Source organism: Ignavibacteriales bacterium, from assembly GCA_016709765.1.
Taxonomy (GTDB): Bacteria; Bacteroidota; Ignavibacteria; order Ignavibacteriales; family Ignavibacteriaceae; genus IGN3.
In genome coordinates this window covers 57,672-173,014 of record JADJMD010000013.1, presented here as the reverse complement: position 1 = coordinate 173,014, position 115,343 = coordinate 57,672, and the positions used below count along the sequence as shown (strand labels likewise).

The 115,343-nt window shown below is 32.4% G+C and carries 100 protein-coding genes and 1 pseudogene (2 of these 101 cut by a window edge); 67 read left to right on the top strand and 34 right to left on the bottom strand.

The window, feature by feature from the left end; all coding sequences use genetic code 11:
• From IPJ23_10510 to IPJ23_10495, 4 genes are all read left to right on the top strand, one after another.
• Positions 1-527, top strand: the 3' portion of a protein-coding gene (locus IPJ23_10510) for a hypothetical protein (protein MBK7631109.1). The gene continues 232 nt to the left of window position 1, outside the view; only the last 527 of its 759 coding nucleotides appear in the window; the start codon falls outside the window, past its left edge; its stop codon occupies positions 525-527.
• A gap of 41 nt (positions 528-568) precedes the next feature.
• Positions 569-1,240 (top strand): hypothetical protein, encoded by a 672-nt coding sequence (locus IPJ23_10505; protein ID MBK7631108.1) that lies wholly within the window; start codon positions 569-571, stop codon positions 1,238-1,240.
• Between the two features lie 834 nt (positions 1,241-2,074).
• A complete protein-coding gene (locus IPJ23_10500) occupies positions 2,075-4,861 on the top strand; it encodes a discoidin domain-containing protein (GenBank protein MBK7631107.1) in 2,787 nt (928 codons plus the stop codon).
• Positions 4,862-5,599: 738 nt separating this feature from the next.
• Positions 5,600-8,152 carry a discoidin domain-containing protein gene (locus tag IPJ23_10495; protein MBK7631106.1) on the top strand — a complete coding sequence of 851 codons (2,553 nt, stop codon included), beginning with the start codon at positions 5,600-5,602 and terminating at the stop codon, positions 8,150-8,152.
• 88 nt (positions 8,153-8,240) lie between these two features.
• On the opposite strand, the gene IPJ23_10490 is transcribed toward IPJ23_10495, so the two are convergent.
• From IPJ23_10490 to IPJ23_10410, 17 genes are all read right to left on the bottom strand, one after another.
• Complete coding sequence (locus IPJ23_10490) at positions 8,241-9,248, bottom strand: peptidoglycan bridge formation glycyltransferase FemA/FemB family protein (protein MBK7631105.1); 1,008 nt, start codon at positions 9,246-9,248, stop codon at positions 8,241-8,243.
• 60 nt (positions 9,249-9,308) lie between these two features.
• Positions 9,309-10,112: a polysaccharide deacetylase family protein gene (locus IPJ23_10485; GenBank protein MBK7631104.1), complete on the bottom strand. Its 804-nt coding sequence runs from the start codon at positions 10,110-10,112 to the stop codon at positions 9,309-9,311.
• Positions 10,113-10,254: 142 nt separating this feature from the next.
• Positions 10,255-11,430 carry a glycosyltransferase gene (locus tag IPJ23_10480; GenBank protein MBK7631103.1) on the bottom strand — a complete coding sequence of 392 codons (1,176 nt, stop codon included), beginning with the start codon at positions 11,428-11,430 and terminating at the stop codon, positions 10,255-10,257.
• A 183-nt stretch (positions 11,431-11,613) separates the two neighbouring features.
• Entirely contained in the window at positions 11,614-13,071 is a 1,458-nt protein-coding gene (locus tag IPJ23_10475) for an oligosaccharide flippase family protein (protein MBK7631102.1), read from the bottom strand.
• A gap of 527 nt (positions 13,072-13,598) precedes the next feature.
• On the bottom strand, positions 13,599-14,891 hold the full coding sequence (locus IPJ23_10470; GenBank protein ID MBK7631101.1) for an O-antigen ligase family protein: 1,293 nt from the start codon (positions 14,889-14,891) through the stop codon (positions 13,599-13,601).
• Positions 14,892-15,158: 267 nt separating this feature from the next.
• Positions 15,159-16,184, bottom strand: coding sequence for a peptidoglycan bridge formation glycyltransferase FemA/FemB family protein (locus tag IPJ23_10465; protein MBK7631100.1), 1,026 nt, complete (start codon positions 16,182-16,184; stop codon positions 15,159-15,161).
• A gap of 16 nt (positions 16,185-16,200) precedes the next feature.
• The gene (locus IPJ23_10460; GenBank protein ID MBK7631099.1) at positions 16,201-17,067 is read right to left on the bottom strand and encodes a glycosyltransferase family 2 protein; all 867 of its coding nucleotides are present in this window, start codon (positions 17,065-17,067) and stop codon (positions 16,201-16,203) included.
• Between the two features lie 93 nt (positions 17,068-17,160).
• Positions 17,161-19,032 (bottom strand): asparagine synthase (glutamine-hydrolyzing), encoded by a 1,872-nt coding sequence (gene asnB / locus IPJ23_10455; GenBank protein MBK7631098.1) that lies wholly within the window; start codon positions 19,030-19,032, stop codon positions 17,161-17,163.
• Between the two features lie 27 nt (positions 19,033-19,059).
• Entirely contained in the window at positions 19,060-19,974 is a 915-nt protein-coding gene (locus IPJ23_10450) for a glycosyltransferase family 2 protein (protein ID MBK7631097.1), read from the bottom strand.
• Positions 19,975-19,988: 14 nt separating this feature from the next.
• Positions 19,989-22,100, bottom strand: coding sequence for a glycosyltransferase (locus IPJ23_10445; GenBank protein ID MBK7631096.1), 2,112 nt, complete (start codon positions 22,098-22,100; stop codon positions 19,989-19,991).
• A gap of 22 nt (positions 22,101-22,122) precedes the next feature.
• On the bottom strand, positions 22,123-22,542 hold the full coding sequence (locus IPJ23_10440; GenBank protein ID MBK7631095.1) for a VOC family protein: 420 nt from the start codon (positions 22,540-22,542) through the stop codon (positions 22,123-22,125).
• A 92-nt stretch (positions 22,543-22,634) separates the two neighbouring features.
• Complete coding sequence (gene nadE / locus IPJ23_10435) at positions 22,635-23,591, bottom strand: NAD(+) synthase (GenBank protein ID MBK7631094.1); 957 nt, start codon at positions 23,589-23,591, stop codon at positions 22,635-22,637.
• Between the two features lie 375 nt (positions 23,592-23,966).
• Complete coding sequence (gene asnB, locus IPJ23_10430) at positions 23,967-25,949, bottom strand: asparagine synthase (glutamine-hydrolyzing) (GenBank protein MBK7631093.1); 1,983 nt, start codon at positions 25,947-25,949, stop codon at positions 23,967-23,969.
• Positions 25,950-25,951: 2 nt separating this feature from the next.
• Entirely contained in the window at positions 25,952-26,206 is a 255-nt protein-coding gene (locus tag IPJ23_10425; protein MBK7631092.1) for an acyl carrier protein, read from the bottom strand.
• Between the two features lie 53 nt (positions 26,207-26,259).
• Positions 26,260-26,766, bottom strand: coding sequence for an acyltransferase (locus IPJ23_10420; protein ID MBK7631091.1), 507 nt, complete (start codon positions 26,764-26,766; stop codon positions 26,260-26,262).
• Positions 26,767-27,220: 454 nt separating this feature from the next.
• Positions 27,221-29,806 carry a polysaccharide biosynthesis tyrosine autokinase gene (locus tag IPJ23_10415; protein ID MBK7631090.1) on the bottom strand — a complete coding sequence of 862 codons (2,586 nt, stop codon included), beginning with the start codon at positions 29,804-29,806 and terminating at the stop codon, positions 27,221-27,223.
• A gap of 36 nt (positions 29,807-29,842) precedes the next feature.
• On the bottom strand, positions 29,843-30,454 hold the full coding sequence (locus IPJ23_10410; protein MBK7631089.1) for a polysaccharide biosynthesis/export family protein: 612 nt from the start codon (positions 30,452-30,454) through the stop codon (positions 29,843-29,845).
• 817 nt (positions 30,455-31,271) lie between these two features.
• Here IPJ23_10410 and IPJ23_10405 point away from each other — a divergent pair.
• The 6 genes from IPJ23_10405 to IPJ23_10380 all read left to right on the top strand — a co-directional run bounded on the left by IPJ23_10405 (position 31,272) and on the right by IPJ23_10380 (position 37,860).
• Complete coding sequence (locus tag IPJ23_10405) at positions 31,272-32,270, top strand: GDP-mannose 4,6-dehydratase (GenBank protein ID MBK7631088.1); 999 nt, start codon at positions 31,272-31,274, stop codon at positions 32,268-32,270.
• A gap of 3 nt (positions 32,271-32,273) precedes the next feature.
• Positions 32,274-33,209 carry an NAD(P)-dependent oxidoreductase gene (locus IPJ23_10400; protein MBK7631087.1) on the top strand — a complete coding sequence of 312 codons (936 nt, stop codon included), beginning with the start codon at positions 32,274-32,276 and terminating at the stop codon, positions 33,207-33,209.
• Positions 33,210-33,502: 293 nt separating this feature from the next.
• Positions 33,503-34,633, top strand: coding sequence for a DegT/DnrJ/EryC1/StrS family aminotransferase (locus IPJ23_10395; GenBank protein ID MBK7631086.1), 1,131 nt, complete (start codon positions 33,503-33,505; stop codon positions 34,631-34,633).
• A 256-nt stretch (positions 34,634-34,889) separates the two neighbouring features.
• Positions 34,890-36,332 (top strand): sugar transferase, encoded by a 1,443-nt coding sequence (locus tag IPJ23_10390; GenBank protein MBK7631085.1) that lies wholly within the window; start codon positions 34,890-34,892, stop codon positions 36,330-36,332.
• A gap of 18 nt (positions 36,333-36,350) precedes the next feature.
• Entirely contained in the window at positions 36,351-37,364 is a 1,014-nt protein-coding gene (locus IPJ23_10385; GenBank protein ID MBK7631084.1) for a Gfo/Idh/MocA family oxidoreductase, read from the top strand.
• Positions 37,365-37,392: 28 nt separating this feature from the next.
• Positions 37,393-37,860 (top strand): N-acetyltransferase, encoded by a 468-nt coding sequence (locus tag IPJ23_10380; GenBank protein ID MBK7631083.1) that lies wholly within the window; start codon positions 37,393-37,395, stop codon positions 37,858-37,860.
• A 29-nt stretch (positions 37,861-37,889) separates the two neighbouring features.
• Here IPJ23_10380 and IPJ23_10375 read toward each other — a convergent pair whose 3' ends face one another.
• Both IPJ23_10375 and IPJ23_10370 read right to left on the bottom strand, forming a co-directional pair.
• Positions 37,890-38,060 (bottom strand): hypothetical protein, encoded by a 171-nt coding sequence (locus tag IPJ23_10375; GenBank protein MBK7631082.1) that lies wholly within the window; start codon positions 38,058-38,060, stop codon positions 37,890-37,892.
• Between the two features lie 193 nt (positions 38,061-38,253).
• On the bottom strand, positions 38,254-39,699 hold the full coding sequence (locus tag IPJ23_10370; GenBank protein MBK7631081.1) for an OmpA family protein: 1,446 nt from the start codon (positions 39,697-39,699) through the stop codon (positions 38,254-38,256).
• A gap of 419 nt (positions 39,700-40,118) precedes the next feature.
• On the opposite strand from IPJ23_10370, the gene IPJ23_10365 reads away from it, so the two are divergent.
• From IPJ23_10365 to IPJ23_10345, 5 genes and pseudogenes are all read left to right on the top strand, one after another.
• A complete protein-coding gene (locus IPJ23_10365) occupies positions 40,119-41,030 on the top strand; it encodes an ATP-binding cassette domain-containing protein (GenBank protein ID MBK7631080.1) in 912 nt (303 codons plus the stop codon).
• The gene (locus IPJ23_10360; GenBank protein MBK7631079.1) at positions 41,023-42,291 is read left to right on the top strand and encodes an ABC transporter permease; all 1,269 of its coding nucleotides are present in this window, start codon (positions 41,023-41,025) and stop codon (positions 42,289-42,291) included. Before IPJ23_10365 ends, IPJ23_10360 begins: the two co-directional genes overlap by 8 nt.
• Before the next feature lie 171 nt (positions 42,292-42,462).
• Positions 42,463-44,385 carry a TonB-dependent receptor gene (locus tag IPJ23_10355; GenBank protein ID MBK7631078.1) on the top strand — a complete coding sequence of 641 codons (1,923 nt, stop codon included), beginning with the start codon at positions 42,463-42,465 and terminating at the stop codon, positions 44,383-44,385.
• A gap of 2 nt (positions 44,386-44,387) precedes the next feature.
• Positions 44,388-44,918: pseudogene (locus IPJ23_10350) on the top strand (TonB-dependent receptor family protein).
• Between the two features lie 99 nt (positions 44,919-45,017).
• On the top strand, positions 45,018-47,024 hold the full coding sequence (locus IPJ23_10345; GenBank protein MBK7631077.1) for a PKD domain-containing protein: 2,007 nt from the start codon (positions 45,018-45,020) through the stop codon (positions 47,022-47,024).
• 135 nt (positions 47,025-47,159) lie between these two features.
• On the opposite strand, the gene meaB is transcribed toward IPJ23_10345, so the two are convergent.
• Positions 47,160-48,290 carry a methylmalonyl Co-A mutase-associated GTPase MeaB gene (gene meaB, locus IPJ23_10340; protein MBK7631076.1) on the bottom strand — a complete coding sequence of 377 codons (1,131 nt, stop codon included), beginning with the start codon at positions 48,288-48,290 and terminating at the stop codon, positions 47,160-47,162.
• A 260-nt stretch (positions 48,291-48,550) separates the two neighbouring features.
• On the opposite strand from meaB, the gene aqpZ reads away from it, so the two are divergent.
• The 4 genes from aqpZ to IPJ23_10320 all read left to right on the top strand — a co-directional run bounded on the left by aqpZ (position 48,551) and on the right by IPJ23_10320 (position 53,044).
• On the top strand, positions 48,551-49,246 hold the full coding sequence (gene aqpZ / locus IPJ23_10335) for an aquaporin Z (GenBank protein MBK7631075.1): 696 nt from the start codon (positions 48,551-48,553) through the stop codon (positions 49,244-49,246).
• 90 nt (positions 49,247-49,336) lie between these two features.
• Complete coding sequence (locus tag IPJ23_10330; protein MBK7631074.1) at positions 49,337-49,792, top strand: hypothetical protein; 456 nt, start codon at positions 49,337-49,339, stop codon at positions 49,790-49,792.
• A 12-nt stretch (positions 49,793-49,804) separates the two neighbouring features.
• On the top strand, positions 49,805-51,379 hold the full coding sequence (locus IPJ23_10325; GenBank protein MBK7631073.1) for a DUF4301 family protein: 1,575 nt from the start codon (positions 49,805-49,807) through the stop codon (positions 51,377-51,379).
• Positions 51,380-51,715: 336 nt separating this feature from the next.
• Positions 51,716-53,044: a sigma 54-interacting transcriptional regulator gene (locus IPJ23_10320; protein MBK7631072.1), complete on the top strand. Its 1,329-nt coding sequence runs from the start codon at positions 51,716-51,718 to the stop codon at positions 53,042-53,044.
• Between the two features lie 303 nt (positions 53,045-53,347).
• Here IPJ23_10320 and rpiA read toward each other — a convergent pair whose 3' ends face one another.
• Positions 53,348-54,016, bottom strand: coding sequence for a ribose-5-phosphate isomerase RpiA (gene rpiA, locus IPJ23_10315; GenBank protein MBK7631071.1), 669 nt, complete (start codon positions 54,014-54,016; stop codon positions 53,348-53,350).
• A 143-nt stretch (positions 54,017-54,159) separates the two neighbouring features.
• On the opposite strand from rpiA, the gene IPJ23_10310 reads away from it, so the two are divergent.
• Positions 54,160-55,365 carry an aminotransferase class I/II-fold pyridoxal phosphate-dependent enzyme gene (locus tag IPJ23_10310; protein ID MBK7631070.1) on the top strand — a complete coding sequence of 402 codons (1,206 nt, stop codon included), beginning with the start codon at positions 54,160-54,162 and terminating at the stop codon, positions 55,363-55,365.
• A gap of 61 nt (positions 55,366-55,426) precedes the next feature.
• Here the strand turns inward: IPJ23_10310 and IPJ23_10305 are convergent, their stop codons facing one another.
• On the bottom strand, positions 55,427-55,816 hold the full coding sequence (locus IPJ23_10305; protein MBK7631069.1) for a VOC family protein: 390 nt from the start codon (positions 55,814-55,816) through the stop codon (positions 55,427-55,429).
• 13 nt (positions 55,817-55,829) lie between these two features.
• Positions 55,830-56,063 carry a hypothetical protein gene (locus IPJ23_10300; GenBank protein ID MBK7631068.1) on the bottom strand — a complete coding sequence of 78 codons (234 nt, stop codon included), beginning with the start codon at positions 56,061-56,063 and terminating at the stop codon, positions 55,830-55,832.
• 149 nt (positions 56,064-56,212) lie between these two features.
• Between IPJ23_10300 and IPJ23_10295 the strand changes: the two genes are divergently transcribed.
• From IPJ23_10295 to IPJ23_10280, 4 genes are all read left to right on the top strand, one after another.
• Complete coding sequence (locus IPJ23_10295) at positions 56,213-58,660, top strand: AMP-binding protein (protein MBK7631067.1); 2,448 nt, start codon at positions 56,213-56,215, stop codon at positions 58,658-58,660.
• Between the two features lie 30 nt (positions 58,661-58,690).
• On the top strand, positions 58,691-60,271 hold the full coding sequence (locus IPJ23_10290) for a HAMP domain-containing histidine kinase (protein MBK7631066.1): 1,581 nt from the start codon (positions 58,691-58,693) through the stop codon (positions 60,269-60,271).
• Positions 60,264-60,950: a response regulator transcription factor gene (locus tag IPJ23_10285; GenBank protein ID MBK7631065.1), complete on the top strand. Its 687-nt coding sequence runs from the start codon at positions 60,264-60,266 to the stop codon at positions 60,948-60,950. Before IPJ23_10290 ends, IPJ23_10285 begins: the two co-directional genes overlap by 8 nt.
• A gap of 185 nt (positions 60,951-61,135) precedes the next feature.
• A complete protein-coding gene (locus tag IPJ23_10280) occupies positions 61,136-61,579 on the top strand; it encodes a HEAT repeat domain-containing protein (protein ID MBK7631064.1) in 444 nt (147 codons plus the stop codon).
• A gap of 125 nt (positions 61,580-61,704) precedes the next feature.
• Here IPJ23_10280 and IPJ23_10275 read toward each other — a convergent pair whose 3' ends face one another.
• Positions 61,705-62,922: a dipeptidase gene (locus tag IPJ23_10275; protein ID MBK7631063.1), complete on the bottom strand. Its 1,218-nt coding sequence runs from the start codon at positions 62,920-62,922 to the stop codon at positions 61,705-61,707.
• Positions 62,923-63,081: 159 nt separating this feature from the next.
• Here IPJ23_10275 and IPJ23_10270 point away from each other — a divergent pair, with 159 nt between their 5' ends.
• Positions 63,082-64,137, top strand: a complete 1,056-nt coding sequence (locus IPJ23_10270) for a beta galactosidase jelly roll domain-containing protein (GenBank protein MBK7631062.1) — start codon at positions 63,082-63,084, stop codon at positions 64,135-64,137.
• A gap of 5 nt (positions 64,138-64,142) precedes the next feature.
• Here the strand turns inward: IPJ23_10270 and IPJ23_10265 are convergent, their stop codons facing one another.
• The gene (locus IPJ23_10265) at positions 64,143-64,982 is read right to left on the bottom strand and encodes a phosphatase PAP2 family protein (GenBank protein MBK7631061.1); all 840 of its coding nucleotides are present in this window, start codon (positions 64,980-64,982) and stop codon (positions 64,143-64,145) included.
• A 126-nt stretch (positions 64,983-65,108) separates the two neighbouring features.
• On the opposite strand from IPJ23_10265, the gene IPJ23_10260 reads away from it, so the two are divergent.
• The gene (locus tag IPJ23_10260; GenBank protein MBK7631060.1) at positions 65,109-66,794 is read left to right on the top strand and encodes a glucose-6-phosphate isomerase; all 1,686 of its coding nucleotides are present in this window, start codon (positions 65,109-65,111) and stop codon (positions 66,792-66,794) included.
• A gap of 47 nt (positions 66,795-66,841) precedes the next feature.
• Here IPJ23_10260 and IPJ23_10255 read toward each other — a convergent pair whose 3' ends face one another.
• Entirely contained in the window at positions 66,842-67,363 is a 522-nt protein-coding gene (locus tag IPJ23_10255) for a hypothetical protein (protein MBK7631059.1), read from the bottom strand.
• A gap of 143 nt (positions 67,364-67,506) precedes the next feature.
• Between IPJ23_10255 and IPJ23_10250 the strand changes: the two genes are divergently transcribed.
• From IPJ23_10250 to IPJ23_10190, 13 genes are all read left to right on the top strand, one after another.
• Positions 67,507-67,824: a winged helix-turn-helix transcriptional regulator gene (locus IPJ23_10250; protein ID MBK7631058.1), complete on the top strand. Its 318-nt coding sequence runs from the start codon at positions 67,507-67,509 to the stop codon at positions 67,822-67,824.
• Between the two features lie 15 nt (positions 67,825-67,839).
• On the top strand, positions 67,840-68,628 hold the full coding sequence (gene arsM, locus IPJ23_10245) for an arsenite methyltransferase (GenBank protein ID MBK7631057.1): 789 nt from the start codon (positions 67,840-67,842) through the stop codon (positions 68,626-68,628).
• On the top strand, positions 68,625-69,056 hold the full coding sequence (locus tag IPJ23_10240; protein MBK7631056.1) for an arsenate reductase ArsC: 432 nt from the start codon (positions 68,625-68,627) through the stop codon (positions 69,054-69,056). Before arsM ends, IPJ23_10240 begins: the two co-directional genes overlap by 4 nt.
• Positions 69,053-69,298 (top strand): thioredoxin family protein, encoded by a 246-nt coding sequence (locus IPJ23_10235; protein ID MBK7631055.1) that lies wholly within the window; start codon positions 69,053-69,055, stop codon positions 69,296-69,298. Before IPJ23_10240 ends, IPJ23_10235 begins: the two co-directional genes overlap by 4 nt.
• A 3-nt stretch (positions 69,299-69,301) precedes the next feature.
• Entirely contained in the window at positions 69,302-70,345 is a 1,044-nt protein-coding gene (locus tag IPJ23_10230) for a permease (protein ID MBK7631054.1), read from the top strand.
• A 6-nt stretch (positions 70,346-70,351) separates the two neighbouring features.
• On the top strand, positions 70,352-71,434 hold the full coding sequence (gene arsB, locus IPJ23_10225; GenBank protein ID MBK7631053.1) for an ACR3 family arsenite efflux transporter: 1,083 nt from the start codon (positions 70,352-70,354) through the stop codon (positions 71,432-71,434).
• 39 nt (positions 71,435-71,473) lie between these two features.
• Positions 71,474-72,133, top strand: a complete 660-nt coding sequence (locus tag IPJ23_10220; GenBank protein ID MBK7631052.1) for a hypothetical protein — start codon at positions 71,474-71,476, stop codon at positions 72,131-72,133.
• A gap of 3 nt (positions 72,134-72,136) precedes the next feature.
• Complete coding sequence (locus IPJ23_10215) at positions 72,137-72,376, top strand: thioredoxin family protein (protein ID MBK7631051.1); 240 nt, start codon at positions 72,137-72,139, stop codon at positions 72,374-72,376.
• A gap of 1 nt (position 72,377) precedes the next feature.
• The gene (locus IPJ23_10210) at positions 72,378-72,746 is read left to right on the top strand and encodes a thioredoxin family protein (protein MBK7631050.1); all 369 of its coding nucleotides are present in this window, start codon (positions 72,378-72,380) and stop codon (positions 72,744-72,746) included.
• Complete coding sequence (locus IPJ23_10205) at positions 72,743-73,447, top strand: cytochrome C biogenesis protein (protein ID MBK7631049.1); 705 nt, start codon at positions 72,743-72,745, stop codon at positions 73,445-73,447. The genes IPJ23_10210 and IPJ23_10205 overlap by 4 nt, the downstream gene beginning before the upstream one ends.
• Before the next feature lie 149 nt (positions 73,448-73,596).
• Entirely contained in the window at positions 73,597-74,004 is a 408-nt protein-coding gene (locus IPJ23_10200) for a hypothetical protein (GenBank protein ID MBK7631048.1), read from the top strand.
• Positions 74,004-75,659, top strand: a complete 1,656-nt coding sequence (locus IPJ23_10195) for an NAD(P)-dependent oxidoreductase (protein MBK7631047.1) — start codon at positions 74,004-74,006, stop codon at positions 75,657-75,659. The genes IPJ23_10200 and IPJ23_10195 overlap by 1 nt, the downstream gene beginning before the upstream one ends.
• A 212-nt stretch (positions 75,660-75,871) precedes the next feature.
• Entirely contained in the window at positions 75,872-77,482 is a 1,611-nt protein-coding gene (locus tag IPJ23_10190) for a peptide chain release factor 3 (protein MBK7631046.1), read from the top strand.
• A 109-nt stretch (positions 77,483-77,591) separates the two neighbouring features.
• On the opposite strand, the gene IPJ23_10185 is transcribed toward IPJ23_10190, so the two are convergent.
• Together IPJ23_10185 and IPJ23_10180 are read right to left on the bottom strand one after the other, a co-directional pair.
• Entirely contained in the window at positions 77,592-77,897 is a 306-nt protein-coding gene (locus tag IPJ23_10185; protein ID MBK7631045.1) for a hypothetical protein, read from the bottom strand.
• A gap of 59 nt (positions 77,898-77,956) precedes the next feature.
• Complete coding sequence (locus tag IPJ23_10180) at positions 77,957-80,083, bottom strand: cation:proton antiporter (GenBank protein ID MBK7631044.1); 2,127 nt, start codon at positions 80,081-80,083, stop codon at positions 77,957-77,959.
• A 223-nt stretch (positions 80,084-80,306) separates the two neighbouring features.
• Here IPJ23_10180 and eno point away from each other — a divergent pair, with 223 nt between their 5' ends.
• From eno to IPJ23_10145, 7 genes are all read left to right on the top strand, one after another.
• Positions 80,307-81,602 (top strand): phosphopyruvate hydratase, encoded by a 1,296-nt coding sequence (gene eno / locus IPJ23_10175; GenBank protein MBK7631043.1) that lies wholly within the window; start codon positions 80,307-80,309, stop codon positions 81,600-81,602.
• A gap of 81 nt (positions 81,603-81,683) precedes the next feature.
• Complete coding sequence (glnA, locus tag IPJ23_10170) at positions 81,684-83,066, top strand: type I glutamate--ammonia ligase (GenBank protein ID MBK7631042.1); 1,383 nt, start codon at positions 81,684-81,686, stop codon at positions 83,064-83,066.
• A gap of 202 nt (positions 83,067-83,268) precedes the next feature.
• A complete protein-coding gene (locus IPJ23_10165) occupies positions 83,269-83,424 on the top strand; it encodes a hypothetical protein (GenBank protein MBK7631041.1) in 156 nt (51 codons plus the stop codon).
• Positions 83,425-83,556: 132 nt separating this feature from the next.
• Positions 83,557-83,985 carry a hypothetical protein gene (locus IPJ23_10160; protein MBK7631040.1) on the top strand — a complete coding sequence of 143 codons (429 nt, stop codon included), beginning with the start codon at positions 83,557-83,559 and terminating at the stop codon, positions 83,983-83,985.
• Complete coding sequence (locus IPJ23_10155) at positions 83,982-84,452, top strand: DUF4411 family protein (GenBank protein MBK7631039.1); 471 nt, start codon at positions 83,982-83,984, stop codon at positions 84,450-84,452. Before IPJ23_10160 ends, IPJ23_10155 begins: the two co-directional genes overlap by 4 nt.
• Positions 84,453-84,554: 102 nt before the next feature.
• A complete protein-coding gene (locus IPJ23_10150; protein ID MBK7631038.1) occupies positions 84,555-85,439 on the top strand; it encodes a DMT family transporter in 885 nt (294 codons plus the stop codon).
• A 39-nt stretch (positions 85,440-85,478) separates the two neighbouring features.
• A complete protein-coding gene (locus IPJ23_10145; protein ID MBK7631037.1) occupies positions 85,479-85,676 on the top strand; it encodes a hypothetical protein in 198 nt (65 codons plus the stop codon).
• A gap of 90 nt (positions 85,677-85,766) precedes the next feature.
• Here IPJ23_10145 and IPJ23_10140 read toward each other — a convergent pair whose 3' ends face one another.
• From IPJ23_10140 to IPJ23_10125, 4 genes are all read right to left on the bottom strand, one after another.
• Positions 85,767-86,072: a hypothetical protein gene (locus tag IPJ23_10140; GenBank protein ID MBK7631036.1), complete on the bottom strand. Its 306-nt coding sequence runs from the start codon at positions 86,070-86,072 to the stop codon at positions 85,767-85,769.
• Positions 86,073-86,205: 133 nt separating this feature from the next.
• Positions 86,206-87,396: a glycine C-acetyltransferase gene (gene kbl / locus IPJ23_10135; protein ID MBK7631035.1), complete on the bottom strand. Its 1,191-nt coding sequence runs from the start codon at positions 87,394-87,396 to the stop codon at positions 86,206-86,208.
• A gap of 84 nt (positions 87,397-87,480) precedes the next feature.
• A complete protein-coding gene (gene tdh, locus IPJ23_10130) occupies positions 87,481-88,515 on the bottom strand; it encodes an L-threonine 3-dehydrogenase (protein MBK7631034.1) in 1,035 nt (344 codons plus the stop codon).
• A gap of 139 nt (positions 88,516-88,654) precedes the next feature.
• Positions 88,655-89,068, bottom strand: coding sequence for a hypothetical protein (locus tag IPJ23_10125; GenBank protein ID MBK7631033.1), 414 nt, complete (start codon positions 89,066-89,068; stop codon positions 88,655-88,657).
• A 544-nt stretch (positions 89,069-89,612) separates the two neighbouring features.
• Here IPJ23_10125 and IPJ23_10120 point away from each other — a divergent pair.
• The 4 genes from IPJ23_10120 (at position 89,613) to IPJ23_10105 (ending at position 95,028) form a co-directional block, all read left to right on the top strand.
• Positions 89,613-90,776: a GHKL domain-containing protein gene (locus IPJ23_10120; protein ID MBK7631032.1), complete on the top strand. Its 1,164-nt coding sequence runs from the start codon at positions 89,613-89,615 to the stop codon at positions 90,774-90,776.
• An 80-nt stretch (positions 90,777-90,856) separates the two neighbouring features.
• Positions 90,857-91,624, top strand: a complete 768-nt coding sequence (locus tag IPJ23_10115; GenBank protein MBK7631031.1) for a DUF481 domain-containing protein — start codon at positions 90,857-90,859, stop codon at positions 91,622-91,624.
• Positions 91,625-91,711: 87 nt separating this feature from the next.
• Complete coding sequence (gene fumC / locus IPJ23_10110; protein MBK7631030.1) at positions 91,712-93,103, top strand: class II fumarate hydratase; 1,392 nt, start codon at positions 91,712-91,714, stop codon at positions 93,101-93,103.
• Between the two features lie 116 nt (positions 93,104-93,219).
• A complete protein-coding gene (locus IPJ23_10105) occupies positions 93,220-95,028 on the top strand; it encodes a T9SS type A sorting domain-containing protein (GenBank protein ID MBK7631029.1) in 1,809 nt (602 codons plus the stop codon).
• Positions 95,029-95,083: 55 nt separating this feature from the next.
• Here the strand turns inward: IPJ23_10105 and IPJ23_10100 are convergent, their stop codons facing one another.
• Positions 95,084-95,509 (bottom strand): hypothetical protein, encoded by a 426-nt coding sequence (locus IPJ23_10100; GenBank protein ID MBK7631028.1) that lies wholly within the window; start codon positions 95,507-95,509, stop codon positions 95,084-95,086.
• 146 nt (positions 95,510-95,655) lie between these two features.
• Between IPJ23_10100 and IPJ23_10095 the strand changes: the two genes are divergently transcribed.
• Genes IPJ23_10095 through IPJ23_10085 form a run of 3 tightly spaced genes read left to right on the top strand, consistent with a single transcriptional unit; the run spans position 95,656 to position 98,766 of the window.
• The gene (locus tag IPJ23_10095) at positions 95,656-96,375 is read left to right on the top strand and encodes a hypothetical protein (GenBank protein ID MBK7631027.1); all 720 of its coding nucleotides are present in this window, start codon (positions 95,656-95,658) and stop codon (positions 96,373-96,375) included.
• Positions 96,335-96,664, top strand: a complete 330-nt coding sequence (locus IPJ23_10090; protein ID MBK7631026.1) for a hypothetical protein — start codon at positions 96,335-96,337, stop codon at positions 96,662-96,664. The genes IPJ23_10095 and IPJ23_10090 overlap by 41 nt, the downstream gene beginning before the upstream one ends.
• 14 nt (positions 96,665-96,678) lie before the next feature.
• The gene (locus IPJ23_10085) at positions 96,679-98,766 is read left to right on the top strand and encodes a pullulanase (protein ID MBK7631025.1); all 2,088 of its coding nucleotides are present in this window, start codon (positions 96,679-96,681) and stop codon (positions 98,764-98,766) included.
• 43 nt (positions 98,767-98,809) lie between these two features.
• Here the strand turns inward: IPJ23_10085 and IPJ23_10080 are convergent, their stop codons facing one another.
• Positions 98,810-102,175 carry a PAS domain S-box protein gene (locus tag IPJ23_10080; protein MBK7631024.1) on the bottom strand — a complete coding sequence of 1,122 codons (3,366 nt, stop codon included), beginning with the start codon at positions 102,173-102,175 and terminating at the stop codon, positions 98,810-98,812.
• A 339-nt stretch (positions 102,176-102,514) separates the two neighbouring features.
• On the opposite strand from IPJ23_10080, the gene IPJ23_10075 reads away from it, so the two are divergent.
• The 14 genes from IPJ23_10075 to IPJ23_10010 form a co-directional block, all read left to right on the top strand.
• Complete coding sequence (locus IPJ23_10075; protein MBK7631023.1) at positions 102,515-103,285, top strand: ABC transporter permease; 771 nt, start codon at positions 102,515-102,517, stop codon at positions 103,283-103,285.
• A gap of 116 nt (positions 103,286-103,401) precedes the next feature.
• A complete protein-coding gene (locus IPJ23_10070) occupies positions 103,402-104,490 on the top strand; it encodes a branched-chain amino acid aminotransferase (protein MBK7631022.1) in 1,089 nt (362 codons plus the stop codon).
• Complete coding sequence (locus tag IPJ23_10065) at positions 104,490-105,578, top strand: alkaline phosphatase (protein ID MBK7631021.1); 1,089 nt, start codon at positions 104,490-104,492, stop codon at positions 105,576-105,578. The genes IPJ23_10070 and IPJ23_10065 overlap by 1 nt, the downstream gene beginning before the upstream one ends.
• Before the next feature lie 113 nt (positions 105,579-105,691).
• Entirely contained in the window at positions 105,692-106,342 is a 651-nt protein-coding gene (gene lexA / locus IPJ23_10060; protein MBK7631020.1) for a transcriptional repressor LexA, read from the top strand.
• Positions 106,343-106,354: 12 nt separating this feature from the next.
• Entirely contained in the window at positions 106,355-106,603 is a 249-nt protein-coding gene (locus tag IPJ23_10055; protein ID MBK7631019.1) for a hypothetical protein, read from the top strand.
• Between the two features lie 12 nt (positions 106,604-106,615).
• Positions 106,616-107,047: a hypothetical protein gene (locus IPJ23_10050; protein MBK7631018.1), complete on the top strand. Its 432-nt coding sequence runs from the start codon at positions 106,616-106,618 to the stop codon at positions 107,045-107,047.
• A gap of 245 nt (positions 107,048-107,292) precedes the next feature.
• Positions 107,293-108,069 (top strand): isoprenyl transferase, encoded by a 777-nt coding sequence (locus IPJ23_10045; protein ID MBK7631017.1) that lies wholly within the window; start codon positions 107,293-107,295, stop codon positions 108,067-108,069.
• Between the two features lie 19 nt (positions 108,070-108,088).
• Positions 108,089-110,590, top strand: a complete 2,502-nt coding sequence (bamA, locus tag IPJ23_10040) for an outer membrane protein assembly factor BamA (protein MBK7631016.1) — start codon at positions 108,089-108,091, stop codon at positions 110,588-110,590.
• A gap of 46 nt (positions 110,591-110,636) precedes the next feature.
• Positions 110,637-111,149 carry an OmpH family outer membrane protein gene (locus IPJ23_10035; GenBank protein ID MBK7631015.1) on the top strand — a complete coding sequence of 171 codons (513 nt, stop codon included), beginning with the start codon at positions 110,637-110,639 and terminating at the stop codon, positions 111,147-111,149.
• A gap of 102 nt (positions 111,150-111,251) precedes the next feature.
• Positions 111,252-111,764 (top strand): OmpH family outer membrane protein, encoded by a 513-nt coding sequence (locus IPJ23_10030; protein MBK7631014.1) that lies wholly within the window; start codon positions 111,252-111,254, stop codon positions 111,762-111,764.
• Positions 111,765-111,772: 8 nt separating this feature from the next.
• Positions 111,773-112,816, top strand: coding sequence for a UDP-3-O-(3-hydroxymyristoyl)glucosamine N-acyltransferase (gene lpxD, locus IPJ23_10025; protein MBK7631013.1), 1,044 nt, complete (start codon positions 111,773-111,775; stop codon positions 112,814-112,816).
• A 101-nt stretch (positions 112,817-112,917) separates the two neighbouring features.
• Complete coding sequence (locus IPJ23_10020) at positions 112,918-114,333, top strand: bifunctional UDP-3-O-[3-hydroxymyristoyl] N-acetylglucosamine deacetylase/3-hydroxyacyl-ACP dehydratase (protein MBK7631012.1); 1,416 nt, start codon at positions 112,918-112,920, stop codon at positions 114,331-114,333.
• A gap of 2 nt (positions 114,334-114,335) precedes the next feature.
• Positions 114,336-115,112 (top strand): acyl-ACP--UDP-N-acetylglucosamine O-acyltransferase, encoded by a 777-nt coding sequence (gene lpxA, locus IPJ23_10015; GenBank protein ID MBK7631011.1) that lies wholly within the window; start codon positions 114,336-114,338, stop codon positions 115,110-115,112.
• Positions 115,109-115,343, top strand: partial view of a lipoate--protein ligase family protein gene (locus IPJ23_10010; protein ID MBK7631010.1) — the 5' portion only. It continues 530 nt past the right edge of the window; the window shows 235 of its 765 coding nt (coding positions 1-235); its start codon is at positions 115,109-115,111; the stop codon falls past the right edge of the window. Before lpxA ends, IPJ23_10010 begins: the two co-directional genes overlap by 4 nt.

Here is a 115,343-nt window from a genome sequence, read left to right as displayed (position 1 = left end):
CTATCTATTATGAAGAACTATCAGTCGGTGCAAATGGAATAGCTGCCAATCCAATTACAATAATAGCAGGTAAATATTCACCAAGCCCATCGGGACACAGTGGGAGAGTGATTATTGACGGTGGTGGAACAAGAGGACAAGGTATTTATGTGCACGATAGAAAATATGTTACTATTAAAGGGTTTGAGTGTAGGCACGCTATAAAAGGAGTATATGTTGAAGGAGATGTTTGGGTAAGCAATATTATTCTCGATTCATTAAACATATACAATTATAATGACCAGGCAGGAATAATGCTTAATGGAATTCAAAATACATATACTGTTGATAGCGTAACGATAAAGAATTGCAGAATAGTATCCTGGCCAATATATAACGGACAGACTGATGGGATATATATGCAGGGTGCTCAGCATACAGTTATTCACAATAATTACATTCGTATACCTAATCAAGATCCTCTCGCTCACAATGATGTTATTCAGGGTATCATTGTAATGGATTTGTTATTTATAATAATATATTAATTAATGATTCAGTTTATAGTCCAGAAGGTGGCGGTATACCATTGATTCTTGGTTCTGAAGGTACTAATCCGGTTATTATATATAATAACTTTATTTATATGGGGGGAGTTTGGTTGCCAACAGGGAATATGAGTGCTGTACTTTGTACAAGGTGGTATGACAACAACCCAATGCCGCCAACGTGGATAATTAATAATACAATAGTGGCAAATGGTCCGAGATGCAGAGGAATTTGGCAGCAATATACAGCTACATGTATAAATAATATTATAGCAATGTACTGCCCACCTGCCTATAGGGATTTAACATTTATGAGCAATTTTGATGTGTGGGATTTACCTTCAGCTATTATTGTTGATAGTATAAGAAGTAATCTATTCTGGAAAGATGGTTTAGATATAGGTTTTACGGGGCAATACACAGGTAATGGTCTAACAGGTGGTATTTCCGGCTGGTTAGATTGGGTAAGCATTTATGGAGGAACCGGCGTCAATGCAGATCCCAAATTATTAATAAATGTAGGATATGAATCCGACCAAGGTGCTTTGAATGGAGAATTAAGACCTAATTCCCCAGCCATAAATAATGGAGAAGATATTGAGCCTTATCTGGATTATTTTTATAAAACTTGGGGGATTGTTCTTCCGAATGAAGGTATAAATGGTATTTCGAGAGATAAAACTCCCACAATAGGAGCTTATGAATATGAATAAGAAGGTAGGACAGATTTTACTCCGCCTAAAGTACTCGGAGTAAATTGGTTTACCAAGTGAAGTGAAATTTTATCTACTGCAAGATGTTTTAGACCGAACAAATAGTCTTCCATTTTAGAACTGAAACTTAAAGTGCTGATGATAAAAGAATAGCAACTTTTATTTATTTGATACACTCATCAATATGCCAGTGCTTGATGATGGATTTACCAACTTATGCAATGATATGATCATCAGGTGCAGGTAACTCTAAAACAAAATTATCCTAATTCTTTTAATCCCACTAAAACAATTCAATACTATGTCCCGCAACTAAACTGGGTTAGTTTAGCTGTTTATAAACTAAGCGGGCAGTAATTTCAAATTTTTGCCTATGAAGAAAAGTATTTGGCTCATAAAAAATTTATTTTAATGCAAAAAACCTAACCAGCTGATTATATTTTTATAAACACCAGTCGTTGAACTTTGTCGAGAACAGAAAAATGGTGTTGTTAAAAGGATGATAAATATTCTAGTATCAATAAGTTGAATTGAAAGGTTTTAATAACACGTAAATTACGACTAACCTCTGTAAAGTAAAAAGTTGATAGAAAATAGTCATGTAAAAGCAATATTTTTTTTGTCGATTTAGAAACTAAAAAAAATCCCATCCATAGAAAATTTATTCTTGAAATTGAGATAATTTTTATTGTAATAAAATGTTTCATCTAGTAAAAATTACAGAATTCACAATTTTACCGATTGTCTCGTTTTGAATGTATCAAAAAAATAATGATTCATAATGGCACATATGTTGAACCTAAATCTGTAATTAAAAAATGGGAAAGGGTTACGATGAAATTACGAGGATTTTTCAAAAGCTATCAAATAAATAGATTATCATTTGCGGTAGTTTTATTTCTATTATTATCACATCCATTATATGCAACAAATTGGTATGTAAATAAAAATGTAAGCGGTTCCAATAATGGAACAAGCTGGACTAATGCCTGGCAATCATTTTCTGTTATAAATTGGAGTTCCATTCAGCCAGGTGACTATATTTATATATCTGGCGGTACAGATTCTTTAGTATATAATGGACCACTTTCACCTAATTGTAGTGGAAATTCTGTTAATTGGATAACAATTATTGCTGGTAAGTATGCTCCATCGCCTTCCGGACATTCGGGCAGAGTAATAATAGATGGTAATAATCACAACCAATCAGCTATCACTTTTGGCGATGGTTCTGGTTCAAATCCGAGTTATATCACTATCAAAGGTATTGAGACAAGAAATGTGGAATCAGGTGTATATGCTAACTTTGATAATTTCCATAGAGGGATTAAGATTGATTCCTGTATGATATATGGTTTTAACGGGGCTGGGATACAATTTGAAACAGGCGAAGTTGGTTATCAAAATGCGGATAGTGTTTTTATTGAGAATTGCAGAATAGTTTCTCCTGATTATATTGGAGGGGAATCAGATGGAATCCAAATAAAAGGAGCTTCCAGAGTTTTTATTAATAATAACTATATAAGAATACCTAATCAAGACCCTGTTCAACACGTTGATGCAATTCAGGCTTATTTGGGAAATGGATTTGTAATCACTAATAACATTCTTATAAATGATTCGGTTTATAGTCCTGAGGGTGGAGGAATACCAATTATTCTTGGATCAGAAGGCTCTAATCCGGTTATAATATATAATAACTTTTGTTATATGGGTGGTGTTTGGTATTCAGGTGGAAACTGGGCAGGAACACTTATGACACGCTGGTATGATCACAACCCTATGCCCCCAACCTGGATACTCAATAATACAGTTGTTTCGAACGGACCAAGAGTAAGAGGTATCTGGTTAGAATATTCAACTCCAACAACCACAACTGTAATAAATAATATAATAGCACAATACAGCACTACCACAAGCGGGGTACTTGATAATTTCGATAATAGTACCGGTTCAAATCTTCGTGTAGATAGCATAAGAAATAATTTATTCTATCATAGCTGGGAGGGTGACGTAGGGTTTGGAGGTAATGTTACTGGAAATGGAAACACTGGCCAACCAACAGGATGGTCTGACTGGGTAAATAATTATGGAGGAACAGGAGTAAAAGGGAATCCACTGCTTGTAAGCAACATTGGTCACGAACCAGACCAAGGGTTACTTAATGGAGAATTACAATCTGGTTCACCTGCTATAAATCAAGGCGAAGATATTGAGTGGTTGCTAAACCGTCTCAATACAACTTATGTATTAAATGGCAGATTGCAATGGAATGACATAAATGGAAATCCAAGAGATAATACTCCTACTATTGGTGCTTATGAATATGATGCCGGACCAGATTTGACTCCACCCAGAGTAACCGGGGCAACTTTGCCGGACTCTATAACTTTGGTTGTGAATTTCTCAGAATCATTAGACCAAGCAACAGCTGAGAACGAAAACAATTATTCTATAACTAATAACATCAATGTCCTTAGCGCATCAGTATCTGGTTCAAAGGTCACTCTTCAAACGTCTCCCCATTCTCCGGGTTTATATGTAGTTACAGTTGTTAATGTTGAGGATGTTGCCGGCAATTCCGTTGACCCTGTACATAACACTACCCAGTATGAACATATAGTCTTACCACCCGATACGTTAATGAGGTTTCCTATAGTAGATGTAGAGGGAATAATAATAGAGCCTAACCATACACCAGAAAAGACAATTGATGGGCTGGGTGCACTTAGTGGAGATCCAGACTCAAGATGGGCGGCAGAACCGATGCCCGAGGAATTAACATTTGATCTGGGTGCAATTAGGACAGTATGTAAAACCAAACTATCCTTTTATAATTGGAATGCTGGAAGGGTTTATGATTACTCAATATCTATTTCAAGTGATAATAATAACTGGATTACCATCGTATCCCAAGCAACATCCGTCTCCAATGAGGAATGGACTGTTGAGGAATTTTCACCGGTTGATGCAAGATATGTACGAGTTCATTTTATTAATAACAATCAAAGTACCTGGGCAGGGTTATGGGAAGCTGAAATTTGGGGAGTTGGTTCAGTACCGGTCGAGTTGATTTCTTTTAATGCTGAATATTATGATGACAATGTAATCCTTGAGTGGATTACGGCTACTGAAACAAATAACCAAGGTTATGAAATTCAAAGAAAGCAAGAAAACTCAGAATGGGAAAATATTGGTTTTATTGAAGGTCATGGAACAACAACAGAACAAAAAGAATATTCTTACATTGATGATATAAGCTTAGTTCAGTCATCAGCTCTTGTTTATCGATTAAAGCAAATTGATTTTGATGGGAGCTTTGAGTACTCAAAAGTTGTTGAATTAGAGATAACACCAACTAAATACGAATTATCACAGAACTATCCTAATCCATTTAACTTGAGCACAACAATTAAGTTCTCTCTTCCAGAGAAAACACATCTAAAAATTAATGTTTACAACATGCTTGGTGAACATGTCGAAACACTTGTAGAAGGGACTTACGAAGCAGGAAATTATAGAGTTAATTTTGATGCAAGTGATTTATCAAGCGGCGCATACATCTACAGAGTTGAAAGTGATGCATTCGTTCAAGTTAAGAAAATGATTCTCCTTCGATAAACTTTTTATATGCTTCTTTCGGAACTACATCGGAGAAGTATTTTTGAAGTAATCAGAGTTCATTTAATCTAAAGATTAAAACTTCACGAAGAGTTGGGTTTTTTATACAGAAAAACAATAAGGTAAGCGTGATATTATTTTTGTTAATTTAACTTTAAGTATTTCCGATAAAGGAAAGTTTATTTCATAAATTGGAGTAAAGTTGACTATGATAAACCTTATCAATTTAATATTTACATTTTACGGACTTTTTTTTGACCTTTTATTAATGAAAAATTAAGTGTTCCTTTGCATTTGAAAAATACTGTTTTGGGGGAGTAATTAATTTAGAGTGAATATAAATCAAGATTATTTTTTGGCATTAGCACTATCACAAAATCTATATATCCTAATTTTAAATAGTTTTATCTCCATCAACCTTTAATAAGATAACAGCTTAGTATATCAAAAAAACCAAAGGCTAAGATTATTTAGTAATACTAAATCAAACAAATTACTTTTATACTTATAAATGTTTAAGTATTTTAGTTGCTAAAGAACGAAAGATTTTTTCAAATTGCACTAGCTACTCATCTCCCTTTCGTAAAAATAATTTAACCTGTTCAAAAATATTGTGTAAAAATTACAAAATTAACGATTTTACCGACAGTCTCAATTTAAATGTGTCAAAAAAGTAATGGTTCATAACGGCACATATGTTGAAACTGGACCTGTAACTAAAAATAGAAAAGGATTACGATGAAATTACGAGGATTTTTCAAAAGCTATCAAATAAATAGATTATCATTTGCGGTAGTTTTATTTCTATTATTATCACATCCATTATATGCAACAAATTGGTATGTAAATAAAAATGTAAGCGGTTCCAATAATGGAACAAGCTGGACTAATGCCTGGCAATCATTTTCTGTTATAAATTGGAGTTCCATTCAGCCAGGTGACTATATTTATATATCTGGCGGTACAGATTCTTTAGTATATAATGGACCACTTTCACCTAATTGTAGTGGAAATTCTGTTAATTGGATAACAATTATTGCTGGTAAGTATGCTCCATCGCCTTCCGGACATTCGGGCAGAGTAATAATAGATGGTAATAATCACAACCAATCAGCTATCACTTTTGGCGATGGTTCTGGTTCAAATCCGAGTTATATCACTATCAAAGGTATTGAGACAAGAAATGTGGAATCAGGTGTATATGCTAACTTTGATAATTTCCATAGAGGGATTAAGATTGATTCCTGTATGATATATGGTTTTAACGGGGCTGGGATACAATTTGAAACAGGCGAAGTTGGTTATCAAAATGCGGATAGTGTTTTTATTGAGAATTGCAGAATAGTTTCTCCTGATTATATTGGAGGGGAATCAGATGGAATCCAAATAAAAGGAGCTTCCAGAGTTTTTATTAATAATAACTATATAAGAATACCTAATCAAGACCCTGTTCAACACGTTGATGCAATTCAGGCTTATTTGGGAAATGGATTTGTAATCACTAATAACATTCTTATAAATGATTCGGTTTATAGTCCTGAGGGTGGAGGAATACCAATTATTCTTGGATCAGAAGGCTCTAATCCGGTTATAATATATAATAACTTTTGTTATATGGGTGGTGTTTGGTATTCAGGTGGAAACTGGGCAGGAACACTTATGACACGCTGGTATGATCACAACCCTATGCCCCCAACCTGGATACTCAATAATACAGTTGTTTCGAACGGACCAAGAGTAAGAGGTATCTGGTTAGAATATTCAACTCCAACAACCACAACTGTAATAAATAATATAATAGCACAATACAGCACTACCACAAGCGGGGTACTTGATAATTTCGATAATAGTACCGGTTCAAATCTTCGTGTAGATAGCATAAGAAATAATTTATTCTATCATAGCTGGGAGGGTGACGTAGGGTTTGGAGGTAATGTTACTGGAAATGGAAACACTGGCCAACCAACAGGATGGTCTGACTGGGTAAATAATTATGGAGGAACAGGAGTAAAAGGGAATCCACTGCTTGTAAGCAACATTGGTCACGAACCAGACCAAGGGTTACTTAATGGAGAATTACAATCTGGTTCACCTGCTATAAATCAAGGCGAAGATATTGAGTGGTTGCTAAACCGTCTCAATACAACTTATGTATTAAATGGCAGATTGCAATGGAATGACATAAATGGAAATCCAAGAGATAATACTCCTACTATTGGTGCTTATGAATATGATGCCGGACCAGATTTGACTCCACCCAGAGTAACCGGGGCAACTTTGCCGGACTCTATAACTTTGGTTGTGAATTTCTCAGAATCATTAGACCAAGCAACAGCTGAGAACGAAAACAATTATTCTATAACTAATAACATCAATGTCCTTAGCGCATCAGTATCTGGTTCAAAGGTCACTCTTCAAACGTCTCCCCATTCTCCGGGTTTATATGTAGTTACAGTTGTTAATGTTGAGGATGTTGCCGGCAATTCCGTTGACCCTGTACATAACACTACCCAGTATGAACATATAGTCTTACCACCCGATACGTTAATGAGGTTTCCTATAGTAGATGTAGAGGGAATAATAATAGAGCCTAACCATACACCAGAAAAGACAATTGATGGGCTGGGTGCACTTAGTGGAGATCCAGACTCAAGATGGGCGGCAGAACCGATGCCCGAGGAATTAACATTTGATCTGGGTGCAATTAGGACAGTATGTAAAACCAAACTATCCTTTTATAATTGGAATGCTGGAAGGGTTTATGATTACTCAATATCTATTTCAAGTGATAATAATAACTGGATTACCATCGTATCCCAAGCAACATCCGTCTCCAATGAGGAATGGACTGTTGAGGAATTTTCACCGGTTGATGCAAGATATGTACGAGTTCATTTTATTAATAACAATCAAAGTACCTGGGCAGGGTTATGGGAAGCTGAAATTTGGGGAGTTGATGGTCCCACTGTAGTTGATCCATCTAACAATAACTTGCCTAAAGGATTTGCTTTGAAACAAAATTATCCTAACCCATTTAATCCTTCTACAACAATTCACTATTCAATTCCCTCATCTTCATTTGTAACATTAGCTATATATGATGTTTTGGGAAATGAAGTTGCGATACTAGTTAGTGAAGAGAAATCTAAAGGAAGCTATGAAGTTAACTTTTCCACTACAGGTGGATCTTCATTTGGAGGAGAAGTATATAGTCTAACGAGCGGAATATACTTTTACAGATTACAAGCAGGTTCCTTTGTGGATACTAAGAAAATGATTTTGTTGAAATAATATTCTTATGTCAATGCCTACCGGAAGGTAGGCATTTTTTTATATTAGTAGAGAAATGATATAAACAGTAGATCAAAGTGGAACTAATTTATCTTTTAATAAACTCTCCGAAACTAACAATTCGCTTGGATAACCTGTTATTATATGATTCAAAAGTGCCCATACCCAGTACTTCCTGATCAGTAATTCCAGATTTAAAATGATATCCCCCAGGATTCTCATCTTTATTAATTCCGCCAAGGTCATATCTTTGACATCCCTTTTGCTTTAACCATTTTATCATTTCCCACTGCAGTAAATACGAAGCCTTATTCTTCATCCCAATTTCATTTGATGCTCCAAGCAAATAAATACCTGTATTTCCAATGGCGCTACCTACTATACTGGCGACAGGAATTTTATCTTTATATGCGACGAATATTTTCTTCTTGTATTCATCATCCAATGCCTCATTCATTTTTCCCATTTTATAAGGATCCACGTTTTCTTTGAATTTCTTCCGTGCCATCATTTGATTGTAAATTCCAAGAAAAACATTATACTGTTGCTGGCCATTACCTTCGCAGATTTCCAGGTCATTTCTTTCTGACTGATTAAGACAATTCCTCCATTTTTGCTTAAAACTTTTTCTTATTTCATCAAGTTCTTTATCAAGATATAAAACTAATGTCTGGTGTCTTCTAATATTCTCTATACGATTAAATCCAAGATTTTCGATAAAATCGAAATTTGAAACCATATCCGAAAAAATGTATGGTTGTATTCTTAGTACAAGTTGCTGCTTCACTACAAACTCTTCTCTCAAAGCAACAAAAATATCAGCCAATTTTTGGATATTGTTTTCTTGATTTCTCTTCTGCCATACAGGTCCATTTAAAATGTAAGCTATCCCACGGTTTAAGATTGGTATTTTTCTGATGCGTACTTTTACTAAACCAATCAGAGTCTGGTTTGAGTAAATAGCAATGTGTTTTACAATCTTTTCATTTTGAACTAATATGGCAAAATTCCAGGTTTGATATATATTGGCATCATTAAAATCCTGCAATGATGTATGCCAAAATGTTTTGTCGTTAATTTCTTTTAATAAAATCATTGTAAATAAAAAAAGGTTATTCTAGTTTTTATATTAATTAAATTATTTGAACACTATCAACTAACTTGATAGAAATTTCTTTACTTTTGTTTTCAATCTGCTTGCCCTCGGTAACCATGAATAAGCTCCAGAAGCTTTAAGTTTTAATTCAATGAAAAAGTCATCTGGGTCCACTCCTATCCTGCCAAATATTTTACTTTTTGTTGGAACAGAAATCATTTCTGGTTCTGTTGTATAAACAAACCTATAACCACAATCAAAAGCAAGATTTAACAATTGATCATTATAACTGCCATAGGGAAAACTAAACGATACAACTTCCTCTCCCGTGATTTCTTCAAGTAGTGATTTTGATAAATCAAACTCATCTCTTGCAGCCTCTGATGTTACATTTCTTAAATCTGTATGGTGTAAAGTATGAGATCCTATTTCTATACCTTGATCTGATAATTCCTTTATTTCATCAAGGTTTAAGATTCTGTCGTCGTGGTAAATTTCCTGCCTTTTTTGTTCCCACTTTGGGTAACTACCGATCGTAGCCGCAGGAATAAATATAGTTGTTGGGATTTTTCTTTTTATTAATTCGGGTAATGCATTTTTTAAAATGCTAGATAATCCATCATCAAATGTAATCGAAATTAGATTTTTCCTTGAAGTAATAGTATTAAGGGAATTTAAAGAAACTAGGCAATATTTATTCGAAAGATAATTCAGCTGTCGAATAAATTTTTCTTTACTCAACACTGAATGATAATAGATTACAACACACATTTGATTACCCTGAGTCATGCCCAAAAGAATTGCAATTTTCTTGGCAAGAAGATATATAATACTTATAAATATTTTTAGTAATCTTGTGATCATTTTATTCGTACATCTTTTCTTTTTAAATTATTAGTTTTTAGAAAATAATCAAGAAAGTATTGCTTTACATAATATTTCTGGAATGAAATGTAATTTGAAAAACAATAGGAAAAAGTAACAGCAGGATATTAGTAAAATTGTTTCACACATTCTTAATCATTATTTCGTAAATCGGTTTCATTAATGTTGCGCTATTTTCCCACGAATACTTTGTTTCACTAAGATTCCTTGCATATTTCCCCATCTTTTCGAGGTTCTGTTTATCAGAAAAGGCCTGAATAATCTTCTCTGATAAATTTTCCGCACTGTTGGAAGACAATACAAATCCACTTTTTCCTTCTTCAACAGACTCCTTAAAATCTCCAACATCTGATACAATTACCGGTCTTCCAAATGAATAAGCTATGTGAAGAACCCCGCTATGTGAAATTCCTCTATAGGGTAGTACAACTACATCAGATGCAATAAAATATTTCGCAACTTCTGCATCTGGAATATACTTCTCATGAACAACAACTTTAACTTCGTTTGGTAACTTTGATAGTATGTCTTTGCATTTTAATACAATTTGCCTTGTTTCTGCGTCACCAGCCTCTCCAGCAATTATTAACGCTAAATTATTTATTTTTGAGGAGGCTATAGGAATTGATTTCGAAAGAATATCTAATCCTTTATATTCTTTAATTGCGCCAAAAAATAAAATAACATTCTGCACATCCGATAAGCCAAAGAACTCCCTTGCCTCAGATTTAGCTATGATTCGATCAGGAATAAAAGTATCAAAATCACCGTGAGGAACTACCTTAATTTTTTCTTCATTTAGTTTTATTTGCTGAGTCAGGTCTGTTTTATTTGAATTGGAATGTACGAACAAAATATCAGCTTTCTTATAAACTAAAAGACTGAAATAATGATCCAGTTTGCTGTTGTTTAAAGGTGTAACATCGTGTACGGTATGAGCAAGTTTTATCCCCATCAATTTGAGCATCAAAAAATATAAACTTTCCATTCTTAGTCTACGGAAATATTGAAAGTGAATAACATCGTATTTTTCGCGTTGTATCAGCTTATAGATATTCAAGAGATAATTCGAATATTTGAAAATCTTTTTAAATTTGCTTACGCTTTTGGTTCTTGATGGCCCAAGGGGAAGGAGAGGATAATCAATAGTACCATTATGTACATAATCCTCAATTACGATGAGACTTATATCAATGCCGGCTTTTTTCAATGCTTTACAAAGATGAAGAGCGTAATAGTTCCCGTTTTTTTCTACCCAGGAATCTATCATTAATACTTTAATTTTACTCGCACTCATGAAATTCACTCACTTTTAATAAAAAATAAAAAACAGAAAATCAATTTATTAATTGAAATATTTTTTGTCATGTAGATCTTTGACAAATTAATGAAAAATTAATCCATATTAATATAAAATTTTCAATTTAATAAACTGATCACCATTTCTAAAAAGATTATGTGTAATCCATTACGAAATTTTCTAACTGTTATCTTCAGGTTTAAACTTGAACAAATGTTTCGCAATCTGGTTAAATATTTCTTTTACTTCAGGCAATACAAAGTAAATTGCAATAAAATAGACAATCAAAAGAATCATCTTAAATATCAGATTATCAGGAATAAATGGATAATAGAGGAGCAGTGCCGTAATTGTTATCAACGTCGGTTTAATAAAACTAAATAGCTCTATCTGCATATCATACTTAGTTAAATATAAATAATGAAACAGTAGTGAGGCAAGACCGGTCAATAGAATTGAATATACAGCCCCCATAAAACCCCAGAGGGGAACCATCAAGAATGCTCCAATTAAATTAATCGCACCTGCTGCAATATTAACTTTTAAAGTTATAGAAGGTAGCCCCGCTGAAACCAATGAATAGCCCATAATATTTGACATTGCAGTCAAATAGAAAGCAACCATCATAAATGAAAAAGCCAATGAAGAATCTATATACTTATCAGAAAAGAGCAAAAGAATTATCTCTTTATTGAAAAGAAAAGAAACCAATAACAGCATGTTTATTACAATCGAGAAGGTCAAAAGTGATTTGTTGATTAATATAAGTGCAGAATCACGTTCCCCCAAGGATAACAGTCTAGAAAGATTTGGAAAGAATACAATAATAAATGATTGAAATCCTTTTGCGCTTGCTTGAGGAATTTTTCCTGCAACATCGTAATTAGCTATACTAACGGGGCTTAAATATGCGCCAATTATAAAAACATTTACCTGGGTTTGTATAAAATATGATATGCCTGAGAAGTAAAGAGGAATACTGAAATTGAGAATCTTTTTAATATTTTTAAAATTCACATCCCAATGGAAAACTTCTTTATAGGGAATTAGAGCCATCTGTAATAAAACTGTAAAAGTAACAGCTACTATTTCTACTAATAAAACGTTTTTCAGAGTTAAATCATCTAAATAGACAATAACAAGTAAAAGTGCTACCCTTACAATAGAAGTTATAGTTTGTACCGATGCATATTTCTTAAAGAGGTTCATCCCCTGTAATAAATTATAAAACAAGCCTCTAAAGCTTGACAATATAAACAGTATGATAATTACATATAAAAATTCAGTTGCTGTAAAATTGAACAGAGGCATTAAAGAATTGCCAAATAAAACAACCAGAATAACGGCAATAATTATTAATAAAATTCTTATTATAAGTATAGGAATAAATGTTGATCTTCTCTCCAGATCATCGGCACTAGATATAAATTTCACGAGACTTTGCTCAAGTGCTAGTCCGCTGACTGCATCTAGGAAAGTAGAAATCACAATTATCAACACATAAATTCCAAATTCCTCTTTTGTGATATGCCGTGTAATTATGACGATGCTCAGAAACTGGAAAACCATAGCTACTATAGTTCCCATGGAAGCGGCGGCCGAACCTTTAATAAAATCCCTTTTAAAACTTTTATCCATAATGTTAATATTTTTACATGTACAATAATACTTAGTGAAACAGACTATTAATCATACCCCACTAAAACTAATAAATTTTATTCCTGACAAATATTTTCTCCAGAGTGATTGTATCGACATAGTACATAATTGTAAATTTTTATCATCCAGCGGATTCATTATTACCTTAATTGGTTTCTTTTATTAGTTTAACGAGAATTGCAATATCGAGTTGCTAAATTCAACTATATAGTTTTAACAAGTTTACTTAACACCGATTTAGTTTTGCATGTTTTTTTATTTTCATTTAGATGATAAGATCACTGGAACTAGAGAAAAAGAAAATAAAAATAATAGAAGTAAATAATTTTTGTCACAATTCTTACTTGTAAAGGAATAATTCCTTAATCTATACTAAACAACAAATACCAAGCCATTATGTTAAATAGTTTGGAGATGTGCTTACTACTTAATTATTAAATATTATTCTTGCTTTTTTACACAAAATAAAAGTCTTTAAATATTAATTATTAGAATCCTCCATTATTTTAAGAGGAATTATTCTCATTATGATTAACTTGTCCTAAGTTAAAATGAAAAACTGAAAGTGCGACATATGTGGCCATAAAGTAGAAAGTTGTGATTCCCAAACCTACTTTAAATAAAATAGATTCAAAATAATTTAATGTCATTATTGATATAAAAATTAATATGGCTAAATTGCTATTTAACTTGAACATTCTATATATATATGCAATTATTGGAAATAAAAAAAATATAAAACCAACAACACCTAATTGAAGTATGATTTCCAAATAACCGTTATGTGCTGAGTTCACCACAAAGCCTTCAAAATAACTTGCAAAGATCTCTAATCTTGAAGAACCCATTATCCAATAAGTTGCAAAACCGTATCCAAGTAATAATTGTTTTTCTATATCATTCCACACAAAGGCCCAAATATCAACTCTACCAGAGAAAGTTAAATCTTTACCAAAATATCCGGGAATTAATCCAAAAATCTCTGAAGAAAAAATAAGAAATATCCCACTTAAGGTCAGGATAAATAAAAACACAAATCCCAAAATTGATCTACCAATTCCTAAATTTTTAAAAACCGACTCTATCTGAAAAACAATACCCATAAAGACAATAATAACTACTGCAATTAAATTTGTTGAACTATGAGCTTTATAAATTATTAAAACTGAAATTAAAATAAGTATGGAATCATATACCTTTGTTAATCTTGTTTTATCGAAGCTAAAAAAAACAATTGATGATAAAAGACAATAGAGGCTGTTTTGAGCAAGCCAGTTTTTTTGTACTTCCATTCCTCGCCAGGTTCCAAATACCGGATCAATAGCAGCAGGAATAAACCGGCATGCATACAAATTAAAAAATAAATATATTGAAACTACTATCTTAAGCTGCTTTAATAGTACTTTAGCATCAATATTTACCAATGCTTCTACGATAACAAGAAACATAACAAATAATTGAAAAGATCTTTTGAATGATAAAAATTTATAATCGGACCATAAAGCACTTAATAAACATATTAAAACGAATAAACTAAGATATTTTTCAGATCTTATGAGAGAAAATATTTTTTCAAACCTTTTTGATAAGATAACTAATGATGAAAAAAACAGGAATAAATAAACAACCTGATTTTTTATGTTTGTAGTTTCTCCTCCAAAGGTATCAGCATAATTACTAGGGTCAAAAGGAATACTGGTAGTAAAAAATGTAACGTAAATAAGTATAAAAGAATTTATTTTGATCAGTAGATCAATACCATTAATCGGTGCTTGAAGCTTATTTGATAAATATGACATTAAATAACAAAATAAATTGTGAACATTAAAACATTAAACCCACAAAAAGTGTTGAATACGAAATATTAGAATCAATTTAAATTTCTGTTCCTTCAATCTTAAGAAATAATTGTAAATTATCTATTCATATTCCTTTTGAGCTTATAAGAAATAATTTACAAAATAACTTTATCTGATATAGAATTTATGTTTTCCTGGCCAAGGTTATTCATTGAATTGTCAGAAAATATTAAAATTCAAATACAGGTTACTAACCATTAAGTAACTTTATCTAATAAATTTTTTAACTAACTCAAATCTTTTTAATATAGAGTTAAAAAATTTATTTGATCCAAAGTCCATTACATCAAGGAAGTGTACTTCAACGCCACCCATTCCATGCTTAAAATTATAAACATTAGGATTTTTTTCTTTATCTATACCTCCCAAATCAAAGCACTTATATCCATTTTCGTTTAAATAGACCAGCATTTGCCAATGCAACAAATATGAACCGTTGTAATTAGTCCCTGAGTCAGAAGTAGCCGCTAATATTGGGATTCCAGTGGATCCAACAGCTGAGAAAACCAAACAGCTTATTGGAACATCCTTGGAATAACAAATCGTTGAAATCATTTTCAACGACGAGGGCAAGCATACTTGTGTGGTTTTTAATTTATTAACATCTATCCCTTGATCAAATCTTTTTCTTTTAACCATCTCCAAGTAGAGTTTTTCAGCTTCCTGATATAGTGAATCTTCCCTACCACTTAAAAACCTAAGATTTTCATTTTCTGATTTTTTAAGTTTTTTTCTCCAATTTCCACTAAGATTTTTTTTTAATTCTTCTAAAGGCAGACTAGCATCAATATAAAAAGTATTAGATCCTGCATATTTACCTTTGGAAGTAAATCCAAGTTCATTAAATAAATTTTCAAATTCCATGTTCTTTTCTTTTAATAAATTTGGTGAGATTCTTAATACCAATTTTCTCTTTAAAACAAACTCCTCTTTTAAAAGTTTTAAAAATACCGACAGAATTTCGATAGAGTTTACTATATTTTTCCTTTGCCACACAGGTCCACGGTAAATATAAGCTAGACCAAAGTTAAAAAAAGGCAACTTTACAATTCTAACTATAGAAACTCCTAAAATTTTATCCCCCTTTTTCAAAACAACCGTACACATATGCCTTCCCCCTTTAGCGTGCAAATTATATTCATAGGATTGATAAAGGTTTGAATCTTGAAAAAGATGCAAAGTTTCGTTGTAAGCTTCTTTTGAAATACTATTAATTTCTAATTTATAATCCATTCAAAAATGCCGTTACCTAATTATTAATATGAAATAATCTAAAAGACTGTTCTTTCCTGATAAAAATTCTTAGCTCTTTGGGTACATTTTGATTTTCAAATTTAAATCTTGCGATCCAAAATCCAATAAAACGAATAAAGCTTCCAATTAAATAAGGATTCTGAGAAATTCTTTTAACGCACTTAACAAATTGGAACAATGGATGGTAACCAAGATTATATTCTACATAGCCATCTCTCAACCTTGTTTTCAAAAGATTTTTACCAGCAAATCCTGTTGGCTTGTGATGTAATACTAACATATCAGGAAAGCTTTTTGTCTCCCAACCATGCATTCTTGCTGAAAAGCAAGCAGCCGCATCTTCACCACCGTACTTCATGGGTATTAAACCGCCGATTTGATCAAAACATTTTCTCTGGAAAAATTGTGTGGCACCTCTAACGCTAAAAGGACTTTGATGAACGGCGACTTTTTTCCCATTAATTATATCAAAGTAATTTCCGCCGCCAATCCCGAGTTTTGGGTTTTTCTTAAATTCTTCAATTAGTAATAAATAATATTCCTTATCAAACGAAACATCAGCATCAAGAATTCCTACATAATCATATTCAGATGCTTGAATATTTTTTAATCCAATATTTAAAGCGTAAACTTTTGATGCAAAATCACGCCCATCCTTTCGATTATTAATTAAAAGTTTAATATATAAATTCTCTGAGGTATATTTACGTACTATAGATTCGGTGTTGTCAGTGGATCCGTCGTTAACAATTATCCACTCTGCAGGTTTATGCAACTGATTGATGACAGAGACAATGGTTTTCTCTATGAAGTCCTGCTCATTATGGGCAGCTGTTATTAAAATATACTTCTCTTTGTTCATAATCTATATCGAAAATCCATCGAGTAATTCTTAATAAATTTTAATTAAATATTTACTAATGATTTAAATAGTAACTTTTTTTGACAAAAAATACTATAAGTTATGATCTCTAAGCCATTTTTCAAGTACAATTAGACTGAATAGAATTTTATAATTAACCTCTTTGCCATCAGTATGATCCTTATATAAGGAGAGTACTTTTTTTGGTTTTAAAAACTCATACATAAGCGAACTTTTATCAAGTAGAATACCACTAAAGTCATTTGAAAGTGATTCCTTGAACCATCTATCAACCACGTTTGCTGCGAATCCGCGCTTTTTTCGTTTAATGATCTTCTTTGGTAAATAATCTGAACAAACTTGCTTATGGATCCATTTTCGGGTTCCAAATCTTATATGATAATCAGAAGGTAAGCGTTCAACATATTCCACGATTTTTTGATCAAGATAGGGAACGCGCACTTCAAGGCCATGCGCCATTGACAATTTGTCCCCGTACATCAGCAGTTCATCAGGAAGTGAGGTTCGAATCTCCAAATATTGAAAACCATTAAGGTCATCTGTATCTTCAATTAATGTCTCTAAATTTTTCCACGAATCAAGTATATAATCGCCAGTTCCTTCAGTTAATAGGTCGTCCTGGAACAGGCCATCTATGAGAGATTCAGACATTAAAGAAAATACCTGTTGATAACGAACCAACTTTTGCGAAACTTCTAGCGAATCTAAACCCCTTCTGATCGATTCACTTTTTGACATTTTTGACAGAAGTTTACCGATTGGTTTTCTTATTGTCCCTGGTATAGAACGCCAATATTTGCCATAATAAACACCGAGATGTCTTGTGTATCCACCAAACAATTCATCCGGTCCCTGCCCCATTAAGGCTACTTTTACTCGTTGTCTGGCTTTTTGACAGACATAATACATTGGTACTATGGAGGATGATGCAATTGGCTCTTCAACACAAGCGATGATTTTTGAAAGCGTTTCTTCAAATCGTTCCTGATTTATTTTTATAGAGTAATGAGGTGAATTAAAAATAACTGCTGATTCTTTTGCATAATCCAATTCATCATCGTGAAATGATCCTCCATACCCAACAGTAAAAGATTTCCAGTCTTCACCGAATTCATTCATCAAAGCCAGTAACATGTTGGAATCGACACCGCCGCTTAACAGTATGCCTAGTGGGACATCACTAATCAAATGACTTTTTACTGCTTGCCTATACAACTCAAGCAGTTCTTCTTTTACCTGTGCTTCCTTAGGAATGGGATTAAAGGTTTGCGGTTTGTAATTCCACCAATGTTTTATTTCAACATTTCCATTTTCCACAACTAGGCATGTTCCGGCTGCTAATTTCTGGATACCCTTATATATGGTATGTGGTGCAGGCGTATAACGATACCTTAAAAATAAATTTATCGCAGCTGGATTGATGTCTGGTTTTCTATTCAAACCGGCGAGGATTGCCCTTATCTCTGAACCAAAATAGAGTAGTCCATTTTCAATCATATAATACACAATTTTAATTCCCATACGGTCTCTGGCAAGAACTAGTCGTTTCTTTTTTTCATCCCAGATTGCTAAACCGAACATCCCACTCAGATGGCTAAGAACATCAATTCCCCATTGTTTATATCCGTGGACTATAACTTCAGTATCTGATTGGGTTTGAAAGATGTGTCCATAACCTTCGAGTTCCTTTTTTAACTCAGGGAAATTATAAATTTCCCCATTGAATATGACCCAAACTGATTTTTCCAGATCTGACATAGGCTGGTGTCCACCAGATAAATCTATAATAGAGAGTCGTCTAAATCCAAGCCCAATAGAATCCGAGACATAGTATCCATCATCATCAGGACCACGATGAGCTATTGAATCTGCCATTTTTTTTATCGTGTGTAGAGAAACAAGCTGCTTCTCTTTAAAATAATATTGTCCGCAAATTCCACACATATTACATTTTCATCATTAATTTTATATCTAAATCTTGATCATTCGTGAAGTTTTAACCACGTGTCCTTTTTGCTTGAAAGGAAGAAGTGAACTTAAGCGCTCTTTTTGTTCACTTCTAACAAAATCAATAAACGTATTACCTGCAGGGCACTTGTCCTTTTTAATAAATGCTGATAAATATCCAGTTATATTCAGTAAACTCCCAATTAAAATAGGTTTATCAAATAATCTGTAAAAGATTCTCACAAGAAAGAAAATTGGTGAATAACCCAATGTATAAAACATTTGTCCTTTTCTGAAATTCGCCTTTAACAAACTTCCCATGCCGGTTCCCGTCGGCCTGTGATGAAGTACTTTTAATTCAGCCAAAGTTTGCACCTCCCAACCCATCATTCTTGCCATTATTTCCATGTAGGCATCTTCTCCCCCGTACTTAAATGGAATATAATAGCCTATTTTTTCAAAACACTGTTTTCTAAATACTTGAATTGCCCCGGCAACACTGTTAAGGCTTATATTTTGAGGGTACACATTATCATCTACACAATCCAGGATAATTCCACCTGCAATTCCCAGCTTTGGATTGGTCTGGAATGTTCGAAATACTTCTTCATAATAACATTTATCTAAAGTTACATCTGCATCAAGATTTCCAATAAAATCAAATTCCGTTCCTCCAATTTTTTTCCATGCTTCATTAAGAGCATTAACCTTCGAACTGAAATTGCGTTCCTTATTAGGAGGTAGAGCAATTAAGTCAATAAATTTATTTTTCTTCCTATATTGTTCTACAATATCATTGGTCCTGTCTGTTGAACCATCACTTACAATTACCCATCTAGCTGGTTTTATTGTTTGATTGAGAACTGACTGAATTGTTTTTTCTATAAATAATTCTTCGTTCTTAGCTGCAGTTATTAAAACATATTTCACAGTGTTCATATTCTATTTCAAAATCAGTTTAGCAGTTCTTCATAAATTTTAATCAGATTCTTACTCTGGCTTTCCCATCTATGTTTTTGATATATCTCATACCCTTTATTTACCACCTCAACTGCTTTAACCCGATCAGAATAAATATTGAATATTACATTTGCTAAACTTTCCGCATTACCGGCATCAAAATAAAAAATTGCTTCTTCATCAAAATAGTCATTAATCCCCTGTGTTCTGGGCACTATCACAGGTTTTTTCATATGCAGGTACTCGAATATTCTAGTGGGGAAGTTGATTTGAGTAAACGGACCAAGTCTGTTAGGAATTATTCCGATATCACAAGAAGGAATAATCTCAGCTATTTCTTCAAGAGAAAGAGTTCCAAAATATTTTATCGTATCATTTAATCTGTGTTCCTCAATTATTTTTAGAAGCACTGGCACATATTCACCATCACCATAAATTACTAATTCTATTTCGGGTATTTTGTTTTTTAATAATTTTACAGCATTCACAAGATCCTCTAATCCATATCTTTCAACAATCAATCCATGATACATTAAGATAAATTTATTCTCCTTTGATTTGTTCTGCGAGTTAAGTGCTGCCTTAGTAAAAACCGATTCCTGTGGTGAGTTCATTACGGTCTTTATTTTATCAGGAGGACACCCTCTTAGAACAAACCTATCTACAAAGGACTTGTTAGTCGTGATTACAGAATGAGAAAATTTTATACTCATTTTTTCTTGCCACTTAAGCAGTTTTGTCAATCTGCTCTCATCACCTTCAGAAAATTTTGTAATTAACATTTCTGGTGTAGGATCATGTAAGTCTAGGACTACTTTTGCGCCAAATATTTTAGGAATAACGCTTAAGAAGACTAAAAAATCAGGCATATTATGGACATGAATTACATCGTAACTGTTCTTAAGAAAAAGTTTATTTAGCTTGATAAAAGCCAGAATAAAGAATTTTGAATATAGAGTGATATATTTCCGTTTTGTTGATCTAGATTTAGACATATTTACCCTATAAACATTAACACCATAAACATTTTCTTGTTTGGGTTGGTCGGGTAATCTTAAACAAATCATATCTACTTCGTACCCAGCATTTATTAATGCCTCTGCTTCTCTTCTTGGTCTAACGTCTTGGGGAGAGTAAGAATATACTACCATTAATGCCCTCCCATTTTTTAGTGCTTTCCCTTTATTTTCCGACAAATGCTGGTAATAGTTGTCTTTAAAATATCTTGCAACATCCCTGGGCAGTGCATTCCAATATTTTCCCTCATAATTCTTTTTTATAAATGCTAAAAATTCAGAATAATAGCTTACGGGATACTCTTCAGATTCTGTTTTATTTTCAAAATTAAGATAATCCGGGTGTACATTTATGAGTGCCATCCCACCATTTTCAGCAATCCAATTTAATTTATCAATCCAAATTTGATAAGAGGTCTTTTTTAATAGAATAAATAATGTGAAATCCTGATCCAAAGTATAGGGCATTTCTACATAACCTGATTTACCATCTTTTCGTTCTATGAAAAAAGGGAAAATAGTCCCGACACCATCAGGTTGTGGCTCAAAAGGATCTGTGTCAAAAGTAGATAAATCGTATTCAATATTCAGTTCTGCAATCCAATCAAGTTTATGATGTACTGCAGGTGCTCTGAAACCAACAGAATTCCATTCTTTTAAGTATTGATTTATCTTTATTGCTCGTTCATTAAAAATTTTTCTACTACGGAATAATTTTCCATCGTGCTTTAGTCCATGAACACCAACTTCAAAGCCTTCATTAACAATAAAGTCCCGTAACTCTTTATCAACTTTGTATCTTTCAGGCACGAGGTTAAATGATGATTTAAATCCTAACTTATTCTCAATCTCTAAAAGTTGTTTGCACTTATCATGACCTTTTCTCCATTCAACATCATGAGTAAGTACAAGAGCAAAATCTTTCCCTTCAGGCCAACCAATCCAGTTTTCAGGTTTCTTTTCACTCCCAGGAAGAATTGGCCAGGAATTCTTGTGTGTTTTTAACAGTTTTTTACCGTGTATTCTTCTCAGAAAAAGTTGAATCGACCTTGGAATGACAGGTTTAAATATGTAATACAATCTGGTCATAGTTATTTATTCGAGCTATCCATTATTTAATAATTTTTCTGGCTTTTTTTTCAGTATCAATTAATTCAATATTTAACGCCTGATTTCCTAATAAAAAAGCAATCTGATTATTTTCAAAAGCTTCGCCGGGCTGAGGATTTGTTATAACACGCAACCCTAAATCTTTAAGTCTTATTATTTCTTGGTTAATATCTGTACATCGAAATCCCAAATGATGCAATCCACCACCTTTTCTTGCGTTTCTAAATACCGGTGATGTTTCATCAGTTGGTTCTATCAATTTAATAAGAAGTGAATTTTCCTTATTCAAAAAAACTACTTTAACTTTCTGTCGCGTATTGATAACAATTTCTGTCATCTGCTTATAACCGAAGGTATTTTCCCAGTACTCTATACTCTTTTCAATTGAGTTAACAACTATTCCAATATGATCAACTATCATAATAAACACCAATTTTTGATTGCAGCAGTAATTTCATAAATAAATTTCTTTAACTTTAATTATATAATTGCACAAATCCAAATCAGATATAATTAAAGCGGATTCATTCTGAGATACTCAGTCGTTCTGATTTTTCGCTGCGTATCATGGATAATTGATTCAACATTATCTTTAGTCAGTTCTAAGGCTTCCGCAATTTGCTTTGATGTTACACCTTTTTCCCATCCAAACCAAACTCTGTCAAGAATATCAAATGGAACCCTATAAAAAAATTCTTCCTGTGTTTGTTCTGCACTGTATGTGTCGGTTGTAGGAATCCTTTGACAGATTTCCTCGGGCACTTCCAGATAATCGGCAAGTTGAAATACCTGAGATTTAAATAAATGAGATATTGGTTTAATATCTGATCCACCATCACCATATTTTACGAAGAATCCTTGTTCATGTTCATTCTTATTACCCGTACCTATTACGGCATAATTCCTTGCTTCAGCATGATAATAAAGCATACACATCCTGCTTCGTTGCTTAAAGTTTGAAGCCGCAACTATTTGCAAATATTCTTTAAGGGGTATTCTTTCTGATTTTGTTTCACCGTCAGGAGTAATAATGGTTAATTGAAAAACGTTTAATGTTTCTTTTTCCATCAAATTAGTTGGTAAAGTAATTTTTGCTTTGTATTTACTATTAAACTCAGGGAAGACTTTTTTAATCGCTTCATCTCTTCTATTGTAGCAGCCAAATCCTTCTAAAGCCTCCGTCATATTTTCAACAACATATTTTGTTTGATACTTAGCAGAAAGTTTTTTTGCCAACTCAAGACTGTCAGGATTGGAATCGTTTTCCGGCATCATTACACCTAATACGCGGTCTGGTCCAAAAGTTTTAGCACAAATTGCCAAACAAACTGATGAATCGATACCACCACTTATCCCAATAACAGCTCCTCTTTTCCTTAGTTTCTTACCCACATCTTCTTTAAGTTTTAAGCTAATTTTTTCAAATTCTTTAGCCGGATCAATTTTTATTGAATCTTTTGTGAAATTCATATTTTTAACCTTACATTTTTATTGCTGTTAATATATTATACTTGTTTAGCTTTTTGTTGATGATTTAGAATCTTTTACCACCTATTTACCTGTCTGATTTACTTCAAGTTTTTTCCTGAATTCAATAAATTGAAGAATTTTGTAAATCACGAGTTTATTTCTGCAAGTCATAATTTTTTTTCTTATGTATTATCAGTGTTATAAGTTAATACTATTTTTTCTTTTATTGCTTCTGTAAATATCTCATCTAAAACTCCTTCAATTGCACATTCTACAACTTCAGGAATTTAGATAATAACTTCAAATCTTTTGAGTAAATGAAGAATTAGTCAAATATACTCATGCTTAAATAAAAATCTTCCATAAAACATTATTTTATTTTTCATTAACAGATCTATGATCAAAAAACGTATCGAATTTCCCAGCACTATCATCACTAATCTGAAAGTCTTCAATAAAATTTTTATAAATTATTTGAGTGGATAAAATTCCAACCAATGCCATTTCATCGAACTCACCCGCTTTATCTAATTTTCCAAGTTTGTTGAAAAGTTTCATAACTTTAAAGGGATCAAATATTCCAGTTCTTTTTAAGGCATCTTCTGAACAGTAATCCTTTACTAAATTAAGATTGTTACTTAAAAGGGCTTTATTTATTGGTGCTCTGTAAGGATTTTTCCATCTTCTTATAATGTTTGAAGGAAGTCGGTTTTTAAATACTTGCTTCAGTAGGTATTTTTCATTTAATCCGTTTATTTTGATCTCAGAATTTACTTTCCCTAGAAGCTCGATAACTCTATGATCGAGATAGGGAACCCTTAACTCAACGGAGTGAGCCATAGCAACCCTATCCCCTTGCGACGACAACAGGTAATTACTAAGAAAGATCAGCGATTCTAAAAACTGTGATTTGGTTACAGTATCCCAGTAAAAATACTTAGCAGGCAATAATTTCATCAACTCTGAATAGCTATCATAATTTTGGGTTGAATCTTTAACCTGATTAGAGAAAAAGTTTTTTATTTTACTGGTATTCTTCCATCTGATATTGTGTGAAAAGAAAGGATCGTCGGGATTATCAATTCCGTTTTTAAAGAAAGCGATAAGTGTTTGTTTTAATCGATCATCTTTAAATATATATGGATACAATCTTCCAAGAAGTAATGGTCTGAGTTTGGAATCAGGATCCTTCGCCCAAAAATTTCTGATTTTTGCTTCTTTGAATATATCATAGCCGCCAAAAATTTCATCAGCACCTTCGCCAGTTAGTACAACTTTATAACCACTCTGATTAACCAAGCCAGATAAAATATATAACGGAATAGGCCCTGTTCTTAGTAATGGTTTTTCTGTATGCCATAAAACATTTTCTAAATTCGCTCCAATGGCATCATTGCTTGCTATAATTTCTGAGTGATTAACTTTAAGAAAATCGACCACTTCATTCTGAAATCTACCTTCATCATAATCTTTATTTTCAAATCTGATTCCGAATGATCGGAGTTCATTATTAAAATTCTTTTTAACAGTCTCAGTTAAAGCTGAAGAGTCTAAACCTCCACTGAGATAAGTACCAACAGGAACGTCAGCACGCAAACGGATTTTAACTGAATCCATTAGTGTTTCGGATATCTCATTAACTAAATCATCACTCTTTCTTTTTACTGTTTCTGTATTACTCGCGAAATCCAGATCCCAGTATTTAGCAGTTTTAATTTCGTTTTGCGAAATAAGCATGTAGTGAGCCGGGGGAAGCTCTTTAATGTTACTAAAAGCTGTTTTGCCTGGAAGTGTAGTCCAGTATGTAAAAATTTGATCAAGAGATTCGGGATCAAACGAACGATTAATTTCATTGTTGGCAAAAATAGCTTTTACTTCAGAAGCGAAGTATAATCGTTGATTTTGAATAGCATAATGTAAAGGTACAATCCCAACTCTATCGCGGACAAGAAACAGCGTTCTATTTTTTGAATTCCAGATGGCAAAGGCAAACTGCCCGTTCAGTTCATTTATACAATTAATTCCTTTTTCCTCGTATAAATGTAAAATTACTTCCGTATCACTGGTAGTATAGAATTTATGACCGCAACTAATTAATTCTTTTCTAAGCTCTGGATAGTTAAAAACTTCTCCATTATAAATAATCCATAAAGATTTATCTTCATTATGTATTGGTTGGGTGCCATCCTTGAGATCTATAATACTTAGCCGTGCGTGAGCCAGGCCAATATGATCATCAATATAAGCACCGGTCTCATCTGGTCCGCGGTATTGCTGAACTGAGACCATTCGCCTGAGTGCATTAGAAGTAATTGGTTGTTGATGTCCTAGATTAACAATACCTGCAATTGCACACATGCTTACGCAACCTTTTGGTTAAGTTTTTTCTGAAGGAATACCTCTATATTTTTTAAACTGGAGAGATTATCTGGAATCAACTCCTCATCTTCAACAGATATGTTAAATGTTTCTTCCAAAAAACTTACTAATTCTATTACACCAGTAGAATCTATGATACCTTTATCAAAAAAATCGGTATCTAGCTTAAGTTGCTCTTCCTCTCCAAAAAGAAAATTTTCTATAATAAATTCTTTAACTATATCGATTTGACTCATAATATCTTCTTTCCTTTAATAATGTTTATAAAAAATCTATAAAATTAATCTGACTATGTATCGGGGGTAATCTTCCTTTTTTTGATCGGACGAAGTCCCTTTACGAATTCTTCCTGCGTGTGGCCAGGTGTTAGTGGAACAGTAACTCGCGCAAGTGGTCCGGGGTTTGGCATTCCCCAAAAAGTATTTGGCGGTACATTTCGTGTTAAAACAGTACCTCCTTTTATTACAGAACAATCCCCAATTTTTACTCCAGGTAAAATTAGGCAGTGAGGCCCAATGTAGACATCCTTGCCTATTATCACCTTTCCTGAACTTTTTTTCTGCTTTGGACCAAAATATGAATGTGTATAAACTGTTGTCCTGTAGTTAACTATAGAATTATCACCGATCTCTATATCTTCAGGATGTAATTCATCTAGATATACGGCTTTTGCAATCCATACATTTTTACCCATTTTAACACCTCTAATCTTATGCAACCAAGGTCTAAAACTATATCCAAAAGGTGCAATAAATGAGAGGCTTAATAAAAATCTACTAAAAATACTTTTAATCATAATCCATTATTCTCAGATGATAAATATCTTGTTTGGTTTTACTATAAAAAAAACTTTGAAACTCTACTTGATAGGTACATGCATTAATTAACATTTAATGTTCGATAAAGAAGAAACGAGAACTGCTACTTTGAGATTCCTTCGACTAACAGAGTAGTGATTTTGAGTTTTTATACTAAATATCACACCAATATAAATTCCAAAGAAACTAACAAAATTATAGAACTTCATAATAAATCTTCATTACCACCAGTCTCAAAATGATGATTTCTTTCTCAAATAATGAAATGGAAAATAAATCGACTTAGTCTATTTTCAACTTTTACAGTATTAAATCCCATTTTATAAGAAACCAAAAAGGCACTTATTTAAAAGTTATAAAATCAAATATCCTGAATGCATTTACATTAAATCTTTCGGTCTTACATCAATTTGATTAAGAAAGGATAATAAATCAGGAGGAATTCACTTTAGATTTTTTTCGTATCATTGAACCTACTTTTTTGACTATGTGCCCACCACCTTTAAGTTCTTGAAAATTTCCATTCCCATAGCCGTAACCATACCCATAACTATAGCGATAGCGATAAGAACTCTGAATCTCTGTAGCATTAGCTATAACTCCAAGTATCTTAATTTGTGCATGTCTCATATCCTGTATTCCTCCAATTACTGCATCTTTGATACTGGTATCAGGTCGTACAATTAGTATGGCGTTCTTTACATATTGACCTAAAACGAGCGTATCAACAACTCTTGTCACGGGAGGTGTATCAATTATAACATAGTCATATGTAGATGTATTGATTTTTTCAAAAATTGATTTCATCCTTTCTGAACTTAGTAGTATACTTGAATTTTCTCTTAATCCACCAGATGGTATAATATATATTTTCTTTAATAACTTGTTATAAACCGCAGGAGAACCGCCCTTTTCAAGAAAATCAATTAATCCTGGTGAGTTATGAAAAATATCGAACATCTTAGATAGTTCACCTTTTCTTAGATCACAATCGATAATTAAAATGTTTTTATCATTTAAAGCCATAGTAATAGCCAGGTTTGCAACTATAGTAGTTTTACCTGTATTTTCTTCACAACTTGTAACCATAATTGTTTTGTCTCTTAAATCTAGATGAGACAATTTCGTATTTAGCAACCTATAAGATTCGCTAATTCCTGTATTATCAGGTTGCAGAGTCACAAACTTATCTTTTTCTTCATTTGATTTTTTCATTCTATTTAGAATGGATTTATCAAAATTTGGAATTAAGGCTAATATTGACATTCCTAATTCATCTTCTAAATAATCTAAATCTATGTGTCTTGACTTCATTAATTGAACTAGGAAAACAGCAACAATACCAATAAATCCACCAAAAAATAATCCAATTAACATATTTAGGGCTTTTTTTGGTTGAATAGGTTTTATTGGTAAATAAGGGTGATCAACAATAATAATATCCTGCAATTGAGATAGCTCAGCCACTCTCATCTCTTCACGTTTATCAAGTAGCAACTTAAATATTTTTTCATAAACGTCTTTTTCTCTAACTAATCTTGCCATTTGAGTCTCTTGTGCAGGTAATCGTTGCATCTTAACATCATAACCGGACATTAAGTTATCAATTTTTCGAAGTTTATTCTCTAAGGTGCTGATAATAATTTTGTATGCTGTTAATGTGTTCTGGTTATAACCAGCTAATTTTTCCTTTACAGAACGGATTTGTTCATCCAACGCTATCACATCAGGATGTTTTTCTGTACGTTTTTGGATAAGTTCAAGTTTTTGAAGTTCCAGTTCTGAAAGACGACTCATTAAGCCCGAAAATGGTGATTCACCCGAACTTTCCCCAGAAGGTTCAAGAAAACTTTGATCAAAAAATCTACTTGACTCAAGCTCCTTTCTCATTGCTTCAGCTTTGTCCTTATAATTGGAAAGAAGAAGATCTGTCTGTAATCGCTCTGCTTCTAGAGTGCTCTGGTAATTAAGAAGTTCCTGAGTATTTTGATCAATACTCATTATTTTCCCACTACCTTTGAAGTTGCTTAGGTTACTTTCTGCATCTAATAGTTTTTTTTGAACTTCGGTTAGTTGTTCATCTACAAACTGAAATGAGTAACGAACTGTTTGCTTTTGCTGTTCCATTCTCACTTCTCTGAAGTTATGAATTATGTGATCGGCTATTATTTTGCTAGCTAATGGAGAGGATGACTGAACACTTAGAGCAAACACATCTGTATGACCCACTCGCGAAACATTAATCCCTTTACTAAAATTCAATATAAATTTACGGTAGTTTTTAATGCTAAATGCAATTTTACTCCCTATAGGAGCACTATTCCAGCTAAATTCGAACCTGGCAAAATCGGTATTTGCAGTCACCCAGTTTTTATTTTCTTTCAATGGTTTTGTCAAATCAAGAGAATCAGCATCATAATATTCTTTTAGTGTATCTGAATCACCTACAAATGAATCACTCATAATTGTGATCAATTTATTTTCTTTAGCGTTCCACAATTCAAAATGTTTTTCCCCTATTTTTTTTATGTAAACTACCAACTCTATATTTTCATCTATTAACTTAAAATTTTTAAAAATCGGGAGATTAAATGAAATTTCTTTGGCATAGTTATTCCCAGAATCAGGAAAATCAGTAAAAACATTATTTAGTTTGTAGGAATTTCCATTCCGGTCAATTATCTCATTTAACTCAATATACAGCTTTAATTCATTAATTACTCTACCTAATACTTCATTGGTTTTTATAAGCTCCATTTCTGTTTCGAGCAGATCTGAAGTTTGTAGTTTGACAATTTCATAAAGCTCATCCCTCTGTCCCCCGTTATTGTCGGCAGCTTCTTTTTTAAGCAGGGCTGTAGATTCAAAAACCGGTGAAGAAAACAGATTATATAAAAAAGCCAGAATTAGAAAAATAATTACAGACGATATTATTTTTGTACGCCCCTGATAAACAATATTTAATATCTCTAAAAGAGATTTCTCTTTTTTATAATTCTTAGAAAATTTTTCGACCATAATTAAGATTTTCTTCCTAATACTAATTTGAACTATTTATTGAAAAAAGACTGCGTAAGTGGTTATGGCAAGTGCAACAATGGAAATAATTGTCGTGACCACTCCCGAATTATCTGCCCACCATCTTCTTGGGACATATATTTGATCTCCGGACTGCAATCCTAAGTCCGAAGCATTTCTGCCTTTCTCAATTATTGTTTCCACATCAATCTCAATTGCTTCAAAGTCTCTTATCAGCACTATATCACCTAAATCCGCAGTCTCTCTTGGTCCGCCAGCAAATGCTAGTATTGCAGTAAATTTCTCTGAGTCGGAGACATAATAAAACCCGGGGTTTGTTACCTCTCCAAGGATGTTTATTCTAAATAATGCATTAACACTTAAATGAGGATCTCTATATAACGAATCATAACGAGATTCTATTTCTGATTTAATTTCCTTAAAATCTTTATTAGTTGTATTTATAATACCAATTTGTGGTAAATTTAGTAAACCGTTTGGTTGAATATAATAATCGCCAGTAATCACATCTCCAATATCGAGAAAAGCTATTCTTACTCCATCGCCTGGACTTATTTTCTGTGCATATGAATTTAGACTTATAAATACGCAAAGGGTTGCAAAAAGAATAAAAAATACTATTTTCATATAGGGTTCTTATTTAAAAAATGAATAGAGAATAAACTAATGATATAAAATAATGTTATAATTAAATAGTTCAAATAGCTATGCAAAACTCTCATTTCAAGTTGGAAAGCTAGTGCCGAAAACAACCAATGCTGTAGAATGCGCCCATTGGACTTTAAATTAAGCACTATACTGCTAATTAAAAATTTTTATTACCTTAAAAAACAATATTCATGCCATCAAAAACAGGTAAGTAATGACTATTCAAAGATTAATTCACAAAAAAAATACTAAAATGAGAAAATTATTTTTATTTTGGATCATAACATGACTTAAAAGTATATTCACAATCACAACTATTGTAGAATTATATTACCGTTATATGATAGTTCATAATGAAAAATGAATTCTGGTATAGTCATTACACATTTTAAATTATTTTTACTTCTTACTAAGCGACTAAATTTAATTAGCACAATTCTTGTTGTGCTGCATTTCAAAAAATAATGAATAGACTAAAAAAATTATCTCAGGAAAATATTAAGGTGATTTTCCAATTACGGAAGATTTAGCTCGATCTGGCTTATCTCTGCCTATGTTCGCCGAACTTAAAGACGAGCAGATTGAATACATTGCTTTTAAAATCAAGGAGTTCTTTCACAAGAAATTTTTCATAATTTTTTAATTCATTTTTATATTTAAATTATTTAGAATTTATATTTGTTATTAATTAATGATATACTAAGTTTAATACTAAATAAATTGATATTTAATAAGAGCGTTTATAAAAAATTTTGGCGAATAAATATACATTACTTAATTAGAAGGAGAAATAAATTTGCAGAATAAACATATTGTTGTTACGGGCGGAGCTGGATTTCTTGGTTCACATTTAGTTCGATTATTACTAGAAAAGGGGAACAAAGTGACAATATTGGATGACTTCTCGCACGGCAAAGATTTGCATTTAAAGGAAATTGCTGACAATCCTAATCTTAGAGTAATAAAAGGTGATATAACTAATATTAATAACGTAAAGAAAGCATTTGAAAATGGACAGGTAGTCTTTCATTTTGCAGTTCTTGATTTACGACAATCTATTAAAGAACCACAAAGAGTAAACGATGTTATCGTTGATGGGACACTAAATTGTTTAAATGTCGCTCGCGATAGTAATATTGAACTGTTTGTCAATTGTTCTTCGTCAGAAGTTTTTGGAACTGCTCAATATATTCCAATGGATGAAAAACATCCACTGCTACCAGAAACACCTTATGCAGCATCAAAAGTTGCTCAGGATATGTATACTTTCAGTTTTGGAAGAACTTATGGGTTACCCTGGACCACGGTAAGACCATTTAATATGTATGGCCCGCATTCTCATTGGCAAGGATATAGGGGAGAATTGATTCCAAAGATGATTGTAAGAGCAATGAACCAACAGCCTCTGGTTATTTTTGGCGAAGGTGATCAAACAAGAGACTTTATCTATGTAGAAGATGCTGCGAGAGGGATATTGGATGTTGCAAGTAGTAATTCCTGTCTTAACAAAAATATTAATATTTGTACAGGTAAAGAAACCACAATAAGAAATATTGCTGAAGCAATTTGTAATGAATTTTCACTTGATCCTAAAGTGTATATTCAAAAACAGGAACCCCGTCCCGGTGATGTTATGAGACATCTGGGCGGTAATTCTATCTTTGAAGAACTGACAGGTTACTTACCCAAAACCACACTTGAAGAGGGTATAAGCAAGACTATATCTTGGTTTAAAAGTCTTCCATACTCTCCTGAAGAACTATTAAAACAAGAAGTATTAAGAAGTTGGGAGTAAAAGATTTTACAAGGTAAAAAATTTCTGATTACAGGCTCTACCGGTCGTTTAGGTAAAGAAATCTGCCAACGTCTGGAAGAGTTGAAAGCTACAGTAATTCCTATAATCTTGCAAGGATATCCAGAAAATCCTAAACGGATTGAATGGAATTCTTATGTAAATCCTATCAGGATTTTTGAGAAAGAAGATATAACCAAGCTTGAAGTTCCAGATTATATTATCAATTTCCACTGGCAGGTTAACCGGACTAAATCATTTACAGAACAATTACTTTTTGAGATAAATTCAAATATTTACTTACATGAATTCTTTTGGGAATGGTTGAAAGAAAAACAACCAAAAAAATTTATAAACATATCAACAATTAAAATATTCAGCGAATTAAATGAAAACCCAGTTTCATCATTAACTCTTCCTAAGCCATTAACACCTTACGGTATTTCGAAAGTAACAGCGGAAAATTACTTCAATTCATTGTTCCACAAATCAATCACAAGAGTTGTTAACCTGAGATTAGGATCAATAGCAGCTTTTGGAGAAGTGCCAACACAGTTGTTAACCCAGCTTTTTAACAGCGCATTTAATAATAAAAAAATTTGGGTTAACAAAGAACATATTTCAAATATTTTATATATAGACGAAGCAATTGACCTGATAATTAATTCTGCATTGATTGGTGATAAGGCAAATTACCTTCTTGTTGGTGATGGGCTATTAAACGAGTATATCTCTGAAAGATTTGAAGAGATAAGTCAACGAAAGCTTAATGCCGAATATCGGGATCTAAGTCCAGACGTGATCGATCCTGGATTTATATCAGATGGAGACAAATTGAAATCATCCTGGACTAGGTCCTATTCGCTAGATTCTATGATTGAACAGATTATAAAATTAAATCTCAGAAGTTCCTCTGCTAAAATTAGCAATTGTTTTAAATAATGAATGAATATTGGATCAAAAAAAAATTTTAACATTAAAGTTGTAGTTAAATTGTAATATATAGAATTCTAGCCTTGGACCAGTAAAACGATTGTAATAAACATAGGTCTAAGTTAGAGTCAGGAGTAACAGCAAAGAATAATAAAAACACACTTGGTTGTCACCGACTAATCAGCGACAAGATATTAGGGAATAAATTAAAAAATAAATTTTTTTTTAAGTAATAAACCGTATCTGCAAATAAGAACAATTAATATCTTTTTTACGACTTAATAAAATCTAATGGAGAAAAAATGAATATTCCTTTTTTGGACCTTAAGGCAAATTACAATTCAATAAAATCAGAAGTTGATTCTGCTATTCAGAATGTTCTGGATAATACAGCCTATATATTAGGTGCATCTGTACAAAATTTTGAAAAAGATTTTGCCGCTGCGCAGGATGTAAAGTATTGTCTGGGAACAAGTTCAGGTACAGACGCAAATCATTTAGTGCTTTGGGGTTTGGGAATTGCAGCAGGGGATGAAGTGATAATTCCTGCAAATACTTTTATCGCAACAGCTTGGGGCGCAACTCTTTGTGGTGCTACTCCTGTTTTTGTTGATTGTCATCCGGAAAGTTATAATATGGATCCGGCAAAGGTTGAGGAAGCAATAACAAGTAAAACAAAAGCTATTGTCGCGGTTCATCTATACGGACAAAGTGCTGATCTTGATCCATTAAAAGAGATTGCAAAAAAACACAAAATTATTTTAGTGGAAGATGCTGCTCAGGCACATCTTGCGGAGTACAAAGGAAAGCCAATTGGCGGATTATCTGCAGCTGCTTCTTTCAGTTATTATCCCGGAAAAAATCTTGGAGCTTATGGCGAAGGCGGAGCTGTTACAACTAATGATGAAGCACTTTTTAACCGTGTAAAAAAATTGAGAGAACACGGACAATCACAAAAATATTATCACGATTCTTTTGGACATAATTACAGAATGGAAGGCATTCAAGGTGCTGTTCTTGGTGTTAAACTAAAACACTTAAGTAAATGGACTGATGCAAGAAGAGCAGTAGCTGCTAAATATAATGAAGGTCTAAAAGGGTTGGGAAAAGTTATAACACCAAAAGAAATGAGTTATGCAAAACACGTCTATCATTTATATGTTATACAATTAAATGATGGAAGTTTTGAAGCAAGTAATCAACTTAGAGATAAGTTAAAGGATTTCTTAACTCAGCAGGGAGTTAATGTTGGTTTACATTATCCAATTCCGCTTCATATGCAGGAATGTTTTAAAGGATTAGGATATAAAAAAGGTGATTTCCCAAATAGTGAAAGAATTGCCGAGGCAGGGTTATCGCTTCCGATGTTCCCTGAAATGAATGATGAACAAATTAATTATGTTGTTGGGAAAATTAAAGAATTCTTTAAATAAGATCATCTAACCTGGATTTAACAGACGGCCCGAGTTATTAATAATTTCGGGCTGTTTTATTATTTTCTCCAGCATATAGATTTATTTCAAGTGCAAAATAACTTCTTAGTTGTCTCATATTTCAATTAGTCTATTTTCTATCTCATTTTGATATAATAATTGAACTGTTTTGTGTTAAATCGCTTATAAAACAGGACTTTAGCGAATGGCATAATTCTGGAAAGTTTAACCGAACTTAACTATTTCAATTATATCTATGAAAAAAAATTACAAATACAAATACTTTTTCGGAATTGCAGATTTTTCAATTCTTTTATTCTCCTTCTTAGTATCAATATTCATTTTAAGAAATGATACAACTGCAAATTTCTTTTCATTCTACGCAGCAATTCCAGGAATCCTTTTATTAATTTTTACAATCTCTCTTATAATTCTACTCATTTTTCAATACAATGGTTTGTATAGATTAGATATTATATTAAACAGGTCAACACATTTTACTCACATTCTAAAAGCAATCTATTATAGTTCATTACAAATTGTACTTTTATCTTTTATTCTTGATTCAAGAATGATACTTGATTCCAGATTACTTTTTGTTTTCTTCTTTCTTGTTTCTGTTGGATTGCTGTTTTTAATAAGAGTTGAATTACTTAAATGGGTATTTGTTGAACTTAGTCAGACAAGCTTTAAGCGGAATGTAGTTATTGTTGGTAATGGTAAATCGGGTAAACTTCTAGCCACTAAATTACTGTACGAAAATCCTTTAGGACTAAACATAATTGGATTTGTGGATGAAGAAAGACATATCGGTGATTTTGTTGTTGCCGGAAAAAAAGTATTAGGAAATTTAGAAGATCTTCCTAAAATAGTTAAAACCAGGATAGTTGATGAGCTTATAGTAGCTGTTGATAACGAATCTTATGAAAGATTTTTTGATATTGTTGATCAGTGTAAAACTTTAAATGTTCCTATCAGAATGACATCAAACTTGCTTGATGTTGTTAATCAAAGATTGAAAACTGAAAAATATACTGATATTCCGGTTATTGATGTTGCCCCACAGTACAATGATAATTTTACACTTGGACTTAAACGAATTACTGATGTTATAACAGCCTCATTCGGCTTACTAATCCTATCACCATTCTTTGCATTAATTGCTGTTCTTGTAAAGTTGTCTTCACCAGGACCAATTTTCTTTAAACAGGCAAGAATAGGTAAAGATGGAAAGGAATTTAGTTTTTATAAGTTCAGATCGATGAAACAGATAGACGGTGAAGATGAAGATCGAAAAAAGAAAATGATCGAGTTTATGAAAAATGGTGCTGATAAAAATGCTTCAGACACAAAAGTTATAAATGAAAACCGAGTTACTAAGATTGGTAAAATAATCAGAAAAACTTCGTTAGATGAGTTACCACAATTGTACAATGTTATCAAAGGGGATATGAGTCTTGTTGGGCCTAGACCTTGTCTGCCTTATGAATTTGAAAATTACCCTGAGTGGCAGAAACGAAGAGTAAGCGTTATTCCAGGTTGTACAGGCGTATGGCAAGTATGGGGAAGAAGTTTAGTTACATATGAAGAAAGTGTAGTTTTAGATCTCTATTATATAAATAATATGTCCCCTTGGCTCGATATCCAACTGATCTTCCAGACAGTTCCTGTGATGTTGTTTTCAAGAGGAGCAAAATAAAATTTAAAAAGGTTTACAATGAAAGTTGCAATAGTAGGTTTAGGATACTGGGGTCCAAATTTAGTTAGAAATTTCTTATCGCAGCCTGATGTTGAAAAAGTAGTTGCTTGTGATATGAGAGAAGACAGGCTAAAAGTAATTAAGCAAAAATTTCCGAGTGTTCATGTTTCTAACGATTGTGAAAGTGTTTTAAAAGGTGAGTGCGAACTTATTGTTATCGCTACTCCTGTTGCAACACATTATCCAATCGCAAAAAAAGCACTTGAAAATGGAAAACATATTTGGGTAGAAAAACCTTTTACTGCAAGTGTTGCCGAAGCTGAAGAACTCGTAGAAATTGCTGAAGCTAGAAATCTTAAAATATTTGTTGATCACACCTTTATATATAATGGCGCTGTTCTTAAGATGAAAGAACTTGTTGAAAAAGGTGAGCTTGGCAACATTCTTTACTTTGATTCTGAAAGAATTAACCTTGGATTATTCCAGAGAGATGTAAATGTTATTTGGGATTTAGCTCCACACGATTTATCAATTATGCAATTTATTCTGGGCAAAAAGGCAAAAGCTATTTCCGCCAATGGTATTGCAAACTTTAACGGTAAAGAAAACATTGCACATATCAGCATTTATTTTGAAGACAATTGTTTTGCACATTTTCATGTTAATTGGATTTCACCAGTTAAGATAAGAAGAATGATTGTTGGCGGTTCAAAGAAAATGTTAGTTTATGATGATATGGAAAATTTTGAAAAGATAAAAGTTTATGATAGTGGAATTGATATTAAATCACCTGAAGGAATACATGAAGCTCTTGTACAGTACAGAATCGGTGATATGTTTTCTCCAAAAGTTAATCAAACAGAAGCACTTGCTTTAGGTGCACGCGAATGTTTGGATGCGATCAAGGAAAACAGACAGCCATTAACAAACGGGTATGACGGATTAGAAATTGTAAAGCTATTGGAAGCAAGTGATAAATCATTAAAAGGTATGGGAAGAATTGTTGAAATACAGGAATTAGTACACTTTTAATTACTCAACTAATAACACGGAAACAATTTTGGAAAAGAAAAATATTAACAATGTAAAACTGGGTAAAGACGTTAAGATTTTTGATTTTGTAAATCTTTATGGTTGTTCAATTGATGATAATTCAAAGATTGGAACATTTGTAGAAATACAAAAAAATGCTTCAGTTGGTAAGAACACTAAAATTTCTTCACACACATTTATCTGCGAAGGTGTTCACATTGGGGATAATGTTTTTATAGGGCACAATGTAACCTTTATTAATGATAAATATCCTCGATCTGCAAATCCTGATGGGACAATGCAAACAGAAGCTGATTGGGCTGTGGTAGAAACATTTATAAAAAATGGGGCTTCGGTTGGTTCATCATCTACAATATTGTGTGGTGTTACTGTTGGCGAGAACGCCATTGTTGGAGCTGGGGCTGTTGTTACCAAAGATGTACCAGCAAACACAGTTGTTGCCGGTGTACCTGCAAAAGTTATTAAAAAGCTATAAGTATTCCTTATAGCTTTTCTTTTAAAATCTTATCTTGTGAAAATCACAATAAGTGAGGAGACAAGAACAACAAAATAAATAAAACCCAAACGTGCTTTAATCATTCCCTTGTTATCATTCCCTGATTCAGAAGATTTTTTAACAGTTGCTTCTGAATTTTCCCATTCACCCTGATGTAATCTGAAAGCGGAGTCTCTCATTTTTACACTTCTTTTATTCTGAAAGTAAAATAATTTGACCTAAAACTATCAATATTCATTCCTTATTAAAAGTTTTGAAATAATGCTGTAATTTGAGGTAAGAACCAAAGAAAGGTAAAAACTACAAGTAAAACTTCTGTTAGGAAGTTTATCGACATGTATACAAGTGGCTAATATTTAACTATTGAGAATATTAATCTTCTCTAATAATCATTATTCTTCTATTAGAACTTCTTCCTTCTGCAGAATTGTTATTACCGATTGGGAATGAATCTCCTAAGCCGTATACTTCTAATTGATCTGCCAAAACACCCTGAGTTATTAGATAATCATATGCAGATCTTGCTCTGTCATAAGATAGTTTTTTGATAGTATAAGAAGATCCCTGACTATCCATATGACCCTCTATACGCCATTTGCTTTTGGGCTGGTTTTGTATATAAAAGGCAATTTCATTAAGAACAAGTTTTGCAGCTTCCGTTAAATTTGACGAACCATTATTAAAAGTATCATCGCCCCTTAGGTTAAATTGATAGAAAGTTTCTTGCTGTGCCGCATCAGGACAGCCATCCCCATCTTCAAAATTATTTATTGTTTCAGGTTGATCAGGACATTTGTCGTTTATATCGAGAATTCCATCACCATCGTTATCAACGTCGGGGCAGCCGTCTTCATCCTGAAAGCCATCTATGTCTTCTGCTTCATCCGGACAATTATCATTTACATCCCAAATACCATCTTTGTCGTTATCAAGATCAGGGCAGCCATCCCAATCTTCAAATCCATCTTTATCTTCCGCTTGATCCGGACATTTATCTTGTAAATCTAAAATACCATCTTTGTCATTATCGGGATCAGGACAACCATCTTCATCTTCAAACCCATCAAAATCTTCTTTAGAATCCGGACATATATCTACATTGTCTTTTATTCCATCGCCATCAGAATCAAAGTTGCCGGTGAACGCGTATGAAATTCCTAACATTCCGGTTAGGTATGTATCATTATTTGTTGAAGCAGAGACATCATCCAAATAATCTGAGGATGTTGGGTAGTAACTCAATTGAGTATTGACGCTAAATCTTTCTGATATTTTAATCTTTAATTCACCCTCAAAATAAAAACTAATAATCTCTTTTTTATAGACATCTGCCTTATTAAATGGGCGTATTTTTCCATCTGAATCTTTTGGGCTGAATTTGAGAAATGTACCACCCACTGTAATAGAAGGGATAAAATAATCATTAAAGGCATAACCAAAACTAATTCCAGAACCTATTTGGATTCCGTCCGTTGAAATATGATCGGGGATATCACGCAGTCCATCGTTACTTGAAATTAAATTTCTTGTATCATTAAATTTAAGGGTTAAGCCACCTGCAAATGCTTTAACACCAAGCCTGGAATTCTGAATAATTATTGGATAATATTCAATTGAGCCTCTAAAAGCAGGACCGGGTGTCGCATTTTTATAGTCGGAAGATCCATATGCTAAACCACCTTCAAGTGATAAAATAAAATTTTGTAAAAGAAAATTGTTATCAGTAGATGGAGTTTGAGAATTAGATTGATAAATCACTGTGAGTGATAAGAGAAAATAAACAAAAATTATTTTGAAAAATTTTAACATATTTAACATAATTTCTTCTTTAAATTAATAAGAAACTGTAAATGTCTTACCGCAGTATGATCAGCATTGTCATAATCTTTGATGCAAAGATAAGAAAAGACTTTGCGTTATAACAATAATCAAATGTAAAATTATTTGATTAAGCGTCGAACTTAATTATAGATTAATATCAATCTGAAACAATACGAAATATTAAAATTACGCTATTTTGGAATTTTTTATAACCTTTTTTCTGGCATAAAGGTTGACTATTAGAAAAAGACAAAACGAAAATTAAGTTACTTAAATATTATAAAAATTGTTGTTGGTTAAGCCCGTTCAGAAATGTTCGGGCTTTTTTATTTGATCGCAACTTTTCTTACTTAAACGGTATTCTCTGCTAGATATGATTTGTGTAATTTTACCTTTAATTAATTTAAGAGTTGAGAATGAATGTACTGGAAGTTAAAAATCTTACTAAAAGATTTAGTGGAATTACCGCCGTTGATAAAGCATCATTTTCCGTTTCGGAAGGTTCTGTGTTTGGATTGATTGGCAGAAACGGTGCTGGAAAAACTACTACAATTAGAATGATGTTAAATATTTACTTCCCTGATGAGGGTGAAGTTTTATTTAAAGGTTCAAAGATTGAACAGGATTTTAAAGATTCTGTTGGCTATTTGCCTGAGGAGCGAGGTCTTTACAAAAAGATGAAAGTATTGGATATGCTGTTATTCCTTGCCGAACTAAAAGGTAAAAAGGGAAGTGACGTTTCAAAATCAGCATTACAATATTTAGAAAGGTTTGATCTTGCGGATAGAAAAAATTCTAAGATTGAAGACCTCTCAAAAGGGAATCAGCAGAAAATACAATTTATTGGTACAGTTCTTCACGATCCTGATTTTTTAATTTTTGATGAACCCTTTTCTGGGCTTGATCCTATCAATACAAATCTTTTAAAAGAAATAATTCTTGAAATGAAAAACAAAGGCAAAGTTGTAATCTTTTCAACACATCTAATGGAATTTGCAGAAAAGATGTGTGATTCTATTGCAATGATTGATAAGGGTAAGATAATACTAAATGGCAAACTAACTGAGATTAAAGAAAAATATGCAAGCAGGAATGTAAGTCTAAATTATAATGGTAATATATCTTTTCTAAATAATCACCCTATTGTTGAAAGCATTGAAAATTACGGAAACACAACAGGTATAAAACTTAAAAATGAAAACTCCGATCAGGAATTATTAAAATTACTTATGGCAAATAATATTTCAATTAAAAAGTTTAATGTGGATGAAATTTCTCTGCACGAAATTTTTGTTTTGCTTGCAGGAAAAGAGGTTGCAAATGTTTAATACAAGAACACTCGCAATTATAAAACGCGAACTTAAAATGAAGCTTTTTAGCAAATCATTTATTCTTATGACTTTGCTTGTACCTTTATTTATGGTTGTAATATTTTCGATTCAGTATTTGGTTCATTCACTTTCTGATGAGGAAAGAGCTGATTTAATTGTGATTTCTGATTCCGATGAAATTTTAAACAAACTTCAAAATGAGATATTCCAAACAAGTTCTTTTAAATCTGGTGATCTTACTGCACGATTTGAAAAAATTGAATTACCAAAATTCAATTCTAAATTGATTGAAGTTAAACCTGATATTATAGCTCAAAGAATTACAGGTGTTGTTTTTATACCATCAACCTCTTTGCAATCAAAAGGCGTTGAATACTATTCATCAAACCCAAGCAACTCTTCTTTATTTTATAAGATAAAACCATCTATTAATAAAACTCTTGTTGAGATTTATTTTGCCGGCAGACTTTTAACGGATGATGAAATAAAATTTGCTAGAAAAGATGTTGAGATAAATGGTTTCAGAGTTTCATCCGATGAAAAGGTTGCAGAAGAAGGCTACGGAAACAGAATTGCAATGGTGTTGTTCTCTTTTCTTCTTTATATGGCATTAATATTCTCCGGCACTATGACAATGAATGCTGTTGTGGAAGAGAAAAGTAATAAAATTGTGGAAGTACTGCTTTCTTCTGTAAGCAGTACAGAACTTATGGCCGGAAAAATAATTGGGACTGTTATAGTTCAGGTTTTGCAAATGGCTATATGGTTAAGTCCGATGGTTTTGCTTATTTCAACAAGCTGGTTTTTCATTCCAGCGGAATTTATGCCACAAATGAATTTTGGATTTGTACTTTATTTCTTATTTAACTATTCAATTGCATTAATCAGTTATGTTGCACTTTATGCATCAGTGGGCGCTATTTTTGATAACCCTCAAGATGCACAATCCGGTGTTTGGCCGTTGTTAATGTTAATAATGATACCCTTTTTTATTGCACTTGGCATGGAATCAAACGCACAAAGTTCTTTGGCGCAAATTGCTTCACTATTTCCATTCTCTTCTTTAATTGTTATGCCTGCACGAATGATATTGGTTGAGGTTCCGATTTGGCAGATATTACTTTCCGTTGTTATAAATCTTGTAGTTTTAATTGGAATATTTAAATTAGCAGGCAAGATATACCGCATAGGAATTTTACTTACAGGTAAAAAGCCCAAATGGTCAGAAGTTATTGGCTGGTTAAAGATGAGTTCCTAATCACAATTAAACTTGAATCCTCTAATAGAGCACCTCCTCTAATAGGAAGTGCTTTTTAACTATTTCTCATACAAAAAATTAAACCATCTTAGGGAATCTTTTGTCTAATTTTGCAGTTTACTAGTTATCAATTGTTTTAATAATAAATCCAGTTTGAGAGATCAACCAATAATGAAAATACAAGCCTTAATTATTTTAGTAATTAGTTTGATGTTTACTTCAAATTCTTTTTCCCAGAATCCTAGAGGAAGAAATAACCAAAACGGCAACATGCCAACCGGGAAAATATTTGGCTCTTTGTTCGATGCTCAGACAAATCAAATTATTGAATATGGTAATATTGTTTTATATCTAACTAAAGATTCTTCCATGGCAACCGGAACTATTTCGGATAAAGAGGGAAAATTTACACTCAGTAATCTGCAATTCGGAATGTATTATTTAAAAGCATCATTTATTGGCTATGCAACTAAGTTTATAGATAGCATACGTGTTAATCCCAAATCTTTAGAAATTAATCTTGGAGAAATATTTCTTGATGAAGAATCAATTGAACTTGGGAATATTCTTGTAACTGGACAAAAAGAAATGGTGATTAACAACCTTGATAAAAAAATTATTAATGTTGAAAAAGATTTAACCAGCACAGGCGGTTCAGCAGTTGATGTTGTGGGAAACATACCCTCCGTAACAGTTGATCTTGATGGCAATGTAAGTTTTAGAGGCAATCAAAACATAACAATTTTAGTGGATGGCAAACCAAGTGAATTAGTTGGTTCAAGTAACAGCGATATTTTAAACAGCATTCCCGCCAGTTCTATAGAATCCATTGAACTTGTTACCAATCCATCTGCACGCTACGATCCGGATGGTTCATCGGGAATCCTAAACATCATTTTAAAGAAAAGAATTAATGGCGGATTAAATGGAAGCGTTAGTCTAAATGTTGGTACTCGTGATAAATATAATGGATCAATAAATCTGAATTACAGAACGCCATATTTTAATTTCTTCACTGCCTTTGATTCACGAATCATGAATAATGAAAACGAGGGAAATTCATTAAGAACAAACAACATCGCAAATACAATTTCTTATTTGGATCAGGCAAATAACGGATTGTTCAAATTTAATTCTAATAATGTAAATGCGGGATTAGATTATCTATATGATGATTTTAACACATTCACGTTTTCTTATCGTTACAGAAAATTTGGATTTGACAGCGATGGATTTGTTAAAAACACAAACTTAAATTCCATAAATCAAATTATTGATGTTTTTAATCGCAGCAGTGTTGCTGATAGAAATATGGGAGGAAGCAATTATACTTTAAGTTATAGAAGAACCTCTGAAACAAAAGGTAATGAGTTGACTGCGGATGTAATAGTTGGGGATTTTGCAATGAACAGGGATGAGGAAATTACACAAACCAATTTTGATATAAATCTAATTCCAATCAGAGAATCCAAACAAAAAGGTTTATCAAGCAACTCTAATAAACAGTTAACTTTACAATCTAATTATGTAAATCCCATAGAAGGATTTGGACGAATAGAAACAGGGTTTAAAACCACTTTTAAAAATTTAAATTCAAAAAATGATTATCAAGATTTTAATCAAAGTTCTTCGGTGTGGATTGATGATCCTTTGAGAAAAACTGATTTTAATTATAAAGAACAGATTTACGCAGTGTATGGAATTTACTCTAACAACATTAATAAATTTCAATATCAAATTGGATTACGTGCAGAACAAGCTAATGTTGATGGGAAGGAAAGCATTACTACAACATCATTTAACAAAAATTATTTTGCTCTTTATCCAACAATACATTTGGTGCAAGGTTTACCCGAGGATCAGGAAATACAATTAAGTTACAGTAGAAGAGTTGAGCGCCCAAATAACAGAAGGTTAAATCCTTATGTGGATCGATCAGATTCTTTAAATATTCAATATGGTAATCCGGAATTAAATCCCGAGTTTGTTAATTCGATTGATCTTGGATATTCAAAATTCTTTGGTAAAACTTCACTAACATCATCATTCTTTTACAAACTTACTGATGACGCGATAGATAATTATACTTTTTAAGAGACGATGGAGTTACGGAAACCACGTGGCGCAATCTTTCTAAAAGCACTTCTTATGGGATAGAATTAACCGCCGTGCATCCTTTGTTTGAGTGGTTTAGATTAAACGGCAGCTTTTCATATTTTAATACAAAGTTTGAAGAGCCGGAGCTTGTTAAAGAAGATTTTAGCTGGATTGCCAAACTCTCCACCATGATTTTTCTTTCAAAAGATTTTAATCTGCAGATAAATGCTAATTATAATTCTCCAATTGTTACGGCGCAGGGCAGAATTAAAGAAGTGTTTACAACAGATTTTGCTGCTAAAAAAGATTTTTTGGATGGGCAGCTTTCTGTAACCTTTAGAGTTAGCGATATTTTTAACACACGTAAAATGGATTCTGAAACAAATGGAATTAATTTCTTTTCTACATCTTACAGAAAAATGGAATCACGTGTAGCGTTTCTTGGAATATCATACAGATTAAGCCCGGGAAACGGAAATAAAGATCGCGATAAAAAACCAAGCATTGAAGATGGAATGGATGTATTTTAATTTTTCTCATTAAGCAACAGTTTTTATTTGACAACTAACTAATTTCTTTGCAAATTACTTCTAGCTATTCAATGTTTAATGAATAATGGAGTAACTGTAATGAAACGACTATATTTACTGTTTTTTATATTAGGTTTTTTTGGCTCAGGTTTAGCATATGATAAACTTTCTCTAGTTGAAAGATTTACAAATTGTTCCTGCGGCCCTTGTGCTACAGCTAATAATGCATGGTATAATGGTACAACTGCAAATCTAATCAACTCACGTTCAATAACCCATGTTATATACAATGTTGATTGGCCTTCACCAACAGACCCAATGCATATACTAAATGCTGCTGATAATAACGCTAGGCGAGGATATTATGGTGTTAACTCAGTCCCGTGGATTGATGTAAACGGTACGACCATTTCAGTTAGTCAGGCAGCTCTTGAAGGAGCTGTTAATTCCGGAAATGCATCTTACTCTCCATTTAAGATTGAAATAATTCCGGTTAGATTTTCTAACAATGTTATTAATGTAAAAGTTATTATAACCAGGGATTCTTCTGACAATACAACTTTTAATAATACCAAACTAAGAGTTGCTCTTACAGAATTAACAGTCGATAGAACTTGTTTAACCTGCTGTAACAATGGTGAAATTTTATTTCACAATGTAACTCGTAAAATGCTGCCAGACGGAAAAGGAACTTTAATTCAGATTCCTGTTGCAGGTGATTCTGTTGAATACGAATTTTCCTTTATCCCAAATGCACAATTTTTGCAAGAGGTTGATATAACAGCGCTTTCAGTCGTAGCCTTTATCCAAAGTGATGCTAATAAACTTGTTTATCAATCAGCTACCGCGGACGTTGAACTGTCTAATAATCTAAACGCTGCATTCCAGGTTACTGAAAATTTAGGCGCATTACCATTTGAAGTTACTTTTGAAGATTATTCTTCTGCGACAGATTCTACATCAATTACATCTTGGTCCTGGGATTTTGACAATGACGGAAACCCTGATTCTCAAGAACCTAATCCAACTTATACTTTTACAACTGAAGGAACATATACAGTTTCTTTAACAGTTAGTGATGGTATCAATCAATACATACGCACTTTAGAAAATTATATTTACGGATTAACAAATTCTGCTGATATTTTAGTAGTAAATGGAATCGATTACTCAAATGCAACTTATATTCCTGAAATGCAGGCGTTCTATAGTAGTTCTGCTTGTATTGGTAATCATAATGTTGATGTTTGGGATTTATTTGGTGATCAAGGATTTAATTATAGAGCAAATTCATCTTTTCAAACTACACATTTATTTAACCGTGATATTCCTACCTCAGTATTAAATCTTTATGATAAGGTAATTTGGATAGGAAATAATTTTAGTGGCGATTTAGCATTCTTTATTCCTGCACAGGTAATTGATTATGTACAAAATGGTGGAAATTTTCTCTTGGCAACAAGATTAGCCGGTAGTTTTTTTGATACTCAACTTAGAACTTATTGCGGCGTTTCTGCTGTTACAGGTGATTTGCAGGTAACAGATCTTGTCGCACTAGATTCTGGATTGGTTACGATGCCCTCAACGGGCGTTAATAATCTTGTACATTTAGTTTCCTTTGATGTAAATTCAGAAGCAGTTCCAATTTTTGATGATCTAACCGCAAATGCTTTTTATGCAGGATTTAGATTAAACAAACAGGATGAAGGCAATTTTATTTTTATTGCCGGAAGACCTTATCGTTTTAATGCCGCAGCATCTTATGCAAATTATGATTTTATAATTGATAACTGGATGGTCACAACTCCAACTGATGTTGAAGAAGATGATCAGATTGTTCCGGAAAAGTTTGCCTTACTGCAGAATTATCCAAATCCATTTAATCCATCTACCAGGATAACATACAATATTGCTCATCGAAGTAACGTTTCATTAAAAATTTATGATTTACTTGGAAAAGAAATAGTAACATTGGTTAATGAACAAAAAGAGGTGGGTACATATGATGTTCAGTTTGATGCAAGCAAATTATCAAGCGGAGTTTATATCTACTCAATTCAAGCAGGAGATTTTCTTGAAAGCCGAAAGATGATACTGATGAAATAAAATTAATTTATGAGGCTGTCTCAAAAGGGTTGTTTTGTAACCCTGAACTCGTTTCAGGATCTAAATTTAATTCAAAATCGCACCGTTAGATTCCGAAATAAATTCGGAATGACACTTTTTAGACAGCCTCATATTTTATGATTTGAAAATCTTAAGCAATTTTTCTGCGGCGAGCGTTGGTGTTATTTTATCTTTTAGTATTTCTTGTTTAATTGATGCTATTGCTTGTTGAACTTTTTCATCATTATAAAACTCATCGCGTAAAGTGTCTTCCACCATTCTAAAAACCCATTCAATAGATTGATCTTTTCTTCGTTGTTCAAATATTCCGGATTGTTTAATAGTCTTTTCAAATTTCTTAATCACATCCCAAAGTTCAGGAATTCCTTTTCCCGTTAGCGCAGATCCACAGAATGCTTGTGATGTCCATCCTTTTGTTGCAGGCTGCAGATAATGCAGAGCATTGTTATAATCTGATCTTGCAATGTTAGCTTTCTTCTCATTATCGCCATCTGCTTTGTTGATAAGGATTGCATCGGTCAATTCCATTATGCCACGTTTAATTCCCTGCAGTTCATCACCTGCGCCTGCAATTAAAACAAGCAGAAAAAAATCCACCATAGAACGCACGGTAACTTCGCTTTGTCCAACGCCAACTGTTTCAATAAGGATAATATCAAATCCTGCGGCTTCGCATGCAGTAATTGTTTCGCGACTTTTTCTTGTTACTCCACCAAGATTTCCACCAGAAGGTGAAGGACGAATAAAACAATTTTTTTCTTTAGAAAGATTTTCCATTCTTGTTTTATCTCCGAGAATACTTCCCTTATTTACGATGCTGCTCGGATCAACAGTAAGAACGGCAACTTTGTGTCCTTGATCTATTAGATACATGCCTAGTGCTTCAATCAGTGTGCTTTTGCCTGCCCCGGGAACTCCTGTAATTCCAATTCTTAAAGATTTTCCGGAATAGGGAAGCAGCTTCTTTAATACTTCTTGTGCATTATCATGATGAGTTGGATTATTGCTTTCAATTAATGTAATAGCACGAGCCAGAATATTTCTATCAAAATTTAAAACACCATTAACATAATCATCAATAGATAGATGCTGGCGTTTCAAATCTTTTTCCTTTTTGCTAGAACCTACATCTGAACTTGAACTTTGTATTCCTTTGACAACTCGTACAGCAAATCCTTCACCCGCATTTTGGGGAGTCCAGTCAGGTTTATATGAATTATTTTTTTTAGAAGGCTGTTTTTTCATATATCAAAAATAGAAAATCAAATAATAAAGATTTAAATCATCTCGACTTATATTAAAAACTTAAAGGTAAATAGTGTTTGAGGTTTTCAATTAAATATCTTATGTTCAAGATAAATAATTTAATTATATATTGAAGAATTAAATTTTCAGAAACTAATAATTTAATTCTTTTTATATTGTTTATTGTTATCTATTAAAAGACTACTCTTTTTGGTACAAAAATTAAAGGTTCTTTCTATTTCATTTATTCAGGAGGGCAAATGGATTCAAAAAAACTTGCAGCCGAGTTTATCGGAACATTCTGGTTGGTACTTGGTGGTTGTGGAAGCGCAGTTCTTGCTGCTGCTTTTCCCAGTCTTGGTATTGGTTTCGTTGGTGTTGCTCTGGCCTTTGGTTTAACAGTTTTAACAATGGCTTTTGCTATCGGGCATATTTCAGGATGTCATCTTAATCCGGCAGTAACTATCGGCTTATGGGCAGGCGGAAGATTTAAAGCTTCAGAAATTTTGCCATATATAATTTCACAAGTGCTTGGCGCTATTGCCGGTGCGGGTGTTTTGTATTTAATTGCAAGCGGTCAGCTTGGTTTTGATTTAAGTGCAGGCTTTGCATCCAATGGGTATAGCGATCACTCACCAGGTGGTTACTCATTAACTTCAGGATTTGTTAGCGAAGTTGTGATGACTTTTATGTTTCTTATGATAATTTTGGGCGCAACTGATGAAAGAGCGCCAAAAGGGTTTGCACCAATTGCAATAGGATTAGGACTAACTTTAATCCATTTAATAAGTATTCCTGTTACAAATACTTCTGTTAATCCTGCAAGAAGTACAGGACCAGCATTATTTGTTGGCGGATGGGCAATATCACAATTGTGGTTATTCTGGGTTGCTCCTATTATTGGCGCGGTGTTGGCTGGTTTTGTTTACAGTTTTATTGGCGGCAAATCTAAATAGTTTTTTTTATTATTCGTATTTTTAAGCACAGGATAAAATTCATTCTGTGCTTTTTTTTATCAATAATAACTAAAAATTAGAAAGTTAACGATGAGCGAAAATATTTTAGACAAAGCCAAGGCTGCGGCACAATCTTTAAAAGAAAAATCAATTGATTTTACAGAACATTTAGTGGATGATGACAAAGAAGAGATTATTAATCAATTCAAGCAAAAAGGTTCTGAAAAAATTGTTGAAATATTAGAAATAATTGAAAAATATAAATCACTATTCGCTGATGCTGGATATGAACTGAACAGTTTTAATGCATCTCTTACAATTCCACCTGATATTTCAATCTCATTTTATTTTCTTGGTATGATTGATGAAACAAAAAGAAAAGAGATTAATGCACATATTTCTGAAAGTAAAATTGCCTTCATCATTTTAAATAGTTTGTTTAAGGCAAGTGATTTTGCTGAAAAAATAAAAATAGGTTCAATTAAATTAAAAACTGTAAGTATAAAGCTGGGGTTAATCCCTGCCATTAGTATTTCTCTTTCTTAAAAGTTAATTATTATGAATAAAAACGAATTAGAATTAATAAAAATTAAAAACTATTTAGCTTCAGTTGATAATGAACATATATTATTATCAGCTATAAAAGAACAGTTAGATTTATTTGAAAATGGTGTTAAGATTCCGCAATTAGAAAAACCGTGTACTCTTGGAGACGGAATTGTTAAACTAAATCTCGATGAGTTTGATGAACTGCTAAATTTTTTTAATTCCGCTTCTGCTGAGAGCAGGATAATTAAGTTTGTTCCAGCTTCCGGTGCGGCTTCACGAATGTTTCATAAGCTTCAATCCGTCTTAATCAGGTTTAATAATTTTTCTTTAAACGATATCAAATCAAAAATTGAATATGATAATGAATGTAAATCGGTTTATGATTTTTTAACAAATCTAAATAAGTTTTCTTTTTATGAAAATTTAAAAGCTGTTTTAAATGCCGATGAAGTTAAAATTAAAAAATTAGTTAATAATTTCCCTAAGGAAATAGTAAAAGCGGTTTTGTTTGAAACCGGATTAGGTTATTCCTCAAAACCAAAAGGTGCGATTAATTTTCATTGTTATAAAACGGAGTGTAGAACTGCTTTTGAAGAGCAAATTTTTGAAGCCTTTAATTATGCTACTGATAAAGAACAAAATGTAAAAATCCATTTTACAATTTCTGAAGAACATACAGATCTATTTAAAAAAATTATAAGTGATTTAAAATCAAAACTGAGTAAAAAAGAATTTAAGATTAATGTAACGCATTCTTATCAAAAAAAATCTACTAACACAATTGCTGTTGATCTCTCTAACAAGATTCTGTTTGATAAATCCGGTATCCCAATACGAAGACCTGGCGGACATGGAGCCTTGATCGAAAATTTAAATGATCTGAATGCTGATATCGTTATTATAAAAAATATTGACAATATCTCAACGGAAAACCTAAATAATGATACAATACTTTTCAAAAAACTATTAACAGGCTACTTGGTAAAAATTCAAAATAAAGTTTTTGAATTTTTGAATTCTTTAAATCAAAAAGATTTTGCTAAATATAGTTTTGATGAGATGATGAAGTTTGCAGAGGAATTTTTATTTATAACAATGTCGAAAGATTTTTTTAGTTGGGATGATGGTCAAAAGCGAAAGTTTTTGTTTGATAAATTAAATCGTCCTATAAGGGTTTGTGGTATGGTTAAAAATGTTGGAGAACCTGGCGGTGGGCCATTTTGGGTGAATGAAGATAATGGAAGTTCTTCACTTCAAATTATCGAACAAGTTCAAATTGATATGACTGATGAAAATCAAAAAAATATTTTTAAGAATTCAACACATTTTAATCCCGTTGATTTAGTTTGTGGAGTTAAAGATTATAAGGGGAATAATTTTGATTTGCGCAATTTTGTAGATCATCATAGCGGAATAATTACAAAAAAATCTAAAGACGGAATTGAACTTAAAGCCTTGGAATTACCCGGTTTATGGAACGGCGGTATGGCTAATTGGATAACAATTTTTGTGGAAGTTCCAATAGGTACCTTTAATCCGGTAAAAGAAGTGAACGATCTTTTAAGAAAAGAGCATCAAAATTAGTTTGATTTAATATCTGTTTCTTTTCTTTACATTTTCTTCAATATTACATACGTTTGTATGGTATGAAAAAGAGGAATTTTAGATCGCAATTATTTAGGAAAGAAATCCAAGAAAATGATCCGGAATTCTGGGTCAAAGTATACGCAGAACTACTGTTTAGAATTCATGAACTTGAAAAGCAAAAATGTAATTGCTTTAAATGCCAAACAGATCTTGATAGTTATCTAAAGTTTTTCGATAAGTTAAATTGTGATAAAAGCTTTATTTATAAATTAGAATGAACGACGATTTTTTTTTTAAGTTGATAAATCAGTAAATATTTATATTAGTTACGGTATGGAAAAAAAATTTAACGAAGAAATATTAAACTCACTTGCTGAAGGCGTTTTAACGGTTGATAAAAATTTTAAAATCAACTTTTTTAACCGCGCTGCGGAATTAATCACTGGGTTTAGTAAAGAAGAAGTGATTGGGGAGTTTTGCAAGTATGTATTTAAATGTGAACTTTGTCAAACACAATGCCCAATAGGATTGGTTCTTGAATCTGGAAATGATATTTATGATTATAATTCGAGTATAGAAGTTAAAACAGGAACAAGAAAACCAATACGATTAAACGCCGCTATTCTAAAAAATAGCGATAGCGAACCTGTAGGTGGCGTTATTTCTTTTCGCGATCTTTCTGAATTGATGAAACTTAGACGTGATGTAATTTCACCATCAAACTACTTTGGGATAATTGGACATAGCAAATCAATGCAAGAAATCTTTAGCTTGATTCAGGAAATTGCTGAATCTGATGCAACTGTTTTAATTCAAGGTGAATCGGGAACCGGAAAAGAATTAGTTGCAAATGCAATTCAGGAAACAAGTTTAAGAAAAGGCAAACAATTTTTAAAAGTTAATTGTTCTGTATTTCCACAAAATCTATTAGCTAGCGAATTATTTGGGCACGTTAAAGGTGCATTTACGGATGCATTTAAAGATAGACCGGGCAGATTTGAGTTGGCTAATGGCGGAACGCTTTTTTTGGATGAAGTTGCTGAAATGCCTCTGCAAACACAAATACAATTGTTAAGAATTTTGCAGGAAGGAACCTTTGAAAGAGTTGGAGAATCAGTTACACGTAAAACTGATGTGCGAGTTATATCGGCAACTAATATTAATATCAAAAAAGCGCTCGAGGATGGTAAACTGAGAGAAGATCTTTTTTACAGATTAAATGTAATTCCAATTTATGTTCCGGCGTTACGAGACAGAAGGGAAGACATTCCATATCTCATAAAACATTTTATTGAAGACTACTCAAAAATCTATAAGAAGGAAATTAATGATATTGATGATGATGCACTTGAAGTTTTTATGAATTATAGTTGGCCCGGCAATGTTCGGGAACTAGAAAATGCAATCGAATATCTGATAGTTAGAAGTAAGGATAATAAAAATATTGCATTAAATAGTTTGCCATCATCCTTTAGAAATAATGCAGTTTTACAGCATAGTGAAAATGTGATAGAAATAAAAAATGATAACCCACCACAGCTTGTAAAACTTCTTGAAAAACATCACTGGAATAAAACCAAAGTAGCTGAAGAATTGGGAATAGGAAGAACTACTTTATGGCGAATGTTAAAGAATTTTCAGGAAAGCAAAGAAAACGATTAAAGACCTTTTTTATAGGTACGAAAATTATTGCATGTAATAATTACCTCAATAATTTATTTTACCTTTTATTTTAGATCTCATTAAACTTTTTTAAGTCCTTTTACGATAATTCAAGTGGCACTAAGCTTGCAATTTTTTCTTAAATTTTAATAAGAAAGGACTATTCGTAATGGGCTTTACAGAAATCGGCGTTTTATTGTTTTTGGTTGCACTTTTAGCTTTTGGATTCCTCAATTCAAGAAAAGTATCTCAGGAATTAAAAAAATTGGGCGCGGATAAATAAACTATTCGTTCTGATTTAATTTAATCTCTTCTGAAAATTTCAGTAGAGTTTTCTTTACCTACGATAACCATATTTGCAATGTTGTTGAATAATCCAACTTCAACGACTCCAGGAATAAGTTTAATTTCTCGTTCCAATTTTATGGAATTTTCAATTTCATTTAAATGAAGATCTATAATTAAATTATTCGAATCTGTTTTAAAAACATCAATTCCATTTTTTCTTACCTTAGGCTTGTAACCAAGTTGTTCAAATATTTTTATTAAGTGATTAGATCCAACAGAGATAACTTCAACTGGGAGTGGAAATTTACCAAGCTTTTTAACAAACTTTGATGAATCTACAATCCATATAACTTTTTCCGATGATGCTGAAACTATCTTTTCAAACAACAATGCACCACCGCCGCCTTTAATTCCGTTTAATTCTGCATCAACTTCATCAGCTCCGTCAATTGTAAGATCAATTTTATCAACCTCATTTAGATTTAAAATTTTAATTCCCAAACTTTTTGCAAGCTCGCTCGTTTGATTTGATGTAGAGACACAATTTACTTGAAGACCATCTTTAACCAATTCTGCAAGTTTATTTACTAAAAAGAACACTGTGGAACCGGTACCAAGTCCAATAGTCATTTCATCTTTAATAAATTCAATTGATTTTTCTGCGGCAAGTAGTTTTTCGTTCATTGTAGTATTATTTAATTGTGTGATTTATTCTAAAAACTAGTGTTAATTTAGTAATAGAAATATTTTTATTGTTGTATCCAAAATAATAAGAACTCAGTTTGTAAACCTAAAACATATTTAAGAAAATTATAGGGAGAAATATTATGCATCATTACGATCCTAGCAGTGAAATACAGGATTATTTAGTATTTGGAGAATATGGAGATGTTAATCCGTCTATTACCGATTCATCAACTTATACTTTTTTAAATCCACAAACGATGAATGACCTTTTTGATCATGAAATTGAAGGATGTTTTTTATACTCACGTCATTGGAATCCAACAAACAAATATCTGGCTCAAGCACTTGCAAAGTTAGAAGATTCCGAAGACGCAATTGTAACTGCATCTGGAATGGGTGCAATTAGTTGTGCTATTCTGCAACTATGCAGCGCCGGTGATGAGATTATATCAAGCAGAACTATCTATGGCGGCACATATGCATTTTTTAAAAATTTTTTACCAAAGTTTGGAATAAGTGTAAAGTTTGTAAATACACAAGATTTGGATGCAGTTAAATCTTCGGTTACAGATAAAACAAAAGTTATTTATTGTGAATCTGTCAGTAATCCACTGTTAGAAATTGCTGATATTCCAAAACTTTCTGAAATTGCTAATCAAAATAACATTAAACTTATGGTGGATAATACATTCAGCCCGATTATCATTTCACCAATCCGTTTAGGGGCACACATTGTTGTTCACAGCTTAACTAAATTTATAAATGGTACAAGTGATTGTGTCGCAGGCTGTGTTTGTAGTACTAAAGAATTTATTGCTCAGTTAACTGATATAAATTCCGGAGCTGCTATGTTATTAGGACCTGTTCTTGATAGTTATCGCGCTGCGTCAATAATGAAGAATATTCACTCGCTTCACATAAGAATTAAAAAGCATAGTGAGAATGCCCAATATCTTGCAGAAAATTTTGAAAAAATGGGTTGTAAAGTTTTTTATCCAGGACTAAAATCACACAACGGATACAATCTTTTAAATGAAATTATGAATGAAGGATTTGGATACGGGGGAATGTTAGCAATTGATGCAACTACAACTGAAAAAGCAAATGAACTTATGGCTAATATGCAGCTAGAAAAAGTTGGTTATCTTGCTGTGAGTCTTGGTTATTTTAAAACTTTATTTTCTTCACCTGGTCACAGCACTTCATCAGAAATTCCAGAAGAAGAAAGAAAAGCAATGGGATTGAGTGAAGGATTAGTCCGTATTTCAATTGGTTTGGATAATGATATTAAAAAAACTTACGAACGAATTAAGAAATGTTTGATTGAAGTTGGATTATGTAAATAAAATTCACATTTAATAAACCCAATTCTTTTAATGAATTGGGTTTATTTTAACGAATGTTGATCTACTCCGGTTTAAACAAAGCACAAACAGCACCCGCAGGATCTTGAATCACACAATATCTTCCGTAGCCGGCCATATTTTTTGGCTCGATAATAATTTTTCCACCAAGTTGAACGCAAGACTCAGCACTTTTATCAACATCCTCAACAGTAATGTACAGTAACCATTGCGGTGGTAGTTTAGCATTTGATCCTTTTGCATGACAAACGCCAGCAGCAACTTTACCACTTTCGGGCGCTATCATTGTAAAATCCTCATAATCGCCCATAGATAAACCTTCAGCCTGCCACCCAACAACTTTTGAATAAAAATCCTTGACCTCTTCTGCATTTGAAACAGTTAAATCACACCATGTTATTGAACCAATTTCTGGTTTTTGTTTGTCTTCCATAAAAACCCTTTGCCTATCTAATAAAAATTATTATGAACCAATAAACAATTGTTAATATAAATACTCCCCAAAACGGGATGCTGTTTATCCATTTAAACAAACCGACTCCAATTCCAATTACGACTCCTACTACTAGATTATTGATTGCATAACCGTAAAGCATTCCAACTAAAATACCCAATGCTAAATCAATAATTTTAAGCTGTAGTTTTTTTTGTTGAATTAGTTGTTCGCGCGATATTTCCATAATATCCTCAAAAGATTTAACCACTACTTAAGAAAAATAAATGAAGAATACAATTGTGGATTAGCATTTATATTAGGTTTTAGTAGAACAGTTTTTAATGATTTATTTTGATATTTTAGAACTAATATTTCATCAAGTAAAGGCAAAAATTGTTTTTAAAAAATTATAATAAAACCGCTATGATCCTTAAGGATCAAAAAATTGATTACAATGAGTTGATACAAAATGTAAATTCATTTGCAACACTGCTGCCATCTGTAAATCTTTCTAAAGTTGCAATCTTTTCTGAAAATAGATTTGAATGGATTTATGCTTTTTATTCTGTTTGGATGAAAAAAGCGGTTGCGGTACCAATTGATTTTATGTCATCGGCTGAAGATGTTACATTTATTCTAAATGATTGTAAACCGGAAGTGATTTTCTACTCTAATACAACAAAAGAAGTTTGTGAAAAATCAATTGCAAAGTTGAATTATAAAATAGAGACGATAAATCTTGATGAAATAAAAATAAAATCAGCAAATGCTAGCGTAACATTCTCAGACCCGAATACAAATGAAACTGCTGTAATAATTTACACATCGGGAACAACAGGTTCGCCTAAAGGAGTTATGCTTTCTTATGATAATCTTCTTGTAAACATAGAAGCTGTAACAACTGATGTGCAGATATTTAAGACTGAAGATCGTGTTATGATATTACTTCCGCTGCATCATATATTCCCATTGGTTGGAACAATGATTGCCCCATTGAGCGTTGGCGGTACAGTTGTTTTCTCACCATCAATGGCTTCTGAAGATATTATGGCAACTTTGCAACACGGAATTACTATTATCATTGGTGTGCCCAGATTGTATAATCTTATAAGAAAAGGTATAAAAGATAAAATAAATAAAAGCGGTATTGCAAAACTTCTTTTCAAACTTGCAGAAAAGAAAAATTCATTAAGCTTTTCAAGAAAAATTTTTGGATCCGTACAAAGAAAATTTGGCGGTAAAGTAAAATATATGGTTTGTGGAGGCGCAGCTTTTGATAAAGAAGTATGTAAAGATTATTTAACACTTGGATTTGAAGTGCTTGAAGGTTTTGGAATGACTGAGTGTGCCCCGATGATTACTTTTACTCGCCCTGGTAAAGTGTTACCCGGTTCTGCTGGACAACCATTAAAAACTAATGAAGTAAAAGTTATTGATGGTGAAATAGTTAATCGTGGCAGAAATGTAATGCAAGGATATTACAATCGGCCCGAAGAAACTGCAGCAATTTTAAAAGATGGCTGGCTTTACACTGGTGATTTAGGGCATCTTGATGATGATAACAGAATTTTTATTACCGGAAGAAAAAAAGAAATAATTATTTTATCGAACGGTAAAAATATAAATCCAGAAGAGATTGAAAATAAAATATTGAGTTATTCAGATGTTATAACCGAAATTGGAGTGTTTGAAAAATCAGATATGCTGCACGCAGTAATTTATCCGGACTATCAAAAAGCAAAGACTCTTGGAATTGAAAATGTTGAAGAAATGTTAAAGTGGGATGTAATTGATAAGTACAACCAAACTGTAACGCCTTATAAAAAAGTAATGAAATTTAGTTTAGTAAAAGAACCATTGCCACGTACCAGATTGTTAAAACTAAAAAGATTTTTATTGCCCAAACTTGAAACAATTTCTAAGGAAAAATTGGAGTCAATAACTGAACCAACGTTTCAGGAATACATATTGCTAAAAGATTTTTTACAACAGCAAAAAGATATTACTGTTCATCCATCTGATCATATTGAAATTGATTTAGGACTAGATTCATTAGATAAAGTAAATCTTGGTGTTTATTTAGAATCTAATTTTGGGATTAAACTTTCAGAAGCTGAATTAGTTGCATTCCCAAACATTATCAAAATTGCAGAAAATATTCGCGATAAAAAAACAAAGCTTAGTGTTGAGGCAATAGATTGGGGTCAAATATTTAAAGAACAGCTGGATCTTGATTTACCTAAAAGCTGGTTCACGCATAATTTTATGAAAAACAGTGCAAAGGTTTTTCTAAAACTTTATTTCAGATTGAAAGGCGAAGGATTAGAAAATATTCCGAATGGTCCGTTTATACTAGCGCCAAATCATCAAAGTTTTTTTGATGGATTATTTGTTGCAGTGTTTCTAAAAAATAAATTGATGAAGCAGACATATTTTTATGCTAAGGAAAAACATGTAAAGAATAAAATATTGAAATTTGCGGCCGCAAAAAATAATGTAATTGTAATGGATTTAACTGATCTGAAAACATCATTGCAAAAAATGGCTGAAGTTTTAAAACGTGGAAAAAATATTATCATCTTTCCAGAAGGAACAAGAACTCAATCAGGTAAAATTGGTGATTTCAAAAAGACGTTTGCTATTCTTAGCCGTGAGTTAAATGTGCCAATTGTTCCGGTGGCTATAAATGGAGCTTTTGATGCACTCCCACGCGGCACACATTTTCCTAAACCTTGGAAAAAAATAAATGTAAAGTTTTTAAAACCAATTATGCCTGAAAATCATTCTTATGATTCGCTAACAGATGCTGTGCAAACAAAAGTTACGGAAAATCTAAAATAACAGTTAATATTTTTCAATATTGTTTTTTTAATGAAAAAAATAGGCTTAATACTTTTAATAATTATCATTCTGCCTATAGCATTCCTTTTGGTAAATGAACTCGGCAAGTTAAATGAGAACGAACAGGTCCTTGAGCAAATCTACAACAATCAACTTCAAGCAATTTTATTTTCTGTAAATCAATATTCTGAAGATATAGTTCGCACAACTGTAAACACTATAATTGATAATATTGAATTAACTTCCGACAAATCCTATGAGGATAAACAATTTAAATCTCTAATTAACGACAGCAGAAAGTTTGAAATTTTATTTATTGTTGATAGTCTTGGTTCGAGCAATGTTCGATTTTATTTTCATCAAAATGAAATCCAGCCAAATATTGATTCTCTAAAAATTTATTACAAAACTGTACTTGTGTTGAATGAAGTTTTAGTTAACAGACTTTATACTTATCGTGAACAAGATTACAGGAAAATTGAACCGATTATTTTACCCAATTCTAATAACCAATCGCTATTGATTTTTGCAAGTGGAATAAATAATTCTAAACGGATTTATGGTGTAGTTATTAATCCACAAGATTTTATAACCCAAAATCTTTCATCCAGATTACAAGAAGTTGCAAAAGATGAATTTGTAATTTCAGTTATCAACCCTATAACAAATTTTCAATATAATTCTACAAAAGATTTTAATAATCGATCACTGCAAGCACAAAAAGCATTATGGATTTTCCCAAACTATAACTTAGGGATTTCTTTAGTTGGGCAATCCATTCAAGACCTTGTTAAAGAACGTGCAATGAATAATTTAATTTTAATTGGAATCTTACTTTTAGTATTAATTGCTGCTGTGTGGTTTGTTTATCGTTCCGTAAAAAAGGAACTAGAATTTGCACAGGCTAAAGCAGATTTTGTTTCAAATGTATCACACGAACTCCGAACGCCACTTGCATTAATAAGTATGTTTGCAGAAACTCTTGAAATGGATCGTGTAAAAACTGAAGACAAGAAAAAAGAATACTATTCAATTATCAGTCACGAATCTAATCGCCTTGGAAAGATTGTTAACACGATTTTAAATTTTTCTAAAATGGAAGCGGGCAAACGCAAATTTATTCTTGCTGAAGAAGATTTAAACGAAATTGTAATTCATGTTTATCAAAATTATAGTTATCATCTTTACAATAAAGGATTTGAATTTGAATATGAACCTGGAATTGATATTCCAAAAGTTTCGATTGATCGTGAAGCAGTTTCTGAAGCTATTGTAAACTTAATTGACAATGCGGTTAAGTATAGTAATGAAACTAAGTTTATTAAAATGATTATTGGAAATGAAAACGGTTATGTTTTTATTGAAATAATTGATAAAGGAATTGGAATATCTGAAGAAGATCAGAAAAAAGTTTTTGATAAATTTTATCGAGTTTCATCCGGGTTAGTTCACACCACTAAAGGTACGGGATTGGGGCTCTCACTTGTAAAGCAACTTATGGATGCACACAAAGGTAAAGTAGTTTTAAAAAGTATAATAGGTGAGGGAAGTAGCTTTAAATTGTTGTTTCCAAAAAATTCTCAATTAAATATTGGAGAAAAAAATGCCTAAGATTTTAGTTGTTGATGATGAACAGAATATGCAAACGGGATTAAAAGATAATCTTGAATTTGAGGGCTATGATGTGGATACAGCAAACGATGGTAAAGAAGGATTAAAAAAAATTATTGATAACAATTATAACCTTATTATTCTTGATGTGATGATGCCGAAAAAATCGGGATTTGATGTTTGCAAAGAGGCTCGTCAAGCCGGAATTACCACTCCAGTTATTTTACTTACTGCCAAGGGCGAAGAAATTGATAAAGTTGTTGGATTGGAAATCGGAGCAGATGATTATGTTACAAAACCATTTAGTTTGCGGGAATTATTAGCTAGAGTAAAAGCAGTTTTACGAAGAAGCGAAAGTCTTGTAATGAACGATACTGAACGCGAAATAGAAATCGGTAAGTTGGAAATAAATTTTAGTGGATACAAAGCAACATCAAAAAATAAAGATGTGCAAATGTCTCATAAAGAATTTGAAATTCTACATTACTTATGGAAGCATCGTAATTCAACAGTCAGTCGTGATGATTTATTAACTGAAATTTGGGGCTATGATGAAAATCCAACAACTCGCACAGTTGATAATTTTATTTTAAAACTTAGACAAAAAATTGAAGTGGATTCAAATCATCCGCAGGTAATTTTAACAGTTCATGGTATAGGGTATAAGCTAGTTTTATAAAATATTTAATGTTTAGTGTTAGATGCTTAATTGTAAGCCTTTATAATTATTCATTCGCAATTCGAAATTTCCCATGACATTTCTTTACATCTCTTTACTATTAGATGACACCACTGACAATTCCTTAATGTACGTTTGTACCAGAAACTTAAATGTATTTATAATTTATTTAAAAGAGGTACAAAATGAAAACAACATTATTCCACAACTCAGAGAAGTTATATTTCGGATTGGCTGCAATACTTTTCATTCTTCTGGTTACAGATACTTTTGGTCAAAATCAGAAAATTTCTGATTTATCAAAACACAAATATGCTTTGCAAAATCTGGTTATAGGAATACACTCCGAAAATGAAGGGGTAAGAGAAAGTTCAATCTACCTTGCAGGTCAATACAGATTCATTGATACAGAAAATGCTTTAATCGAACAACTTAAAGTCGAAAAAGATTCTGATATAAAAGTTTTAATCGGTTTAGCACTTTTTAGAATGAATAGCGAAAAAGGCATGAATGAATTGCAAATGCTCACAAAGAAAGATTCAAATCCGAGAGTAAGGAGAATGAGTCAGGCAATTTGTAACGAATATCTTGTTAAGTATACAAACAGAACAGCCGATGTTCAGAGATGAGTAGAGATAGCAGAAATAATTATGTTTTCACACTGAGCGAGGTCGAAGTGTGACTTGCGTTAATAGCTAAACCGTCATCCATAGTCTTCGCTCAGGATGACATTGTATATAATTCGATCTTCCTTTTAATTACTTCTCGCAGCAACATTTTCAACTTGTTTCCAAACTCTTAACAAATTTCCACCGAGTATTTTTTGTATATCTTCATCGGAATAATCACGAACCAAAAGTTCATAAACCAAGTTTGGATATTTTGAAGCATCATCTAATCCAACAGGAAGCAAACCACCGGTTCCATTAAAGTCAGAACCAATTCCAATATAATCAACTCCAACTAAGTTTTTTATATGATCGATATGGTTAGCAACATCTTTTACTGTTGCTGATGCAAGTGGATTTTCTTTCCAGTAATTTTCTTCATACTTCCAAGCGGCTTCAGTTCCGGATTTAATATTATTTTCTTTTAAATAACTTTTAATATGTTCATCACCCTTGGTATATTGAAGATAAATATCATCTCGCAAGAAAAAACTTGCAAAAGCTAATTGGATGACACCTCCATTTTTAGCTAAGATTTTAATCATCTCATCACTCATATTACGTTCATAACCTGGGGTAAAAAATCTGCAGCACGAATGTGAAGCAATCACTGGAGCTTTGCTTAATTTTATTACATCATAAAAAGTGCTATCACTAACATGCGAAATATCAACCATCATTCCCAAACGATTCATTTCTTTTACAACTTCTTTACCAAAAGGACTTAAACCATTCCATTTTCTTTCAGGATCATTTGCGGAATCACAAATGTGATTCCATTTATAATGTGCAAGTGTTATGTAACGAACTCCTTGATCATAAAATTCTTTAACATTGTTTAAATTATTTTCAATCGGCGAACCATTTTCCATTCCCATTGTTAACAAAATTTTATTTTTATTGTTCTGTTGATCTATTTCGGAAACTGATCTTAGAAAGTAGAATATAGTGGGCCATTCTTTAACCATCCTGTGAACAAGGCTCATCATTGAATCAGCTTTTATTTTTGATTTACCGGTGCCTTCCAAACTTGGTGATGTGTAAATAGACATAAACGCAACATCAAGTCCGCCTTTACGAGCGCGTGGATAATCAATTTCTCCTTTGTTTGATTCTGAAGTAACATCAAACCATTCATCGTAAAGCCAATCGGGTAAATCTATGTGTGTATCAACCATTAAAAATGATTTACTTAATTCTAAAGCTTTTTTATAAAGTGTAGAATCAGTTATTTGAAAATCTGTTTGCGAAAATGAAATTGAGGAAAGAGAAATATATAAGACAGCCACAATTATTTTATTCATTTTTGTTCTTTAAAAGTTTGGTAATTAGTTTAGATTGAAAATAGTTAAATTCAGTTATCCCTCAAATAAAATCATGACAATTTTTTACAAATGTTTACTTTGGAGTGATACTCAAAATCATATAAATATTGTAGGTTTACTAAAAGAAAATATTGAAATATGAAAAACATTAATTTTTATAAAATAATTATTCTTTTATTACTCACAGTAATTGCAACTGGTTGTTTTGAAGATAAAAGCGTACCATTACCCCCGAAAAAAATGAATACGGAAAAATTAATTCTTGATTTATCTGGTAGCTGGAAATTTAGCCTTGGCGATAAACAACAGTGGAAAGAAAAGTCTTTTGATGATAAATATTGGGAAAAGATAAACGTCCCATCGTCATGGGAAAACCAAGGTTTTCATGGATATGATGGTTATGCATGGTATAGAAAATCGTTTAAATTACCGATGGAAAATCAAAGCAAGGATCTTTATTTAGTTTTAGGTTTTATCGATGATGTTGATCAAACTTTTATAAATGGAAATTTAATTGGAGTATCAGGGGGATTTCCAAACAGCTACAGAACAGCCTACAATGCGTATAGAAAGTATTTTATCCCAAAAGAAATTTTGAGTGATGATAGTGAAAATGTTATTGCCGTTAGAGTTTATGATGATGAACTTGAAGGGGGAATTATGAGCGGCAAAATAGGAATCTATACGAATGAAAATGGATTTGAACCAGATATTAACTTAAGTGGCATTTGGGATTTTAAAACTGATGATGATTCAACTTTTTTGAATATCTATAATGAAAAATCCAGTACCATGAAACTAATGGTTCCTGCACATTGGGATATTCAAGGTTTTGAAAATTATGATGGTTTTGCATGGTACAAAAAATCATTTTATCTGCCAAAAGATTTTGATGGCCAGAGTATGATTTTACTTCTTGGAAAGATTGATGATATCGATCAAACTTATGTAAATGGAATTCTTGTAGGTTCAACTGGTTTATGGAATTTTAAAAATGTTCCAACAGATTTTAACAGTAATTTCGAATGGTCACAAGAACGAGTTTACTCAGTACCACAAAAACTTTTGAAGTTTGGTGAAACAAATACAATTTCAGTCCGAGTTTATGATGGATTTCAGGATGGTGGAATTTATGAAGGACCAATTGGATTGATTACACAAACGAACTATAAAAAATATTTTAGTAAAAAATAATTCTATTAAATTTCTGATTTTAAAGTTTTGTTAGCGTTGTTTATTAAGAATAGATAAGAAATAATCATTGCAAAAGCTCCAAACAAAACATCTGAAGTAAAATGAGCTCCAATTACAACTCGGCTTGCGCAAACTGCTAAAGCCCAGCTAATAATTATTCCCTTTAAAATTATTCTTTTGTAAAAAGCTTTATCTGCAAAAAAAACGAATAGCGCTAACATCATAAAGCCCATTGAAGCATGTCCGGAAGGAAATGATTGGTTTCCTGTAATCCCTTGCGGCAAATACCAGGGTGTAAAATTTGAATAATAATCTACCAAATCTCTAAAACGAATTCTTCCCCAAAGTATTTTTATTGGCTGAACAAAAAGAACATATCCATAGAAAAACATTTTAAATGATATGCGTGAAAACAAAATTGCTTTTTTGGAAAAGTTATGTCTTTTTCTAAACAGTAATGAAAGCAAAATATTTGATGTAACTGCACAAAGAAAAAAATATTGAGGATAGTTATTAAAAAAATCTGTCTGGTTTGAAAATCCATAGGATAAAGCCCAAAGAATATAGACAGAAAGCAGCGACCCAATTGTTAATAAAAACCCAGTAAATAAAATAGTCTTTATGTTTGATGACGTACGAAGTGTTACAATATAAATATGTACCCCCATAAGAATCACAAAAATACCCGGCAACTCACCATACTTCTCAAGAAATATTGCCCATCCTGAATGTGGATTATATAAAGTTATTGATATTAATAAATCGGTTGATTCTAAAAGGAATGCCGCTAATATCCAAATCAGAATAAAATAATAAGCTATAGTTTTGTTTGATCTCTTCTTCAAAAAAAATCTCTTAAAGTTTATAATAATTTAATGATTGAGGCACAAAACAACTAATCAATATTATTTAGCAAAAATAATCTGATTATATTTAATTCAGTTATAAAATATTATATGAAAGGAAATGAAATGTCATTTAATTATTCAGTAGGTAAACATTCTAAATCGATTGATGAGGCAATAAAAAAACTAAATAATGAAAATGTTATTGATAGAATTTGGGAAAAAGATTTTACTGTTTGGAGTAATGATCCAACTGAAATTTCAAACAGGTTAGGCTGGCTTTATAGTGTTGATGTGACAAGTAAATCTTTAAATGAAATAAATGATTTTGTTGATGAAGTTAGAAATGCGGGATACACACATGCATTATTAATGGGAATGGGGGGCTCATCATTGGCTCCTGAAGTTTTTAAATTAACATTTGGAATCGAGGACGGATATTTAGATTTAGCTGTGCTTGATTCAACTCATCCGGAAGTTGTGATGAACTATGCGAAGAAATTTAACCCCGCAACAACCTTGTACATTGTTTCAACAAAATCAGGTGGCACTGTTGAAACATTTTCTTTTATGAAATTCTTTTATAATTATGTTTCACATATCTTAGGTAAAGAAAATGGAGGAGTACATTTTGTTGCAATTACGGATCCCGGTAGCGGATTGCAGAAAATTGCAGAAGAATTAAAGTTTAGAAAAATATTCTTTAATGATCCAAATATTGGTGGAAGATTTTCGGCACTTTCACTATTTGGGATTGTTCCTGCAGCTTTGATTGGAGTTGATGTTGAAAAGATTTTATCAATTGCAAAAGATGAAACAATTAATTGTAAAAAATCCGGCAAGGATATTTCAGAAAATATTGCTGCAATTGCAGGAACAATAATTGGAACTTTAGGACAAAGGGGGATTGATAAACTAACATACATTATATCACCAAAATTTTTATTTATCGGTGCATGGATAGAACAGTTAATTGCAGAAAGTACTGGAAAAGTTGGAAAAGGAATTTTACCTATTGATTTAGAATCGATTGAATCTCCGGAGTTTTATTCTGATGATAGATTATTTGTTTATCTAAAATTAAAAAACGATGATACTTATAATGAAAAAATTGAAAAATTAAAATCTGCTGGATTTCCAATCCTTGAGTTTGAACTTGAATCGATCTATGATTTAGGTAAACAATTTTTTCTTTGGGAATTTGCAACTGTGGTTGCTGGATGGCTAATGCAGATCCAACCTTACGATCAGCCAAATGTTGAGCAAGCCAAAGTTGTTGCGAGAAAAATGATGACTGAATATCAGGAGAAAGGAAAGCTACCGGAGTTAATCCCAGCAATAGAAGAAAAGGGAACAAAGGTTTATGGAAATATAAAGGTTAAGTCAATTGAAGAAGTTTTACAATCTTTTCTGACTGATTGTAGGGGCGGAAAAAATTACGTTTCTATCCAGGCATATCTAACCCCAAATGATGAGATAACAAAAGCACTGCAAAAACTTAGAACATCAATTCAGAAAAAATATAAAGTTGCAACCACACTTGGTTTTGGTCCAAGATTTCTTCATTCAACAGGGCAACTACATAAGGGCGATGCTGGTAACGGATACTTCATTCAATTTACATCAAGTATTGAAGAAGATTTACCAATCCCTGAAAATCCCAGGGAAGAAAAAACATCAATCACTTTTGGGATTTTAATTAAAGCGCAAGTGTTAGGTGATAGACAAGCATTGCTGGATAACAAGAGAAAAGTAATTACAATCGATTTAGGGGGTGAAGTTATAAATTCGTTGAATTTTTTGAAGTTATAAATTATAATTTAAGCTGTAATAGTTGCTATAGTTGCTGTTACAGCTTTTTACTCCCTGTTATAAATCCCCAAAATAATTCCAAGAGCAAGAGACCAAAGAGCAGCTAAACCGATTTGGAATTCTTTTGGTAATATAAAAGTGATTGTGTGGGCTGGAATCCAAAACCATAAGAGTGAATAAAAACCTTTATCAATGTTTTTCCAATTGTTTTGTTTCGATATCAGGTTATCGAGTACTCGATGCATAATTACAAGAAATGGCCCAAACTGTAAATTCATAGAAGTTGAAATTGCAAATGATTTTCCAATTCCAGCTAAGTCTGGTAAATCATTATGAGCGATTAAGCTTTCAACAAATCCATTAAAACCAACAAACGCATATTTAATAAATACCGCAAGTATTGCCCATTCTATCATTTTTAAAAAAATTATTTTTGTTTTGTATGGATTGAAAATTCTTTTTTTGATTATCCAATACGAAACTATATCACCCAAAGTTCCTAGAATTGCAAATTGAATCATTGCAGAAATAATTGGATAAGCTTTTACATATTCCATGTACCAATTCATTGTAAGTCTTTTTATAGATAATATTAAAATTAACTCGAGAAAATTAACTGATTTAATTTATAACCCAAATAATAATTTATAAGGGTTGATTTTATTGTTTTGTCTATCGTATATTTACGATGAACGATTAAGGAAATATTTAAATGGCACTTTCTAAAAAAGAGGAATTCAAATCAGAGGATATCTGGCTAGCGGATGTTGCCAAGGCCCTATCGCACCCTGCACGCATAAGGATATTAAAAATTCTAACCGAAATGAATGTTTGTATGTGCGGTGATATTGTTGATTTACTTCCCCTTTCTCAGTCCACCGTTTCTCAACATCTAAAAGAACTTAAACGTGTTGAATTAATTCAGGGTGACATAGATGGACCGAAAGTATGCTACTGCGTGAATAATAAAACACTTCAGAAAGCAAAAAAAGAATTAGATAAATTATTTAATCAAGTTTGTGTGTGTTGAAAAAGGAGAATTAAAATGAATGATCAAAAAGATTTAAAAGAACTTGTAAAAGAAAAGTATGGTGAGATTGCAAAATCATCTTCATCTTGTTGTGGTCCATCAAATAAAATTGTTGGTTATACGGTTATGAACGATGAGTACACTTATTTAGAAGGTTATATTGCTGATGCAGATTTAAGTCTAGGTTGCGGATTACCAACTGAGTTTGCGGGGATTAAAAAAGGAGATACTGTTATCGATTTAGGTTCTGGTGCTGGTAATGATGTATTTGTAGCAAGAGCCATCGTTGGTGAAGAAGGTAAGGTAATTGGTGTTGATATGACTAATGAGATGATTGCAAAAGCAGAACAGAATAATTCTAAACTTGGTTATAAGAATGTTGAATTTCGTTTCGGCGATATAGAAGACTTACCTTTAGCAAATAATCTGGCAGATGTGATAGTTAGTAATTGTGTTTTGAACCTTGTTCCTGATAAAGAAAAAGCATTTAGCGAAATTTACCGTACACTAAAACCCGGTGCGCACTTTTGTGTTTCGGATATCGTTATTAAAGGTGAGTTGCATCCTGAATTAAAGAAATCCGCTGAGATGTATGCTGGCTGTGTTGCCGGTGCTATTCAGCAAGAAGATTATTTGAGTATAATTAAAGATGCAGGGTTCATTTATCCAGAAATTAAAAAAACTAAAACGATTGAATTGCCAGATGAAGTATTAAACAAATATCTCAACGCAACTCAATTAAAAGAGTCCAAAGAAAAGCAATTTGGAATTTTTAGTATTACCGTCGTTGGATACAAAAAATGAGTAAAAGAATCTTAATTCTATGTACCGGAAATTCCTGCCGTAGTCAGATGGCGGAAGGTTTTTTGAAATCGTTCGATGAAAAGCTTGAAGTGTTTTCTGCTGGAACAAATCCGGCAGAAAAAGTAAATCCATTTGCAGTTAAGGCTATGCAAGAAATTGGAATTGATATCAGGAATGGTATGGCTGAAAATGTTGATAAATATCTTTTACAATCTTTTGATTATGTGATTACAGTTTGTGATAATGCAAAAGAGACTTGCCCTGTTTTTATAGGTAATGTTAAACATCAACTCCATATAGGATTTGATGATCCTGCTGATGCTGTTGGAAGTGAAGAAGAAATCATGCCGGTTTATCGCAGAATAAGGGATGAAATCAAAAAAGATTTTTACAATTTTTATAAAAATAATTTAAGCGAGAAAAAATGAATATAATAAAGGTATACGGCAGCGGTTGTGCAAATTGCAAAAAACTTGAAGCAATGTGCATCGAAGTTATTCATGAGCTTAATGCTGATGCTTCAGTTGAAAAAGTGACTGATATTCAGGAAATAATGAAAACCGGAATTTTATCAACGCCTGGACTTGAGATAAATGGTAAAATGATTTCGAGTGGAAAACTTCCAACTAAATCAACTTTAGTTCATTGGATTCAGGATAATATCAATTAAGTAATCTTAAAAAATAATATTATAAGTAAAGTGAAAAATAAATTATTACTGCTCTCATCTTTTCTAATAGTTTGGATATTGCTTTATCTAAATCTAAATACTATTACTGATTTTATTATTTATTCAATTATTGGTTTAGAAAAAAACACACATCTAACAAATGCAATTTGGTTTTTCATTTTTGAAGTACCAAAAGTAATTATGTTGCTTATACTAGTTGTCTTTGGAGTTGGTATAATACGCTCATATTTCTCACCAGAAAGAACAAGAAAAATACTTGGAGGAAAATCATTGTTTGCAGGAAATGTTTTAGCAAGTTCGTTAGGCGTTGTTACACCATTCTGCTCTTGTTCGGCAATACCTTTGTTTCTAGGATTTGTGCAGAGCGGGGTTCCACTTGGAGTTACATTTTCTTTTTTAATTGCTGCCCCAATAATAAATGAAGTTGCACTTGTTTTACTCTTTGGGCTCTTCGGATGGAAGACAGCTTTATTATATGCATCAACAGGATTGTTGATTGCAATAACTGCTGGATATGTAATTGGAAGATTAAAGTTGGAAAAATTTGTTGAGAGTTGGGTTTATGAAACAAAAGCTAATATGGTAGAGTTTACAGAAGAAAAATTTTCTTTTGCTGATAGAATTGATACAGGTATAATAGCCGTAAAAGAAATTGTAGCAAAAGTTTGGATTTATATTGTTTTGGGTATTGCAGTTGGAGCAGGTATTCACGGATATGTTCCCGAAAATTTTATGGCTTCGCTTATGGGCAAATCAGCGTGGTGGTCAGTTCCACTTTCTGTTTTAATTGGTATTCCAATGTATTCAAATGCTGCTGGTATAATTCCAATAGTTCAAGCACTTTTAGAAAAAGGAGCTTCATTAGGAACTGTTCTAGCATTTATGATGAGTGTAATTGGATTGTCATTACCTGAAACAATTATCCTGAAAAAAGTTCTCAAGATTCAGTTGATAAGTATTTTTATAGGAGTGGTTGGACTAGGAATAATAATAGTTGGATATTTATTCAATTTTATATTTGCGTAAGAAATTATGAGCACGTTAACAAAAAAACTTTCATTCTTAGATCGTTACTTAACGTTGTGGATATTTCTTGCAATGTTTGTTGGCGTTTTTTCTGGCTACTTATTCCCTTCAGTTGTTAATTTCTGGAATTCATTCCAATCTGGTACAACAAATATTCCTATTGCAATTGGTTTGATTTTAATGATGTATCCGCCGCTTGCAAAAGTTAAGTATGAAGAATTGCCTGACGTATTTAGAAATGTAAAAGTGCTTTCACTTTCGCTTGTTCAAAACTGGATTGTTGGACCAATACTAATGTTTGCACTTGCTGTAATATTTCTTCAGGATTATCCTGAATATATGGCGGGATTGATATTGATTGGTCTTGCTCGCTGTATTGCAATGGTTATTGTCTGGAATGAGCTTGCTAAAGGTGATACTGAATACGCAGCAGGATTGGTCGCATTCAATTCAATATTTCAGGTACTGTTCTTTTCGATTTATGCTTATGTATTCTTAACAGTTATACCATCCTGGTTAGGTCTAAAAACTTTTGCTGTTGATATATCAATCGGACAAATTGCCGAAAGTGTTTTCATCTACCTCGGTATTCCTTTTCTTGCTGGAATGATAACAAGATTTGTAGTCCTAAAATTAAAATCCAAAGAATGGTATGAACAAAGGTTTATTCCCAAAATTTCTCCTATCACTCTAATCGCATTGTTATTTACAATTGTGGTAATGTTTTCATTAAAAGGCGAATATATTGTAAAGATTCCATTGGATGTTGTAAGGATTGCAATACCGCTGGTAATTTATTTTGTTGTAATGTTTTTTGTTTCGTTTTATATGGGAAAGAAAATTGGTGCAGATTACAGTAAAACTGCAACACTTTCGTTCACCGCAGCCAGTAATAATTTTGAACTGGCTATCGCTGTTGCGATAGCAGTCTTTGGGATTAACAGCGGAGAAGCATTCGCTGCAGTTATAGGTCCCCTTGTTGAAGTTCCTGTTTTAATAGCTCTTGTAAATGTTGCACTTTGGTTACAAAAAAAATATTTCGGAAAAGTTGAAGAAGGAACAATTAAAGCTATGGATATTTGTCCGTAGTAGTTCGTAAAACTTTATATTATTTCTAAGGGGAAATGTATGACGTTAAATTTTAAGTTACTGGTGTTTGTTTTTATAGCAGTCTCAATAAATATTTGTTCTCAAGTCTATGAATCAATTGAGAAGTCAGCAGCAAAGTATTTTATTAATCTTTCAAATAAAGATTCCAATTCAGATACTGATTTATTTAAACTGAAAGAAGTACTTTTCAGGAATTATAATAAAGCAGAACTTGAAAGTAAATATCAAACTTCAATAATCGATTTTGATAGTCTGAAAAGTCGTTTTAATAAATATGAAACTACCATAAAAAACATTTCTCAAGATTCTGCCTTGGTCCTTTTCAACCAATGGTATCTTCAATTCTCTAACACTTTTTATAATTATGCTGATGAAAAATTCTTTTCATCAAATAAAATTAAACTCTTATTCTTCAGTGCAACGATGTCTTGTTATTGTACACTTGAAATGTGTAAAAAGCAGACGATTGAAATATTAAATCTTGCAAAAGAAGAAAATCTAGATTACTGGATTGTTGATTCATACGAACACAATGAATTGCAAATAAAGAACGAAACATTTTTTGCGCCATCAGTAGTTGTGTTTGATGTAAGAAATGAAACACTTCTCAAAATTGAATATGATGAAAACTTACTTTCCAAACTCAGTGAGTTTATTAAAACAAAAATAAAAGGATAAAAAATGATTTCAGTTAAAATACTTGGCAGTGGTTGTAAAAAATGTCAGAATCTTGAAAATAAAGTAAGAGAACTTGTTACCACAAATAACATTGATGCAAAGGTAGAAAAAGTTACAGATATTCAAGAAATGGTTAGATACGGAATTATGATGACTCCAGGACTAATTATTAATGAAAAAGTTAAGAGCTATGGCATTGTTCCTAAAGATGATCAGATAATTACATGGTTAAAGGAAAACTGAAATGAAAAAATATTTTATTCTATTATTTGTACTTGGTTTATCAATAAGTGGGTTACCACAAAATAGTACAAAACCAAAAGTTACTTTTGTTGAACTAGGATCCGTTAATTGTATTCCATGCAAGCAAATGCAACCTGTTATGAAAGCCATTGAAGAAAAATATGGTGAACAGGTTAAAGTAATATTTTATGATGTTTGGAAAGAACATCAGAAAAAATATTCAAAGCAATATGGAATAAAATTGATTCCAACTCAGATTTTTCTTGATGAAAATGGCAAAGAATTTCATCGCCACGAAGGATTTTATCCTGAAGCAGAGATAGATAAAATATTGCAAGGTAAAGGATTAAAAGAGAAAACTAAAAAATGATAGAAGAAATTTTCACTGTATTAAGCACAGCACTCTATGAAAACTATTGGATAGCATTGCTTGCATCATTCGGTTGGGGTGTGTTGTCTATACTTTTATCACCCTGCCACTTGTCAAGCATTCCACTTGTTGTAGGATTTATAAGTTCACAAGGTAAAATTTCAATAAGACAAACTTTTTATATCTCGCTAATCTTTTCAATTGGAATTTTAACTACTATTGCCGCAATCGGAATTATCACGGCATCACTCGGTAGATTAATGGGAGATGTTGGTGCAATAGGTAATTATCTTGTTGCAGGAATCTTCTTTTTGGTTGGACTTTATCTGTTAGATATAATTAAGTTTGATTGGAACTCCTCAGCATTAAAGCAGACAAAATCTAAAGGATTATTTGCTGCATTAGTTCTTGGATTACTTTTTGGTATTGCCCTTGGTCCTTGCACCTTTGCATATATGGCTCCGGTACTTGGAATCGTTTTTCAAACTGCACAAACTAATTTTACTTCTGCAGCAATTTTACTCCTCGCATTTGGGATAGGACATTGTTCAGTAATTATTGGGGCAGGCATTTTAACAAAAAAAGTTCAGCAATATTTAAACTGGTCGGAAGAATCAAAAACAATATTGTGGGTAAAAAGAGTTTCTGGGGTTCTGGTTATCTTAGGTGGAGTTTATCTTCTTTATTTAACTGGTATGTAATTAAAATTTGAAACTAAATCTATTCTAGGTTTCTTCTCGGCAATTTATCTGCCAATTCTCAAATTTTCCAAAAGTATACAAATGCTTGAAGGCAAATTATATAAAAGGTAAATTTAATTCAGAGAGTTAATTAAGTTGGCATTTTTATTATGAACCTAAAAGTAGTTAGAATACTTACGGTTTTTTTGTGGTTGGTTGCCCTTCATTCCTTTCTTGTTGGAATCGGTCTTGTTGTATTGCCTTCATCTGTATTTGAACTTCTAGGATTTAAGTCAACTTTCGATAGATTTTTTTCGACACAGGGCGGAGTATTTCATATTGCGATGGCTTTTAGTTATGCAATGGCTGCATACGATTTGAAGCGCTTTAAGCAGCTTATTGTTTTTTCTATATTAGTAAAATTTATTGCAACAATTTTTCTTCTCCTCTACTTCATAATTGCAAGCTCACAATTGCTTATAGTTTTCTCGGGAATTTCAGATTTTGTTATGGGTTTAGTGATTTTGCTTTTATATAAAAAACTAAATCAAGAAATGTATTTTAACTTGGATAACTAATGAAACAACTACCCTCAATAGTTATTACAGGTGCCAGCGGATTTATTGGAAGTTACTTAATTGATTATATTAAAGAAGATTTCAAAATATTTGCAATTGCAAGACGTTCGAGAAAAGAAGCTAACATTCCTTATCATCCAAATCTATCTTGGCTGCAATGTGATATTTCAAATTGGACAACACTTAGTGAAGCAGCAAATTATATAAACAAACAAGGCGGTGCTGATTTTGTAATCCATCTTGCAGCATTTTATGATTTTACTTACAAAGAAAACTCTGCATATAAAATTGTTAATGTTGATGGAACAAAGAATATGTTAGAATTTTCTACAATAGTTGAAGCCCAAAGATTCATTTTTGCTAGTTCTATCGCCGCTTGTGAATTCCCATCGAATGGAAATGTTATTACTGAAAAAACCATTCCCGATGCAGATTATCATTATGCAATAAGTAAAAAGTTAGGTGAGGAATTAGTTAAAAAATATTCAGATCGATTTCCTTGTACAGTAATCAGATTTGCTGCTGTTTATAGTGATTGGTGTGAGTTTGCACCTCTTTATAAATTTTTATCAAGCTGGCTCTCAAAAAAACTTGAGTCTAGAATAATTGCTGGTAAAGGCGAGTCCGCTATTCCCTATATTCATATTCGAGATCTTTGTTATATAATTAAGATAATTATCGACAAGACAACTGAAATTCCTAAATATGAAATTTATAATGCAAGTCCTCAAGGCTCGACATCCCATAAAGAAATTTTTGAAATTTCCACACGATACTTTTTTGGTGAAGCAATAAAACCAATAAGTCTACCTAAGCTTTTAGCATATCCTGCTTTGGTTTTAAGGAAGTTGTTGGGATTCTTTCATCTTACAAACGAAGAACCGTTCGAGCGTTTTTGGATGATAAAATATATTGATAAAAAACTCGATGTTGATTCTTCCTTAACCCAATTAGCGCTTAATTGGCAGCCAACGGCAAGATATCATTTAACAAGAAGGTTATTGTTTCTTTTGGAAAAAATGAAAAGTCATCCGGATGAATGGCGCGTAAAAAATGAAGCAACTTTAAAGAGAATCGCACGCAGAGCAAATCTGATGATCTATGAAAAAATGATTGAACAAAAAGATGTAATACTATCAAAAATCACTGAAATTATCATTAATGAAAATCCGAAAGGAATATTTAGTAGATACAAGGTAATGCCCCTCAATGATTTTCAATGTTATATGAGCGCATTATATCACCTTCTATTAGCAACAATACGAAGCAGCGATAGAAGTTTGCTTCTTAATTATATCGATGATATTGCTATCAGAAGATTTGCCGAAGGTTTTGAACCGCAAATATTATGCGGAACTTTGAAAATATTTAGTGATGTAATTATTAGTCATCTTAGCGCATATAATGAATTAAGTAAGATTAAGCAGGAGTTATATGATAATATTGGGTTATCATTCCAACTTGCTCAAGATGAAATTGAAGATTTGTATGACAATCTTGTAAAGAAAATGCCATTTGAAATGATATCAAAACCATCTCTTCTGCCCGATTGCAAAGAACTTCAAAAAATGATACATCAGCTGAGTGCATTTTATCAAGTATCCCCAGAAGATTTTAATTTATCAAACGAGGAACTTCAGAATACTTTGAAATAGTTAGTTAACATTAAAATTTAAAGTAAGTTTTTAATCAGTTTTAGAAAGAATTAATTTGAGGATAAATATAATGTCAAAATCAATTTCACTATATTTGTAAAATCATGTTTAAGAATAAAAATTATTAGCTTGCATTTCAACTTCATTTAGACTTTTTAACAAGCCGACTGTATTATTTATCCAAACTAATTTGAAATTAAAAGAAAATTATAATGAGTTTTATTAAAGAAATTAAGAACCGAAAAACATTTGCAATTATAAGTCACCCTGATGCTGGTAAAACAACATTGACCGAGAAATTACTTTTGTTCAGTGGTGCTATTCAAATTGCAGGTGCTGTTAAATCAAATAAAATTAGAAAAACTGCAGCATCAGATTTTCAAGAAATTGAAAAGCAGAGAGGAATTTCAGTTTCCACATCTGTACTTAGCTTTAAATACAATGGCATAAATATTAATCTCCTTGATACCCCTGGTCATAAGGATTTTGCTGAAGATACTTATCGAACTTTAACAGCTGTTGATAGCGTTATTCTTGTTATCGATTGTGTTAAAGGTGTGGAAGAACAGACAGAAAAACTTATGAATGTTTGTAGAATGCGGAACACACCTGTTATTGTTTTTATAAACAAGCTTGATAGAGAAGGTAGAAATCCAATTGAACTTCTTGATGAGATTGAAGCAAAGCTTAATATTAAAGTAAGACCACTAACTTATCCAATGGGAATTGGAGTTAGCTTTAGAGGTGTATATAATCTTTATGCAAATTCTTTTTCATTTTTCAAAGCGAACAAGCAGAGGATTGAAGATGAAATTGAAAAGTTTAATGGAGTTGATGATCCAAAACTAAAAGAATATTTCGGAGATGATGCATTAATACTTAAAAATGATATTGAGCTTATCCACGGAGCTTATGAAACTTTTACTATTGAAGATTATTTAAATGGAACTACGGCTCCGGTATTTTTTGGCAGTGCAGTTAATAATTTTGGCGTAAAAGAATTGTTAGAAAGCTTTGTTACGATTGCTCCACAACCTCTACCCAGAGAGACAACTATGGGTATGATTAAACCGGAAAGTGATAATTTTTCCGGATTCATTTTCAAAATTCACGCAAATCTCGATCCCAAACACAGAAACAGAATTGCATTCTTAAGAGTTTGTTCCGGAAAATTTGAGAGAAATAAATTTTATCATCACGTTAGATTGAACCGTGATATTAAATTTCCAAATCCTGCTTCTTTTATGGCACAGGATAAAACGACTATTGATGAGGCTTTCCCTGGTGATGTGATTGGTCTTTACGATGTTGGAAATTTTAAAATCGGGGATACAATAACCGAAGGTGAAAATTTTATGTACAAAGGGATTCCAACTTTTTCACCAGAAATATTTAAAGAACTTCATCTTGAAGATCCATTTAAATCCAAACAATTGAACAAAGGTATTTTACAACTTACTGATGAAGGACTTGCGCAAGTTTTTATTCAGAATAATGGAAGCAGAAAAGTTGTTGGTACTGTGGGTGATCTTCAGTTTGATGTGCTTGAATATAGACTACTAAATGAATATGGAGCAGCATGTAGATTTAGACCTTTAAACTTTTACAAAGCTTGTTGGGTTATTTATGATAAGGAAGAGGATATCAATGAGTTAACAAGAATTCGTTCGCACAATTTATTTTTAGATAAACATAATAAATTGGTTTACCTTGCCGAGTCATCGTATTCAGTAATAAGTGCTCGGGAAAAAAATCCAAAAGCCAAATTTTTATTTAGCGTTGAGCATAATACACAAACTCATGAGCTTGAAGATGAGGAGTAGCCCCTGATTTATCATTGCGATCCCGATTCGATCGTGAGAAGTAATCTGTTCTAAAAACTTGGCAGCTCACTTCATCCCTCTGGAATTCGTGAGGACATACGAAAAATGATCACTCATAATAATCAATCTTACAACCGCAGCCATCCCATTTACGCTCATAAAAATCTAATCTTTCTTTAATAAAACTATCGGCATCTTCAATTGAATTAACTTTCCTTATTATGATTTCATTTTTGGATGTTGTTTCTTGTACAAATAATTTTTCTTCAAATTTTATCAATCTAATAAAATCAGAAAGATGTGTGTCTTCAACTCTAGTTATTTCGGAATTATTTAAAACTGATTGTAGCTGATCTTCTGCAATGATTAAGTACTTAGAATTTTCTGCTTTATTAAAAATTTCTTTTGCTTCCATAAAACCTTTTAAAAATTTTAAGGTTAGATAAGAAAAAACAATAATAGATTCAGATTCTATTAGAATGAGTTTACTACAATTACTGGGCAGGTACAGTTTGCAAGTATTTTTTCAACGCGCGGACCAAGATATAATCTGTCTGAACCAGGCCTTACATCCGAACCTAGTATTACAAGATCAAACTTGTTTTCTTTCGCGATATTAAGAATAACTGTTTCAGGATTAACACCAAGTTCAAGTCTTGTAAAAGTATTTACGGAAAGTGATTCACCTATTCCTTTTAATTCCATTACAATCTCCTGAGCATAACTGAATTGCCTATCAACAAGATGATCCTTTGCTTCAAAATTATCGAATGTAACTTTTTCTTCAATTACTCTTAGGATATGAACTTCATCACTTTTTGTTGCAATTGAAAAAGCAACTTCAGCCGCACGTTTAGAGGCTTTTGAACCATCTGTAGGCACGAGTATTCTTTTAAACTTATTTTCGCCAATAAGAGCATGCCCTTGTACTATTAAAGATGGGCAAGGAGAAAACCGGATAAGATTATCTATAAAACTATTAAAAACCATTTGGGGATTAGTTTGTTTTTCTGTTGCCCCAATTACTAATAAATCATAATCTTTTTTGGATTCCTCAATAATCTTTTCAAGAGCATTATTAGCAATAATAATTTTTTTATTTACCTCTGCTACTTTAAATGTGCTTGCAATTCCATCTAAAAAAGTTTGAGCTGCTGATTTTTCCTCTTCACTTGTGATAGTAAATAAAGTAACGCTAAGTACTTTTTTTGATCCAATTGCTTCTAGAATGTTTGTCTCGATTGATTTTGCAGATTTGATATTGAAATTGGTTCTTACTCTTACAGGCAGCAATACTCGATTTACTTTAGATAAAATACTTCCTGCATAAATTTCTTCCTGCTTAATCCTTTGAATTTCTTCCGTGTTTGGTTCAACTTTTTTGATTATCAGTTTTATAAAAATCGGAGCGATAATTGATGAAATAATAGAAATCAAAATTATTATTGAAAAAATATCTTTAGTTATTAATCCAATAGTTAAACCGATTGTTGCAACAATTATTTGTATTGTCCCTCGAGTATTGGTTCCAACTGCAAACAGCACAGAAGTCCAGTGATCACTTTTTGCAAAATATCTAGCCCCAACATATCCACCAATAGCTTTGGATGAAAATGCTATCAGCATTAATATAACACTCAAAATAAGAATAGTAGGATCAGTGAACTCAAGTATGTTTACCTGCAATCCGGCAGATGCAAAAAATATTGGAGCAAATATTGCGAAAGTTATACTTTCAAGCCTGTCTATTGTTTCATCAGATAAATAGGGTATTTGTCCGAATACGATACCAGCCACGAAAGCTCCTAACACTGCCTCCAAACCAAGCGCAGTAGCAATTGCACCATAAACGAAAATGGCCACCATAACCAGAGTTAAAAACTTATACGTTAATTTTATTTTATTTTGCATAAAAGTTATAATATTCTTTATTATAAACTTTCCGATTACAAATCCAAGAATTATGAATAAAATTACTTTTGCAAACGAGAAAACTACACCACTAACGCTCGCAGTAAATCCGCCAACAAAACCGATAAAGATTGAGACTAAAATCCAAACGATAGCTTCATCAATCATTCCTATTGCAACAAATAATTGACCAAAGTCTCTTCTTATCAGATTTAAATCAATTAATACCTTTGCGATTACAGAAATAGCTGAAACGGAAATTGTAATAGCTAAAAAAGCTGCAAATACATATCGGTCATTTGCATTTACGAGAAGGTTATCTGGAATTGTGAGACTGTATAAAAACAAACTTATAAATGAAACTGACAATGCTGTTGCGGCAATCTTAATTGCTTTTTTAGAATGATGCTTAATTAATTTTAGATCAGTTTCCATCCCTGCAATAAAAAGCAGAAACATTGCCCCGAACATGCTTATGATTGTTAAATAATTTTTGCCTGATTCTGTCGGAATTATATATTCAGCAATGATTGGTATGTTGCCAAGTAAAGTTGGACCTAACAGAATTCCTGCAAAGATTTCTCCCACTACAGCGGGCTGCCCGAGTCGTTGTGCAATTTCACCCATTAGTCTTGCAATCAGAAGCAATCCGGCAATTTGGATCAGTAATATAAGCGTATCGTAGTGCAATATTAATATAATGTTTGTTAAAATTTTATAGGCAAGATAGTTTGTTTTGATATTAAAAACACAGGGCAAAATTTTTAGAAAAAGTTGATAGAAATAATATTAATAGTCGATTTTACGCTTAATTTTAATATAACAATTTCACTTCTAACCGTCATTTAGCTAATTTTGAATAGTAAATTAAAACAAACTTTGAATTACATTTAGAAAAATTAGGAGTTAGATAATGACAACAATAGTTGATGTATTTGGACGAGAAATTTTAGATTCAAGAGGTAACCCAACTTTAGAAGTTGACGTTTATCTTGAAGGTGGAGTAATGGGTAGAGCCGCGGTGCCAAGCGGTGCTTCCACAGGTGAGCACGAGGCATGTGAATTACGTGATGGTGATAAGAATCGTTACAACGGTAAAGGTGTTCTTAAAGCTGTTGAAAATGTTAACGAAAAAATTGCTGATGAGCTTATAGACTTTGATGCGACTGAACAAGTTGAAATTGATAATATGTTAATTGAGTTAGATGGGACTGATAACAAAGGAAATCTTGGTGCAAATGCAATGTTAGGTGTTTCACTTGCTTGCGCAAAAGCTTCTGCAGAGTTTTTTGGATTACCACTTTATCGTTATATCGGCGGAGTAAATGCTCGTACTCTTCCTGTTCCTATGATGAATATTCTTAACGGCGGTAAACACGCTGATAATAATGTTGACTTTCAGGAATTTATGGTTATGCCATTTGGAGCTCCAAGTTTTAAAGAGGCACTAAGAATGGGTGCAGAAACTTTTCACGCTTTAAAATCTGTTCTTACCAAAAAGGGTTACAACACAGCAGTTGGCGATGAAGGCGGATTTGCTCCAAATCTAAAATCAAATGAAGAAGCTATTGAAGTAATATTAGAAGCTATCGAAAAGGCAGGTTATAAAGTTGGAACCGATATCGGTATCGCACTTGATCCTGCTGCAAGTGAATTCTTCATCAAAGAAAAAAATGCTTATCATCTTTTCAAATCAGCACCAAACCAATTAATTCCTATCGAGAAAATGGTTGATTACTGGGCAGGTTGGGCAAAACAATATCCGATTGTTTCTATAGAAGATGGATTAGCTGAAGATGATTGGGATGGTTGGAAATTGATGACAGAAAAACTTGGCGGTAAAATTCAGCTTGTTGGCGATGATTTATTTGTAACAAATACTAATCGTTTAGCAAAAGGAATTGATCTTGGAGTTGCAAACTCAATACTTATAAAAGTAAATCAAATAGGAACATTAACAGAAACACTTGATGCAATTGAACTAGCAAAAATAAATGGTTACACAAGTGTCATAAGTCATCGCAGTGGTGAAACCGAAGACACAACAATTGCAGATATTGCGGTTGCAACAAATGCCGGTCAAATTAAAACTGGTTCTGCTTCAAGAACAGATCGTATTGCAAAATATAATCAGCTTTTAAGAATTGAAGAGGAACTTGACACAACAGGTATTTTCCCTGGTGTTTCAGCATTAAATTATAATGGTTAATTAAATTACAGCCCGATTGATTTTCAGTCGGGCATTTTTGTCTCTAATCAGATTGAAAAATTTAACAGCAAAGAGATTAAAATGAAAAATAATTATATTGAAAATTGTAAATCAATTATCAAAAAAAATAAAATTGAAGTTATAGATTTAAAAGCGATTGATCTTACAGGAAGACTTCATCACATATCACTGCCGGTTTATCCAAACATACTTGAAAAACTTATGAGCGAAGGAGTTGGATTTGATGGATCAAGTTATGGATTTTTAAAAGTTGAAAACAGTGATATGATTATGATTCCGGATTTAGCAACTGCGAAGATTGATCCTTTTAGAGATGCACCCACATTAAGTTTTTATTCTCACATTGTTTTAACGGATGAAAAGAGAAGTCCGTTTAACCAGGATGGAAGATATCTTGCAAAGAAAGCTGAAGCTTTATTAAAGAAAACTACAGGTGCTGACAAATCTTTATGGGGACCGGAATTTGAGTTCTACATATTTTCAAAAGTAGAATACGATACTCGTACTGCATCATCATATTATCGAGTTGAACATGCTGAAGAGTTTTATAAAAAAGCATATCACGCAGCAAACCCGTTTGATGAGTATGATGATTTTCGTGATGAAGCTTGTAAGCTATTAAAGGCTCAAGGAATAAACGTAAAATATCATCATCACGAAGTTGGTGAAAGAGGACAGCAGGAAATCGAAACTTACTTTAGTGATTTATTAACTACGGCCGATAATATAATTACAGCAAAATATGTTCTGTTCAACTTTGCAAAGCAAAAGGGGTTGTATGTTACATTTATGCCTAAACCAATGTATCAGCAAGCGGGCAATGGAATGCATTTGCATTTATATCTTACTAAGAATGGAAAAAATGCCTTTTACAAAAAAGGTGAATATGGAAATGTTAATGAACTTGGAAGATATTTTATTGGAGGAATGTTAAAGCACGGTCCGGCACTTTCTGCATTTACAAATCCAAGCACAAATTCATACAAAAGATTAGTCCCAGGATTTGAAGCACCTGTAGCTTTAACATATGGACAGGGTAATCGTGCAAGTGCAATCAGAATTCCAAAGTATGTTTCAAATCCTGATGAAACACGATTTGAATATCGCCCGCCAGACGCAACTGCAAATCCATATCTATGCACAGTTGCAATGCTTCTTGCTGGGATTGATGGCGTTGTAAATAAAATTGATCCGGTTAAAGAAGGTTTTGGACCAATTGATAAGAATTTTCTAGATAGCAGCTATACAGAAAACATTCACTACTTACCAAGAAATTTAGCCGAGGCTTTAGATGCTTTAGCTGCGGATAATGATTTCTTAAGACGCGGAAATATATTTACAGATGAACTTTTAGAACAATGGGTTAAAACAAAGAATGAAGAAATTCATTCTATAGTTACAATGCCGCATCCGTTTGAGTACAAAATGTATTTTAATTTGTAGATTTTATTTTATCTTTAACCGTAGTTGAATTTTATTTTGAATAGTCAATTATAAAATGTATTATCTTAAAGATAAAAAGGCATTGGGAGACCAATTTGCCGGAACCCAACTCTGATGCATTGAAATTTATAAAAGACCACTTGCCGTATTTTTCTTTCCTACTATTCCTTACGAGGAAAATCCAAAAACCGAATTCAGAACTTTGCCAGAAACTGTTGTAAGTGAATTACCAACAAGTATGGTAAAACTATATAGGAATGCAAAACTGTTTCAATATTATTTAGAAGAATTATTTGAAAATAAGAAACCAGTTGAAAGTGATTTAATTAGTCGTGCTATTAAAATTCAAGTTTCGTGAGCTAATGAAATTGAAAATTTTGATGTCCATTGATGTTCAATCCATTCACGGTGAAATGCAAGGTAGTTTTTAGGGCCTAAAAGAGTTCAGGCTTTTAAAAATCCGAAACGCCTCAAAGCCATTTATTGTGGGATGATTTTAGAAGAAATACTAACAAACATTTCAGGTACTGCACGAGGTTCTGTATCCTTGCACCTCCCGAGATTCATTGAGTTAACTATCTCTGAGTCTCGATTTAATCAGCTAGCCAGTTACTTTTCCGTTAGTCGAGAAGTTATTCTAAGAAAATACTTGGAACGAAATATAATAGATAAAAAATACTATGATGAATTTTCTAAAAAATGGATTGAAGAAGCTCAAAATCAAAGAAATCAAGGGGAGGGCGGAAGTTATTATAACAATAAGAAAGCTTATTTAGGGGATAGATATATTAGTTTAGTTTATGGTAAATATTATCAGAATAAAATAAATCTTGATACGGTATCACAATACTTAAATGTTAAGCTTAAAAAGCTTCCAACCTTTGAAAATATTGTCATGGAAGGTGGATTTATTAAATGATATATGTTTTCGATACAAATGCTTTATCGAATATTTTAAATCATTATTATGCAAATAATTTTCCTAGTTTTTGGGAAAGATTTGATCAGATGATTAAATCAAAAAATTCTTTCCCTTTTGGGGGTTTTATTAAAATAAACCAAAGGTTTGGGGGGGGAAAAAAAAAAAGGATTATGAATGAGAATATCGATTTTTTTACAAACCCTAATGTTGATGAATTGAATTTTGTAACAAAGATATATTCAGTGACTCATTTCCAACAGAATCTGGATAAAAAGAAAATTCTATCTGGTGGTTTTTTTGCTGACCCTTTTGTGATTAGTAAAGCTTATGTCAATGATGCTTGTATTATTACAGAAGAAGAAAATAAACCAAACGCTGCTAAAATTCCAAATATCTGCCACCATTTCAATATTGATTGCAAAAATTTTGAAGGGTTCTTGAACGAGAATAGTTGGAAATTCTAAAGAGGAATATAAAAAATCCGAATAGATCTTTTTGAGAGTTCTTGCTTCTTCATTCATTAAATCTTCGCTAATTATTTCTTCAGCAATTATTAAAATATTTTTATGTTATACCTTGGTGAATTAAGTGCTCTTTTAACAGCTGTTCTTTGGTCAGGAACATCTCTCGCTTTTTCATCGGCAGCAGAAAAAATCGGATCACTTCAACTCAATATCAATAGAATGATATTTGCTTCAGTTTTTCTAATCGCAACAATTTTAATAATGGGCTATAGATTTGATTTATCAAATTCACAATTCACCAACCTCATCATAAGTGGCGTTATTGGTTTAGTTATTGGCGATACTTTTCTATTTAAAAGTTATCAGATGATTGGTGCAAGAATAAGTATGCTGTTGATGGCATTATCACCAGCAATTTCTGCGATTCTTGCTTTTATATTTTTAAGTGAAACAATTTCTTATTTAGGAATTATTGGAATATTGATTACCCTTTCGGGAATTGCTTTGGTTGTACTAGAGCGTAATACAAATTTAAAATATCAAATTACTACTCTGGGAATAGTTTATGGAATACTCGGTGCGATGGGGCAAGCTGGAGGATTAATATTTGCAAAGTTTGCATTTAATGAAGGGCACATAACAGGTTTTGTTGCCACATTCATTCGTGTATTTTCTTCTGTTATAATATTTCTTCCAATAATGTTGATATTAAAAAAGTATAAAAATCCATATAAACTTTTTAATAAAGATAAATCAGCTTTGGGGGTAACTTTAATTGGAACAATTCTGGGACCATTTTTGGGAATTACATTTAGCTTAATTGCAATTGAAAATACCAAAGTTGGAATTGCCGCTACACTTATGTCAACGATGCCAATAATCATGCTGCCTATGGTGAAATATATTTATAAAGAAAAATTATCGTGGAGAGCAATTACGGGCGCTGTTATTGCTGTTGGTGGTGTAGCATTAATATTTTTAAGATAAAATATCATCCATATATTTATAATAAAGGAAGGAAAAAATATGATCGAAAATCCAAAAACAAATTATTGTTTGAATTGCAACAATTCTGAAAATGATATTCCGCTAGTAAACTTAATTTATTCCGGAAGGCAAACATTTATTTGTTCCAACTGTTTGCCGGTTTTAATTCATCATCCTCAAAAATTGATTGGTAAACTTGATGGTGCGGAAAAGATTCCACCTGCAGAAGTTGAATAAAAAGGATTAATAATTATTTGGAATATCTTTTACATCCCAAATAATTAATTAATAATAAGCCCTTAGAATCTAAGTATAGTATTTATCGATCTAATTTAAGTATTCTGTTTTAGTAATTTTTGTAGAAAATATTTTCCAAGAGTCACCATCTTTTTTCAGTGTGTGAGTTCCATTAACTCTGTTATCCCTAAATTTTGGTCCATTTATTTTTGTTGTTAGTTGAGTAAAATCAACAATCACCTCTGTATCATTTTCATTAACAACAGCTAACTTTTCTATTTTATAGTTTAGGTCATACATTTTGAATAATTGTATAACAAGATTTTCTGTCGTTTCATACGTTTTGTCATCAGGATATATTGTTGACATTGCACCTTCAAGATTTTCCTTATTCATAAAATCAGTATTCGCTTCAATTACTTCTTCGGGAGTAGCATAGTATTTATCTCTGCTGCAGCTTGTAAAAACGGTTGAAGCAAATATTAAAATTAAAAAAGTTGTTTTTATGAATTTTGTTTTTATAATATCCCTAAATCTTCATTTCGGTTTTTACTTCTAAAAATTTCTCTACAGCAAAATCTAAATCCTCTTTAGAATGAGCTGCAGAAATTTGAACTCTTATTCTTGCTGTTCCCTTGGGTACAACAGGGAAGAAAAATCCAACAACATAAACTCCACGTTCTAACATTTTTGAGGCCATTGTTTGAGCAAGAACGGCATCGCCAAGCATAATAGGTACAATTGGATGAACACCTTCTTTAATATTAAATCCTGCAGCTTTTATTTTTGCTCTAAAGTGTTTTGTGTTCTCTTCAAGTTTGTCTCTTAAATTAGTTGTTGAAGAAAGCATTTCAAGAACTTTAATTGAAGCAGCAACTATGTTTGGTGCAACTGTGTTTGAAAATAAATATGGTCGAGAACGTTGGCGAAGTAAATCAACAATTTCTTTTTTTGCTGATGTATAACCACCGCTTGCGCCGCCAAGTGCTTTCCCGAGTGTTCCAGTAATTATATCTATTCTACCCATTACATTGTTATGTTCATGAGTTCCTTTACCATGTTTTCCCATAAACCCAACTGCATGTGAATCATCAACCATAACCATAGCGTTATATTTTTCTGCAATATTACATATATCTTTAAGTGGAGCAATAAAACCATCCATCGAAAAAACACCGTCTGTGGCGACTAAAATATTTTTTGCGTTATTAGCTTTAGCCTCTTTAAGTTTTTCTTCAAGATCATTCATATCACAATTTTTATAACGATAACGCTGAGCTTTACATAATCTTATTCCATCTATAATGCTTGCGTGATTTAATTCATCACTAACAATCGCATCTTCTTCTCCAAGCAGAGTTTCGAACAATCCACCGTTTGCATCAAAACAGGATGTGTAAATAATTGTGTCTTCCATTCCAAGAAATTCAGAAACTTTCTTTTCTAATTCTTTGTGGATTTCTTGTGTGCCGCAAATAAATCTTACAGATGACATTCCAAATCCCCATTTATCAAAACTATCTTTTGCTGCTTTTATTATTTCCGGATTGTCGGCTAATCCTAAATAATTATTTGCACACATATTTAAAACTTTTTGCCCTGTTGTAACAGCAATGTGTGCTCTTTGCGGCGTTGTTATGATTCGTTCTTTTTTGAATAAACCTTCTTTTTCAATTCCAGTTAGAATGTCTGCGTAGTGTTGTTTTGTTTCTTTATTCATTTTATTCTTTCAATTTTTTTTTTTGATATTTTTACCACAGAGTTAACATAATACTCAAAGTAAAATCTTAGAGTGCCTTGAGGTCTATTTTAATGAATTCCAATCAAGTATTACTTTGCCAGAGTTGCCGGATTTCATTATTTCAAATCCTTCTTGGTAGTCATCAATTTTAAATCTATGAGTTATAATTGGAGTGATATCTAATCCGCTTTGCACCATTGCTTGCATTTTGTACCAGGTTTCAAACATCTTTCTACCATAGATACCGCGAATATTTAATCCGCTAAAAATTATTTTTGTCCAATCAACCCCAGCGTTTGAAGGAAGTATACCAAGTAATGCAATATTGCCGCCATGAAACATAACATTTATCATATCATTAAAAGCGTGAATACTTCCGCTCATTTCCAATCCAACATCAAAACCTTCTTTCATTCCAAGTTCCTTAACAACATCTGGTAATTTTTCTTTAGAAACATCAACAGCACGTGTAACCCCGATTTTTCTTGCAAGTTCTAATCTATATTGATTCATATCTGTTATTACAACATTTCTTGCACCCGCATGAATTGCAACTGAGGCGGCCATTATTCCTATTGGACCCGCACCGGTAATTAAAACATCTTCTCCAAGTAAATCATAACTTAATGCTGTATGAACTGCATTACCAAAGGGATCAAAAACAGAAAGAACTTCTGTCGATATTTTTGGATCGCAATGCCAGATATTTTGAACAGGAATTACAAGATATTCCGCAAACGCTCCTGCTCGATTTACACCAACACTTTTTGTGTTTGGGCAAAGATGGCCCCTTCCTGCTCGGCAGTTTCTGCAAGTTCCGCAAACAATATGGCCTTCGCCGCTAACTAGTTCGCCAACTTTTACATCGTGCACATTAGAACCGAATGCTTCAACAGTTCCAACATACTCGTGCCCAACATGCATTGGAACGGGAATAGTTTTTTGTGCCCATTCATCCCAATTGTAAATGTGAATATCTGTTCCGCATATTGCGGTTTTCTGAATTTTAATTAATACATCGTTTGGTCCGTATTCGGGAACAGGAACTTCGTCCATCCAAATACCAGGTTTTGAATACTTTTTAACGAGAGCTTTCATTTTTTTCATTGTAAGACCCTTTAGAAATGATTTTGAATTTTATGAAAGAATTATTTTTAAAATGTTCTAATCAAAATTAGAAATAAGGGGAGTAAGGACAAAGAAGAAAAATTATCTTTTGCTAAATAGATTTGAAAAATTAAATTATAGAAAAAAGAGCAAAATCTTTTCCGAAAAAAGAACTAGGAGATTCCTTGTATGACTTTATTTCTTTATCTACGATTTCAGTATTTAAATTATTGGCAGTGGCAGTGTTTTTAAGCCAGTTCACTTCAGCTTCGGTTATAATATTGTTTGAACAGGCAAGTTTTATCGCATCATTTAAAAATGATTTTGCAATTTCATTTTCAGAAAACACAATTGGCTCTTCTTTAATATATTTATTTGTTAAAAGACTTCTAACCGTTTCATCAAAAAAATCTGTAGCGAAACCTAATTTGTCTGAAATTTTTTTAAGTATGTCTTTTTCTTTTGGGCTAAGCTCTTTATCAAGTTTTGCAGTGATAAAAAGTCCTTTTAAATAGTTACTGCGGTCAAGGATGGGAATATTCATTTCTATCCAATAAAAAATTAAAGAAATGTAAAAAATGCTCTATGTTGTCCTTTCAATTATTATGCCTCTTAACTAACTATCACTAAGATATAGATTCATTGACAAAAATCTACAGCAAAAGCTTTCTCTTAAGGTAAATGTATTTTAAATCATATCAAACTTACTCTCAAATCTAAAATTGAGATTAAAAAGTTTAATTAGATGAATCAATTTGAAAAGGTTAAGCCGAGAATCAGCTAAACTTATTTTTAAAAGATTTTCGATAATATTTGACGATTAATTAGTGTTAAATCAGCGTAAGAAATAAATACCGAATTTGAAAAGACAAGAAGTAAATAATACTTTTGCTTTCAGCTGACTTTTCACCAAAACAATCATTAATTCTGTAAAAAAGAAGCCTTATTAGAATAAATCAAAAAAATGCAATCCCACCCTCAACTTTATATAAAATTGTAACGATAATGTTAATAGAGTAGAATTAGTTGGGATACCTATCGCTTTTTATATGAAATTAGCAACTAAAATAAAATAGTAGAGCCTCTGGATGTTTGTTACTGAGCAAGAAACATATTTTGATTCCCCTTTTAGAAGTACGATTCAAGAAATCGGATCTCGCTCAAGTAGATTGGCCAGAAATCCAATCATTGTTCAAATGCTGGAAAGTTTTCCCGAACTTGTTGTAATCCTTGATTCCAATAGACAGATTGTTGCTTTTAATAAAAGAGCTGAAGAGTTGCTTAAGAAAGAAAATGAAGCAATTATTGGACAAAGATTGGGAGAAGCATTTAGATGCATACATGCATTTGAAACACCGGGTGGTTGTGGGACCTCATCTTTTTGCTCTGATTGTGGCGCCGGTAAAAGTAATAAAAACACTCTTTTGACTTCCCAATCTAATGAAGAAGAATGCCGTATACATATAAAAGATAAAGGATTTGAAACCTCTTTAGATTTAAAAGTATTTACATCTTACTTGGAATTTGAGAATGAAAAATTTATTGTTTTTGCAATAAAAAATCTTGAAAATGAAAAACGACGTGAACTGTTGGAAAGAATTTTCTTTCATGATGTTTTAAATACTGCTTCTATTATTTTTGGTATTTCCGGTATGATATCAGAAGTTAGAGAAACTGATGATTTTGAAAAGTATTCTAAAATATTGCAGAACACATCAGAACAACTCATTCAAGAAATCCAAGCCCAAAGAGATCTGTCAAATGCTGAATCAGGTAAATTGATAATTTATCCTGCACAGGATACAGCCAAAAATATTCTTGAAAAAGTTTTTGAGTTGTACGAAAATAATAACCTTACAAAAGGTAAATCATTTACTTGTGATTACCCACCTGATATGATGATAATTGAAACTGATCCACACTTTATTATTCGCTCACTTGGGAACCTGATTAAAAATGCTTTAGAAGCAGTTGGAAATGGACAAAAGGTTTCAATTTCTGCTCAGGATTATGGTGAAAATGTTAGGTTTGTAATTGCTAATGATGGTGTAATTCCAAAGCACATTCAGCTTCAAATATTTAACAGATCATTCAGTACTAAAGCTAAAAAGGGACGCGGCATAGGTACTTATAGTGTTAAATTACTGATTGAGAATTATTTAAAAGGTAAGGTTAGTTTTATATCTAACGAAGATGAACAAACTAAATTTATTGTCGAGTTACCAAAAAGATTTCCAGAATCTGAATTATAAAATTTCTCCTATTAAAAATTTTATCAGTAATTTTCCTGCCAAGAATCTTTAATTACATCAAACTCATTTGGATTTTTTTTATGAAACAAAGTTTCGGATTCGTTTTAGTATTAATCATTTTTAATTATTTCAATTCTTACGCACAGATTAACACAGAAAGATACCGAAAGGATTCAGACTCAACAGGATTTACTGCAGTTGCCGACGTTGAATTGACTGCGATTACCGGTAACACTGATTTTCAATTTATTGATCTTGGCGGCAGATTAAATTACAATTGGGGGAAAAGTTATACTTTTTTAGTTGCTGATGGTGGATTTGGCTGGGATGATGGTAAACGAATTTTTAATCAAGCACTTTTACATTTAAGACATGTGCATTCTTTAAGCGATTTATTGCAGATTGAAGTTTTTACTCAGACTGATTTTAACAAAAAGAGATTGCTTACAGAAAGAGAATTAATTGGCGGTGGATTTAGATATAAATTTTTAACTGAAGAAAATCTGAAATTTAGATTGGGTCTATCCTATTTTTATGAACACGAAAAGTATGATGTGCTAGTAAACTCTGTGCACGGAAGTAATATATTTGCAAATCGTTTATCAACATATATTACATTCGAATTTAATATAAAAGATGATGTTAAATTTATTACAGTAAATTATTTTCAGCCTCAGATTGGAAAATGGGAGGATTTTAGAATCATTTCAGATGCTTCACTAATAATTGGAATTAGTTCTTTTGTAGACTTAACCGTGAGTTTTAATTTACGATATGATGCAAAATCTCCAGAAAAAATAAAACCAACAGACACAATTACAAAATTTGGGTTTAGTTTTAACTTCTAAAAAGATTATCTCAAATAAAATTGTAGTATTTTTATATCATTAGAAACCAAAAATTTAATCATAACTAACTATTAAGGGAGATGTACAATGAGCAACCGAATTGAAAAAGACACAATGGGTGAAATTGAAGTTCCATCCGATAAATATTACGGCGCGCAAACTGCTCGCTCATTAATGAACTTTAAAATTGGCGGCGATAGATTCCCACGTGAACTTATTCGTGCTCTTGGAATTTTAAAGAAAGCTGCCGCACTTACAAATAAAGAACTTGGAACACTTCCTGCAGAGAAAGCAGATTTAATTATACAAGCTGCCGATGAGGTAATTGAAGGAAAACTTGATGAACATTTTCCATTAGTAGTTTGGCAGACCGGAAGTGGCACACAAACAAATATGAACTCTAATGAAGTAATCTCAAATCGTGCTATAGAAATTGCTGGCGGTGAAATGGGAAGTAAAAAACCAATCCATCCAAATGATGATGTGAATAAAGCTCAATCTTCTAACGATACTTTTCCGACTGCAATGCATATCGCAGCAGTAGAACAAATTCATCGCAGATTAATTCCTATGATTACAAAACTTCGCGATGCACTTGCTGTTAAAGAAAAAGAATATAAAGACATTATTAAGATTGGAAGAACACATTTAATGGATGCTGTTCCATTGACTTTAGGCCAAGAATTTGGTGGATATGTACAGATGCTCTCAAACGGATTAGATAGAATAAATGCTGCTCTTCCAAGGTTATATGAATTAGCACTTGGTGGAACAGCAGTTGGAACAGGATTGAATACGCACCCTCAATTTGCAGTGAAATCTGCAGAGCATATTGCAAAGTTAACAGGAAAGAAATTTATAACTGCACCAAATAAATTTGAGGCACTTGCAGGACACGATGCGCTTGTTGAATTCAGTGGCGTTTTAAAAACGCTTGCTGCTTCACTTATGAAAATTGCAAATGATGTTAGATGGCTTGGTTCTGGTCCACGATGTGGATTGGGCGAGTTGAATCTTCCTGAAAACGAACCGGGAAGTTCAATTATGCCGGGTAAAGTGAACCCAACACAAAGCGAAGCAATGACAATGGTTTGTGCGCAGGTTTTCGGAAATGATGTTGCAGTAAACTTTGGCGGTGCGATGGGAAATTTTGAATTAAATGTTTTTAAACCTGTAATCATCTTTAATGTTTTAAATTCTATAAGATTAATTGCTGATTCTTGTGAAAGTTTTACTGATAATTGCATTGTTGGAATAGAGGCTAATAAGGTAAACATCAAAAAACATCTTGAAAATTCTTTAATGCTGGTTACAGCTTTAAATCCAGTTATCGGTTATGATAATGCAGCTAAAGTTGCAAAAAAGGCTCACAAAGAAAACACAACGCTTAAGCAAGCAGCAATGGAGCTCGGTTTGTTAACCTCAGAAAAATTTGATGAAGTTGTGAGACCTGAAAAAATGGTTGGTCCAGGGAAATAAAAAATATAATGGTTTTGAAAATAAATTAACCCAAAATGATATTGATATTTTGGGTTGATTTACTATTTGCTATTTTTACGTAGGTTAATTTTAATAACTTATATCAGGGGCTCGATATGAAAATTTTTATTTTTATATGTTTCCTGTTAGCCACTCTTAATATTCCAATCCGTTCTCAATGGACTGAACTGCCTATTGGTACTTCGTCTGACATATTAGGTTTATATTTTATTTCCATGGATACAGGTTGGGTAGTTGGTAGTAACGGTACCATCTTAAAAACAACAAACGGTGGTAGTTGGTGGACAGTCCAACAATCAAACTTAAATGTTATTCTTGCCTCTGTTTATTTTATAGACTCGTTCCATGGGTGGGTTTGTGGAGCTGATGGAAATATTCTTAAAACAACAGACGGCGGAAATACCTGGTTACAAAAGCCATCCAGCGTAACCGAAAATATAAATTCAATATTTTTTATAAATCAATCTGTCGGTTTTGCAGTAACAAGTAACTGGTTCAGTGGATTTCCTTATTCAGGAAGAATTCTTAAGACAAGTGATGGAGGGGAAAGTTGGGTAATAAATTTATTTGATGATTCACACGGTTTTATAGATCTATTCTTTTTAGATCAAAATGACGGATGGGTTTGCGGTTCAAACGGCGCTACTTATAAAACTACGAATGGTGGTAATTCCTGGAATTACATTAACGCCAATACAGGATACTGGTTGTTTGATATCTTTTATTCCTCTAAAAATATTGGATATCTTGTAGGTGGGAATCCAAGTAGTGATTTTATTGCCAAATCTACTAACTCAGGAAATTCATGGTACCAAATCCGCGAATCATTTCAAGAGCATGCATTGATTGGTTCGTATTTTATTAATGATATGGAAGGATGGGCGTGTGGATTTGATGGCGTATTATTAAAAACTATAAATGGTGGAAATAACTGGATTAGAGAACAGATTTCTACAGATAAACAACTTAGAGAAATATTCTTTATTGATTCTGTAGGTTACTGTGTAGGTTTTTCAGGAACATTTTTGAAATATCATTATGCTCAACCAACAAGTAATATTCAGATAGTAACTCCTAACGGCGGGGAACAATGGGAAATTGGATCAACAAAACAAATTACTTGGAATAGTACAGATATAAATTATGTTAATATTGAGTATAGCTACAACAATGGTTTAACTTGGAATACAGTTGTTTCATCATTGCCCAACACAGGTGTTTATAATTGGACTGTTCCTAACATTTTATCTGAGAACTGTTTAGTGAGAGTAGGTGATTATCCAGCTTCTTACGATGTTTCCGACAGTTCTTTTTCAATCGTAACCCCAGTTCCCGCAGAACTTATCTCTTTTTCTTCTGAAATTATTGACAATGATGTAACATTTTATTGGACGACCGCAACGGAGACTAATAACTCCGGGTTTAATGTTGAACGAAGCGTTGAATCGAAGAAAGAAAAAAATCTTGCATGGCAAACAGTTGGAATTGTTAACGGAAGTGGAACCACCACAGAACCGCAAATGTATTCTTTTGTTGATGGAAATGTATCTGTTGGAAAATATCAATACAGACTAAAACAAATTGATTTTAATGGAACGTTTGAATACTCAAATTCTATTGAAGTGGAAATAAATCCACCAGTAAAATTTTCTTTAGAGCAGAATTTTCCAAATCCATTTAATCCATCCACTACAATACAATTTAGTCTCACAAAAGATTCATACGTAACTTTAAAGATTTATAATATAAATGGACAAGAAATATTAACACTAGTAGAAGGATTTAAACAAGCTGGCGTACACAATTTAAACTTTGTACCAGATAATTTGCCGAGTGGAATTTATTTTTACAGGATAATTACAGAAGATTTTTCCGCTGTTCGAAAGATGACCTATTTGAAATGATATTATACTAAATTATCTAAAACGGCAGTTTATCAACTGCCGTTTTTTGTAAAAACTATTTAGGAACAATTTCTATCAATGCGCTTGCTACTGTTTTATCATTGTCATCTAGTAAGAAAACTCTATAAAACCCTGGTTCTTCAAATTTCAAATCACTGTCTGAATTCTTTGCAAAGAAAACATAACTCATATCAGGATCAATTGTGTAATCATATTTTTTGTAGAATTCAAATTTTTTGTTTCTTTCGTTTAGTTTATCAAATTGAATATGAACATCTTCAAGATCTAATGGATCATCAGATTTTACCATGACAGTTAAATAACCGGTTGTGAATCTATCGCTGACCCCAATTTCTCCTCTTTTAGAATCGTACTTTTCGCAGAAGTACAAAATTGGTTCATTTTGTGCGAATGTTTTAGTTACTAAACCTGCAGAGAAAAATGTTGTTAAAGCAAGCACAAACAAGATCTTGATTTTCATCTGAATATCCTTTTTAATTGTTGAGATCAACATACTTGAACAACGAATGATTAAGTATCAATTTTAATGTCTATTTAAGGGTAAAAATAATAGCATTATTGCTAGAAGAAATCATTATTTTTGATTTCAAAAAATAAGGAACCAATTTGGATAACTGGAATGGAATAGTATCGCTTCTTATAGCTTGCATTGAGTTTTTACTGTTGTTCAATCTGATTGTATTTATTGAAAAGAACAAAGTAAACATAATTGCAATGCTTATGATTACTTTACTTGCAGCTTATCAAACTATGGAATTCTTAATGTGCCAGGTTGGGCTTCAGGATTCTATTTATCCATATATAGCCTTTGTAGTTATTGGATTCCTTCCGCCACTAAATTTATTACTTGCACTAACCCTTACACAAAATGTAAAACTTAATTTTAAAAGTAGTTTGATATTTATTCCTGCCATCTCATTTTCGATATACTATTTATTTGTTCTCCCAAAATTTGTTGTTGCAAAGTGTACTGTACTTTATGCAAGTTATCACTATCCGCTGGGAGATTTATTTGGTGCGTTCTATTATCTGCCTATTTTGATTTCAATAGTTTTATTTATAAAATTTATCCCAAAAACTGATGACAAAAAGCAAAAATTAATTGCTAAGGTTTTATTATTTGGATCAATCTTTATAAGCTTACCATCAACTTTAGGATTTATTTTGATCTTTACGGCAGGCAATTATTCTATCATTTCTTCTATTGAAAGTATAATGTGCAAGTTTGCATTTATATATGCAGTATGTCTAAGTTTTGTATGTTTATATAATTCACCTTTTAACGATGAACGAAATTATTTTAAATATTTATTTAGTAATAAATAGCGGATTAGTTGAAGCCTTCAAAGTAGTATCGTACGAAATGGAAGGTGGAGACGACAGAAAAATTGAATTTCTAAAATCTCTTGCTAAAGAAGATTATCCAAAAGCTATAGTGTTTGATGCGCCAACTGATAAAAATGAAAAGTTTATGGAATACGCAAAGTTTCATAAATTAGAAAAACGTGGAATGCATTTCCAATTATTTGAGGAAATCTTTCAGCGATTTGGCGTTGCAGAAAATCCACTAATATGCGTTACACCCGTTGTTGATGGCGAAATCTATTCAGAATAATATCAGGACTAACTATGAAAAGTTTTCTTTTAAAATCGATAATAATAGTATTAACAATAACATTTACAGGAAGTCCCTTGTACATTTCAGACAAAACAAATTCTAAGGTAAAAAGTAAATCTGAGATTGAATTAAGGCAAGATGAACTTGATAAGATTTACTCAGATAAAAAACTCGGTTCATTTGTTGAGAACGGAAAAACATATTTTAGATTGTTCACTCCAAATGCTGAAAAAGTTACACTCGTAGTCTTTAATAAAGTTGATGAGCAAAAAGGAAAAGAATATGATATGATTCGTGATGAAAATGCTGTTTGGGAAACTTCGCTAGATGGAGAACTTTACGGAAAATTTTATGGATTTAATGTAAAACATAAAGATAAAGAAACGGTGCTTTGTATTGATCCATACGCAAAAGCCGTTGCAAGCTACAACTCTTATTTTACTCCGCGCAAAAGTATTGTTTTCAAAGAAGGTAATTATGATTGGCAAAATGATAATTGGATTCAACGTGACTGGCGTGATTTAATTGTTTATGAAATGCACGTGCGTGATATGACTGAACATCAAACTTCCGGAGTTAAAGAACGCGGAACTTATAAAGGTCTGATAGAAAAGGGTAAAACCGGTGGTATAGATTACATAAAAAATCTTGGCGTAAATACGGTTGAACTTTTACCTTCGCAGGAATTTGCAAACATAGAAATCCCATTTAAAGATTCTTTACGAGGAAAGTTTAATACCTGGAATCCTTACGAAAGAAATCATTGGGGATATATGACAGCTTCATTTTTTGCACCTGAAACTTACTATTCAGAAAATACTCGCGAGTTAGAGCTTAATAAATGGAGTGGTGCAGATGCAAAAGCTGTAACTGATTTTAAAGATATGGTAAAAGCTTTCCACAATGAAAATATTGCAGTTATGATGGATGTTGTTTACAATCATCTTTCTGAATATGAATTTGGCAACTTAAAAGAGATTGATAGAGAATATTATTTTAGGTTAAATCCTGATGGAAGTTATTGCGAAGTTAGTGGCTGCGGAAACGACTTACGAACAGAAGCTCCAATGTTAAGAAAATTAATTGTAGAAAGTATTTTATATTGGATGAAAGAATATCATGTTGATGGTTTCCGTTTTGATCTTGGAAAACTTTTGGATTGGGAAACGATAGAAACAATTATTTATGAAGCAAAAAAAATAAATCCTGATGTTGTATTTGTTTGCGAACCTTGGGGCGGAGGTTATGATCCCCAGGGATTTTCTTTACGCGGGTGGGGTGCGTGGAATGATCAAATAAGAAATGGAATAAAAGGGGAAAACCCCAAAGACGGACACGGCTGGATTTTTGGAACGTGGTACGGAAATAATTCGCTGCAAAGAATTAAGAGTTACGTAAATGGAACACTTACAAAAGATTCACTTGGTTTATTTCAAAAACCGGATCATTCTGTAAATTATTTAGAATCACACGATGGACTAACTTTTGGCGATTTTATAAGGCTTGGTCTTGGTGATGTAAAACCTGATGAAGTGATAAATGATGTTGATAAAAATGCAATATTAACCCCAACTCAATTAAAACTTAATAAACTTGGAGCATTGTTTTTGTTTACTTCACGGGGAATGACAATGATTCATAGCGGGCAGGAATTTGCACGTAGTAAAGTTATTCCACTTACAAATCAAAACGATCCTCATCGTGGAATGATTGACCACAACACTTATGATAAAGACAATGAAGTAAATTATATAAATTATGATCATGCAAAGATGAATAAGGATTTATTGGATTATTACCAGGGCTTAATCGAACTGCGAAAAGAATTTCAATCATTCCGAAGAGCAGAATACGATGAAGTGAAATTTATTTCTGTTAAGGATAATGATTTTGCAATCTGTTACGAAGTAAAACACAATGATGAAGATTTTATGGTGCTTTTAAATGCACATCCTGTTAAAGAAGTTTTATTTGAATTGCCGAAAGGAAAGTGGGATGTTTTAGTTAATTCAGATAAAGCAGGAATAAAACCTATTTCCACTGTAAGCGGAACAATTTCAATAAAATCATCCACCGGTTTAGTGTTGAAGAAGAAATAGGAATTTTACAATCGAGATCAATCATTTATGGTCTCGATATAATTTAATCTCCGCTCAATCCTTTTTGAAGTGATTTTTCAATCGCAAGTTTGAAACTTCCAATGTTTACGGGTTTTTGAAACACAAATTCAATTCCAAGTTCCGTATAATCATTTATTGTTGCACGATCAATATCGCTGCTTAAAACAATTACAGGTGGCTTTCCCTTTATGTCCATCTTTTTTAATTCGATCACAAATTCATAACCATTCATAACAGGCATAGCGTGATCTGTAATCACTAGTGCGGGGGGTGATGACAATATTTTCTGAATTGCCTCTTTGCCATCTGATGCAACTTCAACTTCATATTCCGGAGCTATATTTTTTAGGATTTTTGAATAAAGTAAACGATCAGTTTTATTATCATCAACAATCAAAATATTTGAAGAAGCAATTGGCAAAGTAAAATTAAATTCAGTTCCTTTCTCAAATTCACTTTCAACTTCGATTGTTCCGCCATGCTTTTCTATAATTTCCTTTACAAGCGACAATCCTAAACCACTACCTTTTTCACCCGCAGTTCCTTCTGAAGTAAATTTAGCATCAACACTAAAAAGTTTTGCAAGATCATCTTGTTTGATTCCTACTCCGGTATCTTTAACACTAAACTTTACAAAGCGCGAATTAATAATTGCTTCGTTAGATATTTTAATGACGCCGCCTTTGTTAGTAAATTTTATAGCGTTAGAAATAATATTATTAAATACTTGTGTTATCAAATTTTTATCAACGAAAAGAAATAATGATTTATTTACCTGAGATAAAACTTCAATACCTTTTTGTATTGCGGATCCGGAAAGCGCATTAACAGAATCCAAAACAACTTTTGAAACATCAATTTTCTGCGGTTCAAATTTTATTCTACCTGTCTGTATTCTTGTCCAATCCAAAAGTGAATTAACTAGAGCTAACATTGAACGCGAAGACTCTTGAATATATTTTATATATTGGTTTCGCTCATCTTCAGATAATTCCTGATCATTTGCAAGTAAATCCGTAAATCCCAGTATTGAACTAAATGGTGTTCTCAAATCGTGAGAGATAATTGATATAAAGCGATCTTTTGTTTCATTAAGCTTTATAAGATTTTCTGTTGATTTTTTTAGTTCTTCTTCAGCTCGTTTTCTAAAAGTAACATCACTTACAAGGCCAAATACTTTTTGAATTCTACCTGTTGCTGTTCTAACAAGATTTATTTTTGTCCTTACCCAAACAATGTTACCTTGCTTATTAATAATTCTAAACTCAAACTCACCAGAAAGCTGTATCCGACTCTTCATTAAATTAATAAGTTTAGGTTTGATACCACCAAAATCACTTGGATGAATTGCCTTTAAAAATAATTTTGAATCAGTAAGAAACTCTGCTTGAGTATAACCGGTTACTTTTTGAATTGAAGATGTGCAGAAAATTGGCCTTAATCCTAATCCAATTCTTTCGAAAGTAAAAAGAAAATCATCTATGTTTTCCGTAATGTTTCTATATTTTTCTTCAGATTCCTTTATTGCACGCTGAGTTCTAATTCTCTCCGTTATATCGCGGGCAATCATTACAGTATAATTATTATCATTGGATTTAAATGATCCAATTGAAAGCTCTGTATGTAGGCTGCTCCCATCTTTTTTCTTACCAAGAAAATCAAATCGTGCTGGCACTTCTTTTTTTCGTTCTAACAAACGGAAGTATTCAGCAACTTTTATAATATCTTCGTTGGATGCAAATTCAATGATGTCTTTATGTATTAACTCATCATTGCTGCTGTAGCCAAATATTTTTGCAAATGATTGATTGGCAATAATTATTCTGCCTTCAAATCCCAAAGCAATCCCATCATAAGCAGAATCGATAAGTGATAAGTACAGGTTTGACTCTTCTGTTGTCTGCTTGGTTTCTGTAAACTCACTGAGAAAGCAATTAAAGAACTGTATTCTGTTTTCGGAATCTCTGGAAGTATGAAATACAACATTTAGTAGTATTGAATCTTTATCCCTATAAATTATAGGCAGAGTAATAGTTTTTACTTCATCGCCATTAAAACTTTTTAAATCTAAAATATTATTTTCTAAATAGGGTGGATCGATTAAATCATAAAAACTTTTTGAAAGTAATTCTTCTTCTGTAAATCCGAGTTTTTTCTGAAAAGTAGAATTGGCAAATAAAATCTGTCCATCTCTATCAATATTGCAAATCATCAACGGGGCTTTAGAAACAATATCCCGCAAACCTTTTAATGATAATTTTAATCCTTCTTCAAAATGTATTTTGTCTGATATATCAATGCTTTTTACTACGATTCGTCTTTTCTTTTCATCAAGAAAAGTAAAATAAGTTTCGTAAGTTTTTTTCTCTCTATTCTTATCAAAATATGATAAAACTATTTTATGAACATCTTTTCCATTGAGTTTTAATCTTAGAGAATCAAGAAAACTATCCGAAAAAATACTAACAACATCGTGAGCAGTACTCCCTAAAGCTTCTTCTTTACTAACTTCGTATAAATTCTCGGCGCTAGCATCCCAATTTTCTATTTTATTATTGTCATCAATTACAAAAATGGCTTCATTGATTTTTTTAGATATGGATCTATAAAATTCAAGTTTGTTAACTTCTTTATAAAGATTATCAATTTCTCTTTCCTGTGCCGTAATATCTTTAAAGAATAAGTAAACAAAACTTATTTCTTTTCTATAATTTTCTTGTGGAACAAAACGGCACTCAAAAACTTTTCTGTTTCCTCTAACTTCATATGATAATTTTTCAGTAAATACTGCGCGATTTTTCTTTGCAAATTCAAAATATTCTTTTACAACTCGAGAAGTGTCAGAATCAAACAGACTTCCTAGTGCTACACCTTGAATTAAATTTGCAGGAACATTTAAATAATGCAAAATATTTTTTGAAAAGAATTGTACTCGCTCTAATCTGTCAACAACAAGAAAAAAATCGGACACATTATGAATAGCATTTTCTATAAAATCACTTCTTATTGCGGATTCTTTTTTAGTCTTGGTAAGAATTTTTAAATCTTCAACAATAATCAATCCTCCAATAATTTCGGTTCCATCAATAATTGGTGCGCCTTTTATTATCAGATGAATCAATCCGCGAGATTTTGTTTCAACAAAGTTTAGCTCTTTTTCAAACGGCAGTCCGGATAAAATGTCATTCAGCTCGTTTGTAATAGTAAATTTTGGAAATAATTCTTTCCCAAAAATACTTGAACCCATAAGATTGGCGGGGTACTCAAATCCATATAAGAGTTCCAAATCACCAAAGGCTTTATTAGAGTAATCAATTTCACCACTCTTATTAAAAGTAAGAATTGCTATCGGTGCACTGTCTATAAGATTTAGAGTATTATGTTCCAAGTTTAACTTATCATTAGTGGTAAACAGAATTTAAAACTATTGTTTATCAACAGTAAATATAAAGGATACGAAAATCCCTATTAAAATTGATGAATCTATTTATAACTATAATGCCATAGTATTGTTAGTTTAATTTAAAAATATCAACTTTTTAAAAGAGAAATGATATCCAAAATGCTATTTGATGTCTCGTTTTGAATTTATGTATTGATATAAAGATTTAATGATGAATTTTAGTGAGAGAATCATGACGGAAATTTTGATTATTGAAATCAAATATTCCTGCTTTTTTCTTTAAGTTTGTAAATCAATAATTAGACAATTAGAAAACTTGTTTTGATATCAGCAGCAGTTCAAAAACTTGGTAATAAAACGTTAGCATTCCTGCAGGAATTTGGGCAAATCTCTAATCTGTTTTTCGGTATAATTAAAAATCTTGCACAGGCACCAAAAAGTAAAAAATTAATTTTTTTTCAGATGGAGCACATTGGTGTAAACTCTCTCCCGCTTGTTCTAATTATTGCGGTTTTTACGGGTGCTGTTTCTGCTTGGCAAGCTGCTTATCAATTAAAAGGGATTGCTCCTTTATCGTTTTTGGGTGGTGCAACAACTCGAGCAATTATAACTGAACTTGGCCCTGTTTTAACTGGAATAGTAATTGCCGGAAGAGTTGGCGCTTCAATTGCAGCAGAACTTGGTACTATGAAAGTAACGGAACAAATTGATGCACTTGAAACAATGGCGATAAGTCCTGTTAGATATTTAGCAATGCCAAGATTTTTAGCTGCAATAATTATGATGCCCATACTTGTGATCTTTGCAAATACTATTGCAGTATTTGGTGCTTATTTAGTCTCAAATTATTTTCTTGGAGTTTCATTTGCAGTTTTCTTTAATTCAGTAAGCAGGTTTTTTGATATTACAGATTTAGTCTCAGGATTAGTTAAAACGGTTTTCTTTGGCGGTGTTACTTCGCTTCTGGGCTGTCATATTGGATTTAGAACTGAAGGTGGTGCAGAAGGAGTTGGATTAGCAACTATAAGATCGTTTGTAATTTCTGCAGCATTAATTTTAATATTGGATTATTTGTTATGGATGTTAATATTCTAATTATAAAAAATATTGTTAATAATAAATTAAAATTGCTTCTTACTTTATAAAATATATATTATAGATCAAATAATTTAAAATCAGAACTACCTTCAACCAATAGGAAGGAAAGAACAATGGAACAAATTAAATATATCATTAAGGAAAGAACTGAAAAGGTTATCTTACCAAAGAGTTTAGGCTTCGGACAAATTTTTACTGATCATATTTTTGAAATGGATTATACTAAAGATAAAGGCTGGCACAATCCAACAATTAAACCACTTGAAAATCTTAGTATGCATCCTGCAATTTCTGTTATTCATTATGGTCAATCTATTTTTGAAGGGCTTAAAGCTTTTAAAACTATAAATGATGAGATTGTAATTTTCCGTCCTGATGTTCATATCCAAAGATTAAATAATTCCGCTAAAAGAATTTGCATGCCGGAAGTGGATGTGGATTTTGCTCTAGAGGCATTAAAAGAACTTGTTGCAATCGATAGCGATTGGATACCAACCAACAGAGGCGAAGCATTATATATTAGACCATTTATGTTTGGTACAGATCCTGCACTTGGTGTAAGACCTTCTTTTGATTATAAATTAGTTTTTCTGCTATCTCCGGTAGGTGCTTATTATCCTGAAGGATTTAAACCTGTAAAGATTTTAATTCAAGATGATTACGTTCGTGCCGTTAGAAAAGGTTTAGGCGAATGTAAAACATCTGCAAATTATGCAGCAAGCTTGCTGGCGGCACAAGAAGCAAATAAAAAAGGATTTACACAAGTTCTTTGGCTTGATGGTGTTGAGCAAAAATATTTAGAAGAAGTTGGAACGATGAATATTTTTATTCAGTTTAAAGATGAAATTGCAACTCCCAAATTAAGCGGTTCTATTTTGCCGGGTGTTACAAGAAGATCAGTAATCCAGATATTAAAAGAGTGGGGCATGAACGTTACTGAAAGAGCAATTTCTATTGATGAAGTTATATCCTCATACGATAAAGGAAATCTTGTTGGATTATTCGGAACAGGAACTGCCGCTATCATTTCTTCAATTGGATGGCTTACATATAAAGATAAAAATATGTCTTTTAATAACGGAGAACCAGGCGAACTTGATCTTAAACTCTTTAATGAACTAAATGCAATTCATCGAAGAGAAAAAGAAGACACTCATAATTGGTTAGCTAAAATTGAAAAAAGAGCTGTTGAAGTAGAATAATGATTTCGCGTTTTACTGTTTTTCTTATTCTTGTTGCTTTTAGTCTAAGCAACGCACAGAATTTAAAACCTAAAAATATTATTATCCTAATCGGAGATGGAATGGGCATCAATTACGTTGGTGCCTCTTTATTACAAGATCCAAACTCACCATTTAAAGTATTTAAAACGATCGGATTATCAATTACCTGTTCAGCCGATAATTTAATTACAGATTCTGCTGCAGGTGCAACGGCAATTGCAACTGGATATCTTACCAACAATAAATACATTTCCGTCGATACACTTGGGACTCCACTTTATACTATTTTTGAACTTGCAGAAAAATTAGGTTTATCTACTGGTATTATTGTAACAGCCTCAGTTGCTCACGCAACACCCGGCGCATTTGTTGGGCACTCAATTAGTAGATATGATCAGACATTAATTGCATCTCAAATGGTTGATCAAAATTTTGATGTGATTATTGGCGGCGGATTAAAATATTTTGTTCCTAAAAGTGATTCTGGTGAAAGAGAAGATAATCGTGATCTTACAAAAGAGCTAATTAATAAAAATTATACTTTTTCAAAAAATTATTCTGATCTGAAAATAATTCCAGATTCTATTAACCAAATTTATGCTTTGTTTGAAATGGATGGTTTGCCTGAAGCCGGGAAAAGAAATTATACTCTAGGTGATTTAACCAAAACTGCAATAACTCGTTTAAAGCAAAATGAAAATGGATTTGTAATGATGATTGAGGGTTCGCAGATTGATTGGGCAGGACACGATCATAAATCAACAGAGTTGATGGAAGAGATGAACGATTTTACAACTGCAATAGCTGAGGCACTAAATTTTGCAAAAGCGGATGGAAATACGTTGGTTGTAATAACTTCTGATCACGAAACAGGCGGAATGTCAATTACTAAAGGTAATAAAGATGCAAGCGAAATAGAATTATCTTATACAACCGGTGGTCATACTCCATCACCTGTGGGAATATTTGCATTCGGTCCTGGTGAAGAAAATTTTCGCGGCATCATGAAAATTAATCAAATTGGACAAAAACTATTCTATTTACTTGATCTAACCTCTAAATTTTAATCTCTAATCTTCTCTAAATTTTTTTTTATTAATCTCTTGACACGTGAACACTTGTGCACTATATTTGAGGTGAACAAATGAGCACTACTTTTTAATTATGGAAATTTATCAAAATGGATAAAAAACAATTAACCGATCGACAGGAAGAGATTTTGAATTTTATTCAACAGTTTTTGCAAGAAAATGGTTATCCACCCACTCTTAGAGAAATTGGGAAGAGATTTGATATTTCATCTACATTTGGCGTTAAAAGACATTTGGATGCTCTTACAAAAAAGGGTTATTTAAATATTTTGAGTAACGCAAGTCGAGGAATTACTATCACTCGCGATGAGTTTGAATCGCCTACAACAATTAACATGAACGAAATAAATAATGCTAATAAAATTCCAATAGTTGGTAGAGTTGCAGCTGGTTCTCCAATTATGGCTGAAGAAAATATTGAAGGATCAATTGTAATTGATCCCGGATTTTTGAAAAAAGATGCAGATTCATTTGCGCTTAAAGTTAAAGGCGATAGTATGATTGATGCCGGAATTTTTGAAGGTGATTTAGTGATCATCTCTCCAAAAGCCATTGCAGTGAATGGAGATATAGTTGTTGCAAGAATTGAAGATGAGGTTACAGTAAAAATTTATGAAAATAAAAATCAGCAGATAAGATTGATTCCACAAAATAAATCTTACGAACCAATTATTGTTAAAAATAAAAATGAGTTTTCAATTGTGGGTAAAGTAACTGGCGTTTTAAGATGGTTAAATTAAAAGGAGTATGATATGAAAAGCGAAATATTTGAAACAGCAATTAAGAATAGAAATCGTTTAAGATTTTTATATGGCTTAAATGAAGTATTGATAGAACCATATTACATTACTATGGAAAAAAGCGGTTCAAAAGTTATTTATGGCAAGGTTTATCAATCCAGTGAGATTAAAAAATTTAGTTATTGTAAAATTGCAAACATTAAAGTTCTTGAGAAAAAAAGATTTTCTCCAGTTATACCAATCATTCCACTTGCATCGTAAAGAGGTGATATTATGAATACAGATAGAAGAAGAGATGTAGATTTATTGATAGAAGAATTCTGGAAAAAAGGATATTTAACTTTATACAGAAAGTTTGGTACGTATCTTCCTGAGCCATCAAACATTGGTGGATTTGAAGTTGATGTAATTGCAAAACAGAAAGATAATTTTGCCATCGGAGTTACTTTTAATGACCAGGATTTTAATGATACTTTGATGATAAAAAATAAGTTGTCATATCTTGCACAAAGACAAATAAGAGGAACAAATAAGAGAGTGCAGCTATTTGTTGGGGTTTCTTTACTAAATCTAAAATATGCAAAGGCTCTTTTGGATGAGCTTGATCCTGAAACAAGGAAAAACATTAAGTTATTCGAAATTACAGAGAAACCTAATTTATCAATCCGTAAAGAAAGTAGAGCACAAAAAGTTCTTTTTTCTTAAAATATTAATAAGGCAGTCTCAAAACTGTTATTCCGAACTTGTCTCGGAATCCAATCGTTTGAGATTAGTCGACAAGGAGAACCTGAAACGAGTTCAGGGTGACAAAATCAGACTTTTAAGACGGTCTCTTTTCAAAAAACACCTTTCAATACTACAATAAAATCAAATTAGCAATATTTAGTTACCTTGACATTCGTGCATCGTAAAATTAACTTTACACGCTAAATCAATAATAGGAATGGATTTTGAGTAAAGAGAGCTCCACATCCGGTGAGCAGGTTAAAGAATCATTAATAAAATCGGGTGAAATTCCTAAACACATCGCTATTATTATGGATGGAAACGGACGCTGGGCAAAAAAAAGAGGTTTGCCAAGAGTAGCAGGTCATAAACGCGGTGTTGATACTGTTAAGGAAATTGTTGAAGCTTGTAGCGAAATTGGAGTTAAGTATTTAACCCTTTATACTTTTTCCACAGAAAATTGGAAACGCCCAAAAGATGAAGTTTCAACTCTTATGCAACTTCTTTTAAAGAGTTTGCGCGATAGGGTAAATGAACTTAATGATAATGATGTGCGTCTGACGACTATCGGAAATATTGAATCTTTGCCAATTGCTGTGCAAAAGCAGTTAAAATCTGATATTGAACGAACCAAGAACAATAAAAAAATGGTTCTTAATCTAGCTTTAAGTTATAGTGGAAGATGGGAATTACTTGAAGCAATAAAACAGATTGCAAATTCCGCAGTTGAAGGGAAAATAAAAAGCGAAGATATTAGTGAAGAACTTATATCCTCATCACTGACAACAAAGGATATTCCTGATCCTGATTTGGTAATACGAACTAGTGGAGAATTTAGGGTGAGTAATTTTTTGCTATGGCAAATTGCTTATTCTGAGTTTATAATTACAGAAACACTTTGGCCGGATTTTTCTAAATTTGATTTATATGATGCAATTAAAATATTTCAAAAAAGAGAAAGAAGATTCGGTAAAGTAAGTGAACAAATAGAAAAGAATTAAAAGGAAAAAGGTCTGGAGAATGTTCATTTCCTCCCCATTTAAATTGCCTAAATATTTTTTCATATTTTTTATACTAATTTTTTCTACAGCAATATTTGCCCAGCAAAGAACAACGTACAAAATACTTGGTGTTGCAGTTGATGGTAGTAAATCATCTGATGTAAATACAATTATCGTTGCTTCAGGCTTAAAAGTAGGCGATGAGGTGCAGGTTCCCGGTGATAAAACAATTAATGCAATTAAAAATCTATGGGCATTAAATATTTTTTCTGATGTTCAAATTGTTGTCGATAAACAATTAGGCGAAGGTGTTTTTCTTATCATTAAGGTTCAGGAATATCCAAGGCTTGAAAAAGTTGTTATTGTAGGAAATGATGAAATAGATTCTGATGATATCGAAAAGAAAATTACATTTTTGCGTGGTTCAATTTTAAAACCACAGGATGTTGCAAAACTTATCCAACGTATAAATGGTCTTTATGAAGAAGAAGGATATTTTAATTCTGACATAAAAGCATTGTATTACAAGTACTTTGCAGCCGATACAATTGACGATAAAATATACGTAAGGTGGCAAAATACAGTTGATCTTGCTGATGAATATGAAGTTGAATACAATGCATCTGAAGGTAGATCTTCAGATCTTATCACTAAAATAAAAGAACGATTACTCCTAAAAATTAATATTAAAGAAGGCGACGAGGTTAGGGTTAGAGAGATTGCTTTTAATAATAATAATGCATTTGATAATGGTGATCTTAAAGGAGAAATGGATGAAATATCCGAGACAAAATGGTGGAAGTTTTGGGGCGGTGGAAAGTTTGATCCTAAAAAATATAAAAAAGATAAAGAGCTAATTATTAATTTCTACAAAAAAAATGGTTACAGAGATGCGGAGATTGTTTCGGATTCTTTGCTTTATTCTGATGATAAAAAGGATCTGAAAATTGTTATGGATGTTTACGAAGGTCCGCAGTATAAAATTAGAAACGTTAATTGGGAGGGCAATACAGTTTATCCTTCAGTGGTACTAAATGAAAGATTAGATTTTGCACCCGGTGATGTTTATGATCTTGAAAAGTTTGAACAGAATTTACGTGGCAATGAAAAACAATCCGATGTTTCAGCTTTATATCTTGATAATGGATATTTAACTTTTAATCTTCAAACTAAGGAAACTAAAGTTGGTGAAGATTCCATTGACGTAGCAATTAGGATTGAAGAAAAAAATCAGTTTAAAATTGGGCGAGTAGATATTTTTGGAAATGATAAGACAAAAGAAAAAGTAATTCGTAGGGAATTGTATTCTATTCCCGGAGATTATTTTAACCGTGCATTACTTTTCCGTAGCGTCCAAAATCTTGCAAACCTTCAGTACTTTAATGTTGAGCAGCTCTACGGTCCAGAAGGTATTACGACAAAATTATCCAGCGATAGCACAGTTGATGTAGGTTTTAAAGTCGAAGAAAAATCTAGTGACTATCTTAACGCTTCTGTTGGTTATAGCGGAAGCTTTGGGTTCAGTGGTGCCATTGGTGTTACACTAACAAACTTTTCAATTGCTGAACCATTTAGACTTGGCGGCGGACAAGTTTTAAGTTTTAACTGGCAATTTGGTGTTGGAAGTTTGTATAGAACTTTTACGTTAGGTTTTACTGAACCATGGATGTTTGATACTCCAACTTCTGTTGGTGCTGAACTTTTTGATACAAGACAACAATATGTTTATGATCTTCGTCAATCCGGTGCAACAATAAGAGTTGGGCGCAGATTAAAATGGCCTGATGATTTCTTTTATGTTCAGGGAAGATTTAAGTATCAATACAATAATGTAATTGAAGGGCAAGGATATTATCGCGAAGGAAAAAGTAATCAATTTTCTGTAGGTGCACTTATCTCAAGAAAAAATATTGATAATCCTATTTTCCCATCAGCAGGTTCCTCATTGCTTTTAGATGTTGAACTTTCCGGCGGCCCGGTACTACCAGGTAATGTTGACTACCTAAAAATTGGTTTTACAGCGGAATGGTACAGACGATTATTTAATTCCAATCGATTAGCGCTGTATACTGTTGCCAATGTTGGCTACTTGGATGAAATTGTTACCGGCACAAACATTCAGCCTTTTGAGTTCTTTTATATGGGTGGAAATGGACTAATCATTGCCACTACATCACTTAGAGGTTATGATGATAGAACCGTTGGCCCCAAAAATCCATCAACTGGGCAAGTTATTGGCGGAAGAGTTATGGCAAAATTTGGTGCTGAGTTTAGAGTTGCTGTTACCTTAGAACCAATTCCACTTTATCTTTTAATGTTTGCAGAAGCTGGCAATGTATTTGAAAATTTTCAGAAAACAGATATTTTTGATCTTCGTCGCTCAGTTGGTTTTGGCGCGCGGTTGTTAATCAATCCTATTGGTCTTATAGGATTTGATCTTGGTTACGGTTTTGATAGAAAAATTACTGATGGGGAAGACCCAACCTGGTTATTTCATTTTCAGTTTGGTAAAGGTTTTTAAACAAATTGTACAATCATAAAGAACGAGGAAAATAGTGAAAAGTTACATTTTAGTGTTAGCATTTTTAGTTTTAGGTTTTACTTCATTTGCACAATCACCTTTAAAAATTGGTTATGTAGATTCTGAAGTTATATTAACTCAATTCTCAGAATCAATTAAAGCTCAGGGTGATCTTGATGCTCTTACAAATAGATGGTCAACTCAGTTAGATTCTATGACTCTATCATATCAGCAATCAATTGCGGATTATCAGAAACAAGCTGAAACTATGAATGATGCAAAGAAAACTGAATTCCAACAGAAAATAGTTAAGATGGAACAGGATATTATGGATTTTAGAAAAGCTAAGTTTACACAAGGCACCGGCGAAATCTATAAAAAGCAAGAAGCTTTGTTTGCTCCTATAAAAGCAAAAATATATGCTGCTATTGAAAAAGTATCTAAAGAAGAAAACATGCAGTTTGTGTTTGATAAAAGCGGTGATATAATTCTGCTTTATGCTGATTCATCTTTTGATATTACATTTAAAGTTTTAGATAGATTAAAAAGAGGCAACTAGATTTTTTTTGATTAGGTAAGTTCTCCCCATAATTTTTTGGGGAGAATTTTATTTTTTTATTTATCATGTTTTGGTTAAGTAAAATTTAACAACAGGTTTCCGATGAAAAAAATAATAATTCTCTCAGTTCTACTTATTACCACATCAATATCATTTGCACAGCTAAAAATTGGTTATATTGATTCTGATGCAATAATGGATAATCTTCCGGATGTGCAAGACTCCAGACAAAAACTTGATGCCTTAATTCAGGAATGGCAAACTGAACTTAATAAGCTTGAGGCTGAATGGAAAACAAAGTATGATGATTACGAAAAACGTAAATTGATTATGACCGATCAAACAAGAGCTGAAACCGAAGCAGCGCTTGTTCAATTAGAAACACAAATTGCACAATATCGCGAAAAGAAATTTGGTACTAATGGCGAACTTTTTCAAAAGCAAGATGAGTTAATGAAACCTGTTCAAAATAAAATTTTTGGTGCTTTAAAAGAAATTGCGGAAAAAGAAGATTACGATTTTGTGTTTGATAGAAGTGGTGACATTATGATACTATTTGCAAAAGAGAAATATGATCTTACTTCTCAGGTTCTTGAAAAACTTAAACTTAAGTAAAACTTTAAATGAAGATTAGTATCGGTGAAATAGCTTCTTTAATTAATGGAACTGTTTCCGGTGATATTAATACTGTAATAAATAATGTTGCCAAAATTGAAGAAGCTAAATCAGGGGACTTAACTTTTCTTTATCTGCCTGCTTACGAAAAATATTTTTCAACCACATCAGCTTCCGCGATAATTGTTAAGACCGGATTTAATAAATCAAGAAATAACATTGCATATATCGAAGTTGAATCTCCCGAAAAAGCATTCTTTACAATCCTAAAAAAATATTTCACTCCAGAATTTCCCCTTAACGGAATTGATTCCTCAGCCTTCGTTCATCCAACTGCAAAGCTTGCTGATAATGTTGCGATTGGAAAAAATGTAGTTATTTCTTCGGAATGTAAAATCGGAGCTAACACTAAAATTTTTCATAATACTGTTCTTGCAGATAGTGTAGTAATAGGTGATGAATGTTTAATTCATTCAAATGTAAGCATTAGGGAAAATTGTGTTGTGGGAAATAATGTTATTGTACATTCGGGAACAGTAATTGGAAGTGACGGCTTTGGATATAACCCTAATGAAAAAGGTGAGTACGAAAAAATTCCACAAATTGGGAATGTAGTTATTGAAGATGATGTTGAACTCGGCTCTAATGTTTCAATTGATCGCGCCGCGTTGGGTTCGACAATAATTAAACGTGGATGTAAAATAGATAATCTAGTTCAGATAGCGCATAATGTAATTCTTGGTGAAGACACTGTTGTATCGGCACAAACTGGAGTTTCGGGCAGCACAAAAATAGGTAAGCACTGTATACTTGCCGGACAAGCCGGACTAGTTGGGCACATTGAGCTTGGCGATAACGTGGTTATTACAGCTCAATCTGGTGTTTCAAAATCAATTCTAAAGCCGGGTTACTATTCCGGTTCTCCCGCGATGGAAATGAGATCTTACCAAAAAATGCAAGCTCAAGTTAGATTTATTTCTGGTTATGCTGATAGAATAAAAGAGCTTGAAAATCAAGTTAACCAGCTTAAAGAACAACTGAACAAAAAATAAATTTTCATTTGATACTCTACAAAATCAGTAACCCATAAAATTGTATTTAGTCTCCCATCTTGCTATTTTTTTCCCTAATATTATAAAAAACTGGAATTTTAATGATTGAACAACAAAGAACTATTTCTAAACCCGCAACATTAAGCGGTATCGGACTTCATACGGGCACACAATGCACAATGACCTTTAAACCTGCTCCGATAAATGCAGGTATTAAATTTATCAGAGTTGATCTGGGAGGCAACCCGGAAATACCAGCAATTGCAGATAACGTTGTAGATGTTTCGCGTGGTACAACAATTGGAATTGGTGAAGCAAAAGTTTATACAGTTGAACATGTTCTCGCCGCTATTGCAGGATTGCAGATTGATAACATTTCTATCGAACTCAATGGCATTGAGCCTCCAATTGGTGATGGAAGTGCGATCTCTTATGTAAATGCTTTGTTGGAAGCCGGAATAGAAAAACAAGATGCTCCAAAAGATTATTTAATAATCGATGAAACCGTAACTTTTTCGGATGAATCAAGACAAGTTGATATTGTTGCCTTGCCTTTAGATCAATACAGATTGACTGTAATGGTTGACTATCAAAATCCCGCTCTTGGAAGTCAGCACACAGGTATGTTTGATCTTGATAAAGAATTTGTAAATGAATTTGCATCTGCAAGAACATTTTGTTTTTTAAGTGAAGTTGAAGCACTTGCTGATCAAGGCTTGATTAAAGGTGGTGATCTTGATAATGCTGTTGTAATTGTTGATCATCAACTGAAGCAGGATGAGTTAGATAATTTGGGAACCAGAATTGGCATTAAAGAAAAATTTGTTCTTGGTGATGATGGAATTCTTAATAACAAAAAACTTAGATACAAAAATGAACCGGTAAGGCATAAGTTGCTGGATTTGATTGGTGATCTTGCACTAATTGGAGCACCTATAAAAGCACAAATACTTGCGGCAAGACCAGGACACAAAGCTAATGTTGAGTTTGCCAAACAAGTAAGAAAACTTTATCAACAAAAAAAGCTTGTTAAGAAATTTCAGTTTGTAAAAAAAGAAGGGGTTGTATTTGATATAAATGCAATTGAAAGAATACTACCTCACCGCTATCCATTTTTGCTTGTGGATAAGATCATTCATCTTGAAGTTGAAAAGAAAGTTATTGGTGTAAAGTGCGTTACAATTAATGAACCATTTTTTACCGGACATTTTCCAGGTCAACCTGTAATGCCGGGTGTTTTATTAATTGAAGCGATGGCGCAAACAGGTGGAATACTGCTTCTTAACTCGTTACCAAATTTCGAAGAGAAACTCGTCTTCTTTATGAAAATCGATAAAGCAAAGTTTAGAAAAACTGTTGTTCCCGGAGATCAGCTTTTTCTAGAAGTTGAGTTGCTACAAAAAAAATCAAGTACATTTACCATGGCTGGCAAAGTGTATGTAGAAAATGTTCTTGTTGCAGAAGCTGAATTTATGGCTGGCATTGTTGATAGACCTAAAAAAGCGGAAGAAGATTAAAAATGAATTCTATCCATCCAACTGCAATTGTAAGCAGTAAAGCTAAAATTGGTGATAATAATATTATTAAAGCTTTTACCATTATCGAAGATGATGTTGAAATAGGAAATGATTGCCAGATAGGACCAAGCGCTGTAATATATAATGGTGCACGAATTGGAAATCGCGTTAAGATTTATCAATCTGCTTCTATTGCCCATCGACCACAAGATCTAAAGTTTGGCGATGAAGCTACTTGCTTTTACGTAGGTGATGATACTGTTATTCATGAATTTGTAACATTCCACAGGGGCACACAGGAAACAGGTTTTTCCAGAGTTGGGAAAAATTGTTTATTTATGGCCTACACCCATGTTGCCCACGATTGTGTTGTAGGTGATAATGTTATTTTTGCTAATCTTGTACAAATTGGCGGACATGTACACATTGAGGATTGGGTAATTTTGGCTGGTGCATGCGCTGTTCATCAGTTTTGTCATGTTGGAAAACACGCAATGGTTGGTGCTAATTCCCTAGTTGTAAAAGATGTTCCTCCATTTGTTATGAGCGGAAGATTTCCAATAAGATATGAAGGCTTGAATAAAGTTGGTTTGCGAAGACGTGGATTTACGAATGATGATATTGATATTATCAAAAAAACCTATGATACAATTTATAACTCAGGTTTTAATGTGTCACAGGCAATTGCCAAAGTTGAAACTGAGTTTGGAACAAATCAGCACGTTCAAGATATAATTAAATTTGTTAGAGCAAGTAAGCGCGGAATTATCGGCAAATGAAATGGCAATTTCTAAACTCCGGTGTTAACAGCGGCAAGTTCAATATGGATTTTGATGTTTTTCTTTCGGAAAATTTTAATCCTAACAACGCAATTTTAAGATTATATAGATGGAATCCCTATTGTATCTCTCTTGGGGCAAATCAATCTTTAGAAGATATAGATTTTGCCAAAACAAGATATCATCAGATTGATGTTGTTAAAAGACCAACTGGCGGCAGAGCGATTCTTC

Coding starts and splice junctions, on each gene's coding strand:
- IPJ23_10500 (MBK7631107.1), top strand. CDS start 2,075: ATGAAATTACGAGGATTTTTCAAAAGCTATCAAATAAATAGATTATCA.
- IPJ23_10495 (MBK7631106.1), top strand. CDS start 5,600: ATGAAATTACGAGGATTTTTCAAAAGCTATCAAATAAATAGATTATCA.
- IPJ23_10490 (MBK7631105.1), bottom strand. CDS start 9,248: ATGATTTTATTAAAAGAAATTAACGACAAAACATTTTGGCATACATCA.
- IPJ23_10485 (MBK7631104.1), bottom strand. CDS start 10,112: ATGATCACAAGATTACTAAAAATATTTATAAGTATTATATATCTTCTT.
- IPJ23_10480 (MBK7631103.1), bottom strand. CDS start 11,430: ATGAGTGCGAGTAAAATTAAAGTATTAATGATAGATTCCTGGGTAGAA.
- IPJ23_10475 (MBK7631102.1), bottom strand. CDS start 13,071: ATGGATAAAAGTTTTAAAAGGGATTTTATTAAAGGTTCGGCCGCCGCT.
- IPJ23_10470 (MBK7631101.1), bottom strand. CDS start 14,891: ATGTCATATTTATCAAATAAGCTTCAAGCACCGATTAATGGTATTGAT.
- IPJ23_10465 (MBK7631100.1), bottom strand. CDS start 16,184: ATGGATTATAAATTAGAAATTAATAGTATTTCAAAAGAAGCTTACAAC.
- IPJ23_10460 (MBK7631099.1), bottom strand. CDS start 17,067: ATGAACAAAGAGAAGTATATTTTAATAACAGCTGCCCATAATGAGCAG.
- asnB (MBK7631098.1), bottom strand. CDS start 19,032: ATGTGTGGAATTTGCGGACAATATTATTTTAAAGAGAAGCAGCTTGTT.
- IPJ23_10450 (MBK7631097.1), bottom strand. CDS start 19,974: ATGAACACTGTGAAATATGTTTTAATAACTGCAGCTAAGAACGAAGAA.
- IPJ23_10445 (MBK7631096.1), bottom strand. CDS start 22,100: ATGACCAGATTGTATTACATATTTAAACCTGTCATTCCAAGGTCGATT.
- IPJ23_10440 (MBK7631095.1), bottom strand. CDS start 22,542: ATGATAGTTGATCATATTGGAATAGTTGTTAACTCAATTGAAAAGAGT.
- nadE (MBK7631094.1), bottom strand. CDS start 23,591: ATGAATTTCACAAAAGATTCAATAAAAATTGATCCGGCTAAAGAATTT.
- asnB (MBK7631093.1), bottom strand. CDS start 25,949: ATGTGTGCAATTGCAGGTATTGTTAATCTAGGACATCAACAACCAATT.
- IPJ23_10425 (MBK7631092.1), bottom strand. CDS start 26,206: ATGAGTCAAATCGATATAGTTAAAGAATTTATTATAGAAAATTTTCTT.
- IPJ23_10420 (MBK7631091.1), bottom strand. CDS start 26,766: ATGATTAAAAGTATTTTTAGTAGATTTTTATTAAGCCTCTCATTTATT.
- IPJ23_10415 (MBK7631090.1), bottom strand. CDS start 29,806: ATGGTCGAAAAATTTTCTAAGAATTATAAAAAAGAGAAATCTCTTTTA.
- IPJ23_10410 (MBK7631089.1), bottom strand. CDS start 30,454: ATGAAAATAGTATTTTTTATTCTTTTTGCAACCCTTTGCGTATTTATA.
- IPJ23_10395 (MBK7631086.1), top strand. CDS start 33,503: ATGAATATTCCTTTTTTGGACCTTAAGGCAAATTACAATTCAATAAAA.
- IPJ23_10390 (MBK7631085.1), top strand. CDS start 34,890: ATGAAAAAAAATTACAAATACAAATACTTTTTCGGAATTGCAGATTTT.
- IPJ23_10385 (MBK7631084.1), top strand. CDS start 36,351: ATGAAAGTTGCAATAGTAGGTTTAGGATACTGGGGTCCAAATTTAGTT.
- IPJ23_10375 (MBK7631082.1), bottom strand. CDS start 38,060: ATGAGAGACTCCGCTTTCAGATTACATCAGGGTGAATGGGAAAATTCA.
- IPJ23_10370 (MBK7631081.1), bottom strand. CDS start 39,699: ATGTTAAATATGTTAAAATTTTTCAAAATAATTTTTGTTTATTTTCTC.
- IPJ23_10365 (MBK7631080.1), top strand. CDS start 40,119: ATGAATGTACTGGAAGTTAAAAATCTTACTAAAAGATTTAGTGGAATT.
- IPJ23_10360 (MBK7631079.1), top strand. CDS start 41,023: ATGTTTAATACAAGAACACTCGCAATTATAAAACGCGAACTTAAAATG.
- IPJ23_10355 (MBK7631078.1), top strand. CDS start 42,463: ATGAAAATACAAGCCTTAATTATTTTAGTAATTAGTTTGATGTTTACT.
- IPJ23_10345 (MBK7631077.1), top strand. CDS start 45,018: ATGAAACGACTATATTTACTGTTTTTTATATTAGGTTTTTTTGGCTCA.
- meaB (MBK7631076.1), bottom strand. CDS start 48,290: ATGAAAAAACAGCCTTCTAAAAAAAATAATTCATATAAACCTGACTGG.
- aqpZ (MBK7631075.1), top strand. CDS start 48,551: ATGGATTCAAAAAAACTTGCAGCCGAGTTTATCGGAACATTCTGGTTG.
- IPJ23_10330 (MBK7631074.1), top strand. CDS start 49,337: ATGAGCGAAAATATTTTAGACAAAGCCAAGGCTGCGGCACAATCTTTA.
- IPJ23_10325 (MBK7631073.1), top strand. CDS start 49,805: ATGAATAAAAACGAATTAGAATTAATAAAAATTAAAAACTATTTAGCT.
- IPJ23_10320 (MBK7631072.1), top strand. CDS start 51,716: ATGGAAAAAAAATTTAACGAAGAAATATTAAACTCACTTGCTGAAGGC.
- rpiA (MBK7631071.1), bottom strand. CDS start 54,016: ATGAACGAAAAACTACTTGCCGCAGAAAAATCAATTGAATTTATTAAA.
- IPJ23_10310 (MBK7631070.1), top strand. CDS start 54,160: ATGCATCATTACGATCCTAGCAGTGAAATACAGGATTATTTAGTATTT.
- IPJ23_10305 (MBK7631069.1), bottom strand. CDS start 55,816: ATGGAAGACAAACAAAAACCAGAAATTGGTTCAATAACATGGTGTGAT.
- IPJ23_10300 (MBK7631068.1), bottom strand. CDS start 56,063: ATGGAAATATCGCGCGAACAACTAATTCAACAAAAAAAACTACAGCTT.
- IPJ23_10290 (MBK7631066.1), top strand. CDS start 58,691: ATGAAAAAAATAGGCTTAATACTTTTAATAATTATCATTCTGCCTATA.
- IPJ23_10285 (MBK7631065.1), top strand. CDS start 60,264: ATGCCTAAGATTTTAGTTGTTGATGATGAACAGAATATGCAAACGGGA.
- IPJ23_10280 (MBK7631064.1), top strand. CDS start 61,136: ATGAAAACAACATTATTCCACAACTCAGAGAAGTTATATTTCGGATTG.
- IPJ23_10275 (MBK7631063.1), bottom strand. CDS start 62,922: ATGAATAAAATAATTGTGGCTGTCTTATATATTTCTCTTTCCTCAATT.
- IPJ23_10270 (MBK7631062.1), top strand. CDS start 63,082: ATGAAAAACATTAATTTTTATAAAATAATTATTCTTTTATTACTCACA.
- IPJ23_10260 (MBK7631060.1), top strand. CDS start 65,109: ATGTCATTTAATTATTCAGTAGGTAAACATTCTAAATCGATTGATGAG.
- IPJ23_10255 (MBK7631059.1), bottom strand. CDS start 67,363: ATGAATTGGTACATGGAATATGTAAAAGCTTATCCAATTATTTCTGCA.
- IPJ23_10250 (MBK7631058.1), top strand. CDS start 67,507: ATGGCACTTTCTAAAAAAGAGGAATTCAAATCAGAGGATATCTGGCTA.
- arsM (MBK7631057.1), top strand. CDS start 67,840: ATGAATGATCAAAAAGATTTAAAAGAACTTGTAAAAGAAAAGTATGGT.
- IPJ23_10240 (MBK7631056.1), top strand. CDS start 68,625: ATGAGTAAAAGAATCTTAATTCTATGTACCGGAAATTCCTGCCGTAGT.
- IPJ23_10235 (MBK7631055.1), top strand. CDS start 69,053: ATGAATATAATAAAGGTATACGGCAGCGGTTGTGCAAATTGCAAAAAA.
- arsB (MBK7631053.1), top strand. CDS start 70,352: ATGAGCACGTTAACAAAAAAACTTTCATTCTTAGATCGTTACTTAACG.
- IPJ23_10220 (MBK7631052.1), top strand. CDS start 71,474: ATGACGTTAAATTTTAAGTTACTGGTGTTTGTTTTTATAGCAGTCTCA.
- IPJ23_10215 (MBK7631051.1), top strand. CDS start 72,137: ATGATTTCAGTTAAAATACTTGGCAGTGGTTGTAAAAAATGTCAGAAT.
- IPJ23_10210 (MBK7631050.1), top strand. CDS start 72,378: ATGAAAAAATATTTTATTCTATTATTTGTACTTGGTTTATCAATAAGT.
- IPJ23_10205 (MBK7631049.1), top strand. CDS start 72,743: ATGATAGAAGAAATTTTCACTGTATTAAGCACAGCACTCTATGAAAAC.
- IPJ23_10200 (MBK7631048.1), top strand. CDS start 73,597: ATGAACCTAAAAGTAGTTAGAATACTTACGGTTTTTTTGTGGTTGGTT.
- IPJ23_10195 (MBK7631047.1), top strand. CDS start 74,004: ATGAAACAACTACCCTCAATAGTTATTACAGGTGCCAGCGGATTTATT.
- IPJ23_10190 (MBK7631046.1), top strand. CDS start 75,872: ATGAGTTTTATTAAAGAAATTAAGAACCGAAAAACATTTGCAATTATA.
- IPJ23_10185 (MBK7631045.1), bottom strand. CDS start 77,897: ATGGAAGCAAAAGAAATTTTTAATAAAGCAGAAAATTCTAAGTACTTA.
- eno (MBK7631043.1), top strand. CDS start 80,307: ATGACAACAATAGTTGATGTATTTGGACGAGAAATTTTAGATTCAAGA.
- glnA (MBK7631042.1), top strand. CDS start 81,684: ATGAAAAATAATTATATTGAAAATTGTAAATCAATTATCAAAAAAAAT.
- IPJ23_10160 (MBK7631040.1), top strand. CDS start 83,557: ATGATTTTAGAAGAAATACTAACAAACATTTCAGGTACTGCACGAGGT.
- IPJ23_10155 (MBK7631039.1), top strand. CDS start 83,982: ATGATATATGTTTTCGATACAAATGCTTTATCGAATATTTTAAATCAT.
- IPJ23_10150 (MBK7631038.1), top strand. CDS start 84,555: ATGTTATACCTTGGTGAATTAAGTGCTCTTTTAACAGCTGTTCTTTGG.
- IPJ23_10145 (MBK7631037.1), top strand. CDS start 85,479: ATGATCGAAAATCCAAAAACAAATTATTGTTTGAATTGCAACAATTCT.
- IPJ23_10140 (MBK7631036.1), bottom strand. CDS start 86,072: ATGAATAAGGAAAATCTTGAAGGTGCAATGTCAACAATATATCCTGAT.
- kbl (MBK7631035.1), bottom strand. CDS start 87,396: ATGAATAAAGAAACAAAACAACACTACGCAGACATTCTAACTGGAATT.
- tdh (MBK7631034.1), bottom strand. CDS start 88,515: ATGAAAGCTCTCGTTAAAAAGTATTCAAAACCTGGTATTTGGATGGAC.
- IPJ23_10125 (MBK7631033.1), bottom strand. CDS start 89,068: ATGAATATTCCCATCCTTGACCGCAGTAACTATTTAAAAGGACTTTTT.
- IPJ23_10120 (MBK7631032.1), top strand. CDS start 89,613: ATGTTTGTTACTGAGCAAGAAACATATTTTGATTCCCCTTTTAGAAGT.
- IPJ23_10115 (MBK7631031.1), top strand. CDS start 90,857: ATGAAACAAAGTTTCGGATTCGTTTTAGTATTAATCATTTTTAATTAT.
- fumC (MBK7631030.1), top strand. CDS start 91,712: ATGAGCAACCGAATTGAAAAAGACACAATGGGTGAAATTGAAGTTCCA.
- IPJ23_10105 (MBK7631029.1), top strand. CDS start 93,220: ATGAAAATTTTTATTTTTATATGTTTCCTGTTAGCCACTCTTAATATT.
- IPJ23_10100 (MBK7631028.1), bottom strand. CDS start 95,509: ATGAAAATCAAGATCTTGTTTGTGCTTGCTTTAACAACATTTTTCTCT.
- IPJ23_10090 (MBK7631026.1), top strand. CDS start 96,335: ATGAACGAAATTATTTTAAATATTTATTTAGTAATAAATAGCGGATTA.
- IPJ23_10085 (MBK7631025.1), top strand. CDS start 96,679: ATGAAAAGTTTTCTTTTAAAATCGATAATAATAGTATTAACAATAACA.
- IPJ23_10070 (MBK7631022.1), top strand. CDS start 103,402: ATGGAACAAATTAAATATATCATTAAGGAAAGAACTGAAAAGGTTATC.
- IPJ23_10065 (MBK7631021.1), top strand. CDS start 104,490: ATGATTTCGCGTTTTACTGTTTTTCTTATTCTTGTTGCTTTTAGTCTA.
- lexA (MBK7631020.1), top strand. CDS start 105,692: ATGGATAAAAAACAATTAACCGATCGACAGGAAGAGATTTTGAATTTT.
- IPJ23_10055 (MBK7631019.1), top strand. CDS start 106,355: ATGAAAAGCGAAATATTTGAAACAGCAATTAAGAATAGAAATCGTTTA.
- IPJ23_10050 (MBK7631018.1), top strand. CDS start 106,616: ATGAATACAGATAGAAGAAGAGATGTAGATTTATTGATAGAAGAATTC.
- bamA (MBK7631016.1), top strand. CDS start 108,089: ATGTTCATTTCCTCCCCATTTAAATTGCCTAAATATTTTTTCATATTT.
- IPJ23_10030 (MBK7631014.1), top strand. CDS start 111,252: ATGAAAAAAATAATAATTCTCTCAGTTCTACTTATTACCACATCAATA.
- lpxD (MBK7631013.1), top strand. CDS start 111,773: ATGAAGATTAGTATCGGTGAAATAGCTTCTTTAATTAATGGAACTGTT.
- IPJ23_10020 (MBK7631012.1), top strand. CDS start 112,918: ATGATTGAACAACAAAGAACTATTTCTAAACCCGCAACATTAAGCGGT.
- lpxA (MBK7631011.1), top strand. CDS start 114,336: ATGAATTCTATCCATCCAACTGCAATTGTAAGCAGTAAAGCTAAAATT.